The sequence below is a fragment of the Pirellulales bacterium genome, assembly GCA_035546535.1.
Classification (GTDB): domain Bacteria; phylum Planctomycetota; class Planctomycetia; order Pirellulales; family JACPPG01; genus JACPPG01.
On record DASZWQ010000111.1, the window covers coordinates 57,672 to 173,014 of the forward strand.

Below are 115,343 nucleotides of genomic sequence, written 5' to 3' on the forward strand. Positions count from 1 at the left end.
CACGCCCCCCGGCACGCTCGCGGCCACCGGCTCTTGGGGGGCGCGGGCGAACTGGAAGTTTCCTCCCGAGCGTGTCACGCGAGTGCCAAAGAACTGCCCTACCGCCTCGGTGATGACTTGCATGCCCGTCGCCACGTCGGTATCGGTCCGCATGGTGACGATCGCCGTGCGTTCGAACTGCGAGAACTCTGCGCTTGTGGCCAGTTGCCCCAACAAGTCGGAAGGCGATGGCGGCGGTTTCTTGCCGTCCGCCGGGGGATCTTCTTTCGGCTTGGGCTTAATGCTCAAGCGCGCCACGCCAATCAGCGCCTTCGCGGCCTGCACCTTGGAGTTGGCGATCTTCTCGTCCGGACAATCGAGCATCAGTCGCCAGCGCATGCCAGTGTCCGCGTCGAGGGTCGCCAACAGCGATTTTACGTCCTTGAGCAGTTGCTCGAAGCCCGGCAGCTCGCGTCCCTGCTTCATCGACTCGACGGCGAAGGCGGGGTCGAAGGCGAAGACTACCGAGCTGGTCGCAACCTGCGGCCAGGCGTCGTCCCAGATCAGCTTGACGGGTTCGCCGGCGGCTTGTTCCATGACGCGTTTCAAGATCCACTCCTCGGCGACGACGTAATTTCGCTCATCGGCCGGAAAGAAGCAGATGTTCGGAAAATCGGGGATCTTGTAGAAGCGCTTGCTGGCGTGCTCGATTTCTTTCATCTCGTAGGGAAACGCGGCACGCTTTTTATCCCAATCCGTGGGCTCACTGGCGCGGACCAGAACGAGATCGAAGATCAGGCCCGGGCCGTTTTCCCGCGCCGGGCGATCGGGATTCGTGCGCAACATCGCCATCGTCAATTGCTCGATCTTCGTGACCGGCACGGGATTCCGGAAATCGGAGCCATTGATGTTCAGCAAGCGATCGAGCAGCTTTAGCTCCTCGCGGCCGAAGAATCCTTGCGGGCGTATCGAGAAGAAAGCCGCGGTCTCCGACGGAAGATATTTCAGCGAGAGCAGTGGAACCGCATCGCTCGGTGACGACTTTGCGTCGCCTTGCGGCGCCGGAGTAGAAGCCGATTCGCCAGCTTCGGGCGGTTCAGCCGCGGTAAGTCCTCGCGGGCTCAAGGAACAAAGAAGGGCCAATCCGATCGTACACACCGCGAACGCCCGATGGCGCTTCTGTCGACGCACGGATGCACGGACCTTGGCGAACAAGAACCTCGCCCCAGCCATCCAGCCCTCCTGTTCCCGTCGCCATGCGTCGGCTCAAGAATATGAGGCGCGCGGCGTCGAACCGTCATTATTGAAATGTGCGAGGCGGTTTACCAGCAAATTCTTTTACAAATGAACTTCGGGCGCTATCCTGATTGCTATCTCACTAAGCGATAGGGCCGGCGCTTGCTAAGCTAGGAAACTTCAACAAGCGCTATGGCGACCGGTCGCCGGGAGAATGGCTCCATCCAGGGGGTGTTGCTCGCGGCTGACTGGGGTCAACAGGAGCCGCGTCTTATCTGCGCCGATAGCCTCGGTGAGGTATCGCGGCGACCTGGTGCTCGTCCGCATAAACGATGGCGCCCGGTTGGCGCGTTGCCGTGGCGATGTTGGCCGGTCGTCGATTATTGAAATCTGGCGGCGCTTCTGCCCTCGCCCTAGCAGCCTGTTGAAAAAAGCCCTCGTGGCTTTTTTCAACCTCGCCAAGTGCGAAGCAAAGCTTCGCACGGCTCGCAAAATAACGACTTACGTCGATTTTTTGCCATCGCATCCCGGCGATGTCGCAGCCCGTTGAGTTCTTCAACAGGCTGCTAGCCTCCACAAGGCAATTCTCCCGGATATTGCGACGGTAATCCGCAGAGACAGTGACCTACTAATAGGGGCGGATCGAAGTCTGGCCGCTTCGCGGGCGTGCCTTGGCAACGTCGGATCCCGGTGCCGCGCTTGCAAGTAAGTGCTCCTCCCCGGCCAGGACATCCAAGACGAAAGCCGGGACCCGCGCCGTCCTTGACTGACGATTAACGCACCTTCGCAAGTACGAGTCGAACATGATCCGGTCCGCTTTTCCTGTAGCTCCGAGAGCCCTTATGCCTGCCGAGGTTTCCGAATGCTCCGCAACCCCCTCGCTACGTGTGGACGTCGCGCATTTCGCACTTTCCCCAGCGCTGCGGAGTGGGGCGACGGGCGGGCGTTCGGCCTTTGAAATCAAGATGGTGCTCGATGCGGATGTGGCCCGTGATCTTGAGCGGTATCTTGCCACCCGACTGCACCTTGATCCCTATGCAGCCCAGGCACCGGATCGGGCCTATCCCGTGACGACGCTGTACACCGATACTTCTCGGTTCGATGTGCTCCATCGTACGATGCCGCGCAAGCGGAGAAAGTTTCGGCTCCGACGCTATGGCCAGGAGTCGTGCGTGTATCTCGAACGTAAGACCAGGCACAAAAGCCGCGTGCGCAAGAAACGCACCGTGGTTGACGCCGAACAAGCCAGTGAACTGGCGGGAGATTCCACAACACCGAATTGGGCAGGGCTCTGGTTTCACCAATCCATCCGTCGCCACGGATTAGGTCCCGTTTGCGCGGTTGCCTATCGGCGTAGCGCTCTCGTCGGCCCCTCCGAGTTTGGGCCGGTGCGCGCAACGTTCGACCGTGACTTGACGGCCTTCCGCGCCGAGCGGTGGTCGATCTCCGATCACGTTACCAACGCCGCTCGTTCGGTTTCCGCACAGACCATCTGTGAATTCAAGTTTTCCGGCGCGCTTCCTTGCTTGTTCAAGGATGTTCTCGAGCGATTCCGGCTCGTGCCCGGGCGTTTTTCGAAATACCGCGCCGCCGCGCACGTCCTGGGCCTCGTGTCAAAGACGGAAGGAGGCGAGCAACATGCCTGATTGGTTAACTCCCACAACCACCGAGGGAATCCCGGACGACGCGACCGGGCTCGCGCTGCGACTGGCCATGTCGTTCGCGTTCGGAACGTGCGTCGCGGCGATCTATCTCGCGTCCCACGGTCGCGAACGATCGCACCCCGCTCCGCTGGCCACGACCTTGGTATTGCTGTCGATGCTCATCGCCATGGTTTCGATCGTCATCGGAAATAGCGTGGCGAGAGCTTTTAGCCTGGTCGGCGCCCTGTCGATCGTTCGCTTCCGGACCGTCGTCGACGACACGCGCGACACGGCCTTTGTCATTTTCGCCGTGATCGTAGGCATGGCGGCGGGCGCGGGCTTGTACCTGGTCGCTCTCGTGGGCGTTCCCATGACCGGCTTGATCGCCATTGCCCTGAGCCACTGGACGGCAACCCAGGCCGAAGCCAAGCCGCGCAGGCACCATTTATCCATTCGATTGGCGCTGGGGCATGACCGCGCGATCGTCGAGCGGGTCATGTCGGAATACTTACAGTCGTTTGTGCTCACCGAGAGCTCGACAGCGCGGCAAGGCGAAGCAATCGACTTCTGCTACGAAACGAAGCTGAGAGCCGAATCGGATATGGCACTGCTGGTAATTGTTCTGAATCAAGTGGAAGGCGTGATGAACGTGGAAATGCGCCGCACGTAAGTTCGTCTTGGCCGCGATTGCGAAAACAGTCGCGCCGCATCGAAAAATGAATACGTCGCTAATCGAGAGGAGACGTCATGCGAACGCACTTGAGGGAACCACGTTTGCTAAGAGTTCTCGCCACGACGCTCCTGGTGTCGCTGGTAGGAGTTGCCGGCGCTCAACCCGGGCCCGGTTTTGGCCCCGGCCCGGGGTTTGGACCGGGCGGCCCCGGTGGTCTGCCTCCGGGCTTCGGCCCGCCTCCGGGTTTCGGCCCGCCTAATCAGCTCGGCACCCTTCTTAACGCGGCCGAAGTGCAGCAAGAGCTACAGCTCACAAGCGCGCAGAAAAAGCAGCTCGAAAAGGTTCTGGCCGACGACAGCAAGGAACTCCAGGCCGGCTTTCAAAGGTTCAACCCGACGGAAATGCGCGACATGGAACCTGCCGAGCGCGAGAAGCACTTCGAGCAAATGCAGGAACGCATGACCAAGGCATCGCAAAATACGCGGGCCAAGATCAACAAACTACTGCAACCGGCACAGGTCGAGCGACTGGAGCAGTTGCTGCGCCAGCGCGAAGGCGCCGCGGCGCTCATGCGTCCCCTGGCTGCCAAAGAATTGGGACTGTCCGAAGAGCAGCAGCAGAAGCTCCAAGACTTGCAAGACGATCGGCCGCCTTTTCTGGTTTCGGAAGATGACCGTAAACAGCAGGAAACCGCGGCGCTGGCCGTGCTCACCTCGGACCAGCAAGCCACGTGGATAAAACTCAAAGGCGCCGAGTTCAAGTTTCCCGAGTCCGTGCTGCGGCCGCAGTTCCCTGGCGGACCAGGCGGTCCGGGCGGACCGATGCAGCAAGAGAAGCAATTGATCAAGCAGTTCGACAAGGATGGCAACGGCAAGCTGAACCGCAAGGAGCGCGAAGCCGCTCGTGAATGGCTGAAGAAGAATCCGGCCGGCCGTGGCCCGGGCATTCGACCTCCTCCAGGTGCGCCGCCGGGAGCTGACGCGGGCGCAGGAAGAAGCACCCGCCCCGAACCGGAAGCGGGTCGGCATATTTCCCCGAGGGACGTAGCCAACGTCACGTTCCCTCTGTATTCCCTCGAGTCTCCCTTGAGAACTTTGTTCCTCGATTTCGCCGACGCGGATTGGGAAGCGGAACTGGCCGACTTCTACAAGTCGGATGTGGAAGTGCCCGCCAAGCTCACGGTCGATGGGCGGACATATTCCGACGTCGGGGTCCATTTTCGTGGACTGTCGTCATACTTCGCGGTCCCGGCCGGTCGCAAGCGATCGCTGAACGTTTCGCTCGACTTCAGCGATTCCAAACAGCGGCTCGATGGCTACAAAACTTTGAATCTGCTGAACTGCCACGAAGACCCCTCGTGCATGCACACCGTGCTGTATTTCTACATCGCACAGCATTACATCCCCGCGCCCAAGGCGAACTTCGTCAACGTGGTGATCAATGGTGAAAACTGGGGCCTGTATGCGAACGTGCAACAGTTCGACAAGGTCTTCGTCGAGGAGAATTTTCCCGGCGCCCAAGGATCGCGCTGGAAAATCCCCGGCTCGCCCGGCGGACGAGGAGGGCTCGAGTACATGGGGGATGACGTGGCGGCGTACAAACGCATCTACCAGATCAAGTCCGCCGACAGGGACGAAGCATGGCAGGCGCTCATTCGCCTGTGCCAGACGCTTTCCGAGGCGCCGCTTGAGAAGCTCGAAGCAGAGCTCGCTCCGCAACTCGACATCGACGAGGCGCTGTGGTTTCTGGCCCTGGAAAATGCTCTCATCAATTCCGACGGTTATTGGATTCGAGCCAGCGACTATTGCCTGTATCGCGATGGGGGCGGACGGTTCCATGTCCTGCCGCACGACGCGAACGAAACGTTCCAGCCCGGCATGGGGCCCGGTTTTGGCCGACGCGGCGCGAATGCCCGTCGTGGCGATCCCTTGGAACTGGATCCGCTCGTTGGATTGAACGACCGCTCCAAGCCGTTGCGTAGCCGGTTGCTCTCCGTTCCGAAATTGCAGCAGAAGTACTTGGAGCACGTCCGCGCCATCGCCGAGGATTTCCTCGATTGGGACGAGTTGGGGCCGATTGTGGATTCGATTGCGACTTCTATCCGTCCGTCCATCGCCGAAAGTACGCGGCAACTCTACTCGATGAAAGAGTTCGAGTACGCGGTCTCGGCCGAGGAGAATCCGCCGCCCGGCGAAGGTCGCCATTCCGCCGTCTCGTTGCGCGGCTTTGCGCAGAAGCGACACGATTATCTGCTGGGTTACCCGGCGATTTCGGCGTTGGGATCTCAAGATGCACGCTAGAGGTGCCTTTGCGCAGATTTGTGCATCAGACCGGCGTACTACAAATGAATGATCCCGCGCGCTAGGGCGATCGTCACGGCGTGCGTGCGGTCGGTGGCGTTGAGTTTCGCCAGGATGTTCTGCATGTGCATCTTCACGGTGCCGCTGGCCGTGCCCAGGCGGGAGGCGATTTCCTTGTTGGCCAGTCCTTGGGCCACCCAGGTCAGTACTTCCACCTCGCGCGGCGTGAGCGCCACCTGTGGGAAGTAGCGGCTCAAGCGTTCCGCGACCTCGGCCGGCAGCAGCCGCTCGCCCGAGTGGACGATGCGGATCGCGTTGAGCACGTCGGTGTGTACCATTTCCTTCAGCAGGTAGCCGCGTATTCCGGCCTCGAGCGCTCGGTAGATGTCCTGGTCGCCGTCGAAACTCGTCAGCGCGATGATCTTGGCCTCGGGAAATTCGGCGCGTATCTGGCGCGTGGCCTCGATACCGTCGACATCGGGCATGCGCAGATCCATGAGCGTCACGTCCGGATGGTGCTTGCGAAACAATTCCACGGCCATGCGGCCGTTCGACGCTTCGCCGACTAGTTGGATGTCGGCCTCGTTGGCCAGAATCGACGCAATTCCCTTGCGCACGAGAGAGTGGTCGTCGACACTGAGCACGCGAATCGGTTCGTTCATGAGATACTATCAATCGCTCGCAAGCAAAAGAATTGCCGGTTAACGGTGCTCCCGAACTCGGTCCGCCGGCGCGGCCGCAACGACATAAACTCCGTGACCCGTTACACGCGTCAGGATCCAGTTATGACGTGATCTCCTTGCCTGGCGAACGCGTCCCTAATTCGGCGGCGCGCGGCATATCGGGCATGGGCAGCGTCACGCGAATGGCGGTGCCGCGACCCGGCTGCGAGTCGATGCGCAAATCGGCGCCGATTTGCGTGGCGCGCTCCTTCATGCCGATGATGCCGTAATGGCCCGCACGCACGCCAGGTGCCTCGACGGTGCCAAAGCCGGCGCCGTCGTCCTCGATCGCCAGCAGAATGTGCCGACCCGACCCATCGAGCGTCACGTCGATGCTGCGAGCGCCCGAGTGCTTGATCGAATTCGTGATCGCCTCTTGCGTGATGCGAAGAAGATTATATTCGACGTCGACCGGCAATCGCCGCGGACAATTGCGCATGTTGAGCCGCAGCCGGATATCGCCAGTTTCGGTCAGTTGCCGTGCCGCTTGAGCGATGGCGGCCGACAAGCCGGACTCGGCGCTGGGATCGTGTCGCAATCCGGCGACCGAACGCCTGGCGTCGCGCACGCAGTTCGCGGCGTCGCGAATGATTTCCTCGAGCGTGCCGCGCTCCTGAGACCGCGGCAGGCGGGCCGCCAGAGCTTGCATCTCCATGGTCACTCCGGAAAAACCCTGCATCAGCGTATCGTGCAGCTCGCGAGCAATGCGGCTGCGCTCGGCAACGACGGCCCGCATCTGATCCTTGATATTGCGGACCCGCAGGCGATAGGCTCCAAAGATGGTCAGCGCCACGGCAGCCGCACAGGAGGGGAGGAACCAAAATGTCTGATAAAAGTGGGGAAGGATCGTGAAGGAGACGGGTTGGCCGGTTTCCCACTTTGCTTCATCGAAGGTGCGCGCGGCGACAAGAAATTGATACTCGCCGGGCGACAAATTCGTGTAAAACGCCTCGCGCCGCGTGCCGGCTTCCACCCAATCGCTGTCGAAACCATCGAGCTTATATCGAAACGCAGTGCGCACGGGCACCACCAGGCTCAGAGCCGTGTACTCGAACGAAACGTTGGAAGAACCGGGCGAGAGCCGACCAACGGTGCGGAGATCACGCGGTTGACCGTTGACCACCATCTCCTCAATGACCACGGGAGTGGGCGGCAAGGCGCGCACCAGGCGGCTGGGATCGACCATGATCAGACCGCGAGTGGTCGATTGCCAGACGCGGCCATCGGCAGATTTCAGGATGCAGGGCTGCACCTCCTCTTGAACTTCGAACGCACGCGTGGCGTCGGAGAGCCGAAAAGGGGTCGTTTTGAGCTGAGCGCTGCGGCGCGGATCGTAGTTCACAAGCTCGAGCCGCGACGTGAAGGAAAGGCCACTGCCAGACGCCATCCAGACGCGGTCGCCGTCGTCGATCAAGACTCCCGAGATCTCGTCGTCGAGCAGCCCTTCGCGCGTCGTGAAGTGTAATGTGCGGTCGTTGTTGACGAGCCACAGCCCATGGCCAAACGTACCCAGAAAGAGGCCTCCCTCAGGTCCTCGGCACATCGAGTCAATATCCAGAGCAGCGACCTCGGCATTGGGGAACGGTCGAATTTGGCGGGCAACGATCTGCAGCAACCCAGCGGCCGTCGCGACCAGGATGGAACCGTCGTGTTGCGCCAACAATGAACGCACGGGAAGCCGCGCGAGCGTTTCGTCGTCGGGAAACACGAATCGCTCACCTTGCAGTTGGACGACGCCTGACGCCGTTCCCGTCCACAGTTCGCCGGCGGGCGTCACGCACAGGCTCGTCACTTCGCGTGACGGCAGTCCCTCCCCCGGCCCGAAATGCTTGACGACGCGTCCGTCCTGCACTCGGTCGATTCCCTGGTCCGTACCTACCCAGATTTGCCCGCTGCTGTCGTGAGCCAGGGCGCGGATCGAGTCGCTTGCCAGGCCGTCGCGCGTGGTGATGGTGTGAAAGTGGCGACCATCGAAATGTGCCAGTCCGGCACCGAGTGTTCCGACCCAAATGCCACCGGTCGCGTCGTTGCACAGGGCCCCGATGTTATTGCTGGGAAGGCCTTCGCGGATGGTATAGGGAACCGTCCGGCGATCATTGAACTGATTCAGGCCATGCTTTGTGCCGACCCACAGACTACCCTCGCGGTCCTCGTAGATCGCGTACACGTTGCTTTGCGAAAGCCCATCGGCAGCGTCGAAGCTGGCAAACTCGTCGCCGTAGCGACGGCTGAACCCGCTGCGGGTACCGATCCACAGCGTGCCGTCGGCGCCTTGGAACAGACAATAGATCGATTCGTCGGGCAGTCCGTCTTTGGTGGTCAGATGCGTTTCGAGACCATCGTGCAAGTGAATCAACCCGCCCGTCGTTCCCAGCCAGATGGTGCCATCCTTGTCGGCGATGAGCGCCCGAACCGTTCCCTGCGCCGGAAGAGAATTCAACTGGTGTGAAGTCCACGTGGTGCCATCGAACGAACAGACCTGGTTGCCCGCGCCGCCGACCCAGATGGCGCCATCCTTGGCTTGCGAGACGGCGCGTACATCTTCGATGGGCATGCCCTGCGTCGCGCCAAAAACGGTCAACTTCTGACCCAGCCGCACGAGCCCCTTATCCGTGCCGGCCCAAACCGAGCCGTCGCGCATGGCCATGACGCAGTGCACGTCATCCGAGGGCATGCCACTTGCGCGCGTATAGCGCTGATCATTTCCTTCACCGCGATAGCGAATCAACCCGGCCCCATCCGTAGCGATCCACACATGGCGGGCAGGATCTTCGCAGAGATCGCGAATGCGCAGCTTTTCAGACGAGAGGTCCGCGCAGTTAGGAATCATCGTAAAGCGAATGCCGTCGAAGCGCACCAGACCTGCCGGTGTACCCAGCCACAGATAACCATCGTGGGTTTGCAGGATCGCATAGATCGTGGGCTGGGGCAGGCCCTGGGGCAATTGCCAGACTCGATGAAAGGCCTGCGACAGCGAGCGTTGCTGGTCGAGCGCTCGAGCCGGCCCGGCTGGAAGGAATATAAGGATTAGAGCAATACAGGCGGCCGGGATGGGATAACGCCGAAGCGGCCATGCCCCCTGGGCGCACATTTCGTCGCTGAACGCGGCGACATTCATAGCGCTACGCTCCTGGCTCGCGCGAAAATGCAACCAATGGCCCGGGAAAACCGGCAAAAGTGGCGCAGGATTTGGACCCCGGAAAACACCACGGCCGTTCCCTACCCTTCACTATAGCCGTGCCTGGCCCGGTGCGAGAAGCGAGCGCGAAATGTGCCCTTACGCACGGTATGCCGAAAAGCATAGTCATAATACTGCTGCCTTGCGATTGCCGCGGGGACAATTTACGTACATGATACTGAGGGTGGGGAATCCGTAGGGATGGGCGGCTGCGGCAGGGGCGGCCATGCGACGCGTTTCCGGGGACCGGCATTGGCCGGGATCCGGCGAACGTTTTGAAGATGCCCGCAGCGCAACAGGGTGGCCAGAATGATCTCGAAGGTCCTCGTCAAAGCGCCGGTGGAACGCTCCAAGACGGCGAGCGAATTTCCGCCGGTTCAGCCGGGGCCGCCGCCGAAGAAAATCGGGCGCGGCTTGCTGAAGCTGGCGGTAGTTTCCGTGGCAGCCGCGGCCGCTTATTTTTTCGTTCCCTGGGGAACGATTTCAGTCACGTCGCTCACTTCACTCTGGAGCGGTGGCAAACCCATTGAGGCGCCACCGCCGCGCCCCATCCCTGTCGTTGCGGTGCCTGCGCACGTGGGCGACATGAATCTGAACCTCAACGGCCTGGGGAACGTGACGGCGTTGTATTCGGTGATCTTGAAGAGCCGCGTCGACGGCGAATTGATCAAAGTAGCGTTCACCGAAGGACAGGTGGTGAATAAAGGGGATCTGCTCGCCGAGATCGATCCCCGTCCCTACGAAGTCATGAAACGGCAGTTACAAGGCCAGTTGCTCAAGGACGAGGCGGCGTTGAAGATCGCACAGCTGAATCTCGATCGGTACACGGCCCTATTGCCCAACAGGACCGTGACGCAACAACAGGTCGACGAGCAGATTGCCCTGGTGAAACAGTGCGAAGGCGCGATCGAAGCCGACCAGGCTTCGATCAAGAACATCGACTTGCAATTGCAGTATTGCAAGATCGTCGCTCCCATCCCTGGCACGATCGGACTGCGGCTTGTCGACCCAGGAAACATGGTGAAGGCCAACGACCCGACCGGCATGGCCGTCATTAATCAGTTGCAGCCGATCACGGTCGTCTTCACGATCCCGCAAGACGACATCGCCCGCATACAGCGGCAGATCAATGCCGGTGTGCAGTTGAAGGTCGACGCCTACGATCGCGACTTCAAGAACAAGCTGGCGACCGGCGACCTGATGGCCTTGGACAACCAGGTGGACGTCACGACCGGCACCGTGCGTTTGAAAGCCAAGTTTTCCAATGAAGACCACATGCTGTTTCCCAATCAGTTCGTGAACGCGCGCCTGTTGGTGGACACGATTCACGACGCCGTGATCGTGCCGGCCCCTGCCGTGCAGCAAGGCCCCAAGGGAACGTTCGTGTACGTCGTAGGTAAGGATTCGCAGGTCGAGGTTCGCGATGTTACGGTGGGGGCCACGGAAGCAGATCAGACGGTGATTAAAAGCGGCCTGGCCGACCATGAGTTGGTCGTCGTCGACGGTGTCGATAAGCTGCGGCAGGGAACCAAGGTTGCCCTGCGCGAGAACAGTCGCTCTGGCGAAGGCGGCTCCGGCCCGGTAGCGCGTGCCGATAAACAAGGGACCTGATGAACCCGTCTCGGCCATTCATCCTGCGGCCCGTCGCGACGGTGCTGTTCATGGCCGCGATTCTGCTCTCGGGCATCGTCGCCTATTATCAGCTCCCTGTTTCGGCCCTGCCGCAGGTCGACTACCCAACGATCCAGGTGGTCACCTTTTACCCTGGCGCGAGCCCGGAGGTGATGGCCTCGAGCGTGACGAGCCCCTTGGAGCGTCAATTCGGTCAGGTTCCAGGTCTGAACCAGATGACATCGAACAGCTCGGAAGGCTGCTCGGTCATCACGCTGCAATTCATTCTCGATTTGAACATCGACGTGGCCGAGCAGCAGGTTCAGGCCGCGATCAATGCCGCGGCGACGTTTCTGCCGCGCGATCTGCCGGTGCCGCCGATCTATAGCAAAACGAATCCGGCCGACGCCCCGATCCTGACCCTGGCACTGACCTCGGCCACCTTGCCGTTGCCGAAAGTGCAGGACTTTGCCGACACCCGGTTGGCGCAAAAGATCTCGCAACTCTCGGGCGTCGGCCTGGTGAGCATCAGCGGTGGACAGAAGCCGGCCGTGCGCGTGCAGGTCAATCCGACCGCGCTTTCCGCGCTAGGGCTGAGCATGGAGGACCTGCGTGCTGCCGTCACGGCGGCCAACGTCAACCAGGCCAAGGGGAGCTTCGATGGCAGCCGGCAAGCCTTCACGATCGGCGCCAACGATCAACTGTTGACCAGCGACCAGTATCGCAAGTTGATCGTCGCTTACCGCAACGGCGCCCCGGTGCTGATGTCGGACGTGGCCGACGTGGTCGACGGCGTGGAAAACCTGCGGCAGGCGGCCTGGATGGACGACCTGCCGGCCGTGATCCTGAACATTCGGCGTCAGCCGGGCGCGAACATCATCGACGTCGTCGAACGCGTCAAACAGTTGCTCGTGCAGTTGAAGGCCTCGCTGCCGGCCGCCGTCACCGTCACCGTACTCACGGACCGTACCACGACGATCCGCGCCAGTGTCGAAGACGTGCAGTTCGAACTCGTGCTGACGATCGGGCTGGTCGTGCTCGTGATCTTCCTCTTCTTGCGCAGTTTCACCGCCACCATCATTCCCAGTATCGCGGTGCCACTGTCGCTAGTCGGCACGTTCGCCGTTATGTACATGCTGGGCTACAGTCTCAATAACCTGACACTGATGGCGCTGACGATCTCGACCGGGTTCGTCGTGGACGACGCCATCGTGATGATCGAAAATATCTCCCGGTATATCGAACAGGGCGAAAACGCCATGTCGGCAGCCCTCAAGGGAGCGGCCGAGATCGGCTTTACGATCGTATCGCTGACGATCTCCTTGATCGCGGTGCTGATTCCCCTGTTGTTCATGGGGGATATCGTCGGGCGCCTGTTCCGCGAATTCGCCGTCACGCTGAGCGTAACAATCCTCGTGTCGGCGCTCGTGTCCTTGACCCTGACGCCGATGATGAGCGCTCGCATTCTGCGCCACCATCCGCAAGCGCACCAGGGTTTCTTTTACCGGACGAGCGAAACCTTCTTCGAGACCGTGATTCGCTGGTATGGGCACACGCTGACGTGGGTACTACGCTTCGAATACACCACGCTGCTGGTGGCCATCGCCACGCTCGTGGCCACCGTGTACTTGTACATCATCGTGCCCAAGGGATTTTTTCCGGTGCAGGATACGGGCGTGATCTTGGGCATTTCCGAGGCATCTAACAGCATCAGCTTTCCGGCCATGGCCGAGTTGCAGCAGAAGCTGGCCAAGGTAATTCTCGAGGATCCAGCCGTGGACAGCCTGTCGTCATTCATCGGCATCGACGGCACGAATACGACGCTCAGCAGCGGCCGGATCCAGATCAACCTCAAACCGCTCGAGGAGAGGCACCCCTCGTCGGCCAGCGACGTCATTCGCCGGTTGCAAAAGAAGCTCGAACCGATCGAAGGCATCACCCTCTACATGCAACCGATCCAGGATCTGACGGTCGAAACCCGCGTCAGCCGCACGCAGTTTCAGTACAGCCTGGAAGATCCGGACGCCAAGGAGCTGAGCGAATGGGTACCGCAACTCGTTGCGCGCCTGCAGGCCTGCCCGCAATTGCGCGACGTTACGAGCGACCTGCAGGACGAAGGACGCCAGGTGCGCGTGGTGATCGATCGCGATAGCGCTTCGCGCCTGGGTATCACGCCGCAAATGATCGACGACGTCCTGTACGACGCCTTCGGCCAACGGCAGATCTCGATGATGTTCACCCAGTTGAATCAGTACCGCGTGGTGCTCGAAGTGAAGCCGGAGTTCCGCGACAACCCCAAGGACATCGGCAATATCTACATCCATGCGCCGCTGGCGGGCAAAGTGCCGCTAAGCACCTTCACGCGCATCGAGGAAGTGACGGCGCCGCTGGTGGTGAATCACCAGGGGCAATTTCCGGTGTCGACGGTGTCGTTCAACTTGGCGCCGGGAGTCTCGCTGGGCGAAGCGGTCGACGCCGTCGATGCTGTGAAGCAAGAGCTCAACATGCCGGCCAGCATCCAAGCCACGTTCCAAGGCACGGCCAAGGCGTTTCAAGCGTCGCTGCGTAACGAACCGCTGTTGATCCTGGCGGCCCTGGTCACGGTATACATCGTGCTGGGCGTCCTCTACGAGAGCTACATCCATCCGATCACGATCCTCTCGACGCTGCCGTCAGCGGGCGTGGGCGCGCTCTTGGCCCTGCTCTGGTACCGGATGGATTTGAACGTGATCGCGTTGATCGGCATCATTCTTTTGATCGGCATCGTCAAGAAAAACGCGATCATGATGATCGACTTTGCGCTAGAAGCCGAGCGCAACGAAGGCAAGGCGCCGCGCGAGGCCATCTACGAAGCCTGCCTGCTGCGGTTCCGACCGATCATGATGACCACGATGGCGGCCCTGCTCGGCGCTTTGCCCTTGGCGCTGGGCGAAGGCGTGGGCTCCGAGCTGCGCCGCCCGCTCGGCGTCACGATCATCGGTGGACTGTTGGTCAGCCAGGTGCTGACGCTGTATACGACGCCGGTCATTTACCTGGCCTTCGATCGGCTGGGGCGATATTTGCGGCGCCAACCGCGTCCGGCCGTGGCTGGCGGACTCCATTCCTCGCCTCATGCGGAGGACTGGACGTGAGCCTGTCGACCCCGTTCATTCACCGTCCTGTCGGCACCACGCTACTGACGATCGCCATCACGCTCGCCGGCACGCTGGGATACTTTCTGCTGCCGGTTTCGCCGCTGCCGCAGGTCGAATTTCCCACGATTCAAGTGAATGCATCCCTGCCGGGTGCCAGCCCCGAGACTATGGGCTCGGCCGTGGCTACACCCTTGGAACGCCAGTTTGGACGCATCGCCGGTGTGACCGAGATGACGTCGATGAGCTACTTAGGCTCGACGTCGATCACGATGCAGTTCGATTTGAACCGCAATATCGACGCCGCGGCGCGCGACGTACAGGCAGCGATCAATGCGGCCCGCAGCCAACTGCCCACCAACCTGCCGAGCAATCCCACCTATCGTAAGGTCAACCCGGCCGATGCGCCGATCTTGATCCTGGCGTTAACGTCCGACACGTATCCGAAATCGCGGGTCTATGACTCAGCGTCGACGATTCTGCAGCAGAAACTGTCTCAGGTGCGCGGCGTGGGGCAGGTCATGGTCGGTGGCGGCGCGGCACCGGCGGTCAGAGTGTCCGTCAACCCGACGACGCTCAACCACTTGGGACTGGTCATGGAAGACGTGCGTGCCGTGCTTGGCACTGCTAACGCTAATCGCCCCAAAGGGCAAATCGCCGACGACGAACACGCCTGGAGCATCAGCACGACCGATCAACTGTTGAAGGCCGAAGAGTATCGGCCGCTGATCGTTGCGTACAGCAAAGGCGCGCCGGTGCGGCTGGCGGATATCGCCCACTTGGAGGACGGGGTCGAGGATATTTTCGCCAAGGGGCTGTGCGACGGCAAACCGGCCGTCACGATCATTATTTTTCGCCAACCCAACGCCAACATCATCCAGACGGTCGATCGCGTGCTGGCCCTGCTTCCCCAGCTGAAAGCGGAGATTCCGGCGGGCATCGACCTGACCGTGGCCATGGATCGCACCACCACGATCCGCGCCAGTGTCGAGGACGTGCAGTTCACGCTGATCGTCTCGGTCGGCCTGGTGATCATGGTCGTGTTTCTCTTCTTGAGAAATCTACGCGCCACGTTCATTCCCAGCGTGGCCGTCCCGGTGTCGCTCGTCGGCACGTTCGGCGTGATGTACTTGATGGGCTACAGTCTGGACAATCTCTCTCTCATGGCGCTGACCGTAGCGACCGGTTTCGTCGTCGACGACGCAATCGTAGTGATCGAGAACATCAACCGGCACCTCGAGCAAGGAATGTCACCGCTCGAAGCGTCGTTATATGGCGCCAAGGAAATCGGCTTCACCGTCGTCTCGATCAGCGTTTCGCTCGTAGCCGTGTTCATCCCCATTTTGCTGATGGGGGGCATCGTCGGCCGATTGTTTCGGGAGTTCGCGGTGACCTTGTCGGTCGCTATTTTCGTCTCGCTCCTCGTATCCCTCACGACGACGCCCATGATGTGCGCCACGTTGCTCAAGCGGCACGACCAAGAGCGACATGGCCGGCTCTACCGGGCAAGCGAATGGGTGTTCGACCGGATCTTGAACTTTTATGAAAAGACGCTCGGCTGGGTGTTCCGACATCAGCGCATCACGATGGTCGTGACCATCCTCACCCTGGTATTCACGGTTTATCTGTATGTCGTAATTCCCAAAGGCTTCTTTCCCCAGCAGGACACGGGCCGTATCACGGGCTCGATTCAGGCGGATCAGAATACCTCTTACCAGGCCATGGGGCATCTCTTGGAGCGATTTGCCCAAGTCGTCAGCGAGGACCCGGCCGTCGAGGGTTTGATTGCGTTTACGGGGGGGCAAGGAGGCACGTCCAACGCCGGGAGAATGTTCCTATCGCTTAAGCCGCTGGAAGAGCGGAAGATGAGCGCCGACCAGGTCATCGGCCGGCTGCGGGGCAAGCTATCCGGCATCCCCGGCGGCACCTTGTTTTTGCAGGCCGTGCAAGATTTGCGCATCGGCGGACGCTCCAGCAGTTCGCAATATCAGTTCACCTTGCAGGGGGACAATGTCTCCGACCTGGTCGAGTGGGGACCGGTGCTATTGCGCGAGATGCGCAAGCTGCCCGAACTGGTCGACGTCAGCACGGATCAGCAAAACCGCGGTCTGCAGAGTCGTTTGGAAGTCGATCGGCTCATGGCCGCGCGGCTGGGTATCACGCAGCAGGTCGTCGACGACACGCTCTACGACGCCTTCGGCCAGCGGCAGGTTTCGACGATGTATTTGCCACTGAATCAATACCACGTCGTGCTGGACGTCGACGAGACCTTCCGCCAGAATCCTGAAGCGCTTAAGCACATCTACGTGGCCGGCGCGAACAAGGCGGAAGTGCCATTGAGCGAAATCGCTAAGTTCTCGACCAGTACCACGGCTCTGGCTGTGACGCATTCCGGCTTCTTTCCTTCGGTCACGATTTCCTTCAATCTCGCGCCCGGAGCGGCGCTGGGGGATGCCGTCGATAGCGTGGAGAAATTGCAGCACGACCTGGGCATGCCGGCTTCGATTCACGGCAGCTTTTCCGGTGCCGCCCAGGCCTTCCAGGCATCGCTGCGCAATGAGCCCATCTTGATCCTCGCCGCCTTGGTCACGGTGTATATCGTGCTAGGCATTCTCTACGAAAGCTTTATTCACCCCATTACGATTCTCTCCACACTCCCCTCGGCGGGCGTCGGGGCGCTCTTGGCTCTGATGCTGTGCAAGACCGAATTGAACGTGATGGGGCTGATCGGCATCATCCTGCTGATCGGCATCGTGAAGAAAAACGCGATTATGATGATCGACTTTGCTCTGGAAGCGGAGCGCAATGAGGGGAAGACGCCGCCCGAAGCCATCTTCGAAGCCTGTATCCTCAGATTCCGTCCCATCGTCATGACGACCATGGCTGCACTTCTGGGCGGGCTGCCGCTGGCGCTAGGGACGGGCAACGGCGCCGAGTTGCGCCGACCGCTGGGGATTGCGATCGTCGGCGGTCTGATCTTCAGCCAGGTGCTCACGCTGTACACGACGCCGGTGGTATACCTGTATCTCGATCAGTTGCGAGCACTCGGCGCGCGGTTGCGCCGACGGAGGCCGGCCGCGGCGCCGGCGCTGGCGCCGCATTTCGAAGTCTGACGGAAATCGCGCGGCGCGACCACGATCTTTGCTACAATCGCGGTCATGTGTGGACGATTTACGCTGCGCAGCCGCCCCCAGGCCGTGGCCGAAGCTTTTGAATTGCTCGAGTTACCTGACCTGTCGCCGCGCTACAATATCGCGCCGACGCAATCGGTCGCGACCGTGCACTTCGACCTCGAGCGCCACCAGCGCGTGTTGCGCTGGCAACGCTGGGGCCTGGTTCCGCCTTGGGCCAAGAGCCTCGCCGTCGGCGCAGGCATGATCAATGCGCGCGCCGAGGGAATCGCCACGAAACCCGCCTTTCGACAAGCGTTCACCGCACGGCGCTGCCTGGTCGTCGCCGACGGATTCTACGAATGGCAAAAGACGCCCGAGGGAAAGCAGCCCTATTTCCTTCATAGAGAGGACGATTCTCCTCTGGCTTTTGCCGGCCTATGGGAACAATGGGGGCCTGATCATCTTGAATCATGCACGATCATCACGACCTCGGCCAATCGCTTGATGAGCGGGCTGCACGAGCGGATGCCCGTGATTCTGAAACCCGAGGATTACACGCGTTGGCTCGACCCTGCCTTGCGTGATCGAAAAGTGCTGGAAAGCCTGTTGCAGCCGGCCGCCGAGGATCTACTGCGGATCGATGCCGTGACGACCTTGGTGAACAATCCGCGCAACGAGCAGCCGGAATGCGTCGTCCCGCTCGCCTGAGCGGAAAGCCCCGACGCAAGCTGGTCTCGCGGCGGCGCGAATTCACCGACGCGAGACCAGCGTGTCGTGCAGAGCGCACTCTTCTACTTGCAAGCCGAGCAAGCGGGAGCGGCCGCAGTGTGGCAACGACCACCACGGCAACGACGGCAGCGAGCGTCGGCAGAAACCGACATGGCCAAAACCAACAACAGAGCACAAACGGCAGCAATCTTGCGCTTCATATCAGGAAGCTCCTCAACAGTGTCGCGCGTCCTCCAGCCCCGACGCGCTGGGGCAATCCAAACCATACGTAAGGCTGCCACGGTAAAGGTTTGATCTCGCCCGTCAACCACCCATCGGCCGCGCGCGCGGGGGCAAAGAGCGCGATGAAAAACGCGCAAAAATGCCGCCTCACAAAACAGGGCGACGAGGCAAAATGCGCATTTCATCCGCAAGATTCGCGTAAGGGGTTTTCACTTCAGGTCTTGGCGACCCGCGGCGAGCGCATTTGCCGCGGAGTAATCGCAGTAGACCCCGCAAAAACCCCAACGATGGGCCGCACGCGTCCCCACCCCCCCACGGCGCAAGAAAATCCCGGAAATCGCACGACATGGCGATAATTTTAGGAAACGAGCTGGCTTTTAGCGGCCGCTCCACGACGTAAGGCGCTTCGCCGCAAACTGGCGTCGATCGCCTGCTCGTTCACACGGTCGGAGCCGCCAGGGCCGCCGAGGCCATCGCGTCCGCGCCGCGCTGCCAGGCAACACGGGCCACCGGATCCCAATCGTACAACCGTGCCTGTCCGTCGCGGATGCCCACGAAGGAGGAAGGCTTTTCGGTCCAGCAGCCGGAATTCAGGTAATGCACGCCACTGGTGCGACTCTCGCACGCCAGATGTGAATGCCCCAGGATTACGCCTGACAGGGCGCGGTCGAGGGCCGTTTCGATGGCTTTGCGGCGTAGCACGTCGGTTACATGCAGAAAATGCTTCGAGCTGTGTTTCAAGCGCCGGGCCAGGCGATGCGAAGAATCGAGCCATTGGCAGGCGAAATAGATCGCGTCTGCCGTATCGATCACGACTTGCGGCCAGGCGAGCGATGGATCCCAGCGGTGTCCGTGATAGACCAGATAGCGCTCGCCGCCGATATCGAGGATCACTTCGTCGACAGCCGAGATTCCCAACAGGCCGGCAAACCATTCGGGGCGCGGATCATGATTGCCAACGACCCAATCGACGTGTACCCGCTCGCCATATCGGCGCAACAGCTCGACCACTTGCACGTCGCGCTCTTGCAAGCCGCGCAGGCGATGGTCGTTGAACAAATCGCCGTTCAATACCAGCCGTTCGGTGCGAAGGGTGTGCAAAAAGCGTAGAAAATCGTTCCCTCGACTATTCCGCGCGCCCAAGTGCAAATCGCTGACGACAACCGCGTCGAAGTTCAACATGGGGATCGCTTCCTTGAGTAGGGGAACGCCGGACGACATCCTGATCTCCGGCTCTACGGGAATCATCGACGACGCTCGTTTTCACGGCGTGAGGCCCGCGCTAGATTTTTGTGAGAAACCGCTGGACGGATGCTAGCAGGCCGCCAAAATCGACATGGCCAGAACCGTCGCGCTGGAGTTTCGTCGACCAACCGCGAATGCGCGCCGCGCGCTTTTGTCAAGCGCCCAATCGCTCATGAAAAACTCACGCGCCGAACCGTTGAGGCGGTTGCAGCCCGTTGCTATGGTGGCGTGCGATCGCTGTGTGCCGTGCTCGGAGGCCGGCCGCGATCGGTCCATTCGGCGGACGTCGCGTTCGCGAACCGCCCACGCACGCACCCATCCCCTTAGGAGTCTGCACCATGAACGGAGTTACTACGCGCACGGCCTGGGCTTCGCTGGCCGTCGTCATGTTGATGATTGAAACGTCGCAGGCCCAGAACCAGGCGTCTCGGCCACGCATCAGCCCTTACATGAATCTGGTCAACAATCCGCTGGCGGGAGCGACGAATTATCAGAGCCTGGTGCGGCCGCAGATCGAGCAGATGAATTTCAACCGCAGTCAACGCGCCGCGGTCGGCCAGTTGCAGCGCCAGTCCGCCGCCAGCCGTTCGACGTCAACAGCACAGGGGAATTCCCAGCTGCGCGGCACGGGCCACCGCACGGTCTTCGATCAGACTTCGCGGTACTACCCGCAAAAACGCCCGGCCGGTAGCGGCCCGCAACGGTAAGCGACACAAGGGCTGCCGGCGCCGGCCGATTTCTCCGGCCGAGCGCCGGCGGCGCTTCGGTTGATTCCGCGCGTGAGCGCTACCAGTAAGCGGCCATCGCGAGCAAGAACGTCATCCAGGCCGCAAGGCCCACGGCACTGCCGATAAGAAAGGCCATGTGCGGGCGCGGCGGGACGCGCGACAGCTCGCGCCACGTGAGCGGTCGTTCGGGCTCGGTCGGGCCTCGATAGGCCGGCTTGAACGCGCCAGCGGCGGTTGCACGCGCGCCGCGATCGGCGGCCGCCGCCTTGCTCGCTTTCTTGCGCCGTTGTGCCATGGCAATTATAAATCGCGGTTCAAGGCCAGGTGCCGCGCGACGGCGCTTTGCCGTCCCACAACGCTACCCTTCACAAACAAGCCAGACGCCGCAGGGACCTACTCGGGCGGAGTGATTTGAAAACTCTTTTGCAAGCCGGTCTCGAAGTCGAAGACGTCGTCGAAGTCTTCACGGCGATCGTCGTCCGTCTTGCGCATCAGTCCCACGCGGATCAAGTTGAAGACGATTTCGCCAAAGTCGCCGGTCGTGTGGACGCCGTAGCTATTGAGCACGCACTTGGCCATGTAGCCGTACTGATCGAGCGCGTACAGCCGGATCGCCTCGCACAGCTCCTGCCCGGTCAAATGGCGATCGGTCGTTGCGGGATTGTCTTCCTGTTCGCCACTGCTGGGCGCGCCCCCCATGCCGAGTTCGGAGTGCGCATAGTTCAACGCATCGAATACGAAGAGATACGCGGGACGCTGATAGCGTTTGTCTTCTCGCAACAGCAAGGCAAGCGTTTGGGCGGCGTCTGACATGACTGGCTACGGATGTCTCTCGAATGTGGCGAACAAACCGCGGCGGGCAAAAGGCGGTGGGAAATTTACGATCCGTCGGAACGCGCGCCGGCATTTAGGACAGTCAACACGTCATCCGCTTGGATTAGCACGCGCGTGCGATCCTCGGTCTCGACCAATAGCTGACTGGCCAGGATCTCCTGAGCCAGTACGCGCATCCGGCCCTTGGCCGTGACGACGTGCGCGCCGACGGGCGGCAAGTCTTTCTGCAATTGCTCATAGGTATCGAATTCGTACCGCAAGCAGCATTTCAAGCGGCCGCAGCGGCCCGAGATCTTCGTCGGATCAAGCGTGGCCTTTTGCAGCTTGGCCATTTTCATCGACACCGGCGGCATTTCCGACAGGTGCGTGTTACAGCAGACCGGTTTGCCGCAGTCTCCGTAGTCGGCCAACAGCTTGGCCTCGTCGCGGACGCCGATTTGCCGCATCTCGATACGCGTCTGAAATTCGCTCGCCAGTGACTTGACCAGGTTGCGAAAATCGACTCGATTTTCGGCCAGGAAGTAGATCACCACGCGCTCGCCGCCGAACAAGTGCTCGACGTCGACCACCTTCATGGGCAGTTGCATTTCGCCCACCACGCGGCGGCAGGTGTCGAACTCCGTGCGCTCCTGCTCGCGCAAGCGCGACAGCTCGTTCTCGTCGTCGCCCGTCATTTGCCGCAGAATTTGTCCACGCTGCGGGTCCTGCAACTGGCCGGTGGTCTCGTCCGTGGCCGGGCAGAGGATTTCTCCCGCCTCGAGCCCCCGGTCCGTGCGAACGATCACACGATCGCCGCGCAGCATGGTCTCGCCCCGGGTCGAGCTGTAGACTCCCAGGGTGCGCATCACACCGTGACGTACGACGTACTTTTGCATGGTAGCGCCACTATAGTCGCTGTCACAATCTGCGGAAAGAGAAGCCAGACAGCCGCGATCACGGCGAAGGCAACAAGAATTACTGCCACGGCGGCAAGAATCACTGCCCCCGCAGCAAGGATTACTGCCCACGGCAGCAAGGATTACTGCCCACGGCAGCGAGAATCACTGCCCCGGCAGCAAGAGCAGGCCGGCACGCTCGGCCTCGCGCACGCGCTCGGGGTCAGCGCGACGCAATTGCGCCAAAGCCTCGGCAGCTTGCGGCAGCGGGCACACGGAGAGATAGCCGACGATCGCGCGGCTTGTGGTCGCGTCGGCATACTGGTCCTTCCCAAATAGCGCGGTCACTTCGGGCAGAGCCGCCCAATCCTGCCACCGCGCCAGATCGACGATAGCCGCCGCAGCCAGCTCGGGCCGTCTGAGCATTTTTCGCATGGCGCGCGAAATATCGCCGGCCGAAATGACCTCCGCGCCGAATTCGTGCATGAAGCGCAAGGCCGTCATGGCGTGGCGCACGTCGCCGACTGGTGCCTTGGCATTACTGAGCAACGTCATTTCAACATGCGCGAGCCCCGCGCGTCCAGCCAGCAGCAAGTAACCTCCGAGCACGCCGTCGAAGCCGGCGCGGAAATCATCGGCCGAAGCATCAACGCGTTTCTGGAGCACCGCCCGGTTAGCCTGCCGATCGGCCCCGGTTTTTGCCAGCCCCAGGGCCAGACCATAAAACCCCTGGCGCGCTTCGGGAATTCGTGGGTCCGCAATCCAGCGTCGCAGGCTGGCCATGGGCAAGCGATCCGCGACTTGCGCCACCTGGTCGAACGAGGCTGCGCCGAATTCGAGATAAGCGTCTTCGGCGACAAGCGCGTTCGCGTTCTCCAGAAACCGCGCGAAATAGGGGAGCCGCTCGACGGCCGGCAAACGCCGCGAGGGCGCACGCGCCACGTAGGCGTACGCCACTTCGTCGAGCGGCAAGACTTCCCAGCTCAGCCGCTCGGTCGTCGAGTCACGGGTTGCCAAGAGCAGCGCCAATTGACCTGCGCGACATGCGCCTGAGAGGTCACGCGTAGGAATCGTCAGCGTTTGATCGGTGGCACGTTTCCCGCCGACGGTTTTAGCGCCGATGCCTTTGTCGTTCGTCGTCAGCGGCTGGCGCACGACGAACCGTGTTTCGCTTTCGGTGGTGCCGGCGACTTCGACCAGGGCGGCTTGCGCGCCTTGCTCGATGCGCTCGGCGATGCTCGGCTTTACGGCCGTGCAGAAAGGGCAGGCCGCGGCCGTTGCGGCCAGCAGCAGCACCAGCGCCGGCGAAATCACGCGCGCTGCCATTAGAAGCGGACGGCTTCGCCGTCGAGATGGTAGATGGCCAGGTACTTGCCGTCGGGCCCTTTGAAGTCGCGCAGCTCGAAGGTGCCTTCCACGGCCACCGGCCGCACCGTGAAATCCGTTGTCTTGCCCGGCTTCATGTCGACGACGACGCAGTCATAAAGTGCGGCGCCAGGCCCGAAGCAGCATTGCATATTGTCACGCACGAGCACGAACTGCGTGATGCCCGACTGCTGAAAGCTGGGCAGGATGTAGCCTCGCAACTTTACGTTGCGGCCGTGCAGAGCCTCGATCGCGGGCGTGAGCTTCGAGCGCTCGAACGGCTCGTTCTTTTCCAGCGGGAACTTGATCGTGTCGAAGGTGATATCCTGCATGCCGGCCGGCGCAGCGGTTTTGACAGGGGCCGCCACGGGCTCCTGCACCGAAGCCGTGGTCGAGGCGCCGGAGGCCGCAGCGGTCTGATCGGGGGCTGAATTTACAGCGGGCACAGCATCCGCATCAGGCGTGGCCTCGGCGACGGGCGCTGCGGCGGCCACGTGTGCCGCGGCTGGCGCGCGGCTCTCCTCGCAGCCGGTCGCCACGACACCTGTGATGGCGACGAGCATTGAGATCCAATTTGTCGCGCGGCGATCGCTCACTTCAAATAGTCCGCGTCCAGATGGTAAATGACGCCACTGATGCCGTCGGTGCCCTGGCCCGGCTCCACGTGGAAAGTGCCCGCCAGGCGTTGTATCCGGGTTGAATAGTTAAGCGAGAGCGGCCCCTTGAGCGTCACCAGGACGCGGTCCGTCAACTTCGGCTGCCCGCCAAAACAGCAATCGCCATTGTCACGGCAGAGCACGAACTGCTTGATGCCGGTCGTTTGCTTGCCGGGGTAGACGTATCCTTTGATGAAAATACGATCGCCATCGCGCTCTTGGATCGCGGGGGGAAACAGCTCGCCCGGCTTCTCCGGATCTGGCTGCAATTCGGCGTAATTCAGCCGCTCGTAGCCCGGCGGGACCTCGGTCACGTAGTCATAGGTCAGATAAGCCGCGCCGCCGCAGAGAAAGACAGCGCTGAGCCCGACGCCGGCCAGGGCGACGCGCTGGCCGGTCAGTTCGGTCGGATTCCTGCGGATGCGCACCAAGGCCACCAGTCCGGCGAGGATCCCCAAAATCGGCACGATGGCCGCAAAGGCCCAGGCCAGGAAGCTGGTCACCGACAACAGGCCCAGCACGCAACTGGCCACGGCCAGAATGCTGAGAGCCCGGTATTGCGCGTAATCCTCCATCACTTCGGTGGACATCGGCATTTCCGACGACATGGCCTTGCCCGAAGAGCCCGCCGATTCAACTTGCACGCTCATCACACCCCCCGCACACGTTTGCGCCTCGACCGTTCTCTCTCTCCGCTTGGGAGATCCACTTCGCCGCGAGACTAGCGCCGGAACAATAGCACCGAGCCGACGACGATCACGGTCACGACTCCGGCGATGATGCCCCAGTCGGAACCGCTGGGCAAGTTGGCGGCGCTCGAAGGCCGAGTTGTCTTGGAAGCGTTCGGCGCGTCAAATGCCTTATCGACTACCTTTTCGTAGTTCTTCGTGGGGTCGTACGGCTCGTCATACGGATTCTTGTACGGCGACTCCTTGGCAGCGATGCTTTGCAGCGGTTGCTCCTTATCGGCGCCCTCTGCCGCAAGCTTCGTCTCAGCGGTGGCATCCTTGGCAAGTTCAGCGGCAACCCCGGTCGACGGCAATTCGGCCGGCGCCTCGTTCGCACTCGAGGCGTTGGTTGCAGCCGCAGGCTTGTCCGCGGCCGGCTGTTCGGCTGCCTTTGCTGCGTCGGCGCGTTCCGTACTCGTGGTCGACGCCGGACTTGCTTCCGTACTTGCATCCGCTTGCGCGGCGGGCGCCGCCGTCGCGGCCACGGCCGGACCCGAGGCGCCCGGCAACGCCAGATAATTCGTGGCCCGCTTCACTGCGTCCGGATCGATCTTGGCCAGTTCGTCGATGTATTCCTTGGCCTTCGGTTCGGGGCAGGCGCGGAGGAACTGCACGACCGGCACGCGCACCCACGACGATTCATCATTGGCGTTCTTGAAAAGGTCGACGAGCTTGTCCATCGAGCCCCAATCCTGCCAACGCGCCAGGTCAGGAATCACCAGGTCGGCCAGTTGCGGACGGTCGAGCATGTGTCGTAGCGAGGAGACCAGCTTTTCCTTTGGAATCACGTTGGTTTCCTGCCCCAAGACACGCAGCGCCACGATGGCCGAATACGTGTCGACGTATTCCGATTTGTCGTTCTTCAGGAATTGCTCCTCGATCAAAGGCAGCCCATCCGCGCCGCGCAGATTCAAGTAGCAGCCGATCATGGCGTCGAGCGCGGTGCGCACCTGGCGGTCGTCGGTCTTGATCATGGCTTCGATCATCGGGACGTCATCCTGCGTGCCGCACATGCCGAGCATGGTCAGGTACAACCGGCGCCGGCTAGGTGGCACTTTGTCGTCCTTGATCCACTCGATGAGCTTGTCGCGGTGCATCTTGTCCTTCAACTGCACCACGTCCGAGTACGGCGCCTTGGCGAATTCGTTGAAGGCGTCGCCCGATAGCAGTTGATCCGGGTTCTCGAAGTATTCCTGGAAGAAAGCCAGCCGCTCGGCCGGCGTCTCTGCGAGTTGCGCTACCTTTTCGATGTATTTGAGCCCCTCGGCCGACAATTCGTTGGGCGTGCCCCAGGCAGGCTCCTTGGGATCGACGCCGAAGATCAAAAACGTCGCCCCCGGCTCTTGCGTGCCGAAGAACAGCATGTCGATCGTGGGCTTGTTCTCCAGCAGCTTCTCGCCCTTGAGGACCTTCGTAATCTTGAACTTGCTTTTTTCCGGCGTGCCGCCGACCGCCGGATCGGCCGCGGCGGGACGTGCGACGAGCGTGGCAATCACCGCCGCGTCCGAGGCCTTCAGCTCTTCGCCCAAGGTCATCGACACGGCGCTACAAAAGGGGCAAGCCCAGAGAACCGCCGGCACGACGGCAGTCGCGGACAGAACTAGAACGACAACAGCGAACGACCATGAACGGGTCCAGGAAGTGTTCACGGCAATACTCCTTCGACAAAAATCATGCGGCGCTCGAGTACTCACATTCATGGGCTGGCCGACAGTGCCTTCGCCACGTCGGTGCGATAAGCACTCATGGCAGGCAAGTATCCGGCCAAGGCGGCCAGCACGATCAAGCCCGGGATCAAAATCAACTCATAGGGAACGAACTGGGCAAAACCAAGCCTCACGCCGGTAAACGCCTCGACAACGGGTCCCAGGACGCCGATCAGAACGTGCCCCAGCGCGAAACCAAGGACGCCTCCGCCAACGGCCAGCAGGATCGACTCCAAGAGGATGACCGACAGTACGGTTTGACGGCCGGCCCCCAGGGCCCGCATCACGGCGATATCCCGGCGGCGGTCGTTCATCGAATTATAGATGCTGACCATCACGCCAACCCCTGCCACGACGATAATCAGCACCGTCAAGGACAGGAGGGCAATACTGATGCCGCGGACCAGAGTGTCGAAGAACTCGCTGATGACCTTCACCGGAAACACGGCCTGAGCCGTCTCCCCCTCGTTAATCATAGTCCGCAGAGAAACGGCGTTAAGGTCGTTGTTGGCAAGGACTAAGATCGACGTGACTTCACGCTGATTCTCGGGCAAAGGCTCGTGATGGTGGTGCCCGGCGTGGTCATGGTCGTGCCCCTGTCCGTCGTGTCCCTGCCCGTCGTGTCCCTGCCCGTCGTGACCGTGGCCAGCGTGGTCGTGAGCGTCATGGTCATGCCCCGCATGGTCGTGGGAGTCATGATCATGGTCCCCATGTTCGTGGGCGTCGCCTGGCATTCCGGCATGATCGTGATCATGGTCTGCGTGATCATGATCCGCGTGGTCGTGATCGGCATGCCCGGCCTCGGCATTCTCGTGGGCATGATCGTGGGCGTCCTCTTCATGTGCGGCGTGACCGGCGGCTTCCTGAGCGCGTGCCTCAGCGGCAGCGCCGCCGGCGGTTACCTCATCATGTCCATGATCGTCGTGATCGTGAGGAGCGTCTTTATGTTCGTGCTCGGCGTCGTGATCGTGGCCGGCTTCATCTTGACGATGCTCGTCGGCCGCATGATCGTGTTCGGCATCGTGAGCGTGCCCGTGCTCCGCCGCTTCGTCGTGGTGATGATCGGCGTCATGGGCGTCGTGCTTTTCGCCGTCGGCCGGGCGCTCGTCGCGCGCGGCAGCGTCTAGGGGAGCGTCCTTCGCGTGATTGTCTAAAAGGTAAAAACCTTCGATGTTGATAAACAGCGCGCGATCGTTGGCCGTGCCGGTGGGCTTGAGAATGCCGACAATCTTGAAGGGATCGTGCTTGTGCCCGTCGCCTTCGTCTGAAGTGCCGTGGGTGGGCTGGAATTCGTCGCCGACCTTCAGGCCGGTTTTTTGAGCCACCGTGGCGCCGATGACGGCTTCGAAGAAATGGTCAGGCTCGAAGTTACGGCCGCCTGCCTGGAACTCGTATTTCTTGCCGCTCGCATGATCGAGCTTGTCGAACAAGTCCGCGACCGTACCGACGACGCGAAAGCCTTCGTAATTGTCGCCTAGGCAGTAGGGAATCGCAGTCTGCACATAGGGCGCAAACTTGCCCTTGTGCTCGGGGGTGTTGAGGAATTCCTTATAGAAGGGATACGGAAGATTTTCGATCGGCTCTTGCAAGTGGTAGACGGTATTGAGGACCAGTTGCAACTGGCTTCCCTTCTTGCCTACCACCAGGTGATAACCGCCTGCGCCGCGTTTGAACGAATCCGAAACGACACCCAGCGCCACAAGCACCGCGATCACCAGCGCCACCCCCAGCGCCATGCTGAGTGCCGTCAATGAGGAGGCCAAGGCCCGCTGCTGAATGCTGCGCCAGGCAATTTTCCACAAGCTCATGCGGCCACCACAGCGTGATTGAGTTGATCCAAATGGTCGACGCGCGTGAACTGTTCGCTCACTTCCGGCGTGTGCGTGACCAAAAGTAGAGACACGTTCTCGTCGCGGCAGGCGGTGCGAATCAAATCGATGATCTGTTGCTGATGCCCGGTATCGACATTGGCCGTCGGCTCGTCAGCCAAGAGGACCTTGGGGCGGTTGGCCATGGCCCGGGCGACCGCCACGCGCTGCTGCTCACCGACCGAAAGCATGGCCGGCTTATGGGTCAAACGATGCGACAGCCCGACCTGAGAAAGCAGATGGCGGGCCCGCGATTCATCGACGCGCCCCGTCGTGAAACTCATGCCCAAAAGCACGTTCTCGAGCGCCGAGAAACCGGGCAGGAGATTGAATGTCTGGAACACGTAGCCGATGTGGTCGGCCCGAAAGCGATCGCGGCCATGTTCCGAGAGCGTGCCCAGGTCGCAGCCGGCGACCTGGACCAACCCTGAATCAGGCCGGCTGATGCCCGAGATGACGTGCAGCAGCGTGGTCTTGCCGCAGCCGCTGCGCCCCATCAGGGCAATCTGCTCGCCGGCCGCCACGTGAAACTCAGGGATATCGAGAATCGGCAGACGCGATCCGTCCGGCTCGATGAACGACTTCTTGACGTTCTTCAGCACAAGCATGGCGGCGGTGTGCCCTCGGTTGGCGTAGGAACCTCAATGCGGCCCGAGGCTATTGCGGCCGGGCGCTTGCAACGACCGGATGCACGGGCGGGCGAGGTTTTTGAACATAACATCTTGCCGCGATTGGACAAGCGCAGTTTCGCGTTGCCCATGCGGAAGGGCCTCGCAAGCGGCCGGCGCGCGGCCTCACGCCTTTTGTTACGCGACTCTACGGCCCACGGTTCGGCACGACGTGCTCCCCGGCACACCGAACGGCACAACGGCGACGGCTAAGGAATTAGCCCCACTCCCACGGGCGGCAGGCGGATCGGCGGGGCTGGCTCGCGAGCGGTGGATTCGAAGCCGGCTTGCTGCACGGGCGGAAGAGGTACCACGGTCTCCGCCTCAGCCGTTTGCTCGCGCGCATCGTGCTTTGCTTGTTCGCGCTTGGCGGCGGTCCTTCCCGCGACATGTCCGACCGCCGCGCCGCCGGCCCCCAGTGCCGCTCCGCCCCACCAGGCCGAGGAGAGGAACATACCGCCGATCGACGTGCTGGCGATTCCCATTTGCGGGTAGAGCACGTGATAGGCCTCTTTTTCAACTTCCCAATCGCCTTGTTCGCGCGCGTACCCGATCACGTCGCGCACCGCGAGCGTGTCGCTCCACAGGCCCAAGACAGGCAAGTCTTGAATCACGGCGTAAGTGCCCGGCATCTTTTGCGAATGCACGTCCTTGCTGTACGCGGCTTCGCGCAGGACCATGGCCGACACGTCGGAATTCAAATACAGGCTGTTGGTGTAGGGGTTGTAGCTGTCGCCGCCGAAGATCCGCCCCGGAAAGACCGTATAGCCAATGACGCTTATTGCTCCGGCCGTGTAGCGCCATCCCGCGCCGACCCGCTTGTTGTCGCGCAGCCGCTGCCACTGGCGTTTGGGGTCGTAGTGATTGATGAACACCGCCACGTCGTTCAGGTCATTGCGCGCGAGATACTCGCGCAGCTTGTTCTCTGTGGTGCGGCTGATCTCGTGATCGTTGATCTTCGCGTTCATCGGCAGGATCTTTGCCGGAAAGCCGACGATCTTGCCGATGCCGTCCAGGGTCTTGTTCGGCTTGCCGTATTCGACGGTTACGGTCTCGGGCCCCTGCTCACCATCCTCGTGAAAATGACCGTACTGGTACGGCGCGATCTTGCAGCCGGAAAGCGCGGAGAGCAGCAAGCTCGCGCACAGAGGCGCGACGGCGAGGCGCAGGCGCAAACACAATGCGCTCTTTCGCACTGCTGGCTACCGCAGGGGATGGGCGATACGAGAAAGGAGGCAGGGTAGAAAGTCTGCCGTGGGGCATGTGGTACCAAGAGTTACCCGCCCCCACAATGGCGGTTGGCGTCTACCTCACGATACCGCAAGCTTGAGCCCCCTCTGCTGGCAATGATGGCGTGCCGCGCCGGCCAGAAATGAGAATCTACCGGCCGCGCATGGCGCGCTGGATATCGCGTTGGACCGAGCGTTTCTTCAGCTTCTCGCGCTTGTCGTGCGTTTTGCGGCCGCGACAGACGCCTAAGAGCAGCTTGGCTTTCCCTTTTTTGAAATACAGCTTCAAGGGGACGAGCGTCAGCCCGGTCTCGTAGGCCTTGCTGGCGAACTTGAGGATCTCGCGGCGGTGCATGAGGATCTTACGCGGCCGCCGCGGCTCGTGATTGAAGCGATTCGCCTGCAGGTATTCGGGAATGTCGCAGCCGACGAGCCACACCTCACCCCCTTTGACCCGGGCGTAAGCTTCGTCGAGCGAGACGTGCGCCGTGCGCAGGCTCTTTACCTCGCTTCCGACCAGCACGATGCCGCACTCCAACGTATCGAGCACCTCGTAGTCGTGGCGGGCCGAGCGATTCTGGCTGATCAGCCGCTCGTTGTCGTGCTCGCGATCGGGTTTTTCTTTTTGCTTAGCCATGCCGGAACGATTTCGTGCCTTGGCCCTTCCGCCCGCGGCCGGAAGTCAACCTTTGACGCTCATAATTCTCTTGTTAGAGTAGCCAGAGCCGCCATTATACGCGAGACGGTGCCCGGCCGGACTCGAGCATCGGATTAGATAAACGTCCCGAACCCAACATGCCCAAGCCGAAGCCCGACATCAATGCTGCCAGGACCGGTGCGCGAGCGCCCATCGCGCGCCCGGCGCTAGCGGCGTACCTGTTGGGCACCGTCGATTTCGACGCCTGCCTGGCGCTCGAACAGCGATTGGTGTACGAGGCGGGCGGAAGTCGCGACGGTCAAGTCACGCTCTTGATCTGCGAACACCTGCCCGTGATCACCGTGGGCCGGCAAGGCTCGCGCCCGGATGTTCGGCTCGCCCCGCGCACGCTGGCCAGCGAAGGGCTATCGGTCCGCTGGGTCAACCGCGGCGGCGGAGCTTTGGTACACGCGCCGGGGCAATTGGCAATCTATCCGATTGTGCCTTTGGCCATTCACGGCTGGACGGTGGGCGAATATTTGTCGCGCTTGCAGTCGGGCATTCTGGCGGCCCTCTGCGAGCTGGGTTTTCAGGGACAAACCCATGCCGACCGCTTTGGCATCTGGGGGCGCACGGGTCAGATCGTGTCGCTTGGTTCGGCCGTGAAAAACTGGGTGACCTACTACGGTGCCTACCTGAACGTATCTCCTGCCCGGCGAATACTTACCGCCGTGTACAGCGACGCGCGGCAGCGCACCGTGATGAGCTCTTTGGCAATCGAGCGCCAACAAAATGTTAAAATGACTCGGGTGCGTGAAGGTCTGATCCGGCATTTGACCGAGGCCTTCGATTGCTCGCGTTATCACCTGCACACCGGTCATGTCCTGTTGTCGGCGCCGCCGCTGAAGAATGTCACAACCGCTCGCGCTAGTTAGCCTGCCGATCCTCACGCCCGATGACGCGCCGCTGGCCGCTTCTACGGGGCCGCGCCTGCCGCGCTGGCTGAAGCGCAATGTGCCGAAAGGGAATGCCAACCATTTCACGGCGCGCCTGCTGGAAGAGTTGCGGCTGGAAACGGTCTGCGACAATGCGAAGTGCCCCAACCGCATGGAGTGCTATTCGCAGAAGACCGCCACGTTCATGATCCTGGGCAATGTCTGCACGCGGCCGTGCGGCTTTTGCGCCGTGGCCAAAGGCAAAACACAAACGGTCGAAGCCGACGAGCCCGAGCGGTTGGCCGAAGCCTCGGCCCGGCTGGGCCTGGCCCACGTGGTGATCACCTCCGTCACGCGCGACGATCTGGACGATGGCGGCGCTGAACATTTCTATCAGTGCGTGATGGCCGTGCGCGAGCGCACCGGCGCCGCCGTGGAAGTGCTGACCCCCGATTTCCTGGGAAAGCCCGGCGCCATCGAGCGCGTCGTGGCAGCCCGGCCGGAAGTCTTCAATCACAATACCGAAACCGTGCCTCGGATGTATCGCGAAGTGCGGGGACGGAAAAGTGACTACCGCTGGACGCTCGAATTGCTGCGACGCGTCAAGGAACTCGACCCGACGATCAAGACCAAGAGCGGCCTGATGCTGGGGCTGGGCGAGACGCGCGACGAATTGCTCGACACGCTGGCCGACCTGCGCGATGTCGGCTGCGATTTGTTGACGCTCGGCCAGTACCTGCAGCCTTCGCCCGAGCACCTGCCGGTGGTGCGCTACGTGCCACCGGAAGAATTCGACGAGCTCGGCACGGCCGCGCGACGCATGGGTTTTGCGCAAGTTGCCAGTGGCCCGTTCGTACGCTCGAGTTATCACGCCCGCGAAATGGCCGAGTAACGATTGATGTGACCGCGCGTCTTTGGTGTCGGGGGGGCAAAGGAATGCGACACGACCTGGTGATGCCGGACCTGGGCCTGGGAGATCGCACCGTCACGATCAGCCTGTGGCTGGTCGAGCTGGGCAGCGAAGTCACCGAAGGGGACCGGCTCGTCGAACTCTCGGCCGACAGCGTGACGGTCGACCTGCCCGCCCCAGCCAGCGGCCGCCTGGTGGAATCGCTCGTGGCCGAAGACGAAGAAGTCTCGATTGGCCAGTTGCTGGCCATCATCGAAAGCGAGGATTGACTCGCTTAACCGTGCGCCGCAGGCGCCCTTGTCTTCCCAAGATATTCGGTGCCCTCGGTGCCGAGGCAATCTCTACCGTACCAGCTCCAGCGTGCCCCATACGCTTGGGTCGTCGCGATAGGGGAATTCCTTGCCGCAGCTGAAGGTCTGTTCGCCTAGCTCTTGATCCACCACGGCGTAGGTGAAGCCCAGCTTGGCATGTTCAGCCGGGTCCCAGCCGGTAATGGCCGCGGCCGGAATGTAGGCTTCGAGCAAGTAGCCATCGACGCGCTTTTCGCTGCGCGTTTTCAACACGTCGGCGCGGATCGGCTTCGGATTCTCCCGAGCGCGATTGATGAAATACAGCTCGCCGTACGGATCGGCCAGGTTACGACCGCTGCCGGCGGGCAGGAAGATGAACTGGTGGCAGAAACGGCTGGCGCGGTGGATGTTGTGCGTATCGCGCGTGTCGATCCACACGCGCAGCCCGTCGCTTTCGTCGGGGCGTGATTCGCGGCACCACGGCGGCCGGCGCTTGCCCGAGACTTGCACGTTGAAGGCCAGGCCCGCGTCGCTCCAGGCGACACGCACGTCGGCGAACGAAATCTGCTCGTCGAGATCGGCAAAGCTGGGCAATCGAAATTGCGGTCCCAGCTGCACGCCCGTTGGCGTCCATAGCGGCTCGTGGCGCAGGCAAGGCGCCGCAAAACGAAAGAGCATGCGCGGCGGAATCAGGCGATCGCTCATAGTGTGCATGCAAGCGCGCTTGCCGCGCGCTCGGAAACGCCTCGATTGCTTAGTTGCCGGCCACTTGCGCCAGCACGTACGGGCCTTTGGGGATCACGGCCATCGTAGCCTGCGGGCCGTATTCGGCGAGCGATTCGGCCACGGCCTGTTCCACACTGGGCGCACTCTCGACGAACAGGCTGTCGATCGTCTCGCGCGGCAGCCCGTCACTGATGATCTTCACGCGTGCCTTGCGACACACCTTGGCGAGCTCTTCCAGTTGCCATTGATCGAGGACAAAGTATTTTTTGCCAAGGATCCGCTCGACGAAGATTTCCAGACTGTCGTTCTCGCGGAACAGGCTCGCAAACTCGGGACTGCCGATCCCTTCGCTCATGCTGGCGGCCAGGATGATGGTCCCCCCTTGCTTGACGATCGGCAGCGCGCCGGTCAGTCCCTTCACGGCCTGATAGAACGTGGTGTCGAGCGGATAGCCGGCGGCGCTCGTGACCACGACGTCGACCGGCTCGCGCACGGTATCGACGACGACTTGTCGCACGAACGCCACCCCCTCGAGAAAGGCCGCTTCCATATCGCCGGCCACCAGCGCCAGCGGGCGACGCTCGGCGTCGATGACGGCGTTGATGATGAAATCGCAGCCTGCCAGGCGCCCGATCCAGGTGTTCTCTTCATGTACCGGATTGCCTTCGAGAATGCCGCAATCGGCATTCGGATGTTCCAGGAAATCAGGCCCGTGCCAGACCTTCACGGTTTCGAGCGCCGCCAGCCCGGGGCAGATCAGCTTGCGCCCGCCCGAGAAGCCGGCCATCAAATGCGGCTCGATCAGGCCGGTGGTGATTTTCAAATCGGCGTTCACGTAGCGCGAATCGATCCACACGGGCACGCCGCGCGGACTATCGCCCAGGAACGTGTGCTCGGCGAGCACCGTGCCATGATGATTTTCGACGCGATAGTTAGCCGCCACGTCGGGGCCGACCATCTCGACGATCTCGGCCTCGGTCGAGGGGCGATGCAGGCCGGTGGCGATAAGGATCGTGACCTTGTCGCGCGGGATGCCCGCCGCTTCGAGCGTCGGCAGCACTTGCGACAGGATCAGCCGGTTCGGCACCGGCCGCGTGATATCGCAGATCACGATGCACGCATCGCGGCGGCCGCGGGCAAGTTCCGCGAGCGGGGGCGTGCCGGTCGGTGCTGCCAACTTGCGGGCCAACTCGGCCGCGGGATCCGCGAGCGGCGGGGCATCTTTGTAGCCCAATGAACGAACAACACGATCGGCCGGAAGATCGACCTGCAAACCGGTCTTACCGTACTCGAGCTTGACGCGCATGGTGGGTGACCGTGAAGAGCTAGAGCTGTTTGCTCGTTGGGTGCCATGGGCGGCTTGTCCACCCGTGCCAAGCCCGCGGAACGAATCACTGGTGGGCGAGCCACCAGTGGCACCCGAAGATGCCTCGGGCTCTTGGCACCACGCTTGATGCTACGGATGCACGATCCGTCTAACGCACTACTTCTTGGCCGGAGCGCCCTTGGCCGGGGCAGCGGCCTTGGCGGCCGGCGCGGCAGCCTTGGCACCCGCGGCAGGAGCGGCGGCGCCGGGAGCTGCGGCCGCGGCTTCTCCCTCGGCACCTTCTTCCTTGGCCTTCTTTTTCTTCTTCATCGACAGCTTCACGACCCGCACCTTGGGCAGGCCCAGGGGGCTGCGGCCGTCGGGGAAGCGGTCCATCTCCTGCAGCTTCGCGATCCGCTCGCCGCGCGTCAGCACGCCGCGGGCACGGGCCAAGCCCATCGAAGTCCGCAGGCTTTTATCCATCGTCATGGCAAATATCTCCGAAAGCGTTTTTCAGCGTGTGCGGTTAGGGCGCGCCGCGGGGCGTGTTCGCCGCCAGGCCGGCTCGCGGGCCCAGGCAGACCGGGAAGCAACCCGGGGCCCGGCCTAAGACCCGCCAGTATACGGGTGGACACGGGGAGGGATCAAGGCGGGGGTTCGGAATGTCACGGTGCGCCTTGTGCCATTGTCACAAAAAAAGGCGTTTTGCTCTAATGCCCGTGTGCTCTGGCGTCCGCCGAAACGAGCAGGGAGGGAACCATCGTGCGCTTCAGGCCGCCGTTTGTCGCGATCGTGGCGACTTTTTGTGCGATGACCGCTGTCTGGGCCGAAGACGCACCCACCGGCAATTCGCCCGCACCCTTGTCGCCGTATCGGATCGAACCGCCCGATGTGCTTCACATCGAGGTGCGCCGGACGGCAAAGGACGACTACGTGGTCGAAAAGGGGGAGCCAGACAGCCCGGTAATCCTCGACGGCAAATTTCTCGTGGCGCCGAACGGCACCGTCAACCTAGGGCGTTATGGCGAGGTGAAAGTGGCGGAGCTCACTCCCAGTAGGGCTCAGAACGCGGTGCGCGAACACCTGGTGAACGCCGATAAGCAGTTACAGCGCGATCACGGGCTGGAAGTCTCACTCGACGTCTTCGCCTGCAACAGCAAGTTCTATTACATCGTGCAGGAAGGCGCGAAACCAGGAGACCAGATCATTCGCATACCGATCACGGGCGTAGAAACGGTGGCCGATGCGATGACGCACATCGGCGGTGTGCCAAAAGAGAGTCGCAAGAAGATCTGGGTGGCCCGGCCCGCCTCGGTTCATGGCGCCAAGAAGGCCCGAGTACTGGGCGTGGATTGGCGCGCGATCGTGAACGATGCCGATACATCGACGAACTGGCAGCTCTTTCCCGGCGACCGCTTGTTCATCACGAACTAAGGAAGGCCGTTCTCGTGCGCATCACCTGCCGAATGCTTTGTCGATCATGCGCGCACGATCGGGCCGCGCGTCGGCCAGCGCAGGGCAGCCGACGTAATACATGATCGTGGCCTCGGGGAATAGCGCGAGCGTGCGCCGCGCGTCGGCCTCGTTGTTCCGCAGCGCCATCGCCAGCGGTTCGTCCCCCAGCAGGCGCCGCCACGCCGGAATCTGCGGCGATGACGAGGTGGCCGTATTGATGGATTCCGCCTGAAGGATATCGGCGCCACCCCAAGGGCCCATTCGATCCATGATCATCCGCCTGCGCACGAACTCGTCCTTGATGTCGCGGCGCATCGCGTTTCGAGCACGGATGAAACTCAGTTCCCAACCTAGCCCCACCCCCACGACTGCCATGAGCAGCAGCATGCTGCCCAGGCTGAACTGAAGGTGACGGCGAAATCTAAAACGTTGTCCCATGCCAGCGGTGTATCGCCCCGAGTCATGCGCGGTCAATAGCGATTGAAAGAAAGCGCCCTCGTCGGCAATCCCGCCTCCGGACTTTAGCCGTTTTTGCCTCATTTCCGCGGCTTTTTGCCGCTAGCCCGGGGCTATATTTCTTTGCCCCTTTGTTCATCTCGCCTCCCTCCGTCCGTACGGAAACGTGCAGGCATGAAGCCGCGCTTCGTTTTGCTCATTCTGTTGCTCGCGCTAGTTGCTGGGCTGGGTTGCGGTGCGCGCCAGGCGCCGCCGACCGATTCGGGTCCGCCTGTGGTCAACGTCAGCCATCCCATCCAGCGCAAAGTTGTCGACTATATCGACTACACCGGACGGACCGACGCCATCTACTCGGTCGACATCCGCCCGCGCGTGACGGGGTATCTCACGAAGATGCCCTTCACCGAAGGGAGCGACGTCAAGAAGAACGAGCTGCTGTTCGAGGTCGATCCGCGCCCGTATCAGGCGCAGCTCGACCAGGCGATCGGCCAATTGGAACTGGCGAAAGCGCGCCTGAAAGTCGCCAAGGCCAATAACGAATTGGCCAAGCAAACCGCCAAAACACCAGGCGCGATCAGCGTGCAGGACGTGAACAAGTACCAGGCGTCCGAGGAAGAGGCGCTTGCCGATGTCGATGCCGCCACGGCCAACGTGGAAGTCAATCGGCTGAACCGGGAGTTCTGCGAGGTCACTTCGCCGATCGACGGCCAGGTGAGCCGGTACTACTTCACGCTCGGCAACCTGGTGAATCAGGACCAGACGCTGCTCACGACCGTCGTATCGCTCGACCCGATCTACGCTTATTTCGATATCGACGAGCGGCAGCTCCTGCGGATTCGCTCGGCCATCAACGAGGGGCGGCTGCGTATGCGCGGGCAGGGCGAGATTCCGATCTTGATGGGCGTGCAGGGCGAAACTGGCTATCCGCACGATGGAGTCGTGAACTTCATCAATAACAAAGTCGATCCCTACACCGGCACGATCACGCTCCGCGGCAAGTTCGACAATCCGAAGCCCGAAAACGGGCGGCGCATCCTCTCGCCCGGCATGTTCGTGCGCGTGCGGATTCCGATGGGCGATCCGCACGAGGCGCTCTTGGTCACGGATCGCGCGGTGGGTACCGACCAAGGATTGAAATACCTGTACGTCGTCGACGCGCAGAATAAAGTGCAATACCGCCGCGTGACGCTCGGCCCTTTGCAAGACGACGGGTTGCGCGTGATCTCCGAAGGGCTCGAAAAGGACGATTGGGTGGCGGTCAGCGGGTTGCAACAAATCCGCCCACGCATGGAAGTGAAGCCGGCGCCGATCTCGATGCCGATTCCGACCGAGGAAGCGTCGACGTCGGCCGCGCCCGTCCCCGAGAAGCCCACACCGGCCATAAAGACAGCCGCACCAGCGGATCAGCCGACGGCTCCTGGCGGACAACGCGGGCCCGCCGAAAAGCACGCGCCTGCCGACGCCGCGCCCGCACCCAAAGGCGCGAATCCCTGAGGGCGGGCCGATGATCTCGCGCTTCTTCATCGATCGCCCGATCTTCGCGGCCGTGCTGTCGATCGTGATTACGCTGGCCGGCGCGATCGCCATGCTCTCGCTGCCGCTATCGCAGTATCCCGACATCACGCCGCCGACGGTGCAGGTCTCGGTCACCTATCCCGGCGCCAGCGCCCAAGTCGTGGCCGACACCGTGGCCGCGCCGATCGAGCAGCAGGTCAACGGCGTCGAAGGCATGCTCTACATGTGCAGCCAGTCGGGCAATGACGGTAGCTACAACCTCACCGTCACCTTCGACCTGGGCACCGATCTGAACACCGCGCTCGTGATGGTGCAGAACCGCGTGTCGCTGGCCATGCCACAATTGCCCACCTCGGTGCAGCAGCAAGGGCTGACGATCAAGAAGAAATCGCCGAACATCCTGCTGGCCGTCAGTTTTTATTCGCCCGACGGCCGGTATGACAATATCTATCTGAGCAACTTCGCCACGATCTATGTCAAGGACGAGCTATTCCGCCTCGAGGGCGTGGCCGACATCAACTACCTGGGCGAGCGCGATTACAGCATCCGCGCCTGGCTCGATCCCGAACTGTTGGCCTCGCGCAGCATCACGGCGGCCGAAGTGGCCAACGCCATTCGCGGGCAGAACCAGGCCGCCTCGCCCGGCTCGCTCGGGCAGCAGCCGTCGTCTTCGCCCAGCGGCTTTCAGATGCCGATGGATGCGCTGGGCCGGTTGACCAAGCCCGAGCAGTTCGGCGACATCATCATCAAGACGGTCGACGGCGGCCCGAACGGCGTGACGCCGCAGACCGTGCGGCTGAAGGACGTGTCGCGCGTCGAGTTGGGCGCGCAGCAATACGATCAGAGCAGCATGATCAACGGCCATCCGTCGGTGGGCCTGGCCATCTACCAATTGCCCGGCACCAACGCGCTGGACGTGGCCGAGCGCGTGCAGGCGAAGATGCGCGAGCTGAAGACGCGCTTTCCCGACGGCGTCGAGTACCAGATCGCTTACGACACGACCCCCTTTATCAGCGAGTCGATCGCCGACGTCGTCCACACGCTGTTCGAGGCGGTGGTCCTGGTGGCCGTGGTGGTGCTGTTGTTCTTGCAGAACTGGCGGGCGACGGTTATTCCGCTGGTGGCGGTGCCGGTCGCGATCGTCGGCACGTTCGCCGTGATGCAAGTGCTGGGCTTCAGCCTGAACAACATTTCGCTCTTCGGCCTGGTGCTGGCGATCGGCATCGTGGTCGATGACGCGATCGTGGTGGTGGAAAACGTCGAGCGGTGGCTGGAAAAAGGCTTGCCGGCGCGCGAAGCAGCCCGCCGCGCGATGGACGAGGTTACCAGCCCCGTGATCGCGGTGGCGGTCGTTTTATGCGCCGTGTTCGTGCCGTGCGCGTTCATCAGCGGCATCCCGGGGCAGTTCTTTCGCCAGTTCGCGGTGACGATTGCGGTTTCGACCGTCATTTCGGCGTTCAATTCTCTGACGCTCAGCCCGGCCCTGGCGGCGTTGTTATTGCAACCGCACGGCGCGAAGCGCGATATTCTTTCGCGACTGCTCGATTTCTCGCTGGGTTGGCTGTTTCGACTGTTCGAACGCACCTTCACGTTCGGCACCAATATCTACGCAGCGGCCGTGGGCGCACTGTTGCGGCTGGCCGTGATCGTGCTCTTGGTCTACGCCGGACTGCTGGGGGTTACGTACTTCTTCTTTTCGCGGATGCCGACCGGCTTCATCCCGCAGCAGGATCAGGGATGGCTGCTGGTGAACGTGCAACTGCCCGACTCGTCGGCCGTGGGGCGCACGCAGGATGTGATGCGCAAAGTCGACCGGCTGGCCCGAGCCACGCCCGGCGTACACGCTACGGTGGCCGTGTCAGGCCAATCCATCCTGCTCACGGCGAATAGCGCGAACTTCGGTTCGATGTTCGTCGTGCTCGATCCCTTCGACAACCGCCGGGACGCGGAGCGCAGCGCCGACGCGATCATGTACAAGCTGCGCGAGACGTGCAAACGCGAAGTGCCCGAGGCCGTGGTCAGCGTCTTCGGCGCACCGCCGGTGCCAGGCATCGGCACGGCCAGCGGCTTCAAGCTGATGGTCGAGGATCGCGGCTCGCTGGGCCTGCCGTCGCTGCAGAAATACACCGACCAGTTGATCGGCGATCTGGCCGCCACGCCCGGCCTGGTCGGCGTGTTCACGATGTTCCGCTCCAACACGCCGCAGTTGTACATGGATATCGACCGCGCCAAGGTCCGCGCGATGGGCGTCACGATCCGGGACCTCGACGACACGCTGCAGATTTACCTCGGCTCGCTGTACGTCAACAACTTCAACGATTTCGGCCGCTCGTGGCAAGTGAACATCATGGCCGACGGCGAGTTTCGCAATCGCGAGGAAGATATCAACTTTCTCAAGGTGCGCAACACGCGGGGCGAGATGGCGCCGTTGAGCACGCTTGTCGACATGCGCGAAGTCAACGGCCCGATCATGGTCATGCGCTACAACCTCTATCCGGCCGCGCCGGTCAACGGCGTGATCTTTCCCACGCTCAGCTCGGGCCAGGCGATCAAGATGATCGACGCGATGGCTGTGGAGAAGTTGCCGCTGTCGATGAAAACCGAATGGACAGAACTCACTCTGATGCAGATTCGCGCCGGCAATACGGCCATGTACGTCTTTGCGCTGGCCGTGGTGTTCGTGTTCCTGGCCCTGGCCGCGCTGTACGAAAGCTGGTCGCTCCCCTTGGCCGTGATCCTGGTTGTGCCCATGTGCTTGCTGTCGTCGATCCTGGGCGTGGCGATCGCCCACATGGCGATCAACATTTTCGTGCAAATCGGGCTGGTCGTGCTCGTAGGGCTGGCGTGCAAGAACGCAATTCTGATCGTCGAATTCGCCAAGCAATTGCGCGACGAGGGGCAGCCGTTGCACCAGGCCACGCGCGAGGCCTGCCGGCTGCGCTTGCGGCCCATCATGATGACCAGCTTCGCCTTTATCCTGGGCGTCGTGCCGCTGGTCATCGCCAAGGGAGCCGGCGCCGAGATGCGCCGCGCGCTGGGCACCGCTGTCTTTAGCGGCATGCTCGGCGTCACGCTGTTTGGCGTCTTCTTCACCCCGGTGTTCTTTCTGGTCATCGAAGGGCTGGGCGAAACGCGGTTCTGTTCCGACTCGCGCGTGCGGCGCTATGGTTCGGTGCTGATCGGCGCCGTGGCGGGTCTCACGGCCGGCCTACTCTTGTACAGGGTCAGCCATATCCGCCTGCTCGAAGCTCTGCTGCTGGGTCTCGTACTGGGCGTGACCACGACGACGCTCGTCACCCGGCTGCGCCAGAGATATTTGCCGCGAACGGTCGCCGGCCGACCCACTGATACCGAAACATCCGACCCACACCGCAGCGAGTAAGTGCCCGTGATCTCGCATTTTTTCATCGACCGGCCGATTTTCGCTTCCGTGTTGTCGATCGTGGCAACCCTGGCCGGCGCGGTTGCGCTCTTGGCATTGCCGGTAGCGCAGTATCCGGACGTCACGCCGCCCACGGTGCTGGTCACCGCGTACTATCCGGGCGCCAATGCCCTGACGGTACGCGACACGGTCGCCGCGCCGATCGAGCAGCAGGTGAGCGGCGTCGAGAACATGATCTACATGTCCTCGCTCTGCACCAACGACGGCGCCTACGTGCTGACCGTGACGTTCAAGCTGGGTATGGATTCGGACATGGCCCAGGTGCTGGTGCAGAACCGCGTGCAACTGGCCGAGCCCGTGATTCCGGACCTGGTGCAGCGCGAAGGGATCAACGTCAAGAAAATGTCGCCCTCCACGATGATGATCGTGAATCTCGTCTCCGACGGCCGCTACGACAATATTTTCTTGAGCAACTACGCCACGATCCAGATTCGCGACGAGCTGGGCCGGTTACCCGGCGTCGCCAACGTCGCGTACCTGGGCGAGCGCGATTACAGCATGCGGGCCTGGCTCGACACCGAAAAACTGGCGTCGATGGCCATCACGGCCGAAGATGTCGTGGCCGCCATCAGCGAGCAGAACTTGCAGGTCGCGGCCGGCCAGATCGGGCAGCCCCCGATTCCGCCGGGGCAGCAGTTTCAACTCACGATCAACACCTTGGGACGTTTGATCGATCCCGAGCAATTCGCCGACATCATCATCAAGGTGGGCCAGAACCAGGCGACGGGACCCACGGGCGGGCCGGGGCAAAGCGGCGGCAGCACGCCTAATAACGAGCAAAGCGCGTCGACCAGCATCGTGCGCTTGCGCGATGTTGCGCGCATCGAACTCGGCTCGCAGCAATACGACCAGTCCTGTACGCTCGACGGCAAGCCGTCGGTGGCGCTGTCGATTTATCAATTGCCCGGCTCCAACGCGCTGCAAACCGCGCAGGGCGTGTACGCCAAAATGGACGAGCTGAAGTCACGCTTTCCCGACGGGCTCGACTACCGCATCGTTTACGACACCACGCCGTTTATCAAGGAATCGATCGGCGAGGTTTTCAAAACCTTGCGAGACGCCATCATCCTGGTGGCGATCGTGGTGCTGGTGTTTTTGCAGAACTGGCGCGCGGCGCTGATTCCACTGATCGCCGTGCCCGTGGCCGTGGTAGGCACGTTCGCGGCCATGGCGGCGCTGGGCTTCTCGCTCAACAACTTGTCGCTCTTCGGCCTGGTGCTGGCCATCGGCATTGTCGTCGACGATGCCATCGTGGTCGTCGAAAACGTCGAGCGCTGGCTGGAAGAAGGCCTCGCTCCGCGCGACGCCGCGCGAAAAGCCATGGACGAAGTGACGAGTCCCGTCATCGCCGTGGCGCTTGTCTTGTGCGCGGTGTTCGTGCCGTGCGCATTCATCAGCGGCATCACCGGGCAGTTCTTCCGGCAGTTCGCCGTGACGATCGCCACGTCGACCGTGATCTCGGCTTTCAATTCGCTGACGCTCAGCCCGGCGCTGGCGGCGTTGATCTTGCGGCGGCGCGGTACGGTACACGATCCGCTGACTCGCGTGCTCGATTTAACGTTGGGCTGGTTCTTCAAGTTGTTCAATGGTGCTTTTGGCGTCGGCACCGCGGCCTACACGCGCGCCGTGGGTGGTTTACTGCGCGTGAGCGTGATCGTGCTCCTCTTGTACGGCGGGCTGTTGTGGCTGACGTACGAGGAATTCAGCCGCGCGCCGACCGGCTTCGTGCCCGAGCAGGATAAGGGCTACTTGCTCGTGAACGTGCAACTGCCCGACTCGGCTACGGTCGCGCGCACCGAGGCCGTGATGGCCCGGCTCGACGAGATTGCCCATGCCACCGAGGGGGTCGAGCACACGGTCGGCATCTCGGGCCAGTCGTTGCTCTTGGGCGCCAACGCGCCGAACCTGGGCTCGATGTACGTCATGCTCAAGGAATTCCACGATCGCCGCGGCATCACGGCGGACGACGTGGCTGCGCAGATTCGCGAGCAATGTGGGAGCGAAATTCGCGACGCCGTGGTCAGCACCTTCGGCGCCCCGCCCATCGACGGCTTGGGCACCACGGCCGGCTTCAAGATGATCGTCGAGGATCGCGGCAACCTGGGCCTTAACGAACTGGCGTCTATCGCCGATCGCATCGTTGCCGCAGGCAATGAAACTCCGCAACTCGACGGGCTCTTTGCCAGCACGCGCGCGAGCACGCCGTGGCTGTATTTGAATATCGACCGTACAAAGTGCCTGGCCGTCGGCCTGTCGATGGCTGAAGTGTTCAACACGTTGCAAGTCTATCTCGGCTCGTATTACGTGAACAACTTCAACCAATTCGGCCGCACCTGGCAAGTCAACGTGATGGCCGATACGCCATTTCGCGACCGGATCGAGGACATCTCGCTCATCAAGCTGCGCAACAAGCGCGGTGAGATGGTGCCGCTGGGCACCGTGCTCGACGTGCGCGATTCGAGCGGCCCGGCGGCCGTCATGCGATACAACATGTACTCGGCCACGGCCATTAACGGCAATGTCGCGCCCGGCACCAGCTCGGGCCAGGCGATCAGCGTCATGCAAGGGATCGCCAGCAAGGAGCTGCCACGGTCGATGGCCTATGACTGGACCGAGCTCACGTACATGCAGTTGCAGGCCGGCAACACGGCCGTCTACGTCTTCGCGCTGGCCGTGGTTTTCGTTTTCCTGGTCCTCGCCGCGCAATACGAAAGCTGGAAACTGCCGCTGGCCGTGATCCTGGTCGTGCCGATGTGCCTGCTGTGCTCGGTGATCGGTGTTACGTCATCGCGGATGGATATCAACATCTTTACGCAGATCGGTCTGGTCGTGCTCGTGGGCCTGGCGAGCAAGAACGCGATTCTGATCGTCGAATTCGCCAAGCAGCAGCAGGAAGAAGGGGTGCCCCTGCGCGAGGCGGCACTAACGGCCTGCCGCCTGCGGTTGCGGCCGATCTTGATGACGTCGTTCGCCTTCATCCTGGGCGTGGTGCCGTTGGTCGTGGCCCAAGGGGCCGGCGCCGAGATGCGACGCACGCTGGGCATGGCCGTGTTCAGTGGGATGTTGGGAGTGACGATCTTCGGCATCTTTCTGACGCCGGTTTTCTATTACGTCATTCAGTGGTTCGGCAAACCACCGGTAGCAGCGGTCAAACCGGCGCACGAAGAATCGAAATCGGCCGAATAGAGCAACCCCCCGTCACGCCGCGTTATTTAGCCGCTCCGCTCGCGGAACGCTGTTCCCCGGCGTTCGACGCAGCAGCATTCGCCGGCGCCTCGCACGCCGCACTTCCCTCCCGGGCGCCGAAAAGCCCCGCCGGGTTCGTCGGCACACAGCGATACCACGGTTCGCAATTCCGCGGGCAGCCCGGTAGCGGCTTGCGGCAATAGTCGTCGCACGTCCCGCAGGGCACGGGCGGCGGGCCTGGCAGCGGCTTGCGGCAGTAATCATCGCAAGTACCGCAAGGGCACGGGGGCGCGCCCGGCAGCGCCTTACGGCAGTAATCGTCGCAACACCAGGTTTTGCACACGCCGCACGGCGGCGAGCAAGGGTCGCGCCGCAGCGGCGGCCCGGCGCGCAGTTCCGACACCAGGCAACAGCCGATCAACAGTGTCATCGCACAGGCGCAGTTCATCGTCGACTTCCTTGCGCAGCCGTTGTATCCGGCGCGGCGCGCACCGACGGCGCCGGCAGTCTTTGCGCCGGCGCAGCGGGACGCAACACGCCGAGCGGTCCGTCCGGCGGGGGCAGCGGCGGAACGGGACCTTTGATCGGTGGCGGATTCAACAGGGGCGAAGGCGCGGGAATCTGCTCGGGCCGGCGATTCGGATCGGGCGGCGGCAAGCCCTGCAGAGCGCCCGACGCCGGATCGAGCCGAATTTCCCATCCTCCGCCCAGCGCGCGAAACGTCTGCACCAGTCCCAGCGCGATCGAGCCGAGCGCCTGGGCATAAATGTTCTGCTGCTGCACCAGGTTTTGTTCGACGAGCGACACGCGGTTGAAATCGGTCAATCCGCCCTGGTACTGCGCAATGGCAACCACGACGGCCTTCTTGGCGGCCGTCACGCTCTCGGCCATGTAGCGGGTCTGTACCTGCGATTTCAAGAACGTGACGATGCCGTTCTCGACCTCTTGGCTGGCCGTGAGCACGGTATTTTGATAGTGCGCAACGAGCTCTTGAAAGAGTGCATCCTGGGCGCGGACGTTATTCAGAATGCGTCCATAGTTCAGCAGGTTCCATTGAAACGCCGGACCCCAAGTGCCGTACAACGCGCCGGAACTGAATAATTGCGGAAACTCCGCCGCCGAATAGCTGAAGGAACCGTTGAGCGAGATCGCGGGATAGAAATCGCTCTCGGCGATGCCGATCTGCTCGGCCTGGGCTGCGGCGTTGCGTTCGGCGCGGCGCACATCAGGTCGGCGTCTCACCAGGTCGGCCGGAATGCCCACCGCCACCTCGGGCCCGACGATGGGAATGGAACGCGGCGCCATGCGCCGTTCCAAATCCTCGGCCGGTATGCCCAAGAGCACGCACAGCCGGTTATTGGTTTGTCGGAGGCTGATTTCCAACTGCGGGATCTGCGCCTCGGTTTGTGACAGGATGCTCTGCGCCTGGTCGACGTCCAGCTCCGTGACCAGGCCCCCTTTGTAGCGCGCCGTGGCGATGGCCAATGTCTCGCGCTGCAGCTCGACGTTAGCGCGCGTTAGCGCGATCTGCTGTTCAAAAATGCGAATCTGCACGTAGGCCTGGGCGATATCGCCGAGCAGGGTGACAAGCACGGCGTCGAAATCCTCGACCGAGGCATCGAGCCGGTCGTTGGCGGCGATGATCGCGCGGCGGAAGCGTCCCCAGAAATCGAGTTCCCAGTTGAGCGTGAAGCCGACGTCCCACTCCGGAAAGAACTGATCCAGCACGAAGCCACGGTTGGCCACGTTCTTGCTGATCGAGTTTGCCGTATGGTCGCCGAAGGCATATTGCTGCTGCGGAAAGAATCCGCCCACGGCAATTCCCAACAGCGCGCGATTTTGCAGCACGCGAAAGCCCGCTTCCCGCAGCGTCAGGTTTTGCCGGTAGGAGTCGGCTACGAGTTGATCGAGCACAGGATCCTGGAACACCGTCCACCAGCGGGCCAGCTCGGGCGATTCCTCTTTGCGCAGACGCATGTCATCGGCGTCGATCCAGTCGTTGGCCACCGGCGCCGGCGGGCGTCGATAATTCGGCCCAACCTTGTAGCCGTTGGCAACATATTCGCGGAAGCTCGTGCAGCCAGAGCTAACGAGCACAAGCACGCACAACGCGGCGCGCAGTGCCGTCCGTAGGAAGCCCGCAAGCCACAGGCGCGCACTGCGGCGGACGCCGACAGCGCGCACGCTCGCGCGCGTTGTCGATCGAGCCACGGACGAGTCCGTCCACGGTCGAGGCGGGCTTGCCTCCATGCGCGTGAATTCCTGCGAGGACTGAACGAACGACTCGGGCGGGAAACAAAAACGGATGTGAGATGCGGCCGGCGCGCGAATGGCGCCAGGCAACACGGCGGGCCAGTAAAGGCAGGGCTCTGTGGAAACATCGGCAAATTCGGTATCCGAGGCACAACCGAACTGGCGCGGCGCGCCGCTTGCCGGTCACGTGCGCTGGAAAGACAGGGATGCTGGCAATGCAGCGCAACAACGCTAGCCCCCAGCGCGCAGCGCGAAAATGCCCTCCGCCTGGAAACGCGAGCCTTCGCGACACAGCGCTTTATCGCTTGCCGCGCTTCTTGGGCTGCGGCTTGGGTGTCAGGCTGGGATCGATGCGCGTGAGCGCCTTTCCGGCCTCGCGGCGCACCCGCGCGTCGCGGTCGTCTTCGGCCTTGCGCAAGTCGTCGATGGCACTTCGGGCCTGTTCGCCAAAATACCCCAGTCCGATGGCCGCGCTCAGCCGGATGTCCGGCTCCTTGTCGTGCAAGCATTGCGCGAGGACCGGGACTATTTTCTGGGCTTCCTTAGTTCGCTGCGGCAACAGGCGCACCGCGATGATGCGGTCGCGCTCTTCGCGGGAATTCAGGTCGGCGATCAATTCATCGGTCGATTTGCTCCGCCCGCATCCGGCCACGGCAAGCAGGCCGATGAACAAAGTGCTCCATAACACAAACCGCGTCCGCGCGCTGGCGGTCGGACCTCTGGTGGTCGGCGTCATTGCGAACCACCTGTGATCTCGCCGCCGGCGATCGTACACATGTACTGATACGTCAGCGGCTCGATGCTGCTGGTGATAAAGCGCACCGAACCGTCGCCGAGCAGGAAGTTCGCCCCCTGGCCGGCATGCATGCTGTAGAACGTATCGGGGTCGAAGATCGGAAAGTCGGCGCTCGGCACGTGCGTGGCGTTGCCGTGCGCGAGCACCAGCGCCTCGGCGAAGTCGGTGTTGTCGTACGCCGGCCCTGGTGGAGGCGAGTTCGGCGTCTGGCCCGCCATCCAGGCCGGACATAGTCCACCGGTGACGGCGCCGGTCCAGGTACTGGGCGAATGATCGCCCGAGCGCTCGCCGACGACGATCGTGACGCTCAATCCGTCGGTGATGCTGGCCGGCGTAAAGCGGCTGTTGCGGAAGAAGAGGCCGTCTCCTTCCAGCCCCAAACCGCCCTGAAGTCCGTCGGCGCCACCGCTGCCATCGGCCGCGCCGCCGGCATTGTAGAAGCACTCGATCCAGCCATTGCAGCCCACGTAGTTGGCGTGCGCCACGGTGGCGATCGGCGCGCTCATATTAATGTCGTAAATCGCGACCGGGTCCTGCCAGGGATCGGTCGGACATTGATACATGGCCAGCGTTTGTTGCGCCACCGTCGCGTTCACAGCTGCTTGCACGCCCTGATGGAATTGAATCTGGTTGTACAGATTCTGCTGTTCTTGAAACGGCAATAGAAAGGCGGCCCAACCCCAGCCGGGACCAACGTCGTTATCCGGCGTCGCTGTGGCGACCTTATTGCCGTCGATATAGCCGGGCGGAAAGAAGCCCTGGCTGTTGACGTAGTTGTGCAGCGCCAGGCCGATCTGCTTCAAGTTATTCGTACATTGGCCGCGTCGCGCCGCTTCGCGCGCGGCTTGCACCGCGGGCAAGAGCAGTGCAACCAGCATTCCGATAATGGCAATCACGACCAACAGCTCGACGAGCGTGAACGCCCGTCGCGAATATCTTCTGTACATCTCCGTGGTTCTCCCAATCGTTGAAATCCGGACGCGGCGTTGGGAATCGTTATGTCATTTCCCAAGCGGCAGCCGCGCGCGAGTCCACAAGGACGATTGGCCCATGCAGTTTGTCGCGCGATACATGGAGGACCGAAAATCCGCGCATGCACCACCGGTGCACAGCAAGAACTAACGGCCGAACAAGACGCAGCTCAAATCGAAGGAGCTACGATGGGAGGAGCCCGTGCCTGCGTGGCGACAACCACGATCGGTTGCACACGCGGGGCCGAGACCGTGCGAAGCGGAACGACGTGTTCCGAGTTTTCCACAAGCTCAAATGGCGTGACCGCCAGGATCGGGCGGCCGAGAAACTGGCAAATCTGGCAATCGTCGTCATCGGCGAGCGGTGCATGACATGGCTTGGCCGCGTCGTGATCCGTATCATCGTGGGCAAACGCGTGAGGATCGGCCGCACGATGATCACTCGCCTGATCTTCGCACGCTTGATCATCACAGTCGTGATGATGGCAATGCCCAATAACGACCGCGTGCGACGCTTCGCCCAGCGCATGCACGTGCACGTGCGATGCATTGCTGAATACAATCGTCAGCAAATACGCCCAGGCGGCGAATAGCTTCGTCGCGCGGTGAGTGCGTGGGCGTCGCAGGAACATGAAGAGGATCCGTGCTGATCGCGGACTGTGCCGCATATGACGTTTGGCGAGCGCTTTCGCTCCGTAGCGATTCGGCTTGCCGCTCAACCCCGTAATCCTAGTTGCAGATTGCGGCCCGGGTCAAGCTCGAAGTCACCGTTCCGACAATGGTTTATGGTGATATTCGTGGCAAAATTCCTTGCCCGAGGCGGTGCCGTACTGCTATCCTGGCGGCTGAAATCGAACGTCGGGTAACGACTGGCCCGGCGACGATTCGCCTGCTCGATTCCCGCCTTCCACCGCCGCTCGCCCCCGCCGTGCGTTCCGGAGCGCGTCATGCTGAACCTGCTCGGTCCGGTCAGCCGTGAGCCGTTTTGCGATCGTCTGTCGCGGCGCAATTTCTTGCGCATCGGCTCGCTGGGCGCGGCCGGTCTGACACTGCCGCAACTGCTGCAAGCCGAAGCGACCGCCGGCGTCACCAATTCGCGCAAATCGCTGATCCTCATCTACCTGGTGGGTGGGCCGCCGCATCTCGACATGTTCGACTTGAAGCCCCGCGCCCCGCGCGAGGTGGCCGGTCCGTTCCGCCCGATCGAGACCAACGTGCCGGGCGTGGAAATCTGCGAGCACATGCCGCAGCTCGCCCGACGGATGGATCGCCTGGCGATCGTCCGCTCGATTGCCGACTGCCAGGCCGATCATGACGCGTTTCAATGCTACACGGGGCGCGAGTCGCGTGCCGCAGGCGCGAGCGGCGCCTGGCCCACCGTCGGCGCTACTGTCGCCCGATTGCAAGGCTCAGCCGCGCAGGGCATACCGCCGTATGTCAGCCTGTGCTACCCCTGCACGCATCCCCCGTACAACGAACCGGGCCCCGGCTTCCTGGGCGTGGCCCACACACCGTTCCGCCCGTTGGGCGACGGTCGCGACGACCTGGTGCTGCGCGGCATCACGCAGGATCGGCTGCACGATCGGCGACAACTACTCTCGAGCGTCGATCGCTTTCGGCGCGAGGTCGACACGCGCGGCATGATGACCGGACTCGATGCCTTCACCGAGCAGGCGATGGGCGTGCTCACTTCTTCGCAATTGGCCGAAGCGCTCGACCTATCGCGCGAAGACTCGCGCACCGTCGAGCGCTACGGCACCGGCGACCCGTCCGTGTTCATCGATGGCAACGGCGCGCCGCGCGTGCCGCAAAGCTTTCTCGCGGCACGCCGCCTGGTCGAAGCCGGCGTGCGCGTCGTCACCGTGAACTACAGTAAGTGGGACTGGCACGGGCATCCTTACGGTTCGTGCTTCGATCGTTGCCAGGAAGATATGGTCGTTTTCGATCGCGCCTTCTCGGCCCTGTTAGACGACCTGCGCGAGCGCGGCCTGGAGAATGATGTCACCGTGGCGGTGTGGGGTGAATTCGGACGCACGCCAACGATCAACGCCAACGTGGGGCGCGACCACTGGCCGCGCGTAGCGTTCGGCCTCCTGGCGGGCGGCGGTTTGCGGATGGGACAAGTCATCGGCGCGACCGACCGCTTGGGCGGCGAGCCCATCGAGCGCCCCGTGAAATTCGCCGAGCTCTTCGCCACGCTTTATCACACACTCGGCCTCGACGCGTCGCAGGTCACGGTCGCGGATCTGGCTGGCCGGCCGCAATATCTTGTGGCAGGTGATGCAGCGCCATTACGCGAATTGGTGTAGCTGATGCCCCCTAGAGGTCGTCGTGGCGAAGCGCATCGCGAGCGGGTATGTTGTCGAGCGTAACCGCTGTCCATTACGCAATCGCGGCAGGCCACGCGCTTTTGGTACGGCACACGAAACCGCCCGCGTTCCTCCAAGGAGCTTTGTGCAACGATGACCACGCCTAATGTTCGCGAAGAGATGTTGAGCTTGCTCGGACGATTGGATTTCGATCGCCGCGCGTTTGTCGTGACCTCGCTGGCCGCCGGCTTTGCGTTGGCGGTGCGACCGGTCTCGGCCGAAACGATCACGACCGACGACAAAGGCCTGGTCGCCGGCGAAGTGAAGATTCCCGTGCCCGACGGCGAGATTCCCGCCTATCGCGCGATGCCGGACGCGGGGGGACCTTTTCCCGTGGTGATCGTGGTGCAAGAAATCTTCGGCGTCCACGAGCACATCAAGGACATCTGCCGCCGCTTCGCCAAGCTCGGCTACCTGGCCGTTGCGCCCGAGCTGTACGCGCGGCAGGGGGACGTGTCGAAAATGGAGAACATCCCAGAGATTATTGCCAAGGTGGTCTCGAAGGTGCCCGACGCGCAAGTTCTTTCCGACATCGATGCGACCGTGGCCTGGGCCAAGAAGTCGGGCAAGGGAAACACCGCCAAGCTCGGCATCACGGGCTTCTGCTGGGGCGGACGGATCGTGTGGTTGTATTCCGCCCACAATCCCGACCTGAAGGCGGGCGTCGCCTGGTACGGCCGGTTGATCACCAGCAGTGACGAGTTGCACCCGAAGAACCCGATCGACCTGGTCGATTCTTTGAAGGCACCGGTTCTCGGTCTGTACGGCGGCGCCGATTCGGGCATCCCCAACGAGAGCGTCGAGAAAATGCGAACGGCGCTCAAGGATGCCAAAAAGTCGTGCGAAATTGTCCTCTATCCCGACACGCCGCACGGCTTTTACGCCGACTACCGCCCCACGTATCGGCAAGACAAAGCCGACGATGGCTGGAAGCGGCTCTTGGAGTGGTTCAAGAAAAACGGCGTCGCGTAGCTCGCGCCGGCCGTGCAAATCTCAGGAATAGGACTTCACCACGGAGGCACGGAGACACAGAGGAAATGCAGAATGCAAAATGATGAATGATGAGCAGGCAAGCCTGGGATTCTCGTTCGTCATTCCGTATTCCTCATTTCTTCTCAGTGTCTCCGTGACTCCGTGGTGATTACGCCTTTCGGCGCTTGCTTGACGCGTAGCCAGCGCGCATGATCGAGAGCGATCGTACGAAATATCAATCGCCTTGATGGGATCACTGCCATGCGCCCTTGTCTCGCCGCGCCCGCGCGCGTTCACTGCTACCTGTTCTCGCTTGCGATCGCGTTGGTTCTCGTCGCCCATGCGACGGCCGCCGAGCCGATTGCCAATCCGGACACGGCCGGGCTGCCGCCGCGATCGGTGCCGGCTGCCCGGCCGGCGCGGCCGATTCCCGAATGGATCGAAACGCACAAGCGGATCGGCCATTTGCCCGGCTCGCTGCCGATGGGCGAAGAGTTCGTCAAGGCCGGCTACAACGTCGTGACGCTGAATGTGTTGGGCCGCTGGGAAATCGTGGGCCCGTCGGCGGACCTTTATCCGGCCGAGCGCGTCAAAGAGGCCGAGCAGTATTTGCGCACGCACGTCGAGCGCTGCCATAAGGCCGGCGCCAAAGCCGTGTTTTACATGGGGCCCGTGCAGGTCCCCTCGGGCAATGACCTCTTTGCCAAAGCGCATCCCGATTGGCTGCGCATCAAGGCCGACGGCCAACCCGACCCGGTGCCGAACTTCGCCAACATTCGCAGTGGCTACGCCGACTGGCTGCTCGCGCAGCTGGAATACGTCACGCGCGAGTTCAAGGTCGACGGCTATTGGTTCGACGGCTATGCGCCGGTACACCTGCACACGTACGACGACGCGACCAAGAAGGCGTTCCGCGAATTCTCGGGCGGGAAGGAGATACCCACCAAGTTCGATCCCGTGCACGATCCGGTGGCGAAGCAATACCTCGCCTGGCACGCTGCGTATTTCGTCGATTTTGCCGATCGCATGCGCACGGCCATTCGCACCGCGAATCCCGAATCGATCATCTACGTGAACCACTCGGCCAATCGCACCTGGTATTACCCTGACATGTACATGGGCGAATACCCGATCGATTACACGAGCGCCGTCGACATCTCTTCGGTGGAATTGTATTGGGACGTACCGGGCGATCCGCTGTACCAGCAATTCGTGTACGCCTTCATGCAAGGCATCACCCACGAGCGCGGCGCGGCGTGCTGGATTCAGCCGTCGGCTCATGGCATCTCGGGCATTTCGTCGCGCGTCGAGATCCAGTTGCGCGGCCTGGAAGGAACGCCGTGGGGTGTGTACCCGGAGTTCGTCGAATCGACCGGCCGCGAGGAATATTACAAGCTGCACCTGGAAAATATGAAGGCTCGCGACGAGTGGTTCGCCCATTCGCGGGCGATTCCTTACCTGGGCATTGTTGCCTCGGAACAAACCCGCACGCTGTACGCGCAAGGCGCGCTGCCGGTCTATTTCTCGCACACGCTAGGCGCCTTTCGCGCGTTCATGGAGAAGCACATTCCCACGCGCGTGCTGACCGAGCACGACCTGGAGGATGCCGACCTGCAGGGCATTCGTGTCCTGGTGCTGCCGAACGTCGCCTGCATGTCGCCGCGCGCGGCCGAAGTGGTGCGCCGCTTCGTGGCCGCCGGCGGTGGCCTGATCGCCACGTTCGAGACATCGTTGTACGACGAGAACTATCAAAAGCGCCCCGACTTCGCGCTTGCCGATCTGTTCCGCGCGAAATATCAGGCGACCGACACGGTTTCGCAGCGGGTCGAGAACATTTATCTCACGCTGTCGGCCGACCATCCGATCGTCAACGACCCGCTCATTAAATCGAAGCAGAACACGGCCTGGCTCAACCCGGGCAATCCACCCGAGCAGGGAACGCTCGCGCTGATCGCTAGCGCCGCCGACGTGAAACCGCTCGACGGCGGCCAGGTGCTGGCCACGTATCGCCCGAACTTGCCGGCCGAGCGCGCGAAGGAGCAGCATCCGGCGATCATCGCCTCGGAATTCGGTCGCGGCCGCGTCGTTTATTTTCCGGCGTCCGTCGACAAGGGAATGTTCTTCTATCCCGACGGCTACATGCGGCAGATGCTGGCCGCCGCGGCGCGATGGGTGGCGCGCGACGAGCGCCCGCCGGTCGACGTCGATGGTCCGCTGATTTTGACGGCCACTTATCGGCGCCAGGCCGACAAGAAGCGCACGATCGTGCATCTCTTGAATCAGGCCAGCAGTTGGGGCATGCACTCGATTTATCAAAAGCTGGCACCCCTGCCGGAAGAACTGAACAAGCAATGGGGATTTCCGAATCAGTCCGAGCTGCGCGGCACCTGGCCGGTGCGCGAAGAGATCATTCCGCTCTCGGGCATCCGCGTTCGCTGCCGCGCGCCGGGCGTGACGCGCGCCACGCTCGAACCCGGCGCGATCGATCTGCCGCTCACGAAAACCGACGATGGTCTCGAAGCGATCGTCAACGACCTGGGCATGCACGCGATGGTGGTGTTTGAATGAGTCGGGCTCCTAGGTGCTGCCTGAGGTGGCTCGTCACGTCTCTGCTGGTCATCGGCGCGGCCGATCGAGCCGCAGTCGCCGCGGACGATGCGCCACCTGCCGGCGACCTCGCGGCTACGACTTCTGCCACCATCAGTTCCATCGACGAACTGTGGTCCGGCTTCGATCCGTACTCTCCGCCGTTCGACATCGAAACGATCAAGACCCAGGACGAGGAGGGCATCCACCTCGAGACGATTTATTTCACCGGGGAAGTCTTCGAAGGTGAAAAGACGCGCGTGTTTGCTTACCTCGGCCGACCTCGACAGGTCGCCGGCAAGACGCCCGGCGTCCTGCACATTCACGGCGGAGGGCAGACCGCCAACCTCGACTGGGCGCGCTATTGGGCGCGCCGCGGCTATGTCACCCTGAGCTTCGATTTCTGCGGCGATACCAACCTGCCGAACCTCGGGCCGGAATACCGCCGCGAGCATTTCACGCGCTGGGGTAAAGTGCCCGCGAACATGATGCAAGTCTCGGGCGGGCGTTCGATGAGCCCCACGCCGCGCCATAACCCTTGGTATCATTGGGCACTCGCCGCGCGGCGCGGATTGTCGCTGCTCGAAGCGCAGCCCGAGGTTGATGCCTCGCGGCTGGGCATCTTTGGCATTTCCGTGGGCGGCACGCTGACGTGGATCGTGGCGGGCGTCGACCCGCGCGTGAAAGCGGCCGTGCCGATCTACGGCAACGGCTGGGAATCGTACAACAGCTATCCGCCCCAGCCCGAGCCGCAACCAAGCGAAGATAATCGCCTGTGGCGGCTACTGATCGCGCCCGAAGCGCACGCGCCGCGCATCAATTGTCCGCTTCTGTTCATGAGCGCGACCGATGACTTTCACGGCAAGATGGACCTGGGCTACCGGTCGCTCGACTTGCTCGGTTCCGACGTACGGCGCCAGTTGTTCACGCCGAACTACGATCATCACATCGAACCGGCCGAGGCACGTTCGCTCCCCTTGTGGATGGACGCGCACCTGCGCGGTGATCCGGACCGTTGGCCAGCCACTCCGGCGATCGAATTTGCCGCCGCGACTGAGAGTGGTATTCCGCAGTTACGGGTCACGCCACCAGATATAGCGCACGTCGAGCGCGTCGATATTTACTATTCGCTGTCGAACGACTGGCCCATGAGCCGCTTCTGGCGAACGATCGCGCCGGTCCGTCGCGAGCGGGATGCGTTCATCGGCTCTGCCCCCTATGTCGACGCCCGCGACGTGCTGTACGCGTTTGCCAACGTAACGTACGACTCGGGCATTCGGCAAAGTTCGCTGTTGATCAAGCGACCGGCGGCCGCGATCGACGGTGCCCGGCCGACGCTTGCTCGCTCGCAGCTCATCGACGACATGGAAACGTCCACCGATTGGAACTGGGTGCCAGCCTATACCGATCCGAATCAAGGCGAGACGCGTTTTTTCGAGCCGTGGCAAGGAGGCGCCGGTGAGCGCGGTTTCACGCTCGATGCCAAAATGTTCCCGCACGAGCGGCCGATGTCGTTTTATTTCGGAACGCGCAAGATCGGCGACCCGCAATTTCGCGGTGTCGGTGACGCAGCGCTATCGATCGACTGTCTGGCGGCAGCGATGCCAGACAAAATCACGGTGCGCGTGAAACACCGCCGACCGGGCGAATACGGCCAGGAATATACTGCGGACGTGCTGCCCGAGGCCGAGGCGCAATCATCGGCGGTCGGCGACGTAGGCGATTCGGTCTGGCGGACGATTCGCACGCAGCGCGAGCAGTTTCACGACGCACAAGGCACGACGCTTCCGGATTGGGAGCACGTCGAGTACTTCATGCTGCAAGGCACCAGCTCGGCCGGCAAACCGCCGGTGTTCAAACGATTGCGATGGTGAACCGATCGGCGCGACAGAAAACAATCCATCCACAGATTTCGCAGATGACGCAGATTAAGAGAAGCGCGGTTGACCGCGTAGTGTCGTGCTCTGCCAACAAATCTGTGTCATCTGCGCAATCTGTGGACGCATTTCTTGCTGCATGAGAGTCGACCGTGCCTGGAAGCGGTGTTACTGCTCTTCACGCTTCGCCTCGGTTTCGCCGTCCCCTTCGACGATGACTTTCGGTGTCAGCAGTAAGTACAGAAATTGTTTCTGCTCGTAGGTGGGAATGCAGCCGATGAGTAACGACTGACCGTCGGCTAAAGTTGACGAGACGTCAATTTGGCAGTGGCGGACGCGTGGGATCTCGAGCGTCGTTGGACCGTCGGGAGTGACCGCGGTAATTTTGCGGACTTCCTCGATCTTGCTCAGATCGATGTGCCCGTCGAGGCCAATTGTTTTGGCATCGGCGCTTTGTAGCGTCCGCATTTTTATTTTAACCCCCTCGTCGACGACGACGACCCGCGGACGTTGGCCGCCATCGGCCAATCGTGCGATTCCCACGGTGTACGCCGCTTGGGTGTAATCATTGAGAAAGATCTGCTGACCGTTGAAGGCGGTCACCTTAGGTGCCTGCAAGGTCTGACCGGTGACGTTGGCGATGATTGAATTGACCAGAGCCTTCGCTTGTTGCTTGTCGAGCGTGGCCACGGCCGTGGCCAGGTAGTCGTCGACCGATGCGGCCGCTCGGACGTTGAGCTTCTCCTCGCGCCATTCCGAGAACGCTTCCTCGTCCTCCGCAGGCGGCACCGGTCCAACGTAACGCCATGCGACGCCGAGCCGTGCGGCGACGTCTTCGTCGCAGGTGAGAAAGCGCGTTTCGATGCACGTCTGGCCGATACCACTTTTTTCCCAGGCCGCCAGCAAGCGGGCGATCTCGTCGTTTACGGTGCGAGGCGCGGTGATGGTCAGTCGATCGCCGTCGAGCTTCATGCGCTCGTCCGCCCACTCCTTGGTTTTGACGTCGTGCTGGCTGGCGCTCATGGGCAACACGTGTGCCAGTAGCCAGTAGACGTTTCTTCTCGCCGTATCGCTTCCGGGGTTGGTATCGATGCGCTCCCAGATTTTCGCCAGGTCGTACGTGCGAGCGATCTCGGGACCGGGATCCGGCTTCGGCGAAGCCCACACGTCCCAATCATAGGCGGCGCCGGGCAGCCAATCGTTTTTTGGTGCGGGCTTCGGTGGCGGCGTTTGCGCATCGGTCAGGCCGGCGATCGCCACGAGCGCGACGACCAGCGCCGCGCCGATCGCCTGCCAGCGCCCGCGCACGACGCCAGCCCTCTGCAGGGCCTGCAACCGGTTTTGTGCCGCGCGCCGACGAACGAAACCCGACAGAAAGCCGACGATCAACGCCGGCAGCATGATTCGCCAACGCGAATGCATCGCCGGCCGTGAGAGAAGCTTTAACAGCAGCTCGGAATAGGCTCGGGCCGGGCACCCCTCGAGATGCGCGAGCGCGAAGGCGTCGCACGCTTGCTCCCGCAGCGCTCGAAAGCGCGCGGCGGCCAGCCAGTAAACCGGGTTCCACCAATGCGCGGCTCGCACAAGCGCCAGCAGCCAGTTGGCCGCGATGTCGTAGCGGCGCACGTGGCCGAGTTCGTGCAGCATCACCATCCGCAGTTCGTCATCGGACAAATCAAGCGCCGCCGGAGGCAGGAGCAATTTCGGGCGCCACAGGCCGGCAACGGCGACATGGTCGATCGTTTCGAGGTGCAAGAGCGGAATCGCGCGGCGGCAGCCGACGAGCCGACGACACTCGTTCCATAGCGCAAGCAATGGCGGATCCGTACACGGCAACGCCTGGCCTAACAGGCGATGAAAACGCCAATTGGCGACGAGCGTTGCTGCCAGCAGGGCGATCAACCCAACGAGCCACGCCGCGGGCAAGAGTATCGCGATAAGATCGAGAACCGGAGTCGGCTCGTGAACGCTACTAGCGGCCTCCACGGTCGTCGGCGCCGTGGCTAGCGTTGCGGCGGCTTCGTCAGCTTCTGCACCGACAAGCGTATCGTCAGCCGGGCTGGCAACAGAGCTTGGCATGGGCGGCTGTGCGTCCGCGTCGGGAATCATCCGCAACAGATTTTGCAGGCTGACCATGCTCGGCGGCGCGAGCGGAACGAGCAATCGCACGAGTACCATGGCCCACAGCAGGCTCATCACGCCGGCAGACAGCCAACGCCGCAGCGCGACATTCAAAACGCCGACGACGATCGCCAAGAGCGAGGCGGTCGCACCGGCAACGATCGAGAACACCAGGCCCGTGCTACCTAGGTCGTCCAACAATATGCCAAGGGAGGAGAGTCCGTCCATGATCAACCTTCCTGCTCATCGAGCATTTGGCGTAACGCGGCAATTTCCTCGTGCGATAGCTTCGCGCTGCGCAGAAAATGGGCCAGCAACAGCGCTGATTCACCCCCGAAAACGCGCTCCAGAAACGAGCGACTCGCCTGCTTGACGCAGTCCGTGCGCCGCGCGCGGGCCCGGTAGACGTAGCGATTCCCGTCCAACTCGTAGGTGAGGACCCGCTTCTTCACCAGCCGATGCAGCATGGTCTTCACCGTTGCCGGAGCCCAGGAGGCGTGATCCGCTAGCTGGGCAATCACTTCCTGCGCCGCGAGTGGCCGGTGATCCCAGATGACGTTCATCACCTGCCACTCGGCGTCGGAAATCGTGACTGTCGGCATCGTGGGGCCTCCGTTCCTCGTTTCGATTACACGTGTAAATAATTACATTTGTAATCGTTGTCAACAGCAGAAAATCGGATGCGAAGGGGATGGCGGCGACTGCGTCGCCAGGAAGAAGCTATCCACAGATTGCGCAGAGGACACCGATGTGAAGAAGGGTGTAATTCGTCCGTCGCGCTACGCGCGAAATCAATCTGCGAAATCTGTGGACGTATTCCACGCCCCCTTGAGGCGGCGCGTCGCCATGCCGCTCACCACCGCCAGTCGCGGATCTCGGGCATGTCTTCGCCGTACGTGCGGATGTAATGCTTGTGATCGATGAGACGGTCGCGGCAGAACTGCTTGACGTATGCGCCTCGATCCTGCAGTTGCGGCAGCCGGTCGATAGTGTCCATCACCAGGTGGAAGCGGTCCATGTCATTGAGCACGGTCATGTCGAACGGCGTGGTGATGGTGCCTTCTTCCTTGTAACCGCGGACGTGCATGTTGTCGTGATTCGCCCGACGATACGTCAGCCGGTGAATCAGCCAGGGATAGCCGTGATAGGCGAAAATCACGGGCTTGTCGCGCGTGAAGAACGAATCGAAGTCCTTGTCCGGCAATCCGTGCGGATGCTCGCTAGCCGGCTGCAGCTTCATCAGGTCGACGACGTTCACGACGCGGATCTTCAATTCCGGCAGGTGCTCGCGCAGCAGCTTGACGGCTGCCAGGATTTCCAGCGTCGGAATGTCACCCGCGGCAGCCATCACCAGGTCAGGCTCGCCCCCGGCGTCGTTACTGGCAAATTCCCAGATGCTGACACCGCCCGTGCAATGCTTCACAGCCTGGTCCATCGTTAGCCACTGCGGCGCCATATGTTTTCCGGCGACGATGATGTTCACGTACTGCCGGCTGCGCAGGCAATGATCTGCCACCGACAAGAGGCAGTTCGCGTCGGGCGGCAGATAGACGCGCACGATTTCGGCCTTCTTGTTCATCGCCACGTCGATGAACCCCGGATCCTGGTGCGTAAAGCCGTTGTGGTCCTGCCGCCACACGTGCGACGACAACAGGTAGTTGAGCGATGCGATCGGCCGTCGCCAGGAAATATGATTCGTGACTTGCAACCACTTAGCGTGCTGGTTGAACATCGAATCGACGATATGAATGAACGCCTCGTACGAGTTGAACAGGCCGTGACGTCCGGTCAGCAGGTAGCCTTCCAGCCATCCCTCGCACTGATGCTCGCTGAGCACTTCCATCACGCGGCCGTCGCGCGCCAAATGATCGTCGCCTTTGATCAATTCCGCGTTCCACTGCCGCTCGGTCGCTTGAAAAACGTCGTTCAACCGATTCGACATCGTTTCGTCGGGGCCGAAAATGCGGAAGTTGCGCATGGAAGCGTTTTGCCTGATGACGTCGCGCAAGTAGGTCCCCAGCACGCGCGTGTCTTCGGCATCGACGGCACCGGGCGAGGTCACTTTCACGGCGTATTGCTCAAAATCCGGCAGCGTCAGATCCTTGAGCAGCAGCCCGCCATTGGCGTGCGGATTGGCTCCCATGCGCCGATCGCCTTGCGGCGCCAATTCCCGTAAGTCTCCCATCAGTCGGCCCGACTCGTCGAACAATTCCTGCGGTTTGTAGCTGCGCAGCCACTCGTCGAGCTGCTTGAGATGCTGCGGATTCTTGTGCGGGTCGGAAAGCGGGACCTGGTGCGCGCGAAACGTGCCTTCGACCTGCAGGCCGTCGACCATTTTGGGCCCGGTCCAGCCCTTGGGCGTGTCGAGCACGATCATTGGCCAGCGGGGGCGCGTGGCGTCGTGCTTCGTGCGGGCGTTGTGCTGGATCTCGGCGATCTGGTCGAAGATCGTATCGAGCGTCGTGGCCATCAGCTCGTGCATCTTCGTGGGGTCATCACCGGCGACGAAGTACGGCTCGTACCCATAGCCGCGCATGAGCTGCTCGAGCTCTTCGTGGCTGATCCGCGCGAGCACCGTCGGATTCGCGATCTTGTAGCCATTGAGATGCAGGATCGGCAGCACGGCGCCGTCGGTGATCGGGTTCAAGAACTTATTGCTGTGCCAGGCCGTGGCCAAGGGGCCGGTTTCGGCCTCGCCATCGCCAATGACGCACGCCACGACGAGGTTGGGATTGTCGAACACGGCGCCGAAGGCGTGGCTCATGCTGTACCCCAGTTCGCCTCCTTCATGGATCGAACCGGGTGTCTCGGGGGCGACGTGGCTGGGAATGCCGCCGGGAAAAGAGAACTGCTTGAACAGTTTTTGCATTCCCTCGGTGTCTTCGGTGATGTGCGAATAGAGCTCGCTGTAGGTTCCCTCCAGGTAGGTGTTCGCCACCAGGGCCGGACCGCCGTGTCCCGGGCCGGCAATGTAGATCATGTCCAGATCGCGATCCTTGATGATGCGATTCAAATGGACATAGACGAAATTCTGTCCCGGCGTCGTTCCCCAATGCCCCAGCAGGCGCGGCTTCACGTGCTCGGACTTGAGCGGTTCGCGCAACAGCGGATTGTCGTACAGGTAAATCTGCCCGACCGACAAGTAATTCGCCGCTCGCCAATAGCGATCGATGCGGTGCAGCAAATCGGGCGATAGCGAACGACCGGCCGCTCGGCCCTCGCCGGCCGAGTCCGATTTCTTCTCAACCTTCGGCGCCCGCTTCTCGATCGACGAGCTTGACATGAGGTAGTTCCTTTGCCGTTGGTGAAACGCGCGAGGAATTAACGGCTTTCAGGCTCGTCGAGCAGCCGCTGGACCTCGCGTGCAATCATCGATTCTTCATCCGTGTGGATGACCCATACCTGGCACCGTGCGTCAGGTGCAGAAATCATTCCCTGGCCGGTCGCATTTTGGACGTTGTCTAGAGCAATGCCCAAGTGGCCCAGTTCCCGACAGATTTCGGCGCGCGTTTCGACCGAATTTTCTCCGATCCCACCGGCAAATACCAGCGTATCGATCCCGCCGAGTGCGGCGGCCAGCGCGCCAATCCATTTTCGCGCCTGGTAAGAAAAGACCGACAAAGCGTCGCGAGCGCGCGGATCCGTCACACGTCGTGCCAGCAAATCGCGCACGTCGGCGATCGTTTCCGAGAGCCCCAGCAGCCCCGATTGCCGGTTCACCAGCTCATCGATCGCGTCGGCCGTCATGTGCTTTTGCCGAAGCAAGTGGACAAACACGCCCGGGTCGAGGTCGCCGGTACGCGTTCCCATCACCAGCCCGGCCGTGGGCGTGAACGCCATCGTTGTATCCACGCAGTGTCCGTCGCGCACGGCGGCCATGCTCGCGCCGCTGCCAAGATGGGCGAGTACGACCCGCCCTCGCGCACGCTCGGGCCCCGCCAGGCGCGCCAGCTCTTCCATCAAAAAACTGTACGACAGACCATGAAAACCATAGCGGCGGATTCCCTCGCGTTCGAAATGCAGCGGAATCGGCAGTAATCGCGCTTCGCGCGGCAGGTCGCGATGAAATGCCGTATCGAAGCAGGCGATCTCGGCGACCTTCGGCAGCCGCCGCTGGCAAGCCTCGACCAGCGCGATCTCGCCGGGCAGATGTTCGGGATCCAAAGGCGCGAGGCGCCGCAACTCGTCGAGCATCGCAGGCGTGATCGATTGCGACGCCGTGAAATCGGCTCCGCCGTGTACGATGCGGTGGCCGATGCCGCGAAGCCGCCCCAGATCGAATTGCTTGCCCAGTCGGTCAAACAAGATCTTTGCGGCGCTCTCCAAATCCGGCGCCTCGACCGGCTGCGCAGCGCTCGCCTCGCCCGTGGCACAGCGCGTGAAGAGCGATGCCTGCTGCCCGACGCGCTCGATCCGCCCGGAAAATTGTCGCGTCGGGGGCTCGCCCGGCGCGAACACTGCGAACTTCAGGCTCGACGACCCGCCGTTGAGCGCCAAAATCCAATCATCCATGGCCGGCCACACGATCCGTCGGTTCGGGCGTAAATAACCGGCGCCATTATAACGAATGGCGAACGCCGCACCGAGAACCGACGCAAATCCATGCCGCTACGCCACGGCCTCGCCGGTTGCTTCAACGGGCGGCGCCGCCTCGCGGGCTTTGAACTCCGTGATCCTGTGCTTCAGACACAGGTTTTCCAGCCGGCTCGTCAGGCGCTCGCCGATCTGGGAAAAGTAGCGGCGAATCCGGCCGCGCTCGATGGGCGTGGCATCGAGCAGCACGCGCATCTCGGCCGGAATGTCACTGCCGACGGCGATCACGCCGAGCCCGTACTGGTGGTCGAAGGCGAACGTCGGATAGTGGGCCTCGATCTCGTCCCACAATTGCCAGACGCCAAAGCCCGGAAGCCGTGCGCGGATGTCGTGCATCAGCACCACGCCGCGAGGACTCATCTTGGGGCGCCAGGTGTCGAAATCCTCTTTCACGGCGTCGTAGGAGTGAAAGCCGTCGATGTGCAATAGGTCGATCGTGCCGTCGCCGAAGCGGTGCACGGCGTCGCAGAACTTACTTTGTATCAGGGACGAGAATCGGCCGTAGAGCGGATCATGATGTTGCTTCAAGTCGTTCAGCACGACCGGGTCCATGAAGCCGGCGTGCTCATCCCCTTCCCACGTATCCACGCCGTACGCACGGGCGTCGATACCCAACTGATCGATCGCCTGGCAAAACGAGCAGTACGACACGCCCAGATGAACGCCCAACTCGACCACCAGGTTTGGCCGGGTCATCTCGACAATCGCCATGCCGAAGGGGACGTGTTCCAGCCAGGCGGAATGGACCAACCGCTGCGGCATCACGAGCGCCGCTTGATAGTCGAGAGGATTGAACATGGTTTATCCTTTTGCACGTGTCAGCAAAACCCGAACCGGATTCCCAATTCGCGAGCGGTGCGGACCATTGCGGCGCGCAATCCCCGATCGCGTAGATATTGCCATGCCCGCGGCACAAGCGCCGTAGTCCTGGCGTGCTCTTGCATCTGCTCCTCGAGCGCCGCCGCCGTCGGCCGATCGACCGCGGCCAGGATCGCCAGCTGTTTTTGCTTGGCGACCTGGTAGTAAGCGTGGAACTTCGCGGTGCGCTCGCGCTCGAGTCGCGCGTCGGCGGGCACGCGATAGCCGGACGTCGTTTTGTCGACGAAGACGAATTCCGCGTCGAGCGAGTACCGCGTCCACAGGTTCCAATCTTCGAGCAGTTCGAGCGATTCGTCGAAACCGCCGTGCCGCTCGTAAAGCCGGCGATCGAACAAGATCGATTGGATCGGGATGTAATTCCGCTGCCAGAGCAACCCGCGGCAAAACGGCTGCCGGTAAATCGTGCGCCGCGAGCGCTCTTCGTACACGAGCGGTTCGGCCGATTCCGTTTGCGTGGCAATTTCCCACGCCGCTGCGTAGGCCGCCGCGCAGTTTGGACTGTCGAGCAGTTGCGCCACGAGCGTTTCGACATGGTCGGCAAAAAAGTAGTCGTCGTCGTCGAGGAAGCCCAGATATGCCCCGCGCGCGACATCCAGGCCCGCGTTCCCCGCGCGGCATCTTCCGGCCCTGGGCGACAACACGTAGCGAATCGCGAAAGTGGTCTTTGCTTCGCATTCGCGCAGAAACTCGGCCGCGAAGCCCGTCTCGCCATCTTCAACGACGACGAGCTCGATGCGCGGATACGTCTGGTTCAGCACGCTCGCCACGGCTTCGCGCAGATATCCCAGCCGGCCTGCGTACGTGCGGACGACAATCGACACAAGTGGCGAGTCGGTCCGCTGCGAACGCTTTTGTTCGAGAGCAAACCGATCGCGGGCAATCTCGTATCCCACGCCACGAAATGGAAATGCAGCCGCCGATGGCCGCCGGTTGCGCACGAAGGCAGGCGCCAGCCGCAGGAACTTCGGAACCAGCTTGAGCAACGCCCAGGCGTACCGCGGATGGAACAACACGATCCACCACCGCGAAAAGTAAACGAGCGGAATGCGCAGGCGCTCACGCCATCCGCCGAAGCGCAAGCGCAAAAGCATGTTCGCCAGCGAGATGCCGAGGAACTCGGTCTCCCGCGGCTCGCCCGGCGTGTGACCATAGTGCCAACACACGGCCCGTGGCGAATAGAGCAATCGATAGCCGCACGCGCGTAGGCGGTACGACAGATCGACGTCCTCGCCGTACATGAACAACTTTTCGTCGTAGCCGGCTACTTGCCGTAGCGCCGTCGTACGCAACAGCACGCACGCGCTCGAACACCAGGTCGTTTCCAGCGTCGCGGGATGATAATACTTCGGATGCTCGTACGGTTTCTGCCGGCACTCCCAACTGGCAACATCGCTCGGGCTGTGTGCTGCCTGATCGACCAGTCGCACCAGCGTTTCGCGCTCGAATTCCAGATCGACGTTCGTGACCAGGAAATAGTCCGCCGCCGCCGATCGCAGGTTCGCGTTGTGCCCGGCCCCGAACCCGCGATTCGCCTGCCGCGTCACAACTACGCCAGCGAACTTGGCGCCGTGCTGCCGCGCGAATTCCTGTAGCACCTCGTGCGAGCCATCGCACGAACTATTGTCGGTCGCCAGCACGCGGATCCGGCTCGCCGGGTAATCCTGCGCGAGCAGGCTGTTGAAGAATTTCGGCAGCCAGCCACTCGAGTTGTATGTGACCAGCGAGACGTCCAACAGCGGCCATGCCTGCACGTCGACCGCCGCAACTTTCTGCTGCCCGGCTGACGCCACACTTGGGTTCGCTGGCGCAACATATGGACTGCCGGGTAGGGCCGGTGTCGCTGCATCAAGGTTTGTTGAAGTCGAGAAAATTCGCATCGTCATCTCACGCAGCCACCCGAGCCACCATGGCGCCAGGCGTAGCATAGAGCCGATTGCTTCTCACTTGCTCGACAAAGCGGGCCCAGTTGCGGTGCCGAGCGATGTATTCCGGACCCAAGCGGCGCAGCTCCTTGACGCGGTCGCGATTCTGGCACAGCTCGTCGAGCACTCGCGCGTACTCGTCGACCGCCTCGGTCCCGCTGACAAGATACCCGTTGTCGCCCGAGAGCAGTTCCGAAATTCCTCCCACGTCCGGCGCCACACACACCAGTCCGGCTCCCATGGCTTCCATCAACACGTTGGGCAAGCCGTCCCAGGCGGTTGTATACAGAAACGCGTCGAATTGCTCTGTCGCCAGAGAACCGAAACCGTCGTACTCACCGTGATACGTCACGTGCGGACAAGCGCGCAACCGCGCCGGATAGCGATTCGCTTCGAGCGCCGGCGCCCCGAAAATATGAAAATCGATCGGCAGCGTTCGACACGCTTCGATGATGCGTAACAGCACGTCGGGACGCTTTTGCCGATCCAACCGGCTGGCCCAAAGCACCTGCAGTCGATCGACTGAGGCCGGCGTCCGCGGCCGCACCGTGACCCGCGTCGGAAAATCGAGCACCTGGAAGCGGGCGCGTTCGAAGTCGTACGTCTCAACTAACTCGTCGACGAAACGACGGTTGTCGCAGAACACGCCCGTCAGGTGCGGAAAGATCGCGGGCAGGTACTCGAACGCGTAACCGCCGTACCCCTCGACCGAATAATCGGGGCACCACATCGATGCGAACAGGCGCGCCATCGACATTAGCGCCGCGCCGTGCCGCGCGTACAATTTCAGCCCCAACGCCGAGTTAATGCAATGCACGTGACTGGGGTTACGCTGCACGAGCAATCGAGAGAGGACCTGCAATCGCGCCTCGTCGGTCAGGTGCGCGGCCAGCTTGCCGAACTCCAGCACCGCGGTCCGCGGCGGCAATTCCGAAAGCCAGGGCGAATCGCACGCCTCGGTGGTCAGACACAGTTGGCGGTCGCATCCCAATTCGGCCAAGGCGCGCATCTGATGCAGCACCACCAGGTCCGACCCGCCGCGTTTCATCCAGGGAAGCAAGAAAACATGTGTGCGATCGGGTTGCCACAGCCCGGTCGCCTGCCGATACACATGTGCCGCGGCCGACAAGGTCGGCCGGTGCCGCGAAATGGCCGCGCCGCGATCGGCCGTGGGCCGCAGCGCCGGCTCGATTTCGTGTTGGGCCCGCCACTCAGCGACAAGCCAATCGGGCAAGGGCGTGCCGATGTTATCGCGGCACGCTAATGTCGTTCGTGCTGCGTTGAAGGCTCGCGCGGCAGAATTGATGCGCCGAACAGCCGCGCGCAACCGTGGTCGGTCATACAATTGGGCTCGCAAAAGCGTTTCCATCTTCGAACCGAGATTCGTCCACCGGTCACTGCGCTTCGATTTCGACTGAGAGGCCGTTGCGATGCGGCTGGAGCTATCAGCCTCATCGTGTAGGTCCCATAGCCGTGTTGGCGGCATTAATCGAGCCGCGTCCGGTGCGCGGCCTTGCTGTGATGCGTCGTCGCGGCCGCGCAGAAAATGAACGGTGCCCGGCACAACCTGATGTGTCGCGCCCGCGGCGATCGCTTCGCAGTTCCAATGCCAATCGGCATGCCCCCAGCCGTCGGCCGCCGGGGCGGGAGCGTAAGGAACTTCGAGCAACAGTTCGCGTGTCGCGAAGGACAGGCCGGTCCAACACGCGTCGGAGAAGAGATTCCAAGTTTCAAAACCTGGGTGGCGCTGATCGAGGTGCTCGATCAGCTTCGGATGCTGCCCGAACAGCAGGCTGAATTGCGGATGGTAGACCGCGCGTTCTTCACCGGCTGAGCGCGCCTGCTCGTGAGCCGCGGCCAGCCAGTTCTCCGAAACCAGGTCCGTCGCGGTCAGAAACGCGATGTAACGGCCGGCAGCCCGCTCGACGCCGTAATTCCGCGCCAGACCCCGATCCTTGAAAGCAACGCGATGAATCCGTGAAAAATGGGCGGCGTGCCGATCAAAATAAGCGACCGTGTCGGCCGTGGGGGCATCGAGCACCGCGATTAGTTCGATGCGCAGTTCCGCGCCGCAAAGCCGCTGGGCGGCCCGAACGGAGCGCAGCGCGCCGCGCACCGAGCGATGCGCAAGTTTCCCCTCGTCGTGCGCCGTGATGACGACCGAGATACTGCCTTCGATTGTCGTCATGCCGACCCCCCACGCACTCAGATCACGCCATCACTTCAGTTGCTGTGCTCACGTGCCGCGTGAGCACGCTTTGGCTAAACTCCACGCCGCAGCAACCGCCTTGCAACGCGGCGCAACCCGGCCGGGCCCGCCATGCGCGTATGTTGCGGGCCGGGCCCCACGAAATTCTCCAGACCTTGCCGCGAGGCGAAGGCTTCGCGATTGACGATCGATTGCTTGCACACCATTGCGGCGCCGCAGTTGTTCAACCAGTACGGCCACTCGAAGAAGATCGGCACCAACTCCGGCGCCCGGCCACAGGCCTCGACGATGGCCCGCCGCACGCCTCCTTGGTTCTTGGTGTCGTACGATTGGGCGTGCAGCGACGTGTCGTGGAAGATCATCAGGCCATCGTCACGCAGAATCGTGCTGAAGTATTGAATCTCGGCGAACACGGCGTCGAAGTCATGACAGGCGTCGACGTAAATGATTTCAAATGGCGCGGCCTGCGCGAGCTGCTTACGAACCGACTCCTCGTAGCTGAACCCCTTGATGCAGGTCACCTGCTTCTCCAGTCCAGCCCGCTTGACGTAACCACTGGCCTTGGCATGACACTCGTTCGTCGGCTCGACGGTGTACACCTTGCCGAAATCGTTCAACCGCAGCGCTTCGCCGAGGACGATCGCGGCCGAGCCGATATGCGTGCCCAGTTCCAGGATCGAGTCGGGCTTGAACGACAACGTCAAGCTGAACAGCAGATTGCGAATGCCCGCGTCCGAGTGGCCAGGCGCGTGCGGGTCGTTCTGCATGGCCTGCAGCGTTTCCAAGTACGCAGGCGAAAACGGCAGCGGTTGATAGACCGAGTGCAGCGCCCAGCGCGACGGTGGGTAAAGCGTCGGATCCTTGGGTAGGGCCATCGTGTTTCTTCCTTGAAAAGTGGGGCGTGCCGTCGGGCGGCGCTTTTCTTTCCGGCGTTTGCGGGGGGCGGGCTAAGCGGCGGGATCGGTGTGTGGCCAGGCCACGGTGTTGTTGTGTGGCCAGGCCACGGTGTTGTTGTGTGGCTAAGCCACCTTGGCCAGGTCAGGCATGTGGGATCGGTCGTCGTAAATGATCGTGGTGCCGGCGTCGTCGAATTCGACTTCGCATTCATCCAACTCGGCCAGTGCCCGGCGCAGACGATCCTGCTCGGACTCGGGCACATAGAACAGCAGGAAGCCGCCCTGGCCCGCTCCGAGCAATTTGCCGCCGAGCGCGCCGTTTTTCATGGCCAGGTCGTAGAAATGGTTGATCCGATCGTTGCAGATCGTGCGCGCCATTTCCTTTTTGTACATCCAGCCGGTGTGCAGCATGTCGCCGAATTCGTCGAGGTGGCCGTTGCCGACCGAGACGCGCAGCTCGTCCGCCAGCCGCACCATGCGTTTGACGTTGGCGACGACGCGGGCATCTTCGGCCAGGTTCTTTTGCTGCTCGGCCAGCACGCTGTTCGCGGCGCGGGTTTCGCCCAGGTAGAACATCCGCAGCCGCGATTGCAGGCGGGCCCGCGTCACGCCGTCGAGGAAGATCGGCTGCACATCCACGCGGCCATCGCTGCGAAAACGAAAGTAGTTCATGCCGCCGAACGTGGCGGCGTATTGATCCTGCTTGCCGATCGGCGAGGCGAGCCGCTCAATTTCGACGTGGCACGCCTGCTCGGCGATGTCGCGGCGGTACATCACCTGGTTCGTGTAGGCGTTGCACAGCTGGATTAATCCAACGGTGAACGCCGACGAGCCCCCGAGCCCCGTGCCGGCCGGCACATCGGCGCTCGAGTTGAAATCGACGCCGCTGATGCTGTACAGGCTGAAGACTTCGCGAATGATGCGGTGGCGAATGGCCGCCACCGAGTCAACCAGCTCACTCTCGGAGTATTTCAAAAAGATCTTCTGACGATGAAACATCGGGTGTAGCGACAGGTACACATACTTGCGAATCGCCACGCTCAGCACGGCGCCACCATGCTGGGCGTAGAATTCCTTGAAGTCGCTTCCTCCCCCGGCAAAGCTGATGCGCAGTGGCGTGCGTGAAATAATCATGCGACTTTCCCCCGCGCGATTTCGGCCGTCTTGCCAAGGATCAACTGCACGGCCGAGGAGAGGTCCGCGGCCACGCCGCCACGCGCCGTGCGCGCCGGCCGCGGATCGATCAGGATCGTCTGGCAGCCGGCCTTTTGGCCCGCCAGCAGATCCGCATCGGTATCGCCGATCATCCACGATCCTGGCAAATCGACGTTCAATTGCCGCGCCGCCTCGAGCAGCATGCCCGGCTTCGGTTTGCGGCAATCGCAATCGATCTTCAGCGTGGCCACCTCGCCGTCGAAGCCGCGCTCGGGATGGTGCGGGCAGTGATAGATCATGTCCAGGTAAGCGCCACACTCAGCGGCCAGCAACGTCTCCATGCGTGCGTGTATTCGCTCGAGTCCTTCGTGGGTCAGCATTCCCTTGGCCAGCATCGGCTGGTTGGTGACCATAACGGCCAGGTGTTCGCTGTCATTGATCTGGCGGATCGCCTCGGCCGCGCCGCGTGCCAGCACGACATCGTCAGGCTTAGCCAGGTGATCGACGAAGTTCAGCACCACGCCGTCGCGATCGAGAAAGATCGCCCGTCGCCGGTGCGCCCGGTTCATGCGCGCGATGCGCCCCGTGCGATAAGCATGGTCGATCTCGGCGAGCCGGTCGGGCGTGCCCATGTCTTTGACGAACTCGGCCGAGTTGTAAGCGGCGACCAACTGCCCGCGTGCGATTAGCGCCGGAAAGACGTCGCGGCCGAAGTCCGACGATTCGCCAAAGGCCAGGTGCTGGAAAATCTCGGGAGAGCACACGTATACGCCCGCGTTGACCACGTTGCGGTGGCACGTGCCCGTGGGGCGGGGCTTTTTGTGCCATGCCACGATGCGCGCCTGATCGTCGATTTCCACGAGATCACTGTCTTGCGGATGGTCGTTCGGATGCACGACCAAGGTCGCAAGCGCGTGCGATTCGCGATCGAAGGCGATGAGCCGTCCCAGGTCCATGTCGAGCATCACGTCGCCGTAAAACACCAGAAAGCGATCCGTGAGCAAGTGCTTGGCTAGTGCCAGGCTGCCGGCCGTGCCCAACGGATAGGGCTCGATCAGGTGTGTGATCCTCATGCCGCGCGTGGCGCCGTCGCGCAAATGATCGAAAGTCATGTTGGCCAGGTGCCCCGAGATCACGATCACCTCGCGGATGCCGTAACGTTTCGCGAGGGCCAATTGATGTTCGAGCACGCTGCGATCGCCGATTTTCGTCATCGGCTTGGGAACGTTTGCCGTGCCGAGACGGGTGCCCTTGCCGCCAGCGATGATGACCAGTTTCATGATGATGTCTCCAGCATGGCGCGCACGGCACATTGCACGGCTTCGTCCGACGTACGCCGCGCGTGCCAACCCAACGCCCCCAACTTGTCGACGCGATAACGGACCTGTGCCACGTCCCCCACCCAGCCCGTGGCGCTCTTCTCATAATGCACTTCGGGGGCAACGCGCATCTCGTCGGTCACGGTGCGTACGATTTGCTTGACGCTGGTGCGCGAATCGACGCCGACGTTAAAGACGTTCAAGGGGTCATCGGCGTTTTGCCAGATGAACAAGAGCGCCTCGACGAGTTCCTTGACGTACAGATAAGGCTTTGCCTGCTCGCCGTTGCCGCGCACCGGCAAATGGTCAGGGTCGCGACGCAGCCGGTTGATAAAGTCGAAAAGCGCGCCGTGCGTGGCCCGCTCGCCGACAATATTGGCAAACCGGGCGATCCAGGCCTGCATGCCATAATTGGCCACGAAACTGGAAATAAAAGCCTCGCTGGCCAGCTTCGCTGCGCCGTAGTGCGATACGGGCAAGAGCGGGCCGTGATTTTCATCGAGCGCACAGGCCGCGTCGCCGTAGATCGCTGACGTCGAGGCGAACACGATCTGCTTCACGCCATGCGTGCGCATCGCCGTGAGCACGGTGTACGTTGTTTCCAGCGTGTTACGGAAATCGACGCCCGGGTCGTCGTGGCTGCGCGCGATATCCGAGTTGGCAGCCAGATGGAATACGCAATCGAAGTTTTCGCTGCCCATCACCGCGCCGAAAGCGGCGGCGTCCAGAATGTCGAGCGGGTGCAAGCGAAAGCGCGGTTGTCCAGCGAGGTGCGCAAGCTGCTCATGGCTCCCCAGCGAGAAATTGTCGACCGCCGCGACGTCATGCCCGAGCGCCAAGAGCGCCTCGATCAGATGGCTGCCAATGAAACCGGCTCCGCCGGTTACCAGAATGTGCATGACGAAAACTTCCTGCGAACGATCCCTCGTTCGACGCTTAGGCGGCCGCGTCGCGGATAATTTTTCCTGGCGGCCCTATCGGGCCATGAGCGGCGAGTTTCGCCCGCCGGTGTGCTTTGCGAATCGTTTGCCGGACGATTTCCTCGATGCGCCGCGCCATCCCCACCTCATCCGGAAACCCTTGGACGTAAGCCATGCCATTGGCGGCGCGGCGGGCACGCTCGACGTCGTCTGCCAGAATCTGCTGCACCTCGCGAGCCATCAGGTCGGGCGAGGGATTCAGCAAAAAGATGTTCTCTTCACCGCCATAATTCACGGCCGCGGCGTCACGCCCGATGTCGGCTACGGCCAGACCGCAGGCCATCATCTCGTACGGCACCAGGCTGGGATTGGTCGTCGAGAAGACAATTCCCAGATCCGCATTGCGATAAAGCTCGGCCAGCGCCTGCAAGCTCGGCAGCATCTGCAAGTTGGCGTGCGGAAACGGAACCGTTTCGCTCTCGATCTTCGACGAGCCGTACAGCACGATTTCCACGTCGGGATTGCGCCGCGCGAACTGGGCCAGCATCGCGATCCCCAGCTCGTAGCAGCGGCGATTCCACTCCGGACGCGCGAAGAACAATACGCGCCGGTGCCGCACCGTGCGCGTCCCTGGTCCGTAGATCGACGTATCGATCGGAAAATAAAACTCGTGGGCGTCCCGGCTGTACTCGCGCTCCAGCACCGTCTTGGGCCACGGGCCACTCGTGACGTGCGTGAACCCCAGCCGATACGTGTTCTCGGCCAGGATGTACTCCGAACCCATGGGGTAGAACATCGGCTCGAAATCTTGCACGAAGTAGAACGGATGGCGAACGCGGTGGCGATTCGCCTGCAGGCAGTAGGCCGTTGACCAGTGCGTGGCGAAGCAGACGTCGTGACGCCCGGTCGTGCCGCGATAGCGCACGAAATCCACCTCCGACAGGTCGTAGAAGTTCTGGCAGACGAATTCTTTCGTCGAATCGTCTTGGGTCTCGGTGTGGTACAGCGTGACGCGATGGCCGAATTCGCTCAGCTTCTTGGCCGCGCGATAGATGTTGCGATGTCCGCCCGAGCCGGCCGAAGGCTGCGGCACGATCCAGGCGATGTCCAAGCAATTCAAGTCGCAGGGGCCGTCGTTCGCCGCCTCGATGATCGTGTGATAAACGTCCACGATTGCCGCGGCGCAGGAATGAATCGAGAATCGCGGTACGAAACGGGCCGTGGCTGCGCGTCCCATCTCGATGCGTAGCTTGCGGTCGGCGACCAGGCGATCGAGCGCCGCGAACCATTCGGCCGGGGTGGCCGCAACGAAGCCATCCTTGCCGTGCGTGATGCACTGGCCGTAGCTATCGGTCGCCGACGCGACGGTCGGCACACCGACGAGGGCCGCCTCGAAGATCTTCAGCTCGCTCTTGCCGGCGGTGAAGGGATTGTCGAGTTCCAGCGGCGCGATATTGATGTCGACCGTCGCCAGCTCGCGCAACATGTCCAAGGGGGACATGAACCGCTTGCGAATGATCCGGCTCTCGAAGCCCGCGAAGTCGGCCGGCAATTCCAATGGCCCCACGATCAGGAATTCCACCTCAGGCCGCTCGCGCATCACGCGGGCCACGGCGCCGGCGGCTTCAAGAAAGTCTTTATTGTGCGTGGCCGAGCCCGAGAAATAGCCGATCCGCGTTCTCGGCGATTCCGCCTTTGTGGCGGGCCACTGCCGCGCGACGGCCAATTGCTCGTCGTTGATCGTGTTCGGAATGACGTGGGCCGGTTTTCCCAGCCGCTCGATGCGTTCTTTCAAGAAGCTTGTCGTGCAGGTCGCCGCGTCGGCCTCGAGCAGCATCTCGCGATAGCCGCACACGCCGCGCCGATACTCGGCGACTTGCTCGGGCGAGTAGCCGCGAATGCCGTCGACATGATGGATGCTTTCCGGCTCGAACACCAGGTCGTCGACGTCGAAGACGACCGGAATCTTCAGCCGCCGCGCCTCGGCCAGCACTTCCGCCAGGGCCGGCGTTTTGATCGAGCGAAAGACAACGATCAAATCGGCGAGCCCAAGGATGTCGAGCTCGATCGGATGCGAAGAGTCGAACACCTTGCCGAGCACGCCTTCGCCGTGCAAGCCTGCGATCACGTTTTGCACCCGGTAGCGGAACGACTCGCCGGTGCCGCCGCCGGCGAAGAACAAAACCAAGCGCAGGCTGCTGCCCGACAATTGGCTGACCGGGCTTTCCATGACCGAGAGGACTTCGCGATTGGCGCGGCTGCTGGCCGTGCCTTGCCGGTATTTCCACCAGCCGTGGAGTAGCACATCGCGAAGATGCTTCACCCGTTCGCGCCGCGGCGAACCGAGTGGCAAAAGCGAGTCGCGCAGTTGGCGCACCCTCGCGCGCAAGCCGGGACGACGACCGCCCGGGCGAGTTGCTCGATCGATATTGTGCGAATTTACGGACACATTGAACCTCCCCCCTCACGCGCGTCGCCACGTGGTGCTAGCAGATGCGAGCAGCCGGCAATGCGCCGCAAGTTTGTAGCCCATCCTCGCGAGCGAGGTCAACACGGATTGCTCGTTCCGTTGCTAGCATCGGTCAGCCGCGCGGAGGCGTCGCGGACCGTCCTCCATTGCCAGCTTCCAAGGCGATCTGTTACGTTGCCGTCCGAACGACCGATGGCGGTTCGGGATGCCTCGGTGGGCTGGCAAGTTGCGGGGGCGCCACGAGTTCACAGGCCCCCGAGTCTTGGGGCCATGAGGAGAACCGCCGGTTTATGCATTCTCAAAGGCGCGTGGGCGATCGGTCGACGTCCTTACCTTCGCAGCCGAACGCGCACGACGGGCCGCATGTGTCGCACCTTGATTCTCCGGTTGGCACGCCGCATCTCGGCGTCACGGACTTCGCCGCGCCTGCGGAGGCTGAGGCGACGCGTGGCCGTCAGACCCACCTGGAATTCCTCCGCGCGCTGCACGCCCGGCTTGCGCCACGGTTCTATCTCGAGATCGGCATCCGGCACGGCAACAGCCTGGTCTTGGCCAATTGCCGGGCCCTGGGCGTCGACCCCGCTCCCGAGATCGGCGCCTTGCTCGCCGCGACCATACAGGTCGTTTCTCAAACCAGCGATGATTTCTTTGCGCAGCGTGCCGACGATCTATTGTCCGCAGGTTTGGACCTGGCCTTTATCGACGGCATGCACTGGTTCGAGTTTGCCCTGCGCGATTTTCTGAACATCGAGCGGCGCGCGCACCCAGGGACGGTCGTCGTCTTCGACGACATTTTTCCTGGGCACCCTTGGCAGGCCGCGCGCGACCGTCGCACGCGCGTGTGGACCGGCGACATCTGGAAAATCGTGGTCTGTTTGCGCAAGTACCGCCCTGACTTGCTTTTGATTCCCTGCGACACGTGGCCGACCGGCATGCTGCTGGTGCTCGGACTTGACGTGGCGAACCACACCTTGTCGCGCCAGTACGACAGGCTCGTGCAGGAGTTTGTCGAACTCGATGATGGGCACATTCCTGCCTGCGTGCTTTCGCGCCAAGACGCCTGGGCGCCTGATGATCCTCGAATCGGGACACTGCTCGCGGATGTTCGCGAAGCGCGTGAGTCCGCCAACCCACGTTCGGCCATTCAAACGATTGTGGCGGCGTTTCGCGCCGCGGTTTGAGCCAAGCATTCAACGCGAGAGATTTCCGACCGATGCAGCCCTTGCGCCTTTCCGTGATTGTCGTTGCCTATAACATGGAGCGCGAACTGCCCCGGACGCTTCGCTCGCTTGGGCCTACGATGCAATTGCGTATCGCGCCCGAGGATTATGAAATCCTGGTGGTCGACAATGGTTCGTCGCCGCCGGTGGATATCCGTGCGTATTCCGCGTGGTGCAGGAATGTCGAGATTATGCGCATCGAAAACCCGCGCATTTCACCGGCGGGCGCCATCAACAAAGCGCTTCGGCGCGCGCGAGGACAGTTGATCGGCGTGATGATCGATGGCGCACGCATCGCGTCGCCCGGCTTGCTTGCCAACGCGCTGGCCGCGGCGCGGCTCTGCCCGCGCCCCGTGATCGCCTCGCTCGGCTTTCACCTGGGACCGGAGGTGCAGATGCAGAGCGTCGCCAAGGGGTACAACCAACAAGTCGAAGACGGCCTGCTCGCGAATGCTCGCTGGCACGAAGATGGTTATCGGTTGTTCGATATCTCGGTATTCGCGGGCTCATCGGCGGCGGGCTGGTTTCGACCGGTCTCGGAATCGAACGCGTTGTTTTTGCACGCCGCCGACTGGCAAGAACTGGGCGGCTTCGACGAAGGCTTTGCCGCGGCCGGTGGCGGACTGGTGAATCTCGATACCTACGTCCGCGCGTGCGAATTGCCCGACAGCCAGTTGATCGTTCTATTGGGCGAAGGGACCTTTCACCAGGTGCATGGAGGTGTGGCAACTAACGCGAGCACGTCGCCGTGGAGTGAATTTCACGCTGAATACATGCGACTGCGCGGCAAAGAGTTTTGCATGCCCGTGGCCGAGCCTTGGTACTTCGGGCAGGTTCGGCCGCAGGCGCTCGATTCGATCGCGCGATCAGCCGAGATGGCCAGGCCCACGCGCTAGGAACCGTGAAATCCTCCGGGGCTGGCTGCGTTCTGTAGCCGTGGCTCAACTGTCATCCGCACCGGATTCAGGCACAGAGTTCTGCCGGTCCCCCCTGGGATTCCGCCTCTTCATTAATCTCGATGGTGCGGCCCTTCCGTCTCGCTGATCCGGTCGCTGACGCGCGCCGAAGAACATGGTATGCGGGTCGCAGGCCAGGTATACGACCCAACCACCGGCGTATCACGGTGCTGGGCATACGCGATTGCAGGTCAAACAGTCGCTGCTCGATTTTCGTGCTGTATTCGATACTGCGCGTCAGCCGTTCTTCGAGGGCTGCCATGCGCTCGAGGCTCGCCGCGGCCGCACGTTCCAACGCCTGCATGCGGCGGGTTTGCATTTGCTGCGCCGCGTTCACCTGCCGTAGAACCTCGTGCAGCGTCTGCTCGCGCGACACGGCGATGTTCTGCTCGCCGAGCAAGGGCTTGTCTGGTAACGAATCGCTAATGACGGAAATGGGCGGTGTCCAGGCGTCCGTTTGCGCTCCGAGCGACGCTCGCGACATGTTTACCAGCTTCTCGTAAAGGGAAAGCGCCTCGGTGCCGACGAGTTCTCGATCGTCAACCCGATTGTGGCAAAGATATGGGTTGAATAGCGCGGCGGTTTCGCAGTTCCAGCGCAACTGCAAGTGCTCGCACAGGCGCTGCAAGTGCGCGTGCACGACAGCCTGCGACTGGTCGTAGGGGAACCAGAACACGTGTTTCGCGGTCGCAACATGCCGCAAGAGATGCTGGTTATAGATCGTCCACAACCGCAGTCCTTCTTCGAGGTCGAGTCCGTCGCGCACGGCAAGGCTTTGCGCCACGGCCCACGGGTGCCGCACGCACGCCAACAGGGCATAGTCCGGCAAATGCCGTTGCCAGGCTGGGAAGGTGATCGTAGTGCGCGGATCCTTCCAGCCAAACAGCGGCCGCGCGGCGAACTGCGCCAACAGGCGGCTCATTCTGTTTTCGCAATCGGTATTCCAGGCAAGGCTCGCCGGCACATTCTGCCAGGTGCCGCCCGACTGTGACAATATTTCGTCGTTGATGGCCACGACGTCGCGGGCTTCCCAATGGCCGATCAAGTTGCTCGCCATCGGTTCGGTGCAGTAGTTCTCACCCAAGTACACGCCCAAGTGGTGCAGCATGCGCGTGACACACGAGGTGCCACTGCGATGCATTCCCAGGACCACGAGGCAGCGGCTCATCGCTGGCCCCCCGGCGCAGGCTGTTTGCACAAGCTGAGAACAGCGACGCATCCTGGCATCGCTGACCGCAGCGCGCGCAGAAAAAGACCACAAACGAAGGCGTGGCGCGCTGGACAGATGCCGAAGTGATTCGGTCGATCGCTGGGGCAGAAAGTCACGGCAGTTCGGGCCTGTGGTACGCGTACGGTGGATCGCTACGCTTTTGCCCCGCGCTCCGTCTTGGCCGCATCGACGCCAGGCGTCAACGCTTACCCGAACTGCCATTCGACGTGGCGGCAAGATATCCCACCTGTCGCCTGGGGAACAAGACCGGATCAGCCGGGCGGTCGTCTGCCATTCGGCATAGGCGCGTTGCAGGCACTGCGACCTGCGGCCGCCGCGACGAGACTAGCAGCCTGTTGAAGAACTCAACGGGCTGCGACATCGCAGGGATGCGATGGCAAAATATCGACGTAAGTCGTTATTTTGCGAGTCGTGCGAAGCTTTGCTTCGCACTTGGCAAGGTTGAAAAAAGCCACGAGGGCTTTTTTCAACAGGGTGCTAGGCCGCCTGCGTTCGCGCGGCCTGCGTGGCCTGCTCGGTATAAGCAGCGATGACCTGCGCCGTCGGTCCAGCCAGGCGAATCGTGCCGTGGTCGAGCCATAGCACGCGGTCGCACAGTTGCGCTAGTGACGACATGTCATGACTGACGATGACCACGGCCCGAGCGCTTGCTATCAGTGCTTTCATCCGCGCGCGGGCCTTGGCCTGAAACTCCATATCGCCGGCACTGAGCACCTCGTCGACGATCAGAATATCAGGCTCGATCGAGGTCGAAATCGAGAAGGCCAAACGCACCAGCATGCCGGCCGAATAGTATCGCACCGGCACGTCGAGGAACCGCCCCAGCTCGCTGAAGTCGGCGATCGGCTGCATCTTGGCGCGGATCGAGCGAGGCGTTTCGCCCAGCAGATAACCACGATACTGGATGTTCTCCCAGCCGGTGGCATCCATTTCGAAGCCGAGCGCGATGTCGAAAAGCGAGCTGATATGGCCGTGTACCGTGCGGCGCCCCTCGGTGGGCGGATAGACGCCGGCCATGAGCTTGAGCATGGTGCTTTTGCCGGCGCCGTTGTGGCCAATGATGCCGACCCGTTCTCCCTCGCTGATCGACAGGTTGATGTTGTTCAGCGCTTTGACCAGAAACTGATTGTTCGCGCGGCGGCGGAACATGCCGCTGAGCAGGTATTCCTTGAAGCTGATTCGTCCATGCTGCCGCACGACGAACTGGAGGCTCACATTTTCCAGCGAGATCAAAGTCATGGACCGCTCTGGCGAAGTAGCCTCGGGCGAAATGGAACGCGCGACCTGGCTGCGCTTGTTACAAATAAAAGATCATCTTCCGTTCGAACCGTGACAGCAGCAGGCACGCGGCACCGGCTGCCACGGCCGCCGTCAACAGCGCGGCCCCATAGGCCGAAACCGGCGGCAGCTTGGCTTCGATCAATGGCGCCCGGATCAGTTCCAAGTAGGCCGAGATCGGATTGAACACGAGCACCCAGTTCAAGCCGCGCTCGCGCAGCACATTGGCCGGGTACATGATCGGCGTGACGTAGAATACGACCTGCAGCAGCACCTGGATCAAATGCTGAATGTCCTGGAACAATACGTTCAGCACGCCCATGCACACGGCCAGCGACCAGGCCAGGATGAAGAATAGCGCCAGGCTGGGAACCAGGCTCACGAGCGCCGGCACGTTGCTAAATCCGTTCAGACACCAGGACAGCGCGAGCACGACGACCAGGCCGGCCAGCAAATGAATGCTCGCCCCCAGCGTGGTGCGCAAGGGATAAATTGCCAGCGGCGCGGGATGCTGCCGGATGTACGACTCACCCTGCAGGAACGATTGGCACCCCTGCGTCATGACCGATGTCAGGAAGTTCCATGCCGTGAGCCCTGCTAGCAGATACGGCGCGAAGGTTCGCACGTCGACGTTGAAGAGCTTCGCAAAGACCGTACACAGCACGATCGTCATCGACAGCGGCAACAAGAGCGACCAGCCGAGCCCCAGAATGGAATGCCGGTAGCAGCGTTTCAAGTCGACGCGCACCAGCGCCAACCAGAAATGCCGCAGTCGCCAGATTTCCGCGACATAACCGGTCACGTATGCTCTCTTTCCGCTCAAGGGGTGTCGCACCGCGTCAATTACTTCGCTTGCGCCGCTACCGCAGGCAGCTTTATCGCACAGATTGGGATCAAATTCGCACCGGTCGCGAGGCACGCCGCCGCGGCTCACGCCGCGTGCGAATGCACACGAGTCCCAAAGCTTGTGTCGGCGAATTCCGCATAAGAAGGGAGACTGCCCGTCGCCAGGTCGTGCAGCCGGGGCAGCCGCGCGTCCTTGGCCGACAACGTCGGTAGCGCGAGCGGCCAATCGATCGCCAAGGCCGGGTCGTTCCAGGCGATGCCGATCTCGCATTCCGGACGGTAGAAGTCGCTGCACTTGTACGCCACGAGCGCGGTGGCCGAGACCACGCAAAAACCATGCGCGAAGCCGGGGGGCACGTACAGTTGACGGCCATTTTCCAGCGACAGATCAAACCCGATCCAGCGGCCGAAATGTGGCGAGCCGACGCGCACATCCGCCACGACGTCGAAGATTTGTCCCGACAGCACATAGACCAGCTTGCCTTGCGGGGCCGGGTATTGCAGGTGCAAGCCACGCAACACCCCGCGCTTCGACCAGGACATGTTGTCCTGCACCATGTTCGTGGGCAGGCCCAAGTCCTGATAGCGCTCCTGGTGCCAAGTCTCGAGGAAGTAGCCGCGCTCGTCGCGGAAGGTGCGCGGTTCGATCAACAAGACGCCCGGCAGTTTGGCGGAGATGGTCTTCATGCGTGCTAGCAGTGGGTTGGATAAGGCTGGCGTTTTAGCGCGGCGTCTTTCTGCCAAAACGCTCGAACAGCGTCCAGAGCAGTTTCTATGTTTGGGGGCGGCCGGCGGTCGATTCGTAGGCCTCTTGCCCTGGATCGTGACGCGACTGCTATCGCCGCTGTAGCAGAGGCCAGCCAGCGATCTTGTCGATTGTGCGATTTCGCTGCTATAACGCTGCCCCCGCAATAAGTTTCGTCGGCGCGCCCCTACTTCACGCGCGACAACGAAACGCCGATCCAGAAACGTAACAGGCGCGCCGGTCTTGGTCGGCGCGAGGCAGCGATGGCAACGGTCTTGGTTACAGGCGGTGCTGGCTTCATCGGCAGTTGCTTTGTCCGGCAATGGCTGGCCGAAGAAGAAGATCCGCTCGTCAATCTCGACAAGCTGACGTACGCTGGCAATCTCGATTCGCTCGAACCGGTCGCCGGCCATCCGCGCCACCTGTTCGTCGAAGGGGATATTGGCGACCGAGCGCTTGTAGCGCGATTGCTCGAACAGCATCGCCCGCGCGCGATCGTCAACTTTGCCGCCGAATCGCACGTCGATCGCTCCATCGACGGGCCCGCCGAATTCGTCCACACCAACGTCGTGGGCACGTTTCAACTGCTCGACGCCGCGCGCAGCTACTGGAATGCTTTGTCGCCGCGCGAGCGCGGCGCGTTTCGCTTTCTGCAAGTATCGACCGACGAGGTTTACGGTTCGCTCGGCAGCACGGGGCAATTCACCGAGACGACGCCCTATTCGCCGAATTCGCCTTACTCGGCCAGCAAGGCCGCCTGCGACCATTTCGTGCGTGCTTACCACCACACGTACGGCCTGCCGACCTTGATCACGAACTGCTCGAACAACTACGGACCGTACCAGTTTCCCGAAAAGCTGATTCCGCTGATGATCCTCAACGCCATCGAGGGAAAGCCGCTGCCGGTCTATGGCGATGGGCAGCAAATCCGCGATTGGCTGTACGTCGAGGATCATTGCCGTGCCATCCGCTGCGTGCTGGCCGGCGCGACGCCAGGCGAAACTTACAACGTCGGCGGAGACTGCGAACGCGCGAATCTCACGATCGTCGAGCGAATCTGCATGCTCGTCGATCGCGAGCTTCCCAAATTGCCGCATGCGCCCTGCCGTTCACTGATTACGCACGTGGCCGATCGGCCGGGGCATGACCGGCGCTACGCCATCGACGCCAGCAAGATCCGCCGCGACCTCGGCTGGCAACCGCGGCAAGATTTCGAATCCAGCCTGGCGCTGACCGTGGATTGGTATCGCAACAATCGCGAGTGGGTCGAGCGTGTCACCAGCGGCTCGTATCGTCGTCAACGTCTTGGTCTTTTGCGCGCGAGTGCCTGAATATGCCGACTTCACACTGTCCGAAGGGCATCATCCTCGCCGGCGGGTCCGGCACGCGGCTCTATCCGGTCACGATGGCCGTTAGCAAGCAATTGCTGCCGGTCTACGACAAGCCGATGATTTATTACCCGTTGTCGGTCCTCATGCTGGCCGGCATTCGCGAAGTGCTGCTGATCTCGACGCCCGAGGACATCGGCAATTTCGAACGCCTGTTGGGCGACGGTAGCCGGCTGGGTATCGAGATTCGCTATGCCGTGCAACCCAAGCCCGAGGGGCTGGCCCAAGCCTTCATCATCGGCCGCGAGTTCGTCGCTGACGATCACGTGGCGCTCGTGCTGGGGGACAATATCTTTTACGGCCACGGCCTGCAGAAGATGTTGGCCCGCGCCGTCGCGCGGCCGCAGGGCGCCACGGTATTTGCTTACCAGGTGCGCGATCCGGAGCGTTATGGAGTGGTCGAGTTGGACGCGACGGGCAAGGCTCTGTCGCTTGAAGAGAAGCCGGCCCGCCCGCGCTCGAACCTGGCCGTGACCGGATTGTATTTTTACGACAACAAAGTGCTCGATATCGCGGCCGGGCTGAAACCCTCGGCACGCGGTGAGTTGGAAATCACGGACGTCAATCGGGCCTACCTTGAACAACACACGTTACACGTCGAAAGTTTCGGCCGCGGCTTTGCCTGGCTCGATACCGGCACGCACGAGTCGTTGATCCAGGCGGCCAATTTCATCGAAACCGTCGAGCAGCGGCAAGGTTTGAAAATTGCCTGCCTGGAAGAAGTCGCCCATCACATGGGATTCATCACGGCCGACGATTTGCTGGCCCTCGCCAAGCCGCTAAAAAACAGCTACGGCGACTATCTAAGGCATATCGCTGCCGACGCCGAAAGAATCCGCCGCCCGGCGCTGCGCGTGGCCGGCTGAGCAACCTAACACCAGCCCGAAGCGACAGCGAACCATGTGGGCCACTCTCAAGCGTCTGCTCCTGCTGTTCTGGGCCGTGTGGCTGGGACTGGTCGTGGTCTTCAACGTGGCCGATGCGCTCAAGGCCCTGGACGTCTTGCCGACCACGTTCGTGTGGGCATCGGGCAATTATGGCGCGATTCTGGAAGTGCTCGCCCCCTTCGATTTGCCTGATTGGTTTGCCGGATTTCTGTTCGGCGGAGTGATCGTCTGGGAAACGATCGGCGCGGCGCTTTATGCGCTTTGCGCTTGGCGCTGGCGTGCCGCCCGCGGCCGAGATGGACAACGCCTGCTGGCGATCACGTTCATGACCAGCCTTGGGCTGTGGGCCGCATTTCAAATCGCTTGCGAGGTGTTTCCTTCGGAGCTTGCTTATCGGCTGGGGGCCACGCATCGGTTGTTGTTCACCGAGACGCTTGCGACCTTGCTGGCCATAATGCTGTTGCCCGACGAGTGATGGTCCGTCTCTAAAAGGGCCAGATGTATGGCGGGTGACATCCGCGATCGGAAACCGAGATTCGCCGCACGCCGTTCCGCGAGAAGAATTAGTGCCGTGTAACCACTTCGGCTGGAAGTTGCCATGGCAACGCTCGCCATCGCGCGGGCCAGCGCAAAAAAAACGCCCGCGCCAGCGGCGAGCGAGGTCACCAACCTGGCGGGGCAGTGAGAGCGCGGTCCCGGGTGCGCGGGCCCACACGCAAGTCTCCTAGCGCGCTCTGAGCGAGTGGCGGCGGGCGAGCCATACGCCTAGGCCGCCGAGTATCGCCAAGGCAATCGTCGCAGGTTCGGGTGCGACTGTCGTCGTAATATGCGCGACGTTCGGACTGAAAGCGAAGCCGTTGTATAGGAATGTCGTGGCGACAGGCAGTTGCCCCACGCCCGGCACGTTGACATCACCCGCGAGCTGTGCCGGGCTCTCGGTGCTGGTGAATTGAAAGCCAGTTAAGGTGCCGCCAGGCGCGAGGCCACCGTTGAACGAGTAGAATTCGATGCCAAAGCCATCGGTGCCGCCAAGTGTCGAAGTGATCCCAATCCAGTTCGCGGGGGATACTGTGCCGGTCGGCGCGACAGACATGAAGTTCGTTTCTGGGCTGTCGAGCCAGGCGAACCAGAGCGTGTCGATCGCCAACGTGCCGGTGTTGTGCAACGTCAACGAGTAGGTAAACGGTGCGCTCGTTTGCTGGGTGCTAAGTGTGACGGTGCCCATGACGGCGGCCTGCGTTTGTGTCGCTAGCGCGCCGACGAGGCTAAAGATCGCGAGCAGGCGAACGGCCGTTCGCCGATTGCCCTGATACAGAAACGTCATTGTTCCTCTCTCCATGATGCCAGAATGATTGGTTGACAGCCCCCGTTGTGCGATCGCCCCCATAGAGGTGCCGCGGTGGGCGAGACTCAGCTTGACGTCATGCGCCGGTGCGCCGCACCGAGCACGCAGAATCCTGCGGCCACAAGGGCCATGCCCCAGGTCGCCGGCTCAGGGGTCGCCTTCACGACGAAGTTGAAGTCGTAGTTCGTCAACGCACCGAGTTGCTGAACCCAGAACGTGTACGATCCGGCGGCCAAGGGCGCGGTAAATCCCTGCGCGCCTGGGCCTTGCCCCATGCCGGGAAGGATGTCGAGGCCGACGTTGCCGGCGCCGGGGCCAAAATGCGTCCAACCCAATAAGTTGGCAACATTGGGGGCGGAGGCCGATTCGGTAAAGGTCGTTCCGTGTTGGACGCCGATGAAGCCTCGCTGATCCGTCGAAGTGAACGACTCGAGCACAAGCTGCGAAAGTTCATCGCCCGTCGGCACGTTGATCGTGAAGTAGTCGAGGTCGCTCGGATTGCCCACGACCGATCCGATAACGTCGTTGCTGCCGACGGCCACGGCAATTGCCGTCGGGGCGAGACGATCGTTGGAAAGATCACCATTAATCGATTCGTTCCACACCGTGGCGGCCGCAGTGGACGTGGCCGCGCAAAGGGCGAGCAGGCACGAGTTGAATGCGAGCTGGACGTGTTTTCTGGTCGCGGAGCTATGCAAAGTGTTCATGTGCTTTCTCAGTTGTCGATGATTCTCGGTCGTACAAACTGCCCCCTAAGCGCGCGGTACGAGCACAAACGATTCCGATCCGGTAGCGCCTTCCCGATAAACTCCGCGATCCGACCGCCAGCTCATCGGTCGATTGCCACGAAGATGTACAAACCGCATGTCATCCGTCGGTGGTCTCGCGCGGGGCGAGAACGCTCACGAGTGAATGACGACAAACGGGAAACTCGGCCATCCGGCCGAGGGGGAAGAGCGCCGGCCGCTTGGATCACAGGCTCAGGCGTCGCGAGAGGATGCGTGGATTAGCGTCATCCATCGTGGGGGTTGTTGTGCGGTCGCAGAGAATACGCCCCGAGGTAACGCCTGGATTGCCGATTATCGAAAAAAATAGCGCCGATGCGGAGATTGGCGTAAGTTAGCTGTTCTCGGCTAACGAGCCGAACCAGCGAGAATCGGCGCGAAGGGCACCGCGGTTGCTCGCCCAAATTGCAAAGGTCGCTCTCCTGGTCTTAAAACGAAGGTGGCCGCGATCGTTCGCGACTTGTCCGGCGAATGGCCGTTGCAAGGTCGCCCAGCGACTGTCGACCGCGTCACGCCACTTGCGATTGTCTTGAGTCGCCACACTGCCTTAGGAGCCACGGTTGGTTTCAAACGGAGTGCTGGCTGGTATCGGGATTTTCGGGGTTCGGCCGTCGGCGGCGGCAGAGAAAGGCCAGGTCGTTTAACCTCTTTTTTCGGAACGATTCCGACAGGACGCCGAAACGGGCCGGCGCGACCCCTCGATCCTGAATTCGATCCTGCCCTCGCCTGCGGAAGCCTCGCGCAGCGCATTCTTTGAAAACTTCTCAAGCCGCAGATTCGAGGCGCCCAAAGAGCGCTCCGAAATTCCAGGTGCAACCATATCGTATAAGGCGCAATTCGTCGGGGCGGTCGCCGGATGTCACCGGCTGGAAACCAGTCGCGAGCAGCATTCGTCATGAGTCCGATTTTCGGAGCAACAAGTGCGATGAAACCCATGAGCGTTGTCGTGCGGCGCCCCGTCATCCTCGGCCTGTTGATCGCCGCGCTCGTCCTTGGTGGCGTGATCGCCGTGACGAAAGTCACTGGGGTCGGAACGACGCTTGCGCGCTTGAAAGAGTTTGTCGAGGGCAGATTCAGTGCGAGTTCTCACCAGGACGAAGGGGACGCGCAGAGTGAGCAAAGAATCGTAGTGACCACCCCCAAAGTCGAGGACGTGACGATCACCGAGTCCTTCGTCTGCCAGATTCGCTCCCAACGTCACATCGAGGTTCGCACCTTGGACGGTGGATATATCAAGGCGATCGCGATCCACGAAGGTCAGGCGGTGAAGAAGGGCGACATGATGTTCGAGATTCTGCCCATCCTCTACAAGGCAAAGTTGGAGGCCGAAAAGGCAAAGGTCAGCGTCGCGCAACAGACATACAAGTACACCCAGCAATTGGCCGAGGACAAAGTCGTTTCCCAGAACGAGGTGTCACTCAAGAAGGCCGAAATGGAAGAGGCCGAAGCCAAGGCAAAGTACGCCGAGGCGGAATTGAACTTTACCGACGTGAAAGCACCGTTCGACGGCATTGTCGACCGCCTGTTGCAGCGAGAGGGAAGCCTGGTCAAGGAGGGGGACGTCCTCACTACATTGGCTGACAACAGCACGATGTGGGTGTACTTCAACGTGCCGGAGAAATACTACCTGCATTACATGGCCACCCGGAAAGAGCGCGAGGCCGACGACAAAATCGAGCTGGTGCTGGCAAACGGCGAAATCTTCCCGGAGCCAGGAAAAATCGGCGCGATCGAGGCCGATTTCAACAATGAGAACGGCAACATCAAATTCCGCGCGGATTTTCCGAATCCGCATGGCCTGCTGCGGCACGGTCAGACCGGCACCATCAAGATCCGCCGGCCCGTGAGAAACGCGCTGGTGATTCCGCAGCGGGCGACGTTCGAGTTTCTCGACAAGCTGTACGTGTGGGTCGTCGACGAAGTCTCGGTCGTGCATCAGACGCTGATCACGACCAAATTCGAATTGGAGGACATTTTTGTCGTCGATAGCGGACTGAAGGCGACGGACAAGATCGTTCTGGAGGGGGTGCGAGAGGTCGAGGACGGCCAAAAGATCGAATACACCTTTGTGGCTCCGGAAGAGGCCCTCAAGCACCAGAAGTATCACGCCGAGTAACGCCCCGGCGCGATCCTCGCCCCCGAACGCAAACAAGACAGACGCGGATCCATGTTCACGAAAATTCTCACTCGGCCGGCCTTCGCGATCGTCATTTCGATCGTGCTCCTGTTTCTTGGAGTGCTGGGAATCAAGACCCTCCCGGTGGCGCAGTTCCCTGACATTGCGCCGCCGACGGTGATGGTTTCCATCTCTTATCCCGGCGCGAGCGCCAACGTGCTGGTCGATTCGGTTCTGATTCCGTTGGAGCAATCCATCAACGGCGTGCAGAACATGCGCTTTATCACCTCCTCGGCGACCAGCGCCGGCGAGGCGACGATCATCATCTACTTCGAGCCCGGCACGGATCCGAACATCAACGTCGTGAACGTGCAAAACCGCGTCAACATCGTGCTCTTCCAGCTCCCGCCTCTCGTGGTGCGCGAGGGGATCCTGGTCAGCCAGGTCGTGCCGAGCATGCTGATGTACGTAAACATCTACAGCACGGACCCCCATGCCGACCAGACGGACCTGTTTAACTTCGCCAACCTGTACGTCATGCCCCGGCTGAAGCGGATCCGCGGCATGGGCATCCCCAGAAACCTCGGCAACCGCATCTTTGCGATGCGCATCTGGCTCGATCCCGACCGCATGCGCGCCTACAACGTCTCGACCGATGATGTGATGAAGGCGATTTCCGAGCAGAGCGTGATCGGCTCGCCCGGCCGGCTCGGCGAGGCCACGGGCAAGACGTCGCAATCCAAAGAGTATGTGCTGACGTACATCGGCCGCTACAACAAGTCGGCGCAGTACGAAAACATCATTTTGAAGGCAAACCCCGACGGCGAGATCCTGCGGCTCAAGGATATCTGCGAGGTGGAGTTAGGCTCCCAGTTCTTCGACATCTACTCCGACATCAACGGGCATCCCGCGGCCTCGATCGCTCTCAAGCAGGCTCCCGGATCCAACGCGGCCGAGGTGATCGAATCGATCAAGTCAGAACTCGAAAAAATCAAGAAGCAGTCGTTTCCTCCGGGGATGGACTACGAGTTCGCGTACGATGTTTCGAAATTCCTCGACGCCTCGATCGAAAAGGTGCTGCACACGCTGCTCGAAGCGTTTATCCTCGTGTCGCTCGTAGTCTTCATGTTCCTCGGGGATCTGCGATCAACGCTGATCCCGACACTCGCGGTTCCGGTTTCACTGGTCGGAACATTCTTTGTCTTGCGGTTGATGGGGCTGTCGATCAACCTGATCACGCTCTTCGCCATGGTTCTCGCGATCGGGGTCGTGGTCGATGACGCGATCGTGGTCGTCGAGGCGGTTCACGCCAAGATGTCCCAGAAACACTTGTCCCCCTACCGGGCGACGGGCGAGGTCATGCACGAGATCTCGGGCGCGATCATCGCCATTACTCTCGTAATGACGTCCGTTTTCGTTCCGGTGACATTCATCCCTGGCGCGACTGGCACCTTCTACCGTGAGTTTGGGATCACGATGGCCACGTCCATCATCCTCTCCGGCCTGATCGCGTTGACGTTAACGCCTGTCTTGTGTGCGATGATTCTCAGGCCCCATAGCCACGGCGACGTTGACCCTGAGACAAGCCCCGACTTGGAGAACGGGTTTAGTGCAGATACGAGCAAAGCGAAGCGGCCGCGCGGCCTCGCGGTCAAGCTGCTCGTTGCGCTCGGAGGCGCACTCATCATGTGCGGAGTCACGTATCTGGCCTATGAATTGTGGGGACCGATCGGATTCCTGCTGATTCTTCTGCCCTTCGTGCGGAAGCCTTTTGATCGCGCCGTCGAGAGGGTCACCGGCGGTTATGCCGCGATCGTCCGGCGGATCGTCACGCGCCGCACGCTGACCGCGGCCGTCGTCGGAGGATTTGCCGTCGGCATCCTGGTGGTCGACTCGGAGCTGGCAACCGGTTTTATTCCCGGCGAGGACCAAGGCATCATTTACGCGGTTCTGCAGACGCCTCCCGGCTCGACGCTCGAGTACACCAACGCCAAATCGCACGAGCTCGAGAAAATCGCCAAGGGGATCGACGAAGTTTCGTCGGTTACCTCGTTGGCCGGATACGAGGTTCTGACCGAAGGCCGCGGCTCGAACTCCGGCACTTGTATCATCAACTTGAAAAACTGGTCAGACCGCAAGCGCACCGCACGCCAGTTGATCGTCGAACTCGAAGAAAGAAGCCGCACGATGAGCAACGTGAGGCTCGAGTTCTTCGAACCGCCCGCGGTCCCCGGCTTTGGCAATGCCGGCGGCGTCTCGATGCTCGTCCTCGACACGACCTTCTCCGCCGACTACCAGCGACTCGGGGAAGTGACCAACAAGTTCATGGCCGCCCTGAAGAAGCGCGCTGAGGTGAGCAACTTGTTCACCTTCTATGCCGCCAACTACCCGCAGTACGAGTTGAACATCGACAACGACGTGGCCATGCAGAAGGGAGTGACCATCAAGGACGCGATGGACAGCCTCAACATTCTCATTGGCAGCACCTGGGAACAGGGATTCATTCGCTTCAACTACTTCTACAAGGTTTTCGTCCAGGCCAAGGCGGAGTTTCGCCGTTACCCCACGGATATCGACAACCTGTTCGTCAAGAACGCCAAAGGGGAAATGGTCCCTTATTCGGCGTTCATGACGATCAAGACCAAGCAAGGACTGAACGAAATCACGCGCTACAACCTGTACACCTCGGCCGCCATTCAATGCGCGCCGAGTGCCGGCTACAGCACCGGTCAAGCCATCCAGGCCATCAAGGAGGTCGCCGCCCAGACGTTGCCTCGCGGCTTCGACATCGGCTGGACCGGACTGGCGTACGACGAAGCGAGAAAGGGGAACGAGGCGGTTTATATCTTCCTTATCGTCGTCTCCTTCGTTTATCTCGTCCTGGTCGCTCAATACGAAAGCTTCATCCTGCCGCTGGCAGTTGTCCTGTCGCTGCCGGTCGGACTTTTCGGTTCCTTTTTCTTCCTGAAGGCCACGGGGCTTGCGAACGACGTCTATGCCCAGATCGGGCTGATCATGCTGGTCGGCCTGCTGGGAAAGAACGCGATCCTGATCGTGGAATTCGCGATTCAGCGACGGCAGGACGGCGAATCACTTCAGGACGCGGCCGTCGAAGGCGCCAAGCAGCGTTTCCGGCCCATACAAATGACATCCTTCGCTTTCATCGCTGGTTTGATTCCTCTGGTCGTGGCCACCGGCGCCGGCGCGATCGGGAACCGTACCATCGGTACGACGGCGGCTGGTGGGATGCTCATCGGCACGGCCGTCGGAGTGTTGATCATTCCCGGCCTGTTTTTCCTGTTCGCGCAACTGGAACGTGGGCGAAAGCTGCTCAAGAACGAGAGCGCCCACCCTCTCAGTGAAGTGTTTGAGCACAACCCAACGGAGCACCACGGATAAAACCTGATTTTCGGGCCCGCTCTGGCGACAGGTCGCTCGTCGGCGTGATTGGATCGCGATAGAATGGGCGCCGGAAACTCCACGACTGCCGTGCCCGTTGAAAATTATCCATCGTGGTACTTTTGCATGAGTCGCGCCCGGTTTTTTATCGTTTGGTCACTCATGATACTTGCCAATGCCGGTACGCCTGCGTTTGCGCCGGCGGCCGATGACACCGCGTCGCTCACAGTTGTCGACGAGCAAGGACAACCGCACGAGCTGACATCCGCCGACCTTGCGAAACTACCACGCAAGACGGTGACCTTGCCTGACGAGCCCGGCACGACCATCGAGTACCAAGGGGTGCAGCTTGCTGAGGTGCTTGTGCATTGCGGCGTGAAGCTGGGGAAAGAAGTGCGCGGCCCGCGCGTGGCCAGCTATGTCCTGGTAGAAGCAACCGATGGCTACCGCGTCGTGCTGGCGATTGCCGAAGTCGATCCGGCTACGACGGACAAAATCGTGCTGTTAGCAGACAGACGAAACAACGCAGCGCTCGGCGAGCGCGAGGGGCCGTTCCGCCTCGTGATTCCCGATGACAAGCGCCCGGTGCGCTGGATTCGCATGATCAAGCGCATCAGCGTGCGCAAGGCAGCGGATTGACATGCGGAAGCGCTTTGTCGCGGCCGAACTTCCCTCGAGCGGCTGCCGGCCGCGTCACCTACGGCGAAATAAAGTGTTCGTTCGGCATCGCCGGCCCGGCGGATGAGTTCTCGGCTGCCGGAGCACGCACTGCGTCGCCGGTCTCAGGCGGCACGGTAACCTCTTCCGGCGCGTACGTCCTTTCGCTGCCCGTCACCGTCCTGGCGCGGGCGACCGCGCTTTCGCCATGTGCCGCGGCTGCCGTTTGACCTGGCGCGCCGACAGGTCCACCTGCCTGCGCGTCCGGGGGCATAGCGCGGTAGCCGCGTACCTGCGTTCCGTAGCCGAAGTAGGGCTGGGAGAACATGCCGCGCTTGTACGGCACCCAGCCCGAGTTGTGCCACACGTCCCAGGTGTCGTTGGGCATCCAGTACCAATGGCGTCCTTGGGAATAAACGTAGCGCCAGTCGCGCGCCAGCTTGCCGGTGGCGGGTCCGAGCGCATCGGTGCGGGCGTCGACTTGTGCAGCCGGGCGCTCGGTGCGGCGAACCTTACCGCTCGCGTCGGCGTCGCCCGTGCCTTCGGGAATTACACCGTCCGGCGGCGGCGCGGCGCGGTATCGGAATCCGCCTCCGCCAAATGGTCGGCGCACCTCTTGCCGCAGCGCGGGATTAGTTTCGACCTCGCGCGGATAATAGCCACTGGGCGCGCCCGGCGGCAGGGTTGAACCGCCGATCGGCCCGATGGTCGTGTTCGGCGGATTCGCCGTGCCGGCGCGATTGACGCCCGCGGGGTCGAGAAAGCCCGTGGGATTTTGCAACTGGGCCAGCCCCAAGGATGCGGACGACCAAGCAACGACGCAGGCGACTAGAGTTAACAGACGGCACATTTGTCGGGCTCCTTCGAAAGGGGACACGGCCCGCCGGTGCTCCCATGCGGCGCGCCCCCATCTACCGCTTCGAAGGTCACCGCACATTGCGTGCCGACATCAGACGGGTGGAACCAACGAACAATTATATACGTGCGGGCGGGCGAAGAAGTCCTTTTCGATTTCTTAATGTATGTGCCTGAAGTTCGGGCGCTTGGCCCACCGTTTGCTCTCTTCGAGGACGGAGTTTCGCCGTCCAGCCCGCGGCGAAAAACGATCCGGCCGTCGAGGCTTTGCAAGCGCCTCGACGGCCCTCTTTTTTGCCACCTCCGCCTCCCAAACAGTCAGTTTGGCCGCCGACGGTGCAGCGCGTTTCGGCCGACAAAAGAATTGGCTAGTCCGGGACGCGTCTGTCATAATCAGCGGGCCGTTGCTTAGCCAACGTTTACGGAACAAGCTTTTCAACCAAACGGTTGACGTCGTTTTTCGCGCCTGAGGGGGCTTCTCGATGCGCGGGCGAGTGACACTAGCGCTACGGTCGTTAGGCACAGGGTGCGTTTTCGCTTTGGTCTCGACAGGCCAGGCTCGCGGTGCGGAGCCCAAGACTCCCGCCGCAAAACCGGCTTTCAGCATGGCGCTGCGCGGCAAAGTGATCGATTCCGCGGGGCAGCCGGTCACCGCGGCCCGGGTCGACATTGCCACGGCCGCGCCGCGCATCGGTCAAGGAATCTTCTGTCCCAGTTGCTATCGAGATTGCGCCAAGTGGACCGAAACGGACGACGCGGGGCAGTTCGAACTTCGCGAACTCGATCCGATGCTCAAGTTTCAGTTGCTCTGCACAGCGCCGGGCAAGGAGGCGCATCTCTCAAAGCTCATCGATCCCCTATTGGGTTCGTTGACCATTACGCTTGAGCCTGCGCCGACGGACTTACCTCCCGAACGCACCATTCGCCGCCGAATCGTCGACGCGCAGGGGACACCGATCCGCGCGGCGCTCGTCAGCCCTTGGGGAGCGAAGGAAGGGGAGAGACGCTGGTGGGGCGTGGTCGAGAACTGCCGCGCGGCGGTTAGCGATCGGGACGGACGTTTTACGATGCTCGTCCCCGAGGGGCTGGAAGGCGTCGATCTCGAGATCGTGGCCGATGGCTACGCGGGCGTCCAGGCCGAGCTCGTGGCGCCTGGGCAGGAAGAACAACCGATTGTCGTACCGCGGGGGGCGCGGGTGACGGGCACCCTTATTTTCGAAGGCAAGCCGGCCGCCGCGGCCCGCATCGCGGTCGTGCAGATGGACCGCGGCGCGAGCAATCATTTCATCAAGGCCGTTGAAGCAACCACGGATGCCGAAGGACATTTTGCTTTCGATTATTTGCCGGCATCGCAGCCGTATGCGATTTTTACACCACTCACCGGCAAGGACGAGGGGCCCGTGCTGACCACCAAGAAGTTCACGGTTCCCGCCGATGGCGAATCGCGCGATCTTGGCACGTTGACGATGATCCCTGCCTTGCACCTTACGGGGCGCGTCGAGTTGCCGCCGGGTCAGACGTTGCCACGCGGGGCCAGGCTCAGTCTCGATCGTGATCCTGCCTGGGACCTGGCCCAGGTCGAAATCTCGGCCGGCGGCCGCTTCAAGGCGACTGGTCTAGCACCCGAGACCTATGAACTGCGCTTCCCGATCAAGGATTTTGCCGTCGACAGCGCCGCGCTCAATTATCAGGCGCTCTCGGACCAGAGTTTTGGCATCCGGATCACCGAATCGATCGACGACCTGCGCGTTCCACTGCGCGCCGCGCCGGCCAAGTGAACCGACGAGTAACCCGTGCAGAGCATCGCGACTTTTCCGCGACGAGAGGACGACAATGCTTCACCGCCGCACGCTGAGAGATCATCTGTTCTCGGGCACCGGTGGATGGCTTGTCGCGACGGCTTTGCTGACCGCGATGTTATGCGACGTGACGGTTGCGGTCGCGCAAGACGCTGCCAACGCGTCCGCGCCCACGGCGCCAAGCGCGCGGCCCGCGCCTCCCGTGGAGACCACCAGCGAACCGGTCGGCGCCGACGCACCGACGATTTCGATTGCGGGGACGGTCGTGAACGAGCAGGGCGCGCCAGTTCGCTTGGCGACCGTCGTTTTGCGGGCCAAAATCGGTGGCCATCTCTACGTGATGGCATTGCGATCGAATCGTGACGTCATCGCGCGGACGCGCAGTGACATCGCGGGGCATTTTCGCTTCGAACAGGTTCGCGTACCCTCACGACTGGCCGCCGAGATTTTTGCCGGCAGGCAGGAAAGCAGCGTCGAGGTGATCGCCTGGAGTAGCGGGCGCGGATTCGCCTGGCGCGACGTCGACCCGGACCGGCCTGAGCAAGAGATTCGACTGACGCTCGCGCCCGAGGCGAAAGTCGAGGGGACCGTCCGCGACGCCGATGGCAAGCCCCTGGCTGGCGCCAAGGTGGCCGTCACCGCCGCCACGCGCGCGACGGGGGCATATAACGCCGTTTTCCGCAGCGCCGGTGATTTGAATCTGACGCTCTCGGACGTTTCATTCAGGACCGAATCCGACGCCGACGGACACTTCGAGCTGGCGCATCTGCCGGCCGGCTACCGACTGGTCACAAGCGTCGAACGGATCGGTGCCGCGCGGGATTCCTTTTTCATCGACACTTCAGGTGACAAGGAAATCCGCGAGCTTAAAGCCGAGAACGGGCCGCGCGAGACCGTGCGCGTGCTGCGCGCGCCTTTGGATGTTGTGCTGAAGCCGCAGCGATATGTAACCATCCGCGTGACACGCGATGGCGCCCCGGTCACAAGCGGCGGCGTGCATTTGATCGATGCCGAGCGGCATTTCGCCGGAGTTGGCCCCGTAGACCAAGAGGGAGTCGCCCGCGTGAATTTGCGCGGCGCCGGATCGTTCACTGTCTGGTACGCCGCCGATCCGTTCGATCCTGGCATGGGTGGGTCGCTCGAGTTCGAGGTGGCCGAAAATGACGACGCCCCGCAGGTCACGCTGGCGCTTGCCACCGGGCGATTGCTCACCGGACGTGTCGTCGACGCGGATACCGGCGCTCCGATCGCCGGCGCCTATTTGATATACCGAACGACAGGCGAGGGGCTCGCGCTTCCGTCACAGGCTGTCACCGATGCGCGGGGCGATTTTCACCTGCCCGTCGCTGTCGGCGATGGGGACCTGAGTTTCGCGCACCCGGTCTACGGCTACCTGGCGCCCACGTCCAATAACCGTGGCATGGGACCGCCGACGAAAACGATCAACGTCCGCGAGTCGCGCCCGTTGGAGCCGATAACGCTTCGGTTACCGCGCGGGTTGGCCGTGCGCGGCGTCGTTCGCAACGCCGACGGAAAAGGCATCGCCGGAGCCATCGTGCATGCTCAAAACACGGAACAACCTTTCGGCCAGGCAAAGACGACCGCCGACGCTGAGGGGCGGTTCACGCTGTATGGCTTAATGCCGCAGATGGTAGCAATCGTGACCGCGTCGTCGGTGGAGGGAAGCGCACGCCTCACGATCAAGGCCGACGCCAAGCATCCCCTGGAGGAAACCCGATTCGTGGATGCCGTGCTGGAAACCGGCACAGCACCGGTGATCACCGGCCGGATCATGCGGGACGGAAAGCCGCAAGCCGGCGTGCGGATCAAGCTCGATGGCAGCTTGCCCGGGCAGCTTAACCGCATCGCGCATTACATGGAGACCGTTACCGATGCCGAAGGGCGCTACCGCGTTTGTGGGCCGGTAAGCGGAGAACGCTATTACCTGGGCATCCACCCCGACGATGGCGCAACAGCGCCCGACTTTACGCACCAGATGCCTTACGTACAGACGGTGCCGGCGGGCAAGGCGATTGTCGTGTTGCCCGACGCAAACCTGGTTTCCACCGGTCAATCACTGCGCGGCCGCGTGGTCGACACCAAGGGAAACCCGGTGCCGGGCGTTACTGTTTCCGCCAGCCTTGTCGGCGGGCACGGCGCTTCGTTGTCGCGATCAGGTACCGGCTCGCGCCCGTGGACCGAAACGGATGAGGCAGGGCGCTTCGAGATTGTGCAGTTGCCGGACAAACCGATCGAGCTGATGGCCTACCGCGCGAATCCTGCCGGCGGGGTCATTCGCCATCCGAGCCGGACCCGGCCGGCGTTCAACCAGCAGGACATCCGCATCTTGCTCGACCCAACGCTTGATGCCGAGATCGAAGATCTCGACGCTGCGCCGCAAAACAAATGAAACGCGTGTTTCAGGCATGCGCTGGTCGATGCCCCACAAAACGTGACATTAGCGATGTTGCTCGCGCAGTCGCTGTTCGCCGAAGTTTCATATAAGCAGGCGGCAGGCGCCGCCGAATTGGGAATGACCCACTTGCCGCCCGATCCGAATGGCACGCCCTTGTGGCAAGCCGCTTCGAGGCGTGCCCTTTTATTTGGTCGCAATCTTCGACGATTAAGCTCGGCACTCGCTCGGCGATCGAAAAAAAGCGCACCGGTCGGGGTCGTACGTTCGCCGCTTCTAGTGCTCACCTGCCTGCACCATTCGCCAGTGAATTTCATAGGAATTCTCCCGTGCCGGGGGTAAGATGCTGCTGATCGCGTGGACGGCGGTGGCTGCTTCTTGCCAACGGAACGTGGAGGGGACGATGCGAGCGCGTCTTCTACTTGCCATTCTGTTTGCGCTTCTCGCTGCTCCGCACGACGCTCAGGCAGCTTTCATTCGCGGATCGGGCAAGGATCTGGAAATCTGTCTCAGCGGCGAAGTGCTCGACGCCGACGGCCGGCCCGCCACCGACGTCGAAATCGCCTGCCGCTTGAACCATAACAGCCGCGAGCTGTTGATCGTGAAACCGGTTGTCGAGGGCAATCGCTTCGAGGTCTGGATACCGGTCAACCGGGTGCGCTGGTATTCGATGTCCCTGAAGGCCTCGTCCAAGCAGAACGATCATGTCGCGTACCGGCAACTTGCGGCCTCCGGATTACGGCAAGCGGCGATCGAGCGGCTGTCGCTGACTCTCCGGCCGCCCACGCGCGAGGTAAAGATTTCCGTCATTCACAACGGTCAGCCCGCGCCAGGCGCGATGGTGAAGGCAGACGTGGGTTACGGCGTCGATCTGGAAACGCGGGCAAACGATCAGGGAATCGCCCAGCTGCATTTGCTACCGGATCAGGAGTTCTCGTACCTGACCGCCTGGACCGACGATTTTCGCATGGGGGGCTTTTCGTTCAATCGTGATCCGCCGCGCGATCCAAATGCCAGTGAATACGTGATCGAACTGAGCAAGTGCCGCGACCAATCGATGCGCTTCGTCGATGAACAGGGCGCGCCCGTCGCCGGACTACCGTTCATTATCCAGATGGCCACGCCGCCGCCGAATTACAACTACCTCGGCACGAACGAGCACTCTCATCTGAAGACCGACGCGTCGGGAGAGGTGGTTTATCGCTGGTTCCCTGACTGGGAAAAACATTATTTTTATGCCGACCTGGAAACGGATGACTGGGTGCGCGACGGCGATCCGGAAACGACCGGCAACGTGACCGTTTTCAAAGTGAAAAAAGCCCGGCCGCGAAAGTCCATCACCGGCCAGATAACGAGCACGACCTCCCTGGGTGGTTTCTGGGTGGAATTGAGCTCGTTTCAGGGCGAGCAAAAGAGAATGTCCGACATGGTCTGGGCATTCTCCGATTTGGACGGCCATTTCACGGTCGACGTTTTGCCCGACGCTCACTATTGCGTGTTCGCGCTCGATTCGCAGTGGGTGAGCAACATGACGGATCTGGTGCCCTATGATTCGGCGTCGGATCATATCACGCCGCCGCAGGTCGAGATCTCGGCCGGGCAGGAGGTCAAAATCGCCGTCACCGTCGGGGCCGAACGACGGCCCTATCCGAATCTAGGCATCCTCTTGCGCCGGTACCACGACTACACCTGGCAAGAGGGGAACGCCCGGAAGCATGGCACGGGCGGGCCGCAGATGTACGTGAAGACCGACGAAGCAGGGATGGCCACGTGCCATGCTCCACCCGGCAAGTTGGAATTGAATGTTTACACGCCGCACTGGCGCACGCAGGAATCGGTGGAAGTTCGCGCCGGCGAGCCGATGACCGTCGAGCTGCATCGGGACAGCGACGAAAAGCGCCTGGTCAAAGGGCACATCGTGCTGCCGGCCCATTCGGACCAGAAGTTTCGAGACGTGGTTGTGCAGATTGGTAGCATCGACGGCATTTACAACGACAAATTGACCGTCAATTGCAGCGAAGACGGCCAATTCTCCGGCGAACTCTTCGGGAGCCAGGTTGGGATTTTCGCCGCAACGGCCGATGGCAAGCTCGCTGCCGGCGTACACGTTAAGGATCTCGACGCACCAATCGAAGTGCCTCTCGTGCCAACCATCCCTTTTCAGGGCCAAATACTCGGCGACCGAAAACCGCTCATTGGCCAGGTCGTGCACTGCGTCGTTCGGATTGAAGGAGAACAAGGGGGCCGCTCACCATTTGCCAAGCTTCTCGATGTCAAACAGCTCGAGACTCGAACTGACGAACAAGGCAATTACACGTTTTATGGGATGCCCGCGAATCTCGACCTTCTCGTGTATACCGCAAGTATTGATGGCGTGAAAGAAAATGAGTACCTGTTCCACAAGCGGTTTACGCCGCTCCATTCGTTGACACGAACCGTCAGCAAACTGCAGACGTCGCCCATCAAAGTGTCGGACCAGCCACTGGCCGAGCGCTTCCGCAACACGCTGCGCGATTGCGCCGCGACCGGCTATCGGCCACTCGTCGTCTTTTACAGCGGCACGGCGCGCGCGGCCGAGTTCGCCAACGATCAATTCGTCGACCATGACAAAAACAACGACGTGTACGACTTCATGCAAGTCGTTACGAGCGCCGTTGACATGACGGCGGAAGACGCGGCCTTCGTCAAAGAGCACGACTTCAAGTTGCCGCCGCCCGGGCACGTGACCGTGTATGCTTTTGATTCGCAGGGCCAGCCGACAGGTAGCCTGGACGTCGATGTGGCGGCCGCCGAGGCGGCGCAGGCCGCGGCGGCCTTTGTCAAAGAGCGCGCTCCGAAACGCGCCGACGCCCAGCAAAAGTGGAACGAAGCGTTTGCCGAGGCGAAGCGCTCGCACCGCCGCGTTTTGGCGCGTGTCAGCCAGCGGTACTGCGGGCCATGCTTCAAGCTGGCGCGCTGGCTGAAGGACGAGGAGGAACTGCTCGCCAAGGATTTCGTCCTTCTGAAGATCGACGATTATCACGACGAGAACGGCCGCGGAGTGGCCGAGCGATTGACGCGCGGCAGTCGCCACGGCATTCCGTTTTTCGGCATTTTCGACGAAGACGAAAAGCTGCTCGTCGATAGCGCCGGGCCGACAGGCAACATCGGTTACCCGGGCTCGGTCGAGGGGCAGGCCCACCTGCGGAAAATGTTACTCGAGTCCCGGCGCAATCTCTCGGATTCCGACGTCGACGCGCTGATAGGCGGCCTTTTGAAATGAAGGTCTCCCGCGACCACCGCGGCTGCCATGCCGACTTCTCGAGTGCGTGGCCGTTGCGTTCAGGGGAGTTCAGGGCAACGGCAGCAGCGCATTGCCCACTTTGTAGCTGCGCATTACACTGCGAATCGCTTCTGGGCCTGGCGTCGGGCCGCACCCGTCGGGGGGTGACGAATTGTCGTATCACCAGCAGCGTATAATTGTTAGTACATGCGCTCGTCCCCCGGGCAGGCAACAGGGCGGCAATGCACGAACTGATTCTTATCGGCGCCGGTTCGGTCGCCAAAGCCGTGATTGCGGCAGCGGACCAGGCGGGAATGCGAGTACGAGCCCTCTACGACGATGATTCGTCGCGATGGGGAACGACGCTGTTGAAGGTGCCGGTCGTGGGCGCACTATCTGAGGCGGCAAAGGCCGGGCTGCCTGCGGTTCTCGGCCTTGACGATCCCATCCAGCGCAAAGCGGCCGTCGATCGATTGAATTTGCAATGGGCAACCGTCGTTCACCCATCGGCATTTATCAATCCATCGTGTGCGATCGGGGCGGGCACCGTGATTCTCGAAGGCGCCATCGTGCAGCCGAACGTGACCCTGGGTCGCCACGTGATTATCGAAGCGAATGCGACGGTCTCGCACGACTGCGTGGTCGAAGATTTTGCCTATCTCGGACCCGGAGTTGACCTGGCGGGCAGCGTTCGTGTCGGCGAGGGGGCGTCATTTCAAGTAGGCGCCATCGTGACGCCGAACATTTGCGTCGGCGCCTGGGCAATGATTGGCCCGCGCTCGGCCGTCATTCGTGATGTTCCGGATCACGTCACGGTCGATGGTCTGCCGGCCCGGCCCAGTTGATTGCGGGTGGGCGCACCGTCGCCCGACGGCGCATTGAGAGCTGCTCATTCGCCGAGCAGAAACTTCATCAGGGGCTCCGAGTGGTACAGCTCTTGCCCGCCGTGTCCGAGCCCCGGAATCGCGACGATCGTTGCCTTCCCGCCGAGCTCGTGATAACGCCGTGCAAGCTCGGTGGAATTCTCGGCAAGCGGAACAAGCGTATCTTGATCACCGTGAATGTGCAGAATCTTAACGTCCGCTTTGGCGAGCGGGGCAAGATTGTCGATCGGATTGAACTCGCCCGCGCGACGTTCGAGATCGTCGACTGTCACGTCGTAACCAAGTCCCTTGGCCGGGAAGTTGATCGTGTTGGCCAGGCCCGGCCAACTGCGGAAATCGGTTGCCGGGCAGATGCCCGCAATCCGCTCGACGCACGTCGGATTCCGGAACGCCCAGCCGTAAGCAATCAGTCCACCGTGACTTTGCCCCATGATGCGCGCCCGCGGAGCAAGGCCATACTCCGCTGTCAGCAACTTGTAGAAATCCTGGCACACCTCGGCAGCGGCGGGGCTGGCGCAGGAGGGCCCCACGTCGATGCCCGCCAGGTGAAAGCCCGCGGCCAGCGCTTTTTCGGCATAGTTGCGATGCTGTAAATTGCCGAACCCATCGTTGACTCCCAACCAGAACGGAAATTCCCACAGCCAGCGCTTCGGCGCATCGACCTTGCCGGTCGGTTTGACCAGGTATGCCATGTGGCCGCGCACCGTGAGGTGCGTAAGCTCGCCGCCGGCGTAACGGGCTTCGATCCTGGTCGGCACCATTTTCACGGCGCGCTCGGCGTCGGACATGGGCGCTGGCGACGGCGCTTGCTGGCGTGCTTGGGCTTGCTGGGGAGATCGGGCATGCTCAGGCCGTTGTGGCTCTTCAGCCCTGGCGATCGCGCAGAGCCCGACAAGCACGCTCAAACGGATCACAACGCGTAGATTCCGGCCCGTTACCGCGCATCGCATGAAATCAACTCCACCGCGCATGCCTATCGATCGTGCTTACGCCCCGTGACAGCCGAGTATCAATCTAATGGCGCGCTGGGTGTACTGCGAGCGCCGGCGGGCACCAGCCAGGAGAACTGCAAAGTCTGTAGCCGGAGTCTGTGACCCCGGAAGCCGCACGGGAAATCCCGGCCTCAAAGAGGCCGGCTACAGAAGATACGCGCGCAGAATCTCAACTTTGCAGTTCTCCTGGGGCACCAGCGGCGCAGCGCGCGTCGGACTCGAAAAATGGCGATCACCGCGAGCGAGCTCAAGGCCGCGAGCCCGGCTTGCGTTGCGGCGGCCGGCTCGGGCACGCTGACGGCAGCGCTGCTTTGTCCGTCCCCGGCCTGCAGCCATTGCGAGGATATCAGCGCGAGATCCTGCGAGTTGACGATGCCGTCGCGATTGACGTCGCCGACCAGGCCAGCCCCCGTTTTCAGCCAATTGCTGCTGACCAGAGCAAGATCCTGAGTATTGACGATCGCGTCGTGGTTGACGTCGCTGTTGGCATAAACGCCTGCCACGTGCGAGGCCAACACGCTCATGGCCGCTTGGTTCGTCTGATTTGGCTTGCCGAGATTATTCGGCTCGAGCGTGAACATGTAATTACCCCACCATGGACCTGCGGCCCACCAGGTCCAGCCTAGCCAGGCGCTGCTGTTGGCCTGCATGTAGTTCAACATGTTTGTGATGGCCTGGTTGCCGATCTGGCCCGCGCCCATGGTCGAATTCGCGGCGGCGAACTCGCCCAAGAAACCGCGCAGATGATTGGCCTCGAGCCATTGCGTGAAATCGGTCAGTCGTTCGACACCGATGTTCGGGTCGTTGTTGGCAATCGTCGCCGACGTACCTGAGCTGTTGTCGTCTAGATACTGATGCACTTCGATCGCGAAGTTGTGCCCCGGGTCGACGATATTCAACATGGCCGTGGCATTCGGGGTGCCATACCAGTTCTGATCCCAACTGCTGGCTCCGGTCCAGGCATTGCCCGGCACCAGGATCAGGTTGCTCGCGCCGGTGGCGCGGATGGCCGAGATGGCGCTATTGGCCGCGGTGACCCATTGTTCGGTGGGCATCGAATTGGGTTCGTTCATCAAGCCAAAGGCCACGTTCGGATTATTTTTATAATCCTGCGCCAGGCGCGACCACAGATCGTCGAACTCGCTATCGGGCACCGAACTGCCGATCAAACCCTGCGTGGATCCCTGTGAATTGTTGGGATCCGGGTAATAACGACCGTAATTGTGCGGATCCAGAATGACCGTCGCACCGTGGCTCGTGGCGTAGGTCACGAAGCTGTTCAACCGGGCGAACTCGGCGCTGTTGAAGGGCGCGTTGGGCGTCGGCTGCAACCGTTCCCAGCGAAAGGGGACGCGGAACGTGTTCATCCCCTCGCTCAGGAAATAATCGACTTCCTGATCGGTCGGGTACGTGTAATCGGTGCCGTACGTGCCGACATGGCCCGGCGTGGGCGTATTGCCGAACTCGGCGCCAGAAAGATTCACGCCGGTATAAAGAATCTGAGCGCGGGCAATCGCTGCCGGCAAGAGGCCGACGACGACCATGGAAATCAGGGAGAGGAGGACACGCGACTTGCGAAAATTGCTATCTGCGATACGTTGCATCTCAAGGTGCCTGTGCCTGAACCCCTGGCTGCCATGATAGGCGCCCCGTACACCGGTGTCTCGCGTTTTGCCGGTTCGTTGCCGGGAAGCGATCCCGCCAATCGCGGAGCCGGACCAGTCGGCCCGAGTCGTGACACGCGTGACCACCCCCGGCGATCGTACTACGCTCGAACACAAGGATAGTGCGGGAGTCTCAAGATGGGTGCCTATGACGACGGGCTGGCCTGCGGCAAATGGTGGGCCACGCATGCGACCGGTATCGACACGGAATGCCGTCGCTTGCAATCACTACGCGCTGGCAAATCCGATGCACAGTGGCAGGACTGGTTTCGAACGCACGAAGAAGATCGTCCGGCCTTTCAGCGACTGGTAAAAGTTATCCGGCCTGACGCTTCGATCACACCGCGCGAAGTGAGCGGATTCTGGCAAGCCGCGATCCGCTTCGGCACAGCACTTGCCCCGAGTGCGTTGCGCGACGGCGCCTTCGTGCGAGGGTTTGCCGAGGGAGCTTTGCGCGCCTGGGAGGAATCGGGCGCTGCCGGCGAACGCGGCTCGGAATCGCCCGACGAAGATTGGCTCGATAAGAATGGTGGCCCGACGACCGATAACGACACGTAGGGCGGGTCAACAAGTTTCGCTTCGGTCGCTTCGTTGCCGCTTCAAAAATTGCAGCGGGGCGCCATTGGTGGCTCGTCCGCCGGTGCGGGCCTCCACGGGATCATTGCACTCGCGCTACGTAGGCGACTGCCTCCCGACTGTCGATAATGATCCAACCAAATTCATTCGGACTCTCAGTACGTCCTACAAGGATAGCTGGGTCTGAGATATTCTCGATCTTGAACCAGGGCGGTAACCTCGTATCCCAATACGTTTGAAATCGGTCGCTTTCCCGCTCCCAGTCCGCGCTCTCATATTTCCAATTGGGATCAGCTCGTTGCTGGTCTACCCAGTCTTGGACCGACGTTTGAGATGCGGAAAAGCGCGCGAATTGATATGCCGGACGGCCGATGCGGCGTCCGATGAATAAATGCTTTGCATCACGGGGAATATTGAGATCGAGCGCAAGCGGAGAATCCGCCATCTCGCTCGCCGATGTGTCGAGGACTTCCTCGTAACTACCGTACCGTAGAAATACGAGGGCCCCGCCCCCAGCTGCAATTAGAACCGAAAAACCGACAATCGCGCCAATCAAAACGCGTTTTGGCCCCACCGAACTACCCATCCTATACACCGGGTTAAACAGTGCATTGGTCAAACGCGGCCAATCGATCGCGCTCTCGATTTACTCCGCCTTTTGCCCAGCCGGCGAAAAGGTCGTTAACCATTCTTCGATCTGGTCCGCCAATTCTTGACGGTTCCTCTCGCGCGCCAGGCGGATGGCGGTTCGCGCCGCGACGATCGCGTCGTCCTTGCGCCCCACTTGGGAATAGGCGTCCACCAGGTTGATGAACGTGCCGGGCTCGGGATCCAGGCGGGATCCATTTTCCAGGTAGGGAATCGCCTCCTCGAATTGCCCGGCGGTAGCCAGTAATGCCCCCAGGTTGCAGTTCGCCGCCGCGAACGCTGGATTGATACGCAAGGCCTCTTTGTATTGCGCGAGCGCAGCGGCCAAAAGCCCACGCTGTTGCAACAGCAAACCGAGGTTGTAATGCGATTGGGCATGATCGCCCAACACGTTGATGGCTTCTTCGTAGTGATGAATGGCTTCGTCCGGCCGCTCCAAATCCTGGCAGGCGAGCGCCCAGTTGTAGTACAGCTTGTGAGCCTCGTGATTCAACTTGTAGTTCAAGAGCGGCGAGTTTTGATACAAGTCCGCGGCACGTTCAAAATGCGGCAGCGCCTCCTCCGGCCGGCCGGCGCGCGACAAGGCCACTCCCAGGTTGATCAACATCGAGAGATCGTCTGGCTGACGCTCGACCGTCTCGGCCAGCAGCGTTACTTGATTGGCGTAGGAAACGAGCCGCATGTTTGCCACGGCAATGAAAGCCAGCGCGACCGCGTCCCAACTCCAGGCCATCACGCCGAGCGAATACCGATCGGCCGTCGCCGTTGTCGCGTCCCCGGGCAGGCGCTGCAGCAGGCGCCGCACGATGTCGTAACTGCCTGCCACGACAAAGGGAACGAGCGCCGCGAGTGATACATACATCCGCCGCTCGGCCACGATCTCGCCGACGCACGGCACCAGGAGTGTCGGCGACAGGGCCGCGACGACCGTCGTCGCCACAAATCCCGCGCTCGTACGGCGCCACACGAGATAAATCGTAGCCAGTGCCGACAGCGCGACCGGCAATACCCACGGCCAGGCCACGGCCAGTGTTTCCTTGTACGGAATTTCGTAGTGCAGCACGAGCGGCCACGGCCAGAAAGCCAGCTTCAAGTACAACAACAGCACTTCCGTCTGTGTGTACCACCAGACGAGCGCCGGCAACCCCAAGTGAAAACCCGCGCTGGGCGTGCGCGGCCCGTGATAGTTGATCACGACTTGCGGGATCCATCCGAGCGCCAGCCCGACGTACAGCGGCCACGATCGTCGCAGGGCTCGCCCGAACGAGGCCGCGACAAAGGTCCGCTCGAAGAGCAACGCCACGGCGGGCAGTGTGGCCATGATCTCCTTGCTCAAGGCACCCAACTGGCATGCGATCGCCGCCGCCATGAGCCACCCAACGCGCGCCCCTCGTCCGGTTGCTGTCCAATATCGAACACACGCGTACATCGTCGCCAGGTAGCACAGTCCCATCTGCGACTCGGTTCGCTGCGTGATATAGGCGACGCTTTCGGTATTCAGAGGATGCACGGCCCAAATGAGTGCCGCCAGAAAACCAAGCGCTCCGGCGACGCCGTCATAGCGATGGGCGAAGAAATCGAGGAGCAAGGTCCGCCGCACCAGAGCCCACAAGAAAAGCGCCGCCGCGATGTGAATCGCTACGTTTGTCAGCCGGTAGCCGGAGGGCGACAGGTGGCTGAAATGATAATTGATCGCGAAGGTCAAATTCACCAGCGGCCGCGCCGAAACCGGCGTGTCGACCGAGGGGCGAAGCGGGCTGACCTCGCCCGAGGTTTTCCATAACGGCCACAGTTCGCGCACCGACGGATTGTCGGCGAGCGTGGTGTAATCGTCGTAGATGAACGGCGCGTCGATCACTCGAGCGTAGACGCCCCACACGGCCGCGCAGATCAGCGCCGTACCGCCCGCGGCCAGCAGCCACTTGCTGCGCTGGCGGGGCGCGCCGGGCGAACCTTCGCTGGCGAACGGCCTGAGATGGGGATCGACGGACGTCATATAAGCATGATGCGATCGTTGGGCGACCCTACCGGCGCGGCCGTACCGCTTGGCGACCGAATCACCCGTACCCGATCGGCCGCAAACTGGCCGCGGCGTCCCCGCCCGTCCTAGGAACCAGGTGGCAAAACCGCACAAACGCTCAAGTTGTACAAGCTTAGGCCCGGAAACCGTGTGCCGCGGCCCCGCCTGGGCAGCAGAATCGGTCCAGGCACGTACTATTCCTTATACAATTAGCGTGGTTGGCTTTCGACCAATTCGCGAAATCCAACCCTGGCGCGACGCAACCGTGGCAGCGGGGGAGCGGCATTAGATGCGAGTGGCCGTAATCGGCGCTGGTCCCGCAGGCATCACCGCCGCCATGCGCTTGGCTCAAGGCGGCGCGGACGTCGTCGTTTACGAGGCGGGCGATCGTGTCGGAGGTCTGGCGCGCTCGCTGGATTTGTGGGGACAGCGCGTCGATCTGGGGCCGCACCGGTTCTTCAGCACCGACGCCCGCGTCAACCGGCTATGGCTCGACGTCGTGGGGCGCGACTACCGTATGGTCGATCGCCTGACGCGCATTCATTATCGCGGGCGATTTTTTCGCTATCCGCTAAGACCCGTCAATGCCCTGGCCAACATGGGTGTGCTGGACGCCTCGCGCGTTCTGGCCAGCTACCTGCGCGAGCGCGTCGCTCCGAGTTGCGATCCCAAGCAGGATCGTTCATTCGAATCGTGGATCGTCAGCCGCTTTGGCCGGCAGTTGTATGACATGTTCTTCAAGTCCTACAGTGAAAAGCTGTGGGGCATCCCGTGCAGCGAGCTCGACGCCGACTTTGCGGCGCAGCGCATTAAGAAATTCTCGCTCGCCGCGGCGGTCAAACAAGCTTTGATGCCCGGCAAGCAGAGTGCCCATGCGACGCTCGTCGATCGCTTCGCGTATCCCCTCGGCGGCACGGGCTCGGTCTACGAGCGCATGGCCGATCGCGTGCGGGCGTTAGGCGGCGAGATCCATCTGAAGTCGCCCGTCCGCCGCGTGCTCCGCGATGGCCTCCAAGTGCGCGGTTTGGAGCTAGTCGAGGGGCAGATCGAAACCTGCGATCACGTCATCTCCACGATGCCGCTCACCCTCTTGGTGCGCGGCTTGGGTGACATTCCGCGCGACGTCCAGGCGTCGGTCGACCGGCTAAGATTTCGCAATACGGTGCTCGTCTATCTGCATGTGGATTCAAGCGATCTTTTTCCCGATCAATGGGTCTACATCCATTCTGAAAAACTGCGCATGGGGCGATTGACCAATTTTCGCAACTGGGTGCCCGAGTTGTACGGCAACGCCCCGACGACCGTCCTCGCTGCCGAGTATTGGTGCTTTGACAGCGACGCATTGTGGACCGAGCCGGACGACACGATCATTGCCAAAGCGTCGGCCGAACTGCAATCCACGGGCCTCTCGGGCGACGCCAAGATTCTGGCAGGACACGTGGTGCGCCTTCCACGCTGCTATCCCGTTTACGCACGCGGCTATCGCGAGCACGTCGAGCGTGTTGTTGCCTACCTGCAAACGCTTCACGGCATTACGCCGATCGGCCGCTACGGCGCCTTCAAATACAACAGCCAGGATCACAGCATCCTGATGGGCATTCTGGCCGCCGAGAACGTCCTGGAGCATCGCAATCACGACCTGTGGGCGGTGAACACCGACTACGCGACTTATCAGGAAGACGCGCTTATCACCGAGAGCGGGCTGGTTGCCGCAACCAACTCCGGCATACCCCTATAAGCCACGAGTGCGCGACGACCGGCTCTCGTGCGGCTGTCGCAAGTCTTATCGCCGACAGGCTTGGCTTGCCACGCGCCGGCAGTCGACTTATGATCCTCTTGCGTCTTCGGCGCAGGCCTGCTCATCACTTGACGGGTGGACGGCCGCGGCGATCAGATCGACCTCCCCGCCCGCGAATCCTTCCCGCCCCGTTCCTCGCAGCGAGTCATCGATGTCCACCAGCAATTCTTCGGCCGGTCGATTAACCACGGTTCAATGGTTGATCTGCATTATCGCCTCGATCGGCTTCGCGTTCGATATTTACGAACTGTTGATGCTGCCGCTGATCCTGCGGCCGGCGCTCTTGGAAATGGGCATCACGCCGGGCAGCCCCGAGTTTGCCCACTGGCGCGGCATGCTGTTCTTCGTGCCGGCCTTCGTGGGCGGAGTGTTCGGCCTGCTGGGCGGATACCTGACGGACCGGCTGGGTCGCAGGGCGGTGCTCACCTGGAGCATTTTGCTCTACGCGTTTTCGGCGTTTGCCGCCGGCTTCAGCACCTCGATGCCCATGCTCTTGTTCTTCCGCTGCACGACGTTCATCGGCGTCTGTGTCGAGTTCGTCGCGGCCGTGGCCTGGTTGGCCGAATTATTTCCCGAGCCCAAGCAGCGCGAACGTGTGCTCGGTTACACACAGTTTTTTTCCTCGATCGGCGGGCTGCTGGTGGCCGGCGCGAATTCGATTGCCATTTCGCAATCGGGCAACTTCCCGGCCATCGCCATCCCCGAATTTCTGACCTCTCTCCTCGGTTCAATCGATCCCAAGCATCAGCACGAGGCGTGGCGCTATACGCTGATGTCGGGCCTGATTCCGGCGATTCCACTGATCGTCATTCGGCCGTTTTTGCCCGAGAGCCCGGTGTGGGCCCAGAAGCGCGCGGCCGGCACGCTCAAGCGTCCCCGAATCACGGAACTGTTTTCGCCCGCATTGCGTCGCACGACCGTGGTCACCACGCTGATGTTCGCGTGCAGCTACGGCGCGGCGTTCGGCGCCATTCAACAAATCCCGCAGATCGTGCCCGGCCTGCCTGATGTCAAAGCCAAGACCGAAGGCTTGAAAAGACCGGACCAGGCGAAGATCGAGCAAGCCACGGCGGCCGATGTTACGAAGGTGCAGGAAATCGGCGGGCTCGTAGGACGTTTCATCCTGGCCGTGCTGGCGGTGCGCATCGCCAGCCGGCGAACTCTGATTCGGATCTTCCAGGTCCCCGGCCTGCTTGTGATGCCGATCGTATTCGCCGTGGCCGGAGTGCAAAGTTTGCAGATGCTCTACTACGGCATCTTCATCGCCGGACTCTTGACGGTAGGACAGTTCAGCTTCTGGGGCAACTATCTGCCGCGCGTCTATCCGGTCCACCTGCGCGGGACGGGCGAAAGTTTTGCCGCGAATATCGGCGGGCGCATGATCGGCACTTCGTTTGCCTGGATCACGAGTACGGTCGCGACGATGTCCTTTGTCCCTGGCGACTCGGATCCAACAAAGATGGCGTACACGGCAGCGGCCGTCGGCTTCAGCGTTTATATCGTCGGATTCATCGCCTCGTTCTGGCTGCCCGAGCCACCGGCCGGCGAGATCGAGGATTAAGCGCCGCTGCCGTCGCTATGCACTGAAGGAATGCTTATTCGCCGTTGGCGAAAAAGCATGGCACGAACCTTTTCGCGGCACGCACTACCCGCGCAGCCGGATATCGATCCGGGTCGAAAACGTCTCGCCGGGGTTCAAGACGCGCAAGCCCGTCTCGATGTCATGTTCGGCCAAGGCATAGGCATCGGGGACGCACGTGTACGGTTCGATGCAGATGGCCTGGCGATGAGGCGGATTGTAAACCACGCACTCGCGGCACTGCTCGTCGAAGCTCATTTCCAACGTGCGGTGGTTCGTAGGATCGGTGATCGTCGTTAGCGCACGCCCGGCCGCGTACGTCAGGTCCGTGAAGACGTCGTCGAGATGCGTTTCGACGAAACGCATGCCGAGTGACAGTCCGCGCGTGCCCGTGGCCGGGAACTTGCGGCCCGAGGGGAGCATGTCTTTCAGCTCCCAATAGCTGGAAGCCGGCACGTTCACGACGCAATTGTCTGCGGAGCCGTCTGTGCCCAGTGGGACGCGGAAGTAGGGATGGGTACCGAATCCGAACGGCAAAGTCCCGTCGCCCGTGTTCTCGATGCGGACTTCGCTCGTTAGTGCGTGACCGACCAGCTCATAGGCCACGGCGATGCGAAAATCGGCCGGCCAATGCGCCAAGAGTTCGGGCCCATCCTTCGCGGCCTGAAATTCCGCCACGGCCATGGTGCCCGTCTGCTCGACGACGCGCCACGGTCGATCGATCACGAAACCATGAATGGCATTACCGATGCCGTCGCCGGCGACAAGGGCAAACGTGCGCCCCTGGAATTCGAAATGCGTCCCGCGCAAGCGGCCTGGGAAGGGGAACAGGATGGGGATGCCGCTGTGCGATCCCTTGCCGCCGCCGGCCACGAAATCCTCGGCCGTCCACAGCACCTCGAACGGCTGGCCATCGACGACCGGTTGATAGCTGAAACAGTTGAATCCGCGCTGCGGCGCGATTCTGGCCGTGGCGCCGGTCGTGGAATCATGCAGCGTAATCACGTCGGACATGAAGATCTCTCCGCAAGGACGATCTCTAGGGATGAATCGATTCCGAGGTCTCTGGTTGCCTGGCGAAATGCCGAAGATTTCGACGATGAAATGGCCGTTTGTTCGCGCGCCCGTTGACGCGTTCCCACCATGGTCAGCACGACGAAGACCAGTAGCGCCATCGCGCCAATCAGGTTGCGCCGATCCGTCTCGCCGAAAGCCACGCTCGCCAGCCGGTGCATGAGCATGATCGCGCCGACCAGCGAAATGCCAAACAGCAGTGTCCCCACATGGTCGCCCCCCAGCAATCCGTCGCGAGCGCGCTCGGGCAATTCCAGCAGCACGTACAGACCGACGAACAATTGCAAAACGGTGGGCACAAGCGCCAACCACCCACCCCACGTCGCGACCTGTTGTACTTCTTCGCTCGGGCGTCCTTGGCGGCCGAGCCGCAGGGCAAAACCCATCACGGCCACGCCTACCACGGCGAACGAAGCGAGGACGTGGTGCAAGAATTGCGACAAGACTTCCGGATCGATCATTGCCCGTCGGAATATTAGCAGATCGTCGGCTGCCGCCGGCCGCGTGGCATACACGCCGATCACCGTGAACAAGAGCGGGAAGTGATACAGCAGATTCGTCGCGGCGAAAAAGCCCATCGTGCGACGAGCGATCCGCCGTGCCGGCGATGCACTGTCGCCCACCCGCCACCAGCGCAGGTAGAGAGCCACGCAGACGTAGTACACGGCCAGCTCTGGTATGGCCCACCAGAAACGCGAAGTCGGCAGCCGACGGGCCGTCGCATAAAACGGCTCCCAGGCCGTGATCCACACCAGGAATAACGTCGTCGCGCCGAGCGCCAGGGCAGCGGTCAGCCACACGAGCGATTGCCGCAACAGGTAAGCTCCCAACTCGCCGGCCAGGCGGTCCTGTCGCCGCACGGCGCGCGCGTCCAGCCACACGCACACCAAAGGGGCGGCGCCGGCCAGGTTGGCGGCTAACAAGTGGAACGCCAGCACAATCACCAGCAAGATGTCCAGCACCGCCTTGCCCTCGCAGCTTACCCGCCATGCCGCACTCGAAATTCATCGCCGGAACGGCGCGGCGCCCGACATTCTAGGGCCGACCATGCTCATCCACCAGCGGTGCGGCAACGCCGAGTCGCTGTTGCAAAGCATGGCCGGCGGCCTCTGCCGGCTCAACGGCCCATACGGAAGTCCAGGTCGCCGGTGCGTTGACACTCACACCTCGCGATGACTACGATTTCTTGACCGTTGCAGGCTCGCGCGTACGGCCTCTGCTGCTCTGCCAAAAGCGCTGCAAGTAGCCGGGGTGCCTGGAACTGCAACGAGCGCGCGGGCGATTAGCTCAGTTGGTTAGAGCGCCACGTTTACACCGTGGATGTCGGGGGTTCGAGTCCCTCATCGCCCACTGTTAAAAACCCCCGCCGAAACAAGCATTTCTGTTACCTGCCGACGTTCGGCAGTGCGGCCATTCCAAGGGGAATAAAACGGTAGTTACCGTTTTATTCGCACAACGGAGGTCGCATCATGCCCCGAACTGCCGGAGAATCGACGCCCAAATATCGGAAACATAAGGCGACAGCACAGGCTGTTGTCACGATTTCTGGCCGCGATCACTATCTCGGTCCTTATGGCTCAAAGGCCAGTCGCGTTGAGTACGACCGGCTCATCGGTGAATGGCTCGCTGCTGGTCGACGCGCAGTCGCAGTGTCGGATAGCAACGACCTAACCGTCACGGAGTTGTGCAAGGCGTACAAGGCATACGCCGAGGCCTACTACGTCCGCGGCGGTCGACTTTACAACATCGCGACGGCGATGCGGGCCATCAGGCTGCGATACGGCCATACACGGGCCACTGAGTTTGGCCCTCTCGCGCTCAAGGCCGTACGTCAGACTTTCGTCGACGATGGAAAGGCGCGCAAATACTGCAATTCTCTAATCCAAGAGATCCGTCGCGCGTTTAAATGGGCGGCCAGCGAGCAATTGATCCCCATGGGAACATGGCAGTCGCTGACAACCGTTGCGGGTTTGAGAGTCGGTCACACAGCAGCTCGTGAAACCGAACCCATCAAGCCCATCGACGATAGCATTGTCGAGGCAACCTTGCCTCACATGCCGGCCGTTGTGGCTGACATGGTGCGATTTCAAAGAGCGACCGGCGCCAGGCCGGCCGAGGTTTGTGCGATCCGACCTGGTGACGTCGACCGCTCCGGCGATGTCTGGGCGTACCGTCCGCGATCCCACAAGACGAAGCACCATGGCCGGGATCGCGTGATTTTCGTAGGTCCGAAGGCGCAAGAGGTTCTGCGCCCGTACCTACTGCGTTCCGCGGACGCTTTTTGCTTTTCACCGGCGGAGAGTGAGCGAGCACGCAAGGCCGTGTTGCGTTCCAATCGCAAAACGCCCGTGCAACCCAGTCAATTGGACAGGTCCAAGAAACGCCCTAAGCGCAAACCCGGCGCCGTATACAATCGGCTGTCGTACCTGACCGCAATCCACCGGGCCTGCGACAAGGCCTTCCCACCGACGGAGAAGCTCGAGGGCGACGAACTCAAGCAGTGGCGGAGCGCCCACCGCTGGTCCCCCAACCGACTCAGGCACACCGCAGCCACCGAAATCCGCAAGCGCTTCGGGCTCGAAAGCGCTCAGATGGTACTTGGCCACTCAAAGCCCAACACCACGCTCATCTACGCCGAGCGAGACCTCCAGAAGGCCGCCGCGGTTATTCGGGAAGTCGGCTGATGCATTGAAGTGCAACCCGTCGCATTAGTGCCTGCGGCGTATTATTTGTTGACAACGGCCGCCAAATTTGCATAGTGAGATTTCGGTGGGGTAGTGAACCTGCGACGACAATACTCGTCGGCACGCATTGGCTGGCCAGTTAAAAACTAGGTCGAAGTGCGCGCCGACGGTCTGTTGCCGGAGGTAAAATCTGTGATCGACTCTCAGCACGAGAGCCTGGTTGCTCTCGCGGACGTCCCGTCCCTCATCCCCATTCGCCGCGGCACGAAGCGGCCCCACGTTAGCTGCATTTATCGCTGGTGCCAGCGCGGACTTCGCGGCGTGAAGCTCGAGTCCATTCAAGTTGGCGGCACCTGCTGCACGTCGCGCGAGGCGTTGCAGCGATTCTTTGAGAGATTGACCGCTGCTCGCGATGGCAATGCGGCACCGGGACGCACGGTCGGCCAGCGACGAAAGACCGTTGATCGCGCCAATGCCGAACTCGAAAAGGCCGGCTGGTGATGCGATCTGGCGAGGACAATTCGTCTATCGCTAGTCTGCGGAAAGCGAAGTGATCGCAAAAAAATGAGCCGGCCAGGTGTGCCACACCCGCCGGCTTGGATTCGGCTGAAGCCGAAAGTGCATCACAGGATTCTAG

Annotated in this window: 85 protein-coding genes and 1 tRNA gene (1 of these 86 only partly in view); 37 read left to right on the forward strand and 49 right to left on the reverse strand. The window is 62.0% G+C overall.

The features are described from left to right. Window positions 1–1,212, reverse strand: the 5' portion of a protein-coding gene (locus VHD36_13900; protein HVU88409.1) for a DUF1559 domain-containing protein. 639 nt of this gene lie to the left of the window's left edge; the window shows 1,212 of its 1,851 coding nt (coding positions 1–1,212); its start codon is at window positions 1,210–1,212; its stop codon lies beyond the left edge, outside the window. A gap of 274 nt (window positions 1,213–1,486) precedes the next feature. Further along, the gene (locus VHD36_13905) at window positions 1,487–1,774 is read right to left on the reverse strand and encodes a hypothetical protein (protein ID HVU88410.1); all 288 of its coding nucleotides are present in this window, start codon (window positions 1,772–1,774) and stop codon (window positions 1,487–1,489) included. A gap of 406 nt (window positions 1,775–2,180) precedes the next feature. Between VHD36_13905 and VHD36_13910 the strand changes: the two genes are divergently transcribed. The 3 genes from VHD36_13910 (at window position 2,181) to VHD36_13920 (ending at window position 5,831) form a co-directional block, all read left to right on the forward strand. Continuing rightward, a complete protein-coding gene (locus VHD36_13910) occupies window positions 2,181–2,861 on the forward strand; it encodes a VTC domain-containing protein (protein ID HVU88411.1) in 681 nt (226 codons plus the stop codon). Then, a complete protein-coding gene (locus tag VHD36_13915; GenBank protein HVU88412.1) occupies window positions 2,854–3,528 on the forward strand; it encodes a DUF4956 domain-containing protein in 675 nt (224 codons plus the stop codon). Before VHD36_13910 ends, VHD36_13915 begins: the two co-directional genes overlap by 8 nt. A gap of 104 nt (window positions 3,529–3,632) precedes the next feature. After that, the gene (locus tag VHD36_13920) at window positions 3,633–5,831 is read left to right on the forward strand and encodes a CotH kinase family protein (protein HVU88413.1); all 2,199 of its coding nucleotides are present in this window, start codon (window positions 3,633–3,635) and stop codon (window positions 5,829–5,831) included. Window positions 5,832–5,869: 38 nt separating this feature from the next. Here VHD36_13920 and VHD36_13925 read toward each other — a convergent pair whose 3' ends face one another. After that, window positions 5,870–6,493: a response regulator transcription factor gene (locus tag VHD36_13925; GenBank protein HVU88414.1), complete on the reverse strand. Its 624-nt coding sequence runs from the start codon at window positions 6,491–6,493 to the stop codon at window positions 5,870–5,872. A gap of 121 nt (window positions 6,494–6,614) precedes the next feature. Further along, window positions 6,615–9,671 (reverse strand): two-component regulator propeller domain-containing protein, encoded by a 3,057-nt coding sequence (locus tag VHD36_13930; protein HVU88415.1) that lies wholly within the window; start codon window positions 9,669–9,671, stop codon window positions 6,615–6,617. A 369-nt stretch (window positions 9,672–10,040) separates the two neighbouring features. Between VHD36_13930 and VHD36_13935 the strand changes: the two genes are divergently transcribed. The 4 genes from VHD36_13935 to VHD36_13950 are packed head-to-tail and all read left to right on the forward strand — an operon-like array spanning window position 10,041 to window position 18,294. Next, a complete protein-coding gene (locus VHD36_13935; GenBank protein ID HVU88416.1) occupies window positions 10,041–11,342 on the forward strand; it encodes an efflux RND transporter periplasmic adaptor subunit in 1,302 nt (433 codons plus the stop codon). After that, window positions 11,342–14,473: a multidrug efflux RND transporter permease subunit gene (locus tag VHD36_13940; protein HVU88417.1), complete on the forward strand. Its 3,132-nt coding sequence runs from the start codon at window positions 11,342–11,344 to the stop codon at window positions 14,471–14,473. The genes VHD36_13935 and VHD36_13940 overlap by 1 nt, the downstream gene beginning before the upstream one ends. After that, complete coding sequence (locus VHD36_13945; protein HVU88418.1) at window positions 14,470–17,586, forward strand: multidrug efflux RND transporter permease subunit; 3,117 nt, start codon at window positions 14,470–14,472, stop codon at window positions 17,584–17,586. The genes VHD36_13940 and VHD36_13945 overlap by 4 nt, the downstream gene beginning before the upstream one ends. Window positions 17,587–17,631: 45 nt before the next feature. After that, on the forward strand, window positions 17,632–18,294 hold the full coding sequence (locus VHD36_13950; protein ID HVU88419.1) for an SOS response-associated peptidase: 663 nt from the start codon (window positions 17,632–17,634) through the stop codon (window positions 18,292–18,294). Window positions 18,295–18,975: 681 nt separating this feature from the next. Here the strand turns inward: VHD36_13950 and VHD36_13955 are convergent. After that, on the reverse strand, window positions 18,976–19,785 hold the full coding sequence (locus VHD36_13955; protein ID HVU88420.1) for a metallophosphoesterase family protein: 810 nt from the start codon (window positions 19,783–19,785) through the stop codon (window positions 18,976–18,978). Between the two features lie 335 nt (window positions 19,786–20,120). Here VHD36_13955 and VHD36_13960 point away from each other — a divergent pair, with 335 nt between their 5' ends. Continuing rightward, window positions 20,121–20,489 carry a hypothetical protein gene (locus tag VHD36_13960; protein HVU88421.1) on the forward strand — a complete coding sequence of 123 codons (369 nt, stop codon included), beginning with the start codon at window positions 20,121–20,123 and terminating at the stop codon, window positions 20,487–20,489. Between the two features lie 79 nt (window positions 20,490–20,568). Here VHD36_13960 and VHD36_13965 read toward each other — a convergent pair whose 3' ends face one another. The 11 genes from VHD36_13965 to smpB all read right to left on the reverse strand — a co-directional run bounded on the left by VHD36_13965 (window position 20,569) and on the right by smpB (window position 31,076). Further along, window positions 20,569–20,805 (reverse strand): hypothetical protein, encoded by a 237-nt coding sequence (locus tag VHD36_13965; GenBank protein HVU88422.1) that lies wholly within the window; start codon window positions 20,803–20,805, stop codon window positions 20,569–20,571. Between the two features lie 98 nt (window positions 20,806–20,903). Further along, the gene (locus VHD36_13970) at window positions 20,904–21,323 is read right to left on the reverse strand and encodes a Minf_1886 family protein (GenBank protein ID HVU88423.1); all 420 of its coding nucleotides are present in this window, start codon (window positions 21,321–21,323) and stop codon (window positions 20,904–20,906) included. A gap of 65 nt (window positions 21,324–21,388) precedes the next feature. Continuing rightward, a complete protein-coding gene (ricT, locus tag VHD36_13975) occupies window positions 21,389–22,219 on the reverse strand; it encodes a regulatory iron-sulfur-containing complex subunit RicT (protein HVU88424.1) in 831 nt (276 codons plus the stop codon). A 165-nt stretch (window positions 22,220–22,384) separates the two neighbouring features. Further along, window positions 22,385–23,545, reverse strand: a complete 1,161-nt coding sequence (locus tag VHD36_13980) for a hypothetical protein (GenBank protein ID HVU88425.1) — start codon at window positions 23,543–23,545, stop codon at window positions 22,385–22,387. Further along, complete coding sequence (locus VHD36_13985; GenBank protein HVU88426.1) at window positions 23,545–24,147, reverse strand: DUF3299 domain-containing protein; 603 nt, start codon at window positions 24,145–24,147, stop codon at window positions 23,545–23,547. The genes VHD36_13980 and VHD36_13985 overlap by 1 nt, the downstream gene beginning before the upstream one ends. Before the next feature lie 29 nt (window positions 24,148–24,176). Then, complete coding sequence (locus VHD36_13990; protein HVU88427.1) at window positions 24,177–24,830, reverse strand: DUF4190 domain-containing protein; 654 nt, start codon at window positions 24,828–24,830, stop codon at window positions 24,177–24,179. Window positions 24,831–24,961: 131 nt separating this feature from the next. Beyond that, complete coding sequence (locus VHD36_13995) at window positions 24,962–26,617, reverse strand: hypothetical protein (GenBank protein ID HVU88428.1); 1,656 nt, start codon at window positions 26,615–26,617, stop codon at window positions 24,962–24,964. A gap of 47 nt (window positions 26,618–26,664) precedes the next feature. After that, entirely contained in the window at window positions 26,665–28,482 is a 1,818-nt protein-coding gene (locus VHD36_14000) for an FtsX-like permease family protein (protein HVU88429.1), read from the reverse strand. Further along, window positions 28,479–29,150: an ABC transporter ATP-binding protein gene (locus tag VHD36_14005; protein HVU88430.1), complete on the reverse strand. Its 672-nt coding sequence runs from the start codon at window positions 29,148–29,150 to the stop codon at window positions 28,479–28,481. Before VHD36_14005 ends, VHD36_14000 begins: the two co-directional genes overlap by 4 nt. A 269-nt stretch (window positions 29,151–29,419) precedes the next feature. Then, entirely contained in the window at window positions 29,420–30,385 is a 966-nt protein-coding gene (locus VHD36_14010) for a hypothetical protein (protein HVU88431.1), read from the reverse strand. Between the two features lie 205 nt (window positions 30,386–30,590). Then, window positions 30,591–31,076, reverse strand: a complete 486-nt coding sequence (smpB, locus tag VHD36_14015) for an SsrA-binding protein SmpB (protein ID HVU88432.1) — start codon at window positions 31,074–31,076, stop codon at window positions 30,591–30,593. Between the two features lie 158 nt (window positions 31,077–31,234). On the opposite strand from smpB, the gene VHD36_14020 reads away from it, so the two are divergent. Genes VHD36_14020 through VHD36_14030 form a run of 3 tightly spaced genes read left to right on the forward strand, consistent with a single transcriptional unit; the run spans window position 31,235 to window position 33,190 of the window. Then, complete coding sequence (locus VHD36_14020) at window positions 31,235–32,011, forward strand: hypothetical protein (GenBank protein HVU88433.1); 777 nt, start codon at window positions 31,235–31,237, stop codon at window positions 32,009–32,011. Next, window positions 31,986–32,903, forward strand: coding sequence for a lipoyl synthase (gene lipA / locus VHD36_14025; protein HVU88434.1), 918 nt, complete (start codon window positions 31,986–31,988; stop codon window positions 32,901–32,903). The genes VHD36_14020 and lipA overlap by 26 nt, the downstream gene beginning before the upstream one ends. A gap of 44 nt (window positions 32,904–32,947) precedes the next feature. After that, on the forward strand, window positions 32,948–33,190 hold the full coding sequence (locus VHD36_14030; protein ID HVU88435.1) for a biotin/lipoyl-containing protein: 243 nt from the start codon (window positions 32,948–32,950) through the stop codon (window positions 33,188–33,190). Between the two features lie 72 nt (window positions 33,191–33,262). On the opposite strand, the gene VHD36_14035 is transcribed toward VHD36_14030, so the two are convergent. From VHD36_14035 to VHD36_14045, 3 genes are all read right to left on the reverse strand, one after another. Beyond that, window positions 33,263–33,925: a sugar-binding protein gene (locus tag VHD36_14035; GenBank protein HVU88436.1), complete on the reverse strand. Its 663-nt coding sequence runs from the start codon at window positions 33,923–33,925 to the stop codon at window positions 33,263–33,265. A gap of 40 nt (window positions 33,926–33,965) precedes the next feature. Next, window positions 33,966–35,243 carry a nickel-dependent lactate racemase gene (gene larA / locus VHD36_14040; GenBank protein ID HVU88437.1) on the reverse strand — a complete coding sequence of 426 codons (1,278 nt, stop codon included), beginning with the start codon at window positions 35,241–35,243 and terminating at the stop codon, window positions 33,966–33,968. 177 nt (window positions 35,244–35,420) lie between these two features. Beyond that, window positions 35,421–35,732 (reverse strand): small basic protein, encoded by a 312-nt coding sequence (locus VHD36_14045; protein HVU88438.1) that lies wholly within the window; start codon window positions 35,730–35,732, stop codon window positions 35,421–35,423. A 273-nt stretch (window positions 35,733–36,005) separates the two neighbouring features. Here VHD36_14045 and VHD36_14050 point away from each other — a divergent pair, with 273 nt between their 5' ends. Continuing rightward, window positions 36,006–36,677, forward strand: a complete 672-nt coding sequence (locus VHD36_14050) for a polysaccharide biosynthesis/export family protein (GenBank protein HVU88439.1) — start codon at window positions 36,006–36,008, stop codon at window positions 36,675–36,677. 21 nt (window positions 36,678–36,698) lie between these two features. On the opposite strand, the gene VHD36_14055 is transcribed toward VHD36_14050, so the two are convergent. Continuing rightward, window positions 36,699–37,136: a hypothetical protein gene (locus VHD36_14055; protein HVU88440.1), complete on the reverse strand. Its 438-nt coding sequence runs from the start codon at window positions 37,134–37,136 to the stop codon at window positions 36,699–36,701. A 192-nt stretch (window positions 37,137–37,328) separates the two neighbouring features. On the opposite strand from VHD36_14055, the gene VHD36_14060 reads away from it, so the two are divergent. From VHD36_14060 to VHD36_14070, 3 genes are read left to right on the forward strand one after another with little or no spacing between them, the layout of a single operon-like run. Continuing rightward, window positions 37,329–38,648: an efflux RND transporter periplasmic adaptor subunit gene (locus VHD36_14060; protein HVU88441.1), complete on the forward strand. Its 1,320-nt coding sequence runs from the start codon at window positions 37,329–37,331 to the stop codon at window positions 38,646–38,648. A gap of 10 nt (window positions 38,649–38,658) precedes the next feature. Beyond that, window positions 38,659–42,051: a multidrug efflux RND transporter permease subunit gene (locus VHD36_14065; protein HVU88442.1), complete on the forward strand. Its 3,393-nt coding sequence runs from the start codon at window positions 38,659–38,661 to the stop codon at window positions 42,049–42,051. A 6-nt stretch (window positions 42,052–42,057) separates the two neighbouring features. Further along, window positions 42,058–45,297, forward strand: coding sequence for an efflux RND transporter permease subunit (locus VHD36_14070; protein ID HVU88443.1), 3,240 nt, complete (start codon window positions 42,058–42,060; stop codon window positions 45,295–45,297). A 444-nt stretch (window positions 45,298–45,741) separates the two neighbouring features. On the opposite strand, the gene VHD36_14075 is transcribed toward VHD36_14070, so the two are convergent. The 4 genes from VHD36_14075 to VHD36_14090 form a co-directional block, all read right to left on the reverse strand. Next, window positions 45,742–47,508, reverse strand: a complete 1,767-nt coding sequence (locus tag VHD36_14075; GenBank protein HVU88444.1) for an efflux transporter outer membrane subunit — start codon at window positions 47,506–47,508, stop codon at window positions 45,742–45,744. Between the two features lie 340 nt (window positions 47,509–47,848). Further along, the gene (locus VHD36_14080) at window positions 47,849–48,286 is read right to left on the reverse strand and encodes a HEAT repeat domain-containing protein (protein ID HVU88445.1); all 438 of its coding nucleotides are present in this window, start codon (window positions 48,284–48,286) and stop codon (window positions 47,849–47,851) included. Beyond that, the gene (locus tag VHD36_14085) at window positions 48,283–49,293 is read right to left on the reverse strand and encodes a DUF1559 domain-containing protein (protein HVU88446.1); all 1,011 of its coding nucleotides are present in this window, start codon (window positions 49,291–49,293) and stop codon (window positions 48,283–48,285) included. The genes VHD36_14080 and VHD36_14085 overlap by 4 nt, the downstream gene beginning before the upstream one ends. Before the next feature lie 194 nt (window positions 49,294–49,487). Then, window positions 49,488–49,949, reverse strand: coding sequence for a hypothetical protein (locus VHD36_14090; GenBank protein HVU88447.1), 462 nt, complete (start codon window positions 49,947–49,949; stop codon window positions 49,488–49,490). Window positions 49,950–50,264: 315 nt separating this feature from the next. Here VHD36_14090 and VHD36_14095 point away from each other — a divergent pair, with 315 nt between their 5' ends. From VHD36_14095 to VHD36_14110, 4 genes are all read left to right on the forward strand, one after another. Beyond that, window positions 50,265–51,626, forward strand: a complete 1,362-nt coding sequence (locus VHD36_14095; protein ID HVU88448.1) for a DUF1501 domain-containing protein — start codon at window positions 50,265–50,267, stop codon at window positions 51,624–51,626. Between the two features lie 153 nt (window positions 51,627–51,779). Further along, a complete protein-coding gene (locus VHD36_14100) occupies window positions 51,780–52,658 on the forward strand; it encodes a dienelactone hydrolase family protein (GenBank protein HVU88449.1) in 879 nt (292 codons plus the stop codon). 261 nt (window positions 52,659–52,919) lie between these two features. Then, window positions 52,920–55,226: an alpha-amylase family protein gene (locus VHD36_14105; protein ID HVU88450.1), complete on the forward strand. Its 2,307-nt coding sequence runs from the start codon at window positions 52,920–52,922 to the stop codon at window positions 55,224–55,226. Further along, the gene (locus VHD36_14110) at window positions 55,223–57,118 is read left to right on the forward strand and encodes a dienelactone hydrolase family protein (GenBank protein HVU88451.1); all 1,896 of its coding nucleotides are present in this window, start codon (window positions 55,223–55,225) and stop codon (window positions 57,116–57,118) included. The genes VHD36_14105 and VHD36_14110 overlap by 4 nt, the downstream gene beginning before the upstream one ends. A gap of 171 nt (window positions 57,119–57,289) precedes the next feature. On the opposite strand, the gene VHD36_14115 is transcribed toward VHD36_14110, so the two are convergent. The 12 genes from VHD36_14115 to VHD36_14170 form a co-directional block, all read right to left on the reverse strand. Continuing rightward, window positions 57,290–59,470: a M56 family metallopeptidase gene (locus VHD36_14115; GenBank protein HVU88452.1), complete on the reverse strand. Its 2,181-nt coding sequence runs from the start codon at window positions 59,468–59,470 to the stop codon at window positions 57,290–57,292. A 2-nt stretch (window positions 59,471–59,472) separates the two neighbouring features. Further along, complete coding sequence (locus VHD36_14120; GenBank protein ID HVU88453.1) at window positions 59,473–59,844, reverse strand: BlaI/MecI/CopY family transcriptional regulator; 372 nt, start codon at window positions 59,842–59,844, stop codon at window positions 59,473–59,475. 251 nt (window positions 59,845–60,095) lie between these two features. After that, the gene (locus tag VHD36_14125) at window positions 60,096–62,525 is read right to left on the reverse strand and encodes a phosphoketolase family protein (GenBank protein HVU88454.1); all 2,430 of its coding nucleotides are present in this window, start codon (window positions 62,523–62,525) and stop codon (window positions 60,096–60,098) included. A gap of 38 nt (window positions 62,526–62,563) precedes the next feature. After that, entirely contained in the window at window positions 62,564–63,754 is a 1,191-nt protein-coding gene (locus tag VHD36_14130; GenBank protein ID HVU88455.1) for an acetate/propionate family kinase, read from the reverse strand. Window positions 63,755–63,850: 96 nt separating this feature from the next. Then, window positions 63,851–64,633: a class I SAM-dependent methyltransferase gene (locus VHD36_14135; protein ID HVU88456.1), complete on the reverse strand. Its 783-nt coding sequence runs from the start codon at window positions 64,631–64,633 to the stop codon at window positions 63,851–63,853. A gap of 20 nt (window positions 64,634–64,653) precedes the next feature. Beyond that, window positions 64,654–66,504 (reverse strand): glycosyltransferase family 2 protein, encoded by a 1,851-nt coding sequence (locus tag VHD36_14140; GenBank protein ID HVU88457.1) that lies wholly within the window; start codon window positions 66,502–66,504, stop codon window positions 64,654–64,656. A gap of 94 nt (window positions 66,505–66,598) precedes the next feature. Next, entirely contained in the window at window positions 66,599–68,824 is a 2,226-nt protein-coding gene (locus tag VHD36_14145) for a glycosyltransferase (GenBank protein HVU88458.1), read from the reverse strand. Between the two features lie 74 nt (window positions 68,825–68,898). Continuing rightward, entirely contained in the window at window positions 68,899–69,720 is an 822-nt protein-coding gene (locus tag VHD36_14150) for a class I SAM-dependent methyltransferase (GenBank protein HVU88459.1), read from the reverse strand. Between the two features lie 144 nt (window positions 69,721–69,864). Continuing rightward, on the reverse strand, window positions 69,865–70,875 hold the full coding sequence (locus VHD36_14155) for a GHMP kinase (protein HVU88460.1): 1,011 nt from the start codon (window positions 70,873–70,875) through the stop codon (window positions 69,865–69,867). Beyond that, window positions 70,872–72,176: an HAD-IIIA family hydrolase gene (locus VHD36_14160; protein ID HVU88461.1), complete on the reverse strand. Its 1,305-nt coding sequence runs from the start codon at window positions 72,174–72,176 to the stop codon at window positions 70,872–70,874. Before VHD36_14160 ends, VHD36_14155 begins: the two co-directional genes overlap by 4 nt. Then, window positions 72,173–73,114, reverse strand: a complete 942-nt coding sequence (locus tag VHD36_14165; GenBank protein ID HVU88462.1) for an NAD-dependent epimerase/dehydratase family protein — start codon at window positions 73,112–73,114, stop codon at window positions 72,173–72,175. Before VHD36_14165 ends, VHD36_14160 begins: the two co-directional genes overlap by 4 nt. A 37-nt stretch (window positions 73,115–73,151) precedes the next feature. Then, on the reverse strand, window positions 73,152–75,584 hold the full coding sequence (locus VHD36_14170) for a glycosyltransferase (GenBank protein ID HVU88463.1): 2,433 nt from the start codon (window positions 75,582–75,584) through the stop codon (window positions 73,152–73,154). A gap of 386 nt (window positions 75,585–75,970) precedes the next feature. Between VHD36_14170 and VHD36_14175 the strand changes: the two genes are divergently transcribed. After that, window positions 75,971–76,786, forward strand: coding sequence for a class I SAM-dependent methyltransferase (locus VHD36_14175; GenBank protein HVU88464.1), 816 nt, complete (start codon window positions 75,971–75,973; stop codon window positions 76,784–76,786). 32 nt (window positions 76,787–76,818) lie between these two features. Then, complete coding sequence (locus tag VHD36_14180) at window positions 76,819–77,721, forward strand: glycosyltransferase family A protein (protein ID HVU88465.1); 903 nt, start codon at window positions 76,819–76,821, stop codon at window positions 77,719–77,721. Window positions 77,722–77,788: 67 nt separating this feature from the next. Here the strand turns inward: VHD36_14180 and VHD36_14185 are convergent, their stop codons facing one another. The 4 genes from VHD36_14185 to rfbC all read right to left on the reverse strand — a co-directional run bounded on the left by VHD36_14185 (window position 77,789) and on the right by rfbC (window position 81,823). Continuing rightward, the gene (locus VHD36_14185) at window positions 77,789–78,949 is read right to left on the reverse strand and encodes a sulfotransferase (GenBank protein HVU88466.1); all 1,161 of its coding nucleotides are present in this window, start codon (window positions 78,947–78,949) and stop codon (window positions 77,789–77,791) included. Between the two features lie 540 nt (window positions 78,950–79,489). After that, entirely contained in the window at window positions 79,490–80,251 is a 762-nt protein-coding gene (locus VHD36_14190; GenBank protein HVU88467.1) for an ABC transporter ATP-binding protein, read from the reverse strand. A 58-nt stretch (window positions 80,252–80,309) separates the two neighbouring features. After that, complete coding sequence (locus VHD36_14195) at window positions 80,310–81,092, reverse strand: ABC transporter permease (protein HVU88468.1); 783 nt, start codon at window positions 81,090–81,092, stop codon at window positions 80,310–80,312. A gap of 128 nt (window positions 81,093–81,220) precedes the next feature. After that, on the reverse strand, window positions 81,221–81,823 hold the full coding sequence (gene rfbC / locus VHD36_14200) for a dTDP-4-dehydrorhamnose 3,5-epimerase (GenBank protein HVU88469.1): 603 nt from the start codon (window positions 81,821–81,823) through the stop codon (window positions 81,221–81,223). Window positions 81,824–82,144: 321 nt separating this feature from the next. Here rfbC and rfbB point away from each other — a divergent pair, with 321 nt between their 5' ends. The 3 genes from rfbB to VHD36_14215 are packed head-to-tail and all read left to right on the forward strand — an operon-like array spanning window position 82,145 to window position 84,631. After that, window positions 82,145–83,212, forward strand: coding sequence for a dTDP-glucose 4,6-dehydratase (gene rfbB / locus VHD36_14205; GenBank protein ID HVU88470.1), 1,068 nt, complete (start codon window positions 82,145–82,147; stop codon window positions 83,210–83,212). Between the two features lie 2 nt (window positions 83,213–83,214). Next, complete coding sequence (gene rfbA, locus VHD36_14210) at window positions 83,215–84,135, forward strand: glucose-1-phosphate thymidylyltransferase RfbA (protein ID HVU88471.1); 921 nt, start codon at window positions 83,215–83,217, stop codon at window positions 84,133–84,135. Between the two features lie 34 nt (window positions 84,136–84,169). After that, a complete protein-coding gene (locus VHD36_14215) occupies window positions 84,170–84,631 on the forward strand; it encodes a hypothetical protein (protein HVU88472.1) in 462 nt (153 codons plus the stop codon). 249 nt (window positions 84,632–84,880) lie between these two features. Here VHD36_14215 and VHD36_14220 read toward each other — a convergent pair whose 3' ends face one another. Continuing rightward, complete coding sequence (locus VHD36_14220; protein ID HVU88473.1) at window positions 84,881–85,480, reverse strand: PEP-CTERM sorting domain-containing protein; 600 nt, start codon at window positions 85,478–85,480, stop codon at window positions 84,881–84,883. Window positions 85,481–85,566: 86 nt separating this feature from the next. Continuing rightward, complete coding sequence (locus tag VHD36_14225) at window positions 85,567–86,208, reverse strand: PEP-CTERM sorting domain-containing protein (GenBank protein ID HVU88474.1); 642 nt, start codon at window positions 86,206–86,208, stop codon at window positions 85,567–85,569. A gap of 1,012 nt (window positions 86,209–87,220) precedes the next feature. Here VHD36_14225 and VHD36_14230 point away from each other — a divergent pair. The 3 genes from VHD36_14230 (at window position 87,221) to VHD36_14240 (ending at window position 92,440) form a co-directional block, all read left to right on the forward strand. After that, a complete protein-coding gene (locus VHD36_14230) occupies window positions 87,221–88,402 on the forward strand; it encodes an efflux RND transporter periplasmic adaptor subunit (GenBank protein HVU88475.1) in 1,182 nt (393 codons plus the stop codon). Between the two features lie 51 nt (window positions 88,403–88,453). Next, complete coding sequence (locus VHD36_14235) at window positions 88,454–91,801, forward strand: efflux RND transporter permease subunit (GenBank protein HVU88476.1); 3,348 nt, start codon at window positions 88,454–88,456, stop codon at window positions 91,799–91,801. Between the two features lie 162 nt (window positions 91,802–91,963). Continuing rightward, on the forward strand, window positions 91,964–92,440 hold the full coding sequence (locus VHD36_14240; protein HVU88477.1) for a molybdopterin-dependent oxidoreductase: 477 nt from the start codon (window positions 91,964–91,966) through the stop codon (window positions 92,438–92,440). 58 nt (window positions 92,441–92,498) lie between these two features. Here the strand turns inward: VHD36_14240 and VHD36_14245 are convergent, their stop codons facing one another. Then, on the reverse strand, window positions 92,499–93,308 hold the full coding sequence (locus tag VHD36_14245; GenBank protein HVU88478.1) for a hypothetical protein: 810 nt from the start codon (window positions 93,306–93,308) through the stop codon (window positions 92,499–92,501). A gap of 610 nt (window positions 93,309–93,918) precedes the next feature. Between VHD36_14245 and VHD36_14250 the strand changes: the two genes are divergently transcribed. The 4 genes from VHD36_14250 (at window position 93,919) to VHD36_14265 (ending at window position 101,632) form a co-directional block, all read left to right on the forward strand. Further along, entirely contained in the window at window positions 93,919–95,091 is a 1,173-nt protein-coding gene (locus VHD36_14250) for a carboxypeptidase-like regulatory domain-containing protein (GenBank protein HVU88479.1), read from the forward strand. 55 nt (window positions 95,092–95,146) lie between these two features. Continuing rightward, complete coding sequence (locus tag VHD36_14255; protein ID HVU88480.1) at window positions 95,147–97,522, forward strand: carboxypeptidase regulatory-like domain-containing protein; 2,376 nt, start codon at window positions 95,147–95,149, stop codon at window positions 97,520–97,522. Window positions 97,523–97,928: 406 nt separating this feature from the next. Continuing rightward, window positions 97,929–100,787: a thioredoxin family protein gene (locus VHD36_14260; protein HVU88481.1), complete on the forward strand. Its 2,859-nt coding sequence runs from the start codon at window positions 97,929–97,931 to the stop codon at window positions 100,785–100,787. A 242-nt stretch (window positions 100,788–101,029) separates the two neighbouring features. Next, on the forward strand, window positions 101,030–101,632 hold the full coding sequence (locus tag VHD36_14265; GenBank protein ID HVU88482.1) for a NeuD/PglB/VioB family sugar acetyltransferase: 603 nt from the start codon (window positions 101,030–101,032) through the stop codon (window positions 101,630–101,632). 44 nt (window positions 101,633–101,676) lie between these two features. Here the strand turns inward: VHD36_14265 and VHD36_14270 are convergent, their stop codons facing one another. Beyond that, the gene (locus VHD36_14270) at window positions 101,677–102,459 is read right to left on the reverse strand and encodes a prolyl oligopeptidase family serine peptidase (GenBank protein ID HVU88483.1); all 783 of its coding nucleotides are present in this window, start codon (window positions 102,457–102,459) and stop codon (window positions 101,677–101,679) included. Window positions 102,460–102,794: 335 nt separating this feature from the next. Continuing rightward, the gene (locus VHD36_14275; GenBank protein ID HVU88484.1) at window positions 102,795–104,267 is read right to left on the reverse strand and encodes a cellulase family glycosylhydrolase; all 1,473 of its coding nucleotides are present in this window, start codon (window positions 104,265–104,267) and stop codon (window positions 102,795–102,797) included. A gap of 198 nt (window positions 104,268–104,465) precedes the next feature. On the opposite strand from VHD36_14275, the gene VHD36_14280 reads away from it, so the two are divergent. After that, window positions 104,466–104,885, forward strand: coding sequence for a hypothetical protein (locus tag VHD36_14280; protein ID HVU88485.1), 420 nt, complete (start codon window positions 104,466–104,468; stop codon window positions 104,883–104,885). A 100-nt stretch (window positions 104,886–104,985) separates the two neighbouring features. Here the strand turns inward: VHD36_14280 and VHD36_14285 are convergent, their stop codons facing one another. Then, window positions 104,986–105,522, reverse strand: a complete 537-nt coding sequence (locus tag VHD36_14285) for a hypothetical protein (protein ID HVU88486.1) — start codon at window positions 105,520–105,522, stop codon at window positions 104,986–104,988. Window positions 105,523–105,549: 27 nt separating this feature from the next. Further along, entirely contained in the window at window positions 105,550–107,547 is a 1,998-nt protein-coding gene (locus VHD36_14290) for a tetratricopeptide repeat protein (protein HVU88487.1), read from the reverse strand. A gap of 313 nt (window positions 107,548–107,860) precedes the next feature. Here VHD36_14290 and VHD36_14295 point away from each other — a divergent pair, with 313 nt between their 5' ends. Then, window positions 107,861–109,309: an FAD-dependent oxidoreductase gene (locus VHD36_14295; GenBank protein HVU88488.1), complete on the forward strand. Its 1,449-nt coding sequence runs from the start codon at window positions 107,861–107,863 to the stop codon at window positions 109,307–109,309. 211 nt (window positions 109,310–109,520) lie between these two features. Further along, the gene (locus VHD36_14300) at window positions 109,521–110,930 is read left to right on the forward strand and encodes an MFS transporter (GenBank protein ID HVU88489.1); all 1,410 of its coding nucleotides are present in this window, start codon (window positions 109,521–109,523) and stop codon (window positions 110,928–110,930) included. 84 nt (window positions 110,931–111,014) lie between these two features. Here VHD36_14300 and VHD36_14305 read toward each other — a convergent pair whose 3' ends face one another. Both VHD36_14305 and VHD36_14310 read right to left on the reverse strand, forming a co-directional pair. Then, window positions 111,015–111,962 (reverse strand): aldose 1-epimerase, encoded by a 948-nt coding sequence (locus VHD36_14305; protein HVU88490.1) that lies wholly within the window; start codon window positions 111,960–111,962, stop codon window positions 111,015–111,017. Further along, window positions 111,950–112,984, reverse strand: coding sequence for a hypothetical protein (locus VHD36_14310; GenBank protein ID HVU88491.1), 1,035 nt, complete (start codon window positions 112,982–112,984; stop codon window positions 111,950–111,952). Before VHD36_14310 ends, VHD36_14305 begins: the two co-directional genes overlap by 13 nt. 314 nt (window positions 112,985–113,298) lie before the next feature. Between VHD36_14310 and VHD36_14315 the strand changes: the two genes are divergently transcribed. The 3 genes from VHD36_14315 (at window position 113,299) to VHD36_14325 (ending at window position 115,207) form a co-directional block, all read left to right on the forward strand. Further along, window positions 113,299–113,372 (forward strand) — tRNA-Val (locus VHD36_14315). Window positions 113,373–113,491: 119 nt separating this feature from the next. After that, complete coding sequence (locus tag VHD36_14320) at window positions 113,492–114,706, forward strand: site-specific integrase (protein HVU88492.1); 1,215 nt, start codon at window positions 113,492–113,494, stop codon at window positions 114,704–114,706. Window positions 114,707–114,898: 192 nt separating this feature from the next. Then, the gene (locus VHD36_14325; protein ID HVU88493.1) at window positions 114,899–115,207 is read left to right on the forward strand and encodes a DUF1580 domain-containing protein; all 309 of its coding nucleotides are present in this window, start codon (window positions 114,899–114,901) and stop codon (window positions 115,205–115,207) included. Window positions 115,208–115,343: the final 136 nt, after the last annotated feature.

Bases quoted from the DNA above. Each gene is read 5' to 3' on its own strand.
- VHD36_13910 (HVU88411.1), top strand. From the start codon at position 2,181: ATGGTGCTCGATGCGGATGTGGCCCGTGATCTTGAGCGGTATCTTGCC.
- VHD36_13915 (HVU88412.1), top strand. From the start codon at position 2,854: ATGCCTGATTGGTTAACTCCCACAACCACCGAGGGAATCCCGGACGAC.
- VHD36_13925 (HVU88414.1), bottom strand. From the start codon at position 6,493: ATGAACGAACCGATTCGCGTGCTCAGTGTCGACGACCACTCTCTCGTG.
- VHD36_13930 (HVU88415.1), bottom strand. From the start codon at position 9,671: ATGAATGTCGCCGCGTTCAGCGACGAAATGTGCGCCCAGGGGGCATGG.
- VHD36_13935 (HVU88416.1), top strand. From the start codon at position 10,041: ATGATCTCGAAGGTCCTCGTCAAAGCGCCGGTGGAACGCTCCAAGACG.
- VHD36_13940 (HVU88417.1), top strand. From the start codon at position 11,342: ATGAACCCGTCTCGGCCATTCATCCTGCGGCCCGTCGCGACGGTGCTG.
- VHD36_13950 (HVU88419.1), top strand. From the start codon at position 17,632: ATGTGTGGACGATTTACGCTGCGCAGCCGCCCCCAGGCCGTGGCCGAA.
- VHD36_13955 (HVU88420.1), bottom strand. From the start codon at position 19,785: ATGATTCCCGTAGAGCCGGAGATCAGGATGTCGTCCGGCGTTCCCCTA.
- VHD36_13960 (HVU88421.1), top strand. From the start codon at position 20,121: ATGAACGGAGTTACTACGCGCACGGCCTGGGCTTCGCTGGCCGTCGTC.
- VHD36_13965 (HVU88422.1), bottom strand. From the start codon at position 20,805: ATGGCACAACGGCGCAAGAAAGCGAGCAAGGCGGCGGCCGCCGATCGC.
- VHD36_13970 (HVU88423.1), bottom strand. From the start codon at position 21,323: ATGTCAGACGCCGCCCAAACGCTTGCCTTGCTGTTGCGAGAAGACAAA.
- ricT (HVU88424.1), bottom strand. From the start codon at position 22,219: ATGCAAAAGTACGTCGTACGTCACGGTGTGATGCGCACCCTGGGAGTC.
- VHD36_13980 (HVU88425.1), bottom strand. From the start codon at position 23,545: ATGGCAGCGCGCGTGATTTCGCCGGCGCTGGTGCTGCTGCTGGCCGCA.
- VHD36_13985 (HVU88426.1), bottom strand. From the start codon at position 24,147: ATGCTCGTCGCCATCACAGGTGTCGTGGCGACCGGCTGCGAGGAGAGC.
- VHD36_13990 (HVU88427.1), bottom strand. From the start codon at position 24,830: ATGTCCACCGAAGTGATGGAGGATTACGCGCAATACCGGGCTCTCAGC.
- VHD36_14000 (HVU88429.1), bottom strand. From the start codon at position 28,482: ATGAGCTTGTGGAAAATTGCCTGGCGCAGCATTCAGCAGCGGGCCTTG.
- VHD36_14005 (HVU88430.1), bottom strand. From the start codon at position 29,150: ATGCTTGTGCTGAAGAACGTCAAGAAGTCGTTCATCGAGCCGGACGGA.
- smpB (HVU88432.1), bottom strand. From the start codon at position 31,076: ATGGCTAAGCAAAAAGAAAAACCCGATCGCGAGCACGACAACGAGCGG.
- VHD36_14020 (HVU88433.1), top strand. From the start codon at position 31,235: ATGCCCAAGCCGAAGCCCGACATCAATGCTGCCAGGACCGGTGCGCGA.
- lipA (HVU88434.1), top strand. From the start codon at position 31,986: ATGTCACAACCGCTCGCGCTAGTTAGCCTGCCGATCCTCACGCCCGAT.
- VHD36_14030 (HVU88435.1), top strand. From the start codon at position 32,948: ATGCGACACGACCTGGTGATGCCGGACCTGGGCCTGGGAGATCGCACC.
- VHD36_14035 (HVU88436.1), bottom strand. From the start codon at position 33,925: ATGCACACTATGAGCGATCGCCTGATTCCGCCGCGCATGCTCTTTCGT.
- larA (HVU88437.1), bottom strand. From the start codon at position 35,243: ATGCGCGTCAAGCTCGAGTACGGTAAGACCGGTTTGCAGGTCGATCTT.
- VHD36_14045 (HVU88438.1), bottom strand. From the start codon at position 35,732: ATGACGATGGATAAAAGCCTGCGGACTTCGATGGGCTTGGCCCGTGCC.
- VHD36_14055 (HVU88440.1), bottom strand. From the start codon at position 37,136: ATGGGACAACGTTTTAGATTTCGCCGTCACCTTCAGTTCAGCCTGGGC.
- VHD36_14060 (HVU88441.1), top strand. From the start codon at position 37,329: ATGAAGCCGCGCTTCGTTTTGCTCATTCTGTTGCTCGCGCTAGTTGCT.
- VHD36_14065 (HVU88442.1), top strand. From the start codon at position 38,659: ATGATCTCGCGCTTCTTCATCGATCGCCCGATCTTCGCGGCCGTGCTG.
- VHD36_14080 (HVU88445.1), bottom strand. From the start codon at position 48,286: ATGACGCCGACCACCAGAGGTCCGACCGCCAGCGCGCGGACGCGGTTT.
- VHD36_14085 (HVU88446.1), bottom strand. From the start codon at position 49,293: ATGTACAGAAGATATTCGCGACGGGCGTTCACGCTCGTCGAGCTGTTG.
- VHD36_14090 (HVU88447.1), bottom strand. From the start codon at position 49,949: ATGTTCCTGCGACGCCCACGCACTCACCGCGCGACGAAGCTATTCGCC.
- VHD36_14095 (HVU88448.1), top strand. From the start codon at position 50,265: ATGCTGAACCTGCTCGGTCCGGTCAGCCGTGAGCCGTTTTGCGATCGT.
- VHD36_14100 (HVU88449.1), top strand. From the start codon at position 51,780: ATGACCACGCCTAATGTTCGCGAAGAGATGTTGAGCTTGCTCGGACGA.
- VHD36_14105 (HVU88450.1), top strand. From the start codon at position 52,920: ATGCGCCCTTGTCTCGCCGCGCCCGCGCGCGTTCACTGCTACCTGTTC.
- VHD36_14110 (HVU88451.1), top strand. From the start codon at position 55,223: ATGAGTCGGGCTCCTAGGTGCTGCCTGAGGTGGCTCGTCACGTCTCTG.
- VHD36_14115 (HVU88452.1), bottom strand. From the start codon at position 59,470: ATGGACGGACTCTCCTCCCTTGGCATATTGTTGGACGACCTAGGTAGC.
- VHD36_14120 (HVU88453.1), bottom strand. From the start codon at position 59,844: ATGCCGACAGTCACGATTTCCGACGCCGAGTGGCAGGTGATGAACGTC.
- VHD36_14125 (HVU88454.1), bottom strand. From the start codon at position 62,525: ATGTCAAGCTCGTCGATCGAGAAGCGGGCGCCGAAGGTTGAGAAGAAA.
- VHD36_14130 (HVU88455.1), bottom strand. From the start codon at position 63,754: ATGGATGATTGGATTTTGGCGCTCAACGGCGGGTCGTCGAGCCTGAAG.
- VHD36_14135 (HVU88456.1), bottom strand. From the start codon at position 64,633: ATGTTCAATCCTCTCGACTATCAAGCGGCGCTCGTGATGCCGCAGCGG.
- VHD36_14145 (HVU88458.1), bottom strand. From the start codon at position 68,824: ATGACGACAATCGAAGGCAGTATCTCGGTCGTCATCACGGCGCACGAC.
- VHD36_14150 (HVU88459.1), bottom strand. From the start codon at position 69,720: ATGGCCCTACCCAAGGATCCGACGCTTTACCCACCGTCGCGCTGGGCG.
- VHD36_14155 (HVU88460.1), bottom strand. From the start codon at position 70,875: ATGATTATTTCACGCACGCCACTGCGCATCAGCTTTGCCGGGGGAGGA.
- VHD36_14160 (HVU88461.1), bottom strand. From the start codon at position 72,176: ATGAAACTGGTCATCATCGCTGGCGGCAAGGGCACCCGTCTCGGCACG.
- VHD36_14165 (HVU88462.1), bottom strand. From the start codon at position 73,114: ATGCACATTCTGGTAACCGGCGGAGCCGGTTTCATTGGCAGCCATCTG.
- VHD36_14180 (HVU88465.1), top strand. From the start codon at position 76,819: ATGCAGCCCTTGCGCCTTTCCGTGATTGTCGTTGCCTATAACATGGAG.
- VHD36_14185 (HVU88466.1), bottom strand. From the start codon at position 78,949: ATGAGCCGCTGCCTCGTGGTCCTGGGAATGCATCGCAGTGGCACCTCG.
- VHD36_14190 (HVU88467.1), bottom strand. From the start codon at position 80,251: ATGACTTTGATCTCGCTGGAAAATGTGAGCCTCCAGTTCGTCGTGCGG.
- rfbC (HVU88469.1), bottom strand. From the start codon at position 81,823: ATGAAGACCATCTCCGCCAAACTGCCGGGCGTCTTGTTGATCGAACCG.
- rfbB (HVU88470.1), top strand. From the start codon at position 82,145: ATGGCAACGGTCTTGGTTACAGGCGGTGCTGGCTTCATCGGCAGTTGC.
- rfbA (HVU88471.1), top strand. From the start codon at position 83,215: ATGCCGACTTCACACTGTCCGAAGGGCATCATCCTCGCCGGCGGGTCC.
- VHD36_14215 (HVU88472.1), top strand. From the start codon at position 84,170: ATGTGGGCCACTCTCAAGCGTCTGCTCCTGCTGTTCTGGGCCGTGTGG.
- VHD36_14220 (HVU88473.1), bottom strand. From the start codon at position 85,480: ATGACGTTTCTGTATCAGGGCAATCGGCGAACGGCCGTTCGCCTGCTC.
- VHD36_14225 (HVU88474.1), bottom strand. From the start codon at position 86,208: ATGAACACTTTGCATAGCTCCGCGACCAGAAAACACGTCCAGCTCGCA.
- VHD36_14230 (HVU88475.1), top strand. From the start codon at position 87,221: ATGAGCGTTGTCGTGCGGCGCCCCGTCATCCTCGGCCTGTTGATCGCC.
- VHD36_14235 (HVU88476.1), top strand. From the start codon at position 88,454: ATGTTCACGAAAATTCTCACTCGGCCGGCCTTCGCGATCGTCATTTCG.
- VHD36_14240 (HVU88477.1), top strand. From the start codon at position 91,964: ATGATACTTGCCAATGCCGGTACGCCTGCGTTTGCGCCGGCGGCCGAT.
- VHD36_14245 (HVU88478.1), bottom strand. From the start codon at position 93,308: ATGTGCCGTCTGTTAACTCTAGTCGCCTGCGTCGTTGCTTGGTCGTCC.
- VHD36_14250 (HVU88479.1), top strand. From the start codon at position 93,919: ATGGCGCTGCGCGGCAAAGTGATCGATTCCGCGGGGCAGCCGGTCACC.
- VHD36_14255 (HVU88480.1), top strand. From the start codon at position 95,147: ATGCTTCACCGCCGCACGCTGAGAGATCATCTGTTCTCGGGCACCGGT.
- VHD36_14260 (HVU88481.1), top strand. From the start codon at position 97,929: ATGCGAGCGCGTCTTCTACTTGCCATTCTGTTTGCGCTTCTCGCTGCT.
- VHD36_14265 (HVU88482.1), top strand. From the start codon at position 101,030: ATGCACGAACTGATTCTTATCGGCGCCGGTTCGGTCGCCAAAGCCGTG.
- VHD36_14270 (HVU88483.1), bottom strand. From the start codon at position 102,459: ATGTCCGACGCCGAGCGCGCCGTGAAAATGGTGCCGACCAGGATCGAA.
- VHD36_14275 (HVU88484.1), bottom strand. From the start codon at position 104,267: ATGCAACGTATCGCAGATAGCAATTTTCGCAAGTCGCGTGTCCTCCTC.
- VHD36_14280 (HVU88485.1), top strand. From the start codon at position 104,466: ATGGGTGCCTATGACGACGGGCTGGCCTGCGGCAAATGGTGGGCCACG.
- VHD36_14290 (HVU88487.1), bottom strand. From the start codon at position 107,547: ATGACGTCCGTCGATCCCCATCTCAGGCCGTTCGCCAGCGAAGGTTCG.
- VHD36_14295 (HVU88488.1), top strand. From the start codon at position 107,861: ATGCGAGTGGCCGTAATCGGCGCTGGTCCCGCAGGCATCACCGCCGCC.
- VHD36_14300 (HVU88489.1), top strand. From the start codon at position 109,521: ATGTCCACCAGCAATTCTTCGGCCGGTCGATTAACCACGGTTCAATGG.
- VHD36_14305 (HVU88490.1), bottom strand. From the start codon at position 111,962: ATGTCCGACGTGATTACGCTGCATGATTCCACGACCGGCGCCACGGCC.
- VHD36_14320 (HVU88492.1), top strand. From the start codon at position 113,492: ATGCCCCGAACTGCCGGAGAATCGACGCCCAAATATCGGAAACATAAG.